The organism is Mesobacillus sp. AQ2, from assembly GCF_030122805.1.
GTDB lineage: Bacteria > Bacillota > Bacilli > Bacillales > Cytobacillaceae > Mesobacillus > Mesobacillus oceanisediminis_A.
In genome coordinates this window covers 1,464,582-1,579,924 of the sequence record NZ_CP126080.1, presented here as the reverse complement: position 1 = coordinate 1,579,924, position 115,343 = coordinate 1,464,582, and the positions used below count along the sequence as shown (strand labels likewise).

116 protein-coding genes, 1 tRNA gene, 1 pseudogene and 1 other annotated feature (2 of these 119 cut by a window edge) are annotated in these 115,343 nt (G+C 41.7%); of the genes and pseudogenes, 31 read left to right on the top strand and 87 right to left on the bottom strand.

Translation table 11 applies throughout. The features are described from left to right. From QNH36_RS07800 to treP, 4 genes are all read right to left on the bottom strand, one after another. A protein-coding gene (locus QNH36_RS07800) for an alanyl-tRNA editing protein (RefSeq protein ID WP_251544032.1) crosses the window boundary here: on the bottom strand, nucleotides 1-949 show its 5' portion. 233 nt of this gene lie to the left of the window's left edge; the window shows 949 of its 1,182 coding nt (coding positions 1-949); the start codon lies at nucleotides 947-949; the stop codon falls past the left edge of the window. 104 nt (nucleotides 950-1,053) lie between these two features. Continuing rightward, entirely contained in the window at nucleotides 1,054-1,464 is a 411-nt protein-coding gene (locus tag QNH36_RS07795; RefSeq protein WP_251544033.1) for a YugN family protein, read from the bottom strand. Between the two features lie 323 nt (nucleotides 1,465-1,787). Further along, nucleotides 1,788-3,473: an alpha,alpha-phosphotrehalase gene (gene treC / locus QNH36_RS07790; protein ID WP_251544036.1), complete on the bottom strand. Its 1,686-nt coding sequence runs from the start codon at nucleotides 3,471-3,473 to the stop codon at nucleotides 1,788-1,790. A gap of 38 nt (nucleotides 3,474-3,511) precedes the next feature. After that, nucleotides 3,512-4,918: a PTS system trehalose-specific EIIBC component gene (gene treP, locus QNH36_RS07785; RefSeq protein WP_251544037.1), complete on the bottom strand. Its 1,407-nt coding sequence runs from the start codon at nucleotides 4,916-4,918 to the stop codon at nucleotides 3,512-3,514. A gap of 284 nt (nucleotides 4,919-5,202) precedes the next feature. Here treP and QNH36_RS07780 point away from each other — a divergent pair, with 284 nt between their 5' ends. Then, nucleotides 5,203-5,655 (top strand): YkvA family protein, encoded by a 453-nt coding sequence (locus QNH36_RS07780; RefSeq protein WP_144474644.1) that lies wholly within the window; start codon nucleotides 5,203-5,205, stop codon nucleotides 5,653-5,655. 171 nt (nucleotides 5,656-5,826) lie between these two features. Next, nucleotides 5,827-6,063, top strand: a complete 237-nt coding sequence (locus tag QNH36_RS07775; protein ID WP_144474643.1) for a hypothetical protein — start codon at nucleotides 5,827-5,829, stop codon at nucleotides 6,061-6,063. Nucleotides 6,064-6,103: 40 nt separating this feature from the next. On the opposite strand, the gene QNH36_RS07770 is transcribed toward QNH36_RS07775, so the two are convergent. The 11 genes from QNH36_RS07770 to QNH36_RS07720 all read right to left on the bottom strand — a co-directional run bounded on the left by QNH36_RS07770 (nucleotide 6,104) and on the right by QNH36_RS07720 (nucleotide 14,736). Continuing rightward, a complete protein-coding gene (locus QNH36_RS07770) occupies nucleotides 6,104-6,973 on the bottom strand; it encodes a carbohydrate ABC transporter permease (RefSeq protein WP_144474642.1) in 870 nt (289 codons plus the stop codon). Then, entirely contained in the window at nucleotides 6,970-7,962 is a 993-nt protein-coding gene (locus QNH36_RS07765; RefSeq protein ID WP_144474641.1) for a carbohydrate ABC transporter permease, read from the bottom strand. Before QNH36_RS07765 ends, QNH36_RS07770 begins: the two co-directional genes overlap by 4 nt. A gap of 136 nt (nucleotides 7,963-8,098) precedes the next feature. Next, entirely contained in the window at nucleotides 8,099-9,391 is a 1,293-nt protein-coding gene (locus QNH36_RS07760; protein WP_144474640.1) for an ABC transporter substrate-binding protein, read from the bottom strand. A 135-nt stretch (nucleotides 9,392-9,526) separates the two neighbouring features. Further along, a complete protein-coding gene (locus tag QNH36_RS07755; RefSeq protein ID WP_144474639.1) occupies nucleotides 9,527-10,144 on the bottom strand; it encodes a YhfM domain-containing protein in 618 nt (205 codons plus the stop codon). Beyond that, nucleotides 10,128-10,655, bottom strand: a complete 528-nt coding sequence (locus QNH36_RS07750) for an RNA polymerase sigma factor (protein WP_144474638.1) — start codon at nucleotides 10,653-10,655, stop codon at nucleotides 10,128-10,130. Before QNH36_RS07750 ends, QNH36_RS07755 begins: the two co-directional genes overlap by 17 nt. 249 nt (nucleotides 10,656-10,904) lie before the next feature. Continuing rightward, entirely contained in the window at nucleotides 10,905-11,039 is a 135-nt protein-coding gene (locus tag QNH36_RS07745; protein ID WP_144474637.1) for a YjcZ family sporulation protein, read from the bottom strand. 26 nt (nucleotides 11,040-11,065) lie between these two features. Next, a complete protein-coding gene (locus QNH36_RS07740) occupies nucleotides 11,066-11,164 on the bottom strand; it encodes a YjcZ family sporulation protein (RefSeq protein WP_079508178.1) in 99 nt (32 codons plus the stop codon). 148 nt (nucleotides 11,165-11,312) lie between these two features. Further along, nucleotides 11,313-11,678, bottom strand: coding sequence for a hypothetical protein (locus QNH36_RS07735; protein ID WP_186326634.1), 366 nt, complete (start codon nucleotides 11,676-11,678; stop codon nucleotides 11,313-11,315). 154 nt (nucleotides 11,679-11,832) lie between these two features. Continuing rightward, nucleotides 11,833-12,132 carry a metal-sulfur cluster assembly factor gene (locus tag QNH36_RS07730; RefSeq protein ID WP_186326633.1) on the bottom strand — a complete coding sequence of 100 codons (300 nt, stop codon included), beginning with the start codon at nucleotides 12,130-12,132 and terminating at the stop codon, nucleotides 11,833-11,835. Nucleotides 12,133-12,332: 200 nt separating this feature from the next. Further along, on the bottom strand, nucleotides 12,333-13,805 hold the full coding sequence (locus QNH36_RS07725) for a UDP-N-acetylmuramoyl-L-alanyl-D-glutamate--2,6-diaminopimelate ligase (protein WP_144474635.1): 1,473 nt from the start codon (nucleotides 13,803-13,805) through the stop codon (nucleotides 12,333-12,335). Nucleotides 13,806-14,004: 199 nt separating this feature from the next. After that, a complete protein-coding gene (locus tag QNH36_RS07720; RefSeq protein WP_144474634.1) occupies nucleotides 14,005-14,736 on the bottom strand; it encodes a protein-glutamine gamma-glutamyltransferase in 732 nt (243 codons plus the stop codon). 456 nt (nucleotides 14,737-15,192) lie between these two features. Between QNH36_RS07720 and QNH36_RS07715 the strand changes: the two genes are divergently transcribed. From QNH36_RS07715 to QNH36_RS07705, 3 genes are all read left to right on the top strand, one after another. After that, entirely contained in the window at nucleotides 15,193-15,432 is a 240-nt protein-coding gene (locus tag QNH36_RS07715) for a hypothetical protein (RefSeq protein ID WP_144474632.1), read from the top strand. Between the two features lie 86 nt (nucleotides 15,433-15,518). Continuing rightward, entirely contained in the window at nucleotides 15,519-15,938 is a 420-nt protein-coding gene (locus QNH36_RS07710; RefSeq protein ID WP_144474631.1) for a pyridoxamine 5'-phosphate oxidase family protein, read from the top strand. 256 nt (nucleotides 15,939-16,194) lie between these two features. Continuing rightward, nucleotides 16,195-17,427, top strand: coding sequence for an NAD(P)/FAD-dependent oxidoreductase (locus QNH36_RS07705; RefSeq protein WP_144474630.1), 1,233 nt, complete (start codon nucleotides 16,195-16,197; stop codon nucleotides 17,425-17,427). A 50-nt stretch (nucleotides 17,428-17,477) separates the two neighbouring features. Here the strand turns inward: QNH36_RS07705 and QNH36_RS07700 are convergent, their stop codons facing one another. From QNH36_RS07700 to QNH36_RS07680, 5 genes are all read right to left on the bottom strand, one after another. Further along, nucleotides 17,478-18,044 (bottom strand): M15 family metallopeptidase, encoded by a 567-nt coding sequence (locus QNH36_RS07700; RefSeq protein ID WP_144474629.1) that lies wholly within the window; start codon nucleotides 18,042-18,044, stop codon nucleotides 17,478-17,480. Nucleotides 18,045-18,161: 117 nt separating this feature from the next. Continuing rightward, a complete protein-coding gene (locus QNH36_RS07695) occupies nucleotides 18,162-18,872 on the bottom strand; it encodes a GDSL-type esterase/lipase family protein (RefSeq protein ID WP_144474628.1) in 711 nt (236 codons plus the stop codon). A gap of 248 nt (nucleotides 18,873-19,120) precedes the next feature. Then, nucleotides 19,121-20,068 (bottom strand): YsnF/AvaK domain-containing protein, encoded by a 948-nt coding sequence (locus QNH36_RS07690; RefSeq protein ID WP_251544040.1) that lies wholly within the window; start codon nucleotides 20,066-20,068, stop codon nucleotides 19,121-19,123. A 247-nt stretch (nucleotides 20,069-20,315) separates the two neighbouring features. Beyond that, nucleotides 20,316-21,620: a hemolysin family protein gene (locus QNH36_RS07685; protein ID WP_283905018.1), complete on the bottom strand. Its 1,305-nt coding sequence runs from the start codon at nucleotides 21,618-21,620 to the stop codon at nucleotides 20,316-20,318. Nucleotides 21,621-21,845: 225 nt separating this feature from the next. Beyond that, nucleotides 21,846-22,628 carry a TerC family protein gene (locus QNH36_RS07680; protein WP_283905017.1) on the bottom strand — a complete coding sequence of 261 codons (783 nt, stop codon included), beginning with the start codon at nucleotides 22,626-22,628 and terminating at the stop codon, nucleotides 21,846-21,848. A 454-nt stretch (nucleotides 22,629-23,082) separates the two neighbouring features. On the opposite strand from QNH36_RS07680, the gene QNH36_RS07675 reads away from it, so the two are divergent. After that, nucleotides 23,083-24,876: a methyl-accepting chemotaxis protein gene (locus QNH36_RS07675; protein WP_283905016.1), complete on the top strand. Its 1,794-nt coding sequence runs from the start codon at nucleotides 23,083-23,085 to the stop codon at nucleotides 24,874-24,876. A gap of 60 nt (nucleotides 24,877-24,936) precedes the next feature. Here the strand turns inward: QNH36_RS07675 and QNH36_RS07670 are convergent, their stop codons facing one another. Further along, on the bottom strand, nucleotides 24,937-25,407 hold the full coding sequence (locus tag QNH36_RS07670) for a hypothetical protein (protein WP_144474623.1): 471 nt from the start codon (nucleotides 25,405-25,407) through the stop codon (nucleotides 24,937-24,939). A gap of 145 nt (nucleotides 25,408-25,552) precedes the next feature. Here QNH36_RS07670 and QNH36_RS07665 point away from each other — a divergent pair, with 145 nt between their 5' ends. Both QNH36_RS07665 and QNH36_RS07660 read left to right on the top strand, forming a co-directional pair. Continuing rightward, entirely contained in the window at nucleotides 25,553-26,107 is a 555-nt protein-coding gene (locus QNH36_RS07665) for a tyrosine-type recombinase/integrase (RefSeq protein ID WP_144474622.1), read from the top strand. A 12-nt stretch (nucleotides 26,108-26,119) separates the two neighbouring features. Next, nucleotides 26,120-27,610, top strand: a complete 1,491-nt coding sequence (locus QNH36_RS07660; RefSeq protein WP_144474621.1) for a potassium/proton antiporter — start codon at nucleotides 26,120-26,122, stop codon at nucleotides 27,608-27,610. Nucleotides 27,611-27,653: 43 nt separating this feature from the next. Here the strand turns inward: QNH36_RS07660 and QNH36_RS07655 are convergent, their stop codons facing one another. The 13 genes from QNH36_RS07655 to fdhD all read right to left on the bottom strand — a co-directional run bounded on the left by QNH36_RS07655 (nucleotide 27,654) and on the right by fdhD (nucleotide 42,163). After that, nucleotides 27,654-28,268 (bottom strand): TetR/AcrR family transcriptional regulator, encoded by a 615-nt coding sequence (locus QNH36_RS07655; protein WP_144474620.1) that lies wholly within the window; start codon nucleotides 28,266-28,268, stop codon nucleotides 27,654-27,656. Nucleotides 28,269-28,295: 27 nt separating this feature from the next. Next, on the bottom strand, nucleotides 28,296-29,828 hold the full coding sequence (locus QNH36_RS07650; protein ID WP_251544043.1) for a carboxypeptidase M32: 1,533 nt from the start codon (nucleotides 29,826-29,828) through the stop codon (nucleotides 28,296-28,298). 1,070 nt (nucleotides 29,829-30,898) lie between these two features. Further along, a complete protein-coding gene (locus QNH36_RS07645; protein ID WP_144474619.1) occupies nucleotides 30,899-31,807 on the bottom strand; it encodes a nuclease-related domain-containing protein in 909 nt (302 codons plus the stop codon). A gap of 194 nt (nucleotides 31,808-32,001) precedes the next feature. Continuing rightward, nucleotides 32,002-33,549: a flotillin lipid rafts scaffold protein FloT gene (locus tag QNH36_RS07640; protein ID WP_144474618.1), complete on the bottom strand. Its 1,548-nt coding sequence runs from the start codon at nucleotides 33,547-33,549 to the stop codon at nucleotides 32,002-32,004. Between the two features lie 11 nt (nucleotides 33,550-33,560). Further along, nucleotides 33,561-34,097, bottom strand: a complete 537-nt coding sequence (locus QNH36_RS07635; protein WP_144474617.1) for an NfeD family protein — start codon at nucleotides 34,095-34,097, stop codon at nucleotides 33,561-33,563. A 189-nt stretch (nucleotides 34,098-34,286) separates the two neighbouring features. Next, nucleotides 34,287-34,901 (bottom strand): sterol desaturase family protein, encoded by a 615-nt coding sequence (locus QNH36_RS07630; protein WP_144474616.1) that lies wholly within the window; start codon nucleotides 34,899-34,901, stop codon nucleotides 34,287-34,289. 95 nt (nucleotides 34,902-34,996) lie between these two features. Further along, nucleotides 34,997-35,527: a DinB family protein gene (locus QNH36_RS07625; protein ID WP_251544215.1), complete on the bottom strand. Its 531-nt coding sequence runs from the start codon at nucleotides 35,525-35,527 to the stop codon at nucleotides 34,997-34,999. A 287-nt stretch (nucleotides 35,528-35,814) separates the two neighbouring features. Beyond that, nucleotides 35,815-36,504 (bottom strand): DUF975 family protein, encoded by a 690-nt coding sequence (locus QNH36_RS07620; RefSeq protein WP_144474615.1) that lies wholly within the window; start codon nucleotides 36,502-36,504, stop codon nucleotides 35,815-35,817. 306 nt (nucleotides 36,505-36,810) lie between these two features. Further along, on the bottom strand, nucleotides 36,811-38,367 hold the full coding sequence (locus QNH36_RS07615) for a BCCT family transporter (RefSeq protein ID WP_144474614.1): 1,557 nt from the start codon (nucleotides 38,365-38,367) through the stop codon (nucleotides 36,811-36,813). 198 nt (nucleotides 38,368-38,565) lie between these two features. After that, nucleotides 38,566-39,288 (bottom strand): amino acid ABC transporter ATP-binding protein, encoded by a 723-nt coding sequence (locus QNH36_RS07610; protein ID WP_144474985.1) that lies wholly within the window; start codon nucleotides 39,286-39,288, stop codon nucleotides 38,566-38,568. 28 nt (nucleotides 39,289-39,316) lie between these two features. Then, on the bottom strand, nucleotides 39,317-39,976 hold the full coding sequence (locus tag QNH36_RS07605; RefSeq protein ID WP_144474613.1) for an amino acid ABC transporter permease: 660 nt from the start codon (nucleotides 39,974-39,976) through the stop codon (nucleotides 39,317-39,319). A 129-nt stretch (nucleotides 39,977-40,105) separates the two neighbouring features. After that, nucleotides 40,106-40,894, bottom strand: coding sequence for a transporter substrate-binding domain-containing protein (locus QNH36_RS07600; RefSeq protein ID WP_260983503.1), 789 nt, complete (start codon nucleotides 40,892-40,894; stop codon nucleotides 40,106-40,108). 480 nt (nucleotides 40,895-41,374) lie between these two features. Next, a complete protein-coding gene (gene fdhD, locus QNH36_RS07595; protein ID WP_144474612.1) occupies nucleotides 41,375-42,163 on the bottom strand; it encodes a formate dehydrogenase accessory sulfurtransferase FdhD in 789 nt (262 codons plus the stop codon). A gap of 477 nt (nucleotides 42,164-42,640) precedes the next feature. Between fdhD and QNH36_RS07590 the strand changes: the two genes are divergently transcribed. From QNH36_RS07590 to QNH36_RS07575, 4 genes are all read left to right on the top strand, one after another. Next, on the top strand, nucleotides 42,641-43,903 hold the full coding sequence (locus tag QNH36_RS07590) for an L-lactate MFS transporter (RefSeq protein ID WP_144474611.1): 1,263 nt from the start codon (nucleotides 42,641-42,643) through the stop codon (nucleotides 43,901-43,903). 30 nt (nucleotides 43,904-43,933) lie between these two features. After that, entirely contained in the window at nucleotides 43,934-44,110 is a 177-nt protein-coding gene (locus QNH36_RS07585; protein ID WP_186326632.1) for a hypothetical protein, read from the top strand. A gap of 12 nt (nucleotides 44,111-44,122) precedes the next feature. Beyond that, complete coding sequence (locus tag QNH36_RS07580; RefSeq protein WP_144474610.1) at nucleotides 44,123-44,482, top strand: Na-translocating system protein MpsC family protein; 360 nt, start codon at nucleotides 44,123-44,125, stop codon at nucleotides 44,480-44,482. 118 nt (nucleotides 44,483-44,600) lie between these two features. After that, the gene (locus QNH36_RS07575; RefSeq protein WP_144474609.1) at nucleotides 44,601-46,961 is read left to right on the top strand and encodes an FdhF/YdeP family oxidoreductase; all 2,361 of its coding nucleotides are present in this window, start codon (nucleotides 44,601-44,603) and stop codon (nucleotides 46,959-46,961) included. 146 nt (nucleotides 46,962-47,107) lie between these two features. Here the strand turns inward: QNH36_RS07575 and QNH36_RS07570 are convergent, their stop codons facing one another. Then, entirely contained in the window at nucleotides 47,108-47,347 is a 240-nt protein-coding gene (locus QNH36_RS07570; RefSeq protein WP_144474608.1) for a hypothetical protein, read from the bottom strand. A gap of 209 nt (nucleotides 47,348-47,556) precedes the next feature. Here QNH36_RS07570 and QNH36_RS07565 point away from each other — a divergent pair, with 209 nt between their 5' ends. Next, nucleotides 47,557-48,036, top strand: coding sequence for a hypothetical protein (locus tag QNH36_RS07565; RefSeq protein ID WP_144474607.1), 480 nt, complete (start codon nucleotides 47,557-47,559; stop codon nucleotides 48,034-48,036). A gap of 117 nt (nucleotides 48,037-48,153) precedes the next feature. On the opposite strand, the gene QNH36_RS07560 is transcribed toward QNH36_RS07565, so the two are convergent. Further along, on the bottom strand, nucleotides 48,154-48,312 hold the full coding sequence (locus QNH36_RS07560) for a YfhE family protein (protein WP_144474606.1): 159 nt from the start codon (nucleotides 48,310-48,312) through the stop codon (nucleotides 48,154-48,156). A gap of 183 nt (nucleotides 48,313-48,495) precedes the next feature. On the opposite strand from QNH36_RS07560, the gene QNH36_RS07555 reads away from it, so the two are divergent. Then, nucleotides 48,496-49,071, top strand: a complete 576-nt coding sequence (locus QNH36_RS07555) for a hypothetical protein (RefSeq protein ID WP_283905015.1) — start codon at nucleotides 48,496-48,498, stop codon at nucleotides 49,069-49,071. 4 nt (nucleotides 49,072-49,075) lie between these two features. Then, nucleotides 49,076-49,404: pseudogene (locus QNH36_RS07550) on the top strand (manganese catalase family protein); the annotation flags it as partial. Between the two features lie 309 nt (nucleotides 49,405-49,713). Here QNH36_RS07550 and QNH36_RS07545 read toward each other — a convergent pair. Then, complete coding sequence (locus QNH36_RS07545) at nucleotides 49,714-51,309, bottom strand: acetolactate synthase large subunit (protein ID WP_283905014.1); 1,596 nt, start codon at nucleotides 51,307-51,309, stop codon at nucleotides 49,714-49,716. Between the two features lie 396 nt (nucleotides 51,310-51,705). On the opposite strand from QNH36_RS07545, the gene QNH36_RS07540 reads away from it, so the two are divergent. Further along, nucleotides 51,706-53,109, top strand: a complete 1,404-nt coding sequence (locus tag QNH36_RS07540; RefSeq protein ID WP_144474603.1) for a PQQ-dependent sugar dehydrogenase — start codon at nucleotides 51,706-51,708, stop codon at nucleotides 53,107-53,109. Between the two features lie 66 nt (nucleotides 53,110-53,175). On the opposite strand, the gene QNH36_RS07535 is transcribed toward QNH36_RS07540, so the two are convergent. The 4 genes from QNH36_RS07535 to QNH36_RS07520 all read right to left on the bottom strand — a co-directional run bounded on the left by QNH36_RS07535 (nucleotide 53,176) and on the right by QNH36_RS07520 (nucleotide 55,368). Continuing rightward, complete coding sequence (locus tag QNH36_RS07535; protein ID WP_144474602.1) at nucleotides 53,176-53,736, bottom strand: YybS family protein; 561 nt, start codon at nucleotides 53,734-53,736, stop codon at nucleotides 53,176-53,178. 177 nt (nucleotides 53,737-53,913) lie between these two features. After that, nucleotides 53,914-54,303: a cupredoxin domain-containing protein gene (locus QNH36_RS07530; RefSeq protein ID WP_144474601.1), complete on the bottom strand. Its 390-nt coding sequence runs from the start codon at nucleotides 54,301-54,303 to the stop codon at nucleotides 53,914-53,916. Between the two features lie 282 nt (nucleotides 54,304-54,585). Beyond that, nucleotides 54,586-54,658 (bottom strand) — tRNA-Val (locus QNH36_RS07525). 92 nt (nucleotides 54,659-54,750) lie between these two features. Then, on the bottom strand, nucleotides 54,751-55,368 hold the full coding sequence (locus tag QNH36_RS07520; RefSeq protein WP_144474600.1) for an NUDIX hydrolase: 618 nt from the start codon (nucleotides 55,366-55,368) through the stop codon (nucleotides 54,751-54,753). Nucleotides 55,369-55,497: 129 nt separating this feature from the next. Here QNH36_RS07520 and QNH36_RS07515 point away from each other — a divergent pair, with 129 nt between their 5' ends. Continuing rightward, on the top strand, nucleotides 55,498-55,719 hold the full coding sequence (locus QNH36_RS07515) for a WYL domain-containing protein (RefSeq protein WP_144474599.1): 222 nt from the start codon (nucleotides 55,498-55,500) through the stop codon (nucleotides 55,717-55,719). A 33-nt stretch (nucleotides 55,720-55,752) separates the two neighbouring features. On the opposite strand, the gene QNH36_RS07510 is transcribed toward QNH36_RS07515, so the two are convergent. The 3 genes from QNH36_RS07510 to QNH36_RS07500 form a co-directional block, all read right to left on the bottom strand. Beyond that, entirely contained in the window at nucleotides 55,753-57,705 is a 1,953-nt protein-coding gene (locus tag QNH36_RS07510; protein ID WP_186326646.1) for a TRAP transporter permease, read from the bottom strand. Then, the gene (locus tag QNH36_RS07505) at nucleotides 57,695-58,231 is read right to left on the bottom strand and encodes a DUF1850 domain-containing protein (protein ID WP_144474597.1); all 537 of its coding nucleotides are present in this window, start codon (nucleotides 58,229-58,231) and stop codon (nucleotides 57,695-57,697) included. The genes QNH36_RS07510 and QNH36_RS07505 overlap by 11 nt, the downstream gene beginning before the upstream one ends. A gap of 180 nt (nucleotides 58,232-58,411) precedes the next feature. Beyond that, nucleotides 58,412-59,404, bottom strand: coding sequence for a TAXI family TRAP transporter solute-binding subunit (locus QNH36_RS07500; protein WP_144474596.1), 993 nt, complete (start codon nucleotides 59,402-59,404; stop codon nucleotides 58,412-58,414). Between the two features lie 200 nt (nucleotides 59,405-59,604). Here QNH36_RS07500 and QNH36_RS07495 point away from each other — a divergent pair, with 200 nt between their 5' ends. From QNH36_RS07495 to QNH36_RS07485, 3 genes are all read left to right on the top strand, one after another. Then, a complete protein-coding gene (locus QNH36_RS07495; protein WP_144474595.1) occupies nucleotides 59,605-60,330 on the top strand; it encodes an alpha/beta hydrolase in 726 nt (241 codons plus the stop codon). Between the two features lie 115 nt (nucleotides 60,331-60,445). Next, a complete protein-coding gene (locus QNH36_RS07490) occupies nucleotides 60,446-60,955 on the top strand; it encodes a YjcG family protein (protein ID WP_144474594.1) in 510 nt (169 codons plus the stop codon). Between the two features lie 6 nt (nucleotides 60,956-60,961). Further along, nucleotides 60,962-61,387, top strand: a complete 426-nt coding sequence (locus tag QNH36_RS07485) for a GNAT family N-acetyltransferase (RefSeq protein WP_144474593.1) — start codon at nucleotides 60,962-60,964, stop codon at nucleotides 61,385-61,387. Between the two features lie 181 nt (nucleotides 61,388-61,568). On the opposite strand, the gene QNH36_RS07480 is transcribed toward QNH36_RS07485, so the two are convergent. Continuing rightward, nucleotides 61,569-61,901 carry a hypothetical protein gene (locus tag QNH36_RS07480; RefSeq protein ID WP_144474592.1) on the bottom strand — a complete coding sequence of 111 codons (333 nt, stop codon included), beginning with the start codon at nucleotides 61,899-61,901 and terminating at the stop codon, nucleotides 61,569-61,571. Between the two features lie 231 nt (nucleotides 61,902-62,132). Between QNH36_RS07480 and QNH36_RS07475 the strand changes: the two genes are divergently transcribed. Further along, complete coding sequence (locus QNH36_RS07475) at nucleotides 62,133-64,418, top strand: ATP-dependent helicase (protein ID WP_144474591.1); 2,286 nt, start codon at nucleotides 62,133-62,135, stop codon at nucleotides 64,416-64,418. Nucleotides 64,419-64,543: 125 nt separating this feature from the next. Here QNH36_RS07475 and spoVIF read toward each other — a convergent pair whose 3' ends face one another. From spoVIF to QNH36_RS07430, 9 genes are all read right to left on the bottom strand, one after another. Beyond that, on the bottom strand, nucleotides 64,544-64,798 hold the full coding sequence (gene spoVIF / locus QNH36_RS07470; protein ID WP_144474590.1) for a sporulation-specific transcription regulator SpoVIF: 255 nt from the start codon (nucleotides 64,796-64,798) through the stop codon (nucleotides 64,544-64,546). 143 nt (nucleotides 64,799-64,941) lie between these two features. Beyond that, on the bottom strand, nucleotides 64,942-65,079 hold the full coding sequence (locus tag QNH36_RS07465) for a YjcZ family sporulation protein (protein ID WP_144474589.1): 138 nt from the start codon (nucleotides 65,077-65,079) through the stop codon (nucleotides 64,942-64,944). Nucleotides 65,080-65,174: 95 nt separating this feature from the next. After that, nucleotides 65,175-65,891 carry a DUF421 domain-containing protein gene (locus QNH36_RS07460; protein ID WP_144474588.1) on the bottom strand — a complete coding sequence of 239 codons (717 nt, stop codon included), beginning with the start codon at nucleotides 65,889-65,891 and terminating at the stop codon, nucleotides 65,175-65,177. Nucleotides 65,892-65,910: 19 nt separating this feature from the next. Further along, on the bottom strand, nucleotides 65,911-66,267 hold the full coding sequence (spoVAE, locus tag QNH36_RS07455) for a stage V sporulation protein AE (protein WP_144474587.1): 357 nt from the start codon (nucleotides 66,265-66,267) through the stop codon (nucleotides 65,911-65,913). A 16-nt stretch (nucleotides 66,268-66,283) separates the two neighbouring features. Next, a complete protein-coding gene (gene spoVAD, locus QNH36_RS07450) occupies nucleotides 66,284-67,297 on the bottom strand; it encodes a stage V sporulation protein AD (RefSeq protein WP_144474586.1) in 1,014 nt (337 codons plus the stop codon). Next, the gene (gene spoVAC / locus QNH36_RS07445) at nucleotides 67,298-67,777 is read right to left on the bottom strand and encodes a stage V sporulation protein AC (RefSeq protein ID WP_144474585.1); all 480 of its coding nucleotides are present in this window, start codon (nucleotides 67,775-67,777) and stop codon (nucleotides 67,298-67,300) included. A 15-nt stretch (nucleotides 67,778-67,792) separates the two neighbouring features. Beyond that, a complete protein-coding gene (locus QNH36_RS07440; RefSeq protein WP_186326630.1) occupies nucleotides 67,793-68,278 on the bottom strand; it encodes a YhcN/YlaJ family sporulation lipoprotein in 486 nt (161 codons plus the stop codon). A 182-nt stretch (nucleotides 68,279-68,460) separates the two neighbouring features. Then, entirely contained in the window at nucleotides 68,461-68,589 is a 129-nt protein-coding gene (locus tag QNH36_RS07435) for a hypothetical protein (protein WP_260983502.1), read from the bottom strand. An 88-nt stretch (nucleotides 68,590-68,677) separates the two neighbouring features. Then, nucleotides 68,678-69,022, bottom strand: a complete 345-nt coding sequence (locus QNH36_RS07430; RefSeq protein ID WP_144474584.1) for a DUF1360 domain-containing protein — start codon at nucleotides 69,020-69,022, stop codon at nucleotides 68,678-68,680. A gap of 204 nt (nucleotides 69,023-69,226) precedes the next feature. On the opposite strand from QNH36_RS07430, the gene QNH36_RS07425 reads away from it, so the two are divergent. Next, on the top strand, nucleotides 69,227-69,751 hold the full coding sequence (locus QNH36_RS07425; protein ID WP_144474583.1) for a CotY/CotZ family spore coat protein: 525 nt from the start codon (nucleotides 69,227-69,229) through the stop codon (nucleotides 69,749-69,751). 42 nt (nucleotides 69,752-69,793) lie between these two features. Here the strand turns inward: QNH36_RS07425 and QNH36_RS07420 are convergent, their stop codons facing one another. The 4 genes from QNH36_RS07420 to mgtE form a co-directional block, all read right to left on the bottom strand. Next, on the bottom strand, nucleotides 69,794-70,282 hold the full coding sequence (locus QNH36_RS07420) for a CotO family spore coat protein (RefSeq protein WP_144474582.1): 489 nt from the start codon (nucleotides 70,280-70,282) through the stop codon (nucleotides 69,794-69,796). Between the two features lie 142 nt (nucleotides 70,283-70,424). Beyond that, entirely contained in the window at nucleotides 70,425-71,192 is a 768-nt protein-coding gene (gene fabI / locus QNH36_RS07415) for an enoyl-ACP reductase FabI (protein WP_144474581.1), read from the bottom strand. A 111-nt stretch (nucleotides 71,193-71,303) separates the two neighbouring features. Beyond that, nucleotides 71,304-73,163, bottom strand: coding sequence for a monovalent cation:proton antiporter family protein (locus QNH36_RS07410; RefSeq protein ID WP_251544085.1), 1,860 nt, complete (start codon nucleotides 73,161-73,163; stop codon nucleotides 71,304-71,306). 65 nt (nucleotides 73,164-73,228) lie between these two features. Continuing rightward, nucleotides 73,229-74,608, bottom strand: coding sequence for a magnesium transporter (mgtE, locus tag QNH36_RS07405; RefSeq protein WP_144474579.1), 1,380 nt, complete (start codon nucleotides 74,606-74,608; stop codon nucleotides 73,229-73,231). A 220-nt stretch (nucleotides 74,609-74,828) separates the two neighbouring features. Between mgtE and prpE the strand changes: the two genes are divergently transcribed. Then, nucleotides 74,829-75,566 (top strand): bis(5'-nucleosyl)-tetraphosphatase PrpE, encoded by a 738-nt coding sequence (gene prpE, locus QNH36_RS07400; RefSeq protein WP_251544089.1) that lies wholly within the window; start codon nucleotides 74,829-74,831, stop codon nucleotides 75,564-75,566. A 57-nt stretch (nucleotides 75,567-75,623) separates the two neighbouring features. Here the strand turns inward: prpE and QNH36_RS07395 are convergent, their stop codons facing one another. From QNH36_RS07395 to QNH36_RS07375, 5 genes are all read right to left on the bottom strand, one after another. Further along, a complete protein-coding gene (locus QNH36_RS07395) occupies nucleotides 75,624-76,667 on the bottom strand; it encodes a CAP domain-containing protein (RefSeq protein ID WP_283905013.1) in 1,044 nt (347 codons plus the stop codon). A gap of 109 nt (nucleotides 76,668-76,776) precedes the next feature. Continuing rightward, entirely contained in the window at nucleotides 76,777-77,682 is a 906-nt protein-coding gene (locus QNH36_RS07390; RefSeq protein ID WP_283905012.1) for an RluA family pseudouridine synthase, read from the bottom strand. 556 nt (nucleotides 77,683-78,238) lie between these two features. Next, nucleotides 78,239-79,039, bottom strand: a complete 801-nt coding sequence (locus QNH36_RS07385) for an NAD kinase (protein ID WP_144474576.1) — start codon at nucleotides 79,037-79,039, stop codon at nucleotides 78,239-78,241. A 31-nt stretch (nucleotides 79,040-79,070) separates the two neighbouring features. Beyond that, nucleotides 79,071-79,709, bottom strand: a complete 639-nt coding sequence (yjbM, locus tag QNH36_RS07380; RefSeq protein WP_144474575.1) for a GTP diphosphokinase — start codon at nucleotides 79,707-79,709, stop codon at nucleotides 79,071-79,073. A 34-nt stretch (nucleotides 79,710-79,743) separates the two neighbouring features. Continuing rightward, complete coding sequence (locus QNH36_RS07375; protein ID WP_283905011.1) at nucleotides 79,744-80,124, bottom strand: UPF0738 family protein; 381 nt, start codon at nucleotides 80,122-80,124, stop codon at nucleotides 79,744-79,746. Between the two features lie 118 nt (nucleotides 80,125-80,242). Here QNH36_RS07375 and QNH36_RS07370 point away from each other — a divergent pair, with 118 nt between their 5' ends. The 4 genes from QNH36_RS07370 to QNH36_RS07355 all read left to right on the top strand — a co-directional run bounded on the left by QNH36_RS07370 (nucleotide 80,243) and on the right by QNH36_RS07355 (nucleotide 82,994). Next, a complete protein-coding gene (locus QNH36_RS07370; RefSeq protein ID WP_283905010.1) occupies nucleotides 80,243-80,830 on the top strand; it encodes a CYTH domain-containing protein in 588 nt (195 codons plus the stop codon). A gap of 19 nt (nucleotides 80,831-80,849) precedes the next feature. Then, nucleotides 80,850-81,494: a lytic transglycosylase domain-containing protein gene (locus QNH36_RS07365; RefSeq protein WP_283905384.1), complete on the top strand. Its 645-nt coding sequence runs from the start codon at nucleotides 80,850-80,852 to the stop codon at nucleotides 81,492-81,494. A 220-nt stretch (nucleotides 81,495-81,714) separates the two neighbouring features. Further along, the gene (locus tag QNH36_RS07360) at nucleotides 81,715-82,116 is read left to right on the top strand and encodes a globin domain-containing protein (protein WP_283905009.1); all 402 of its coding nucleotides are present in this window, start codon (nucleotides 81,715-81,717) and stop codon (nucleotides 82,114-82,116) included. Continuing rightward, the gene (locus QNH36_RS07355; protein WP_283905008.1) at nucleotides 82,113-82,994 is read left to right on the top strand and encodes a ClpXP adapter SpxH family protein; all 882 of its coding nucleotides are present in this window, start codon (nucleotides 82,113-82,115) and stop codon (nucleotides 82,992-82,994) included. Before QNH36_RS07360 ends, QNH36_RS07355 begins: the two co-directional genes overlap by 4 nt. Before the next feature lie 819 nt (nucleotides 82,995-83,813). Here the strand turns inward: QNH36_RS07355 and pepF are convergent. The 6 genes from pepF to QNH36_RS07325 form a co-directional block, all read right to left on the bottom strand. Then, entirely contained in the window at nucleotides 83,814-85,631 is a 1,818-nt protein-coding gene (pepF, locus tag QNH36_RS07350) for an oligoendopeptidase F (RefSeq protein ID WP_144474569.1), read from the bottom strand. 150 nt (nucleotides 85,632-85,781) lie between these two features. Next, nucleotides 85,782-86,984 carry a competence protein CoiA gene (locus QNH36_RS07345; protein WP_283905007.1) on the bottom strand — a complete coding sequence of 401 codons (1,203 nt, stop codon included), beginning with the start codon at nucleotides 86,982-86,984 and terminating at the stop codon, nucleotides 85,782-85,784. Between the two features lie 117 nt (nucleotides 86,985-87,101). After that, entirely contained in the window at nucleotides 87,102-88,613 is a 1,512-nt protein-coding gene (gene cls, locus QNH36_RS07340; RefSeq protein ID WP_144474567.1) for a cardiolipin synthase, read from the bottom strand. A gap of 245 nt (nucleotides 88,614-88,858) precedes the next feature. Next, a complete protein-coding gene (mecA, locus tag QNH36_RS07335; protein ID WP_144474566.1) occupies nucleotides 88,859-89,530 on the bottom strand; it encodes an adaptor protein MecA in 672 nt (223 codons plus the stop codon). Nucleotides 89,531-90,545: 1,015 nt separating this feature from the next. Further along, entirely contained in the window at nucleotides 90,546-90,941 is a 396-nt protein-coding gene (gene spxA / locus QNH36_RS07330; protein WP_079508109.1) for a transcriptional regulator SpxA, read from the bottom strand. A gap of 435 nt (nucleotides 90,942-91,376) precedes the next feature. Beyond that, on the bottom strand, nucleotides 91,377-91,946 hold the full coding sequence (locus QNH36_RS07325) for a GNAT family N-acetyltransferase (RefSeq protein WP_144474565.1): 570 nt from the start codon (nucleotides 91,944-91,946) through the stop codon (nucleotides 91,377-91,379). Between the two features lie 200 nt (nucleotides 91,947-92,146). On the opposite strand from QNH36_RS07325, the gene QNH36_RS07320 reads away from it, so the two are divergent. Beyond that, nucleotides 92,147-92,332 carry a hypothetical protein gene (locus QNH36_RS07320; RefSeq protein ID WP_144474564.1) on the top strand — a complete coding sequence of 62 codons (186 nt, stop codon included), beginning with the start codon at nucleotides 92,147-92,149 and terminating at the stop codon, nucleotides 92,330-92,332. 98 nt (nucleotides 92,333-92,430) lie between these two features. On the opposite strand, the gene QNH36_RS07315 is transcribed toward QNH36_RS07320, so the two are convergent. The 6 genes from QNH36_RS07315 to QNH36_RS07290 form a co-directional block, all read right to left on the bottom strand. Then, on the bottom strand, nucleotides 92,431-93,636 hold the full coding sequence (locus QNH36_RS07315; protein ID WP_395883491.1) for a putative glycoside hydrolase: 1,206 nt from the start codon (nucleotides 93,634-93,636) through the stop codon (nucleotides 92,431-92,433). 170 nt (nucleotides 93,637-93,806) lie between these two features. Next, nucleotides 93,807-94,748 (bottom strand): ABC transporter ATP-binding protein, encoded by a 942-nt coding sequence (locus QNH36_RS07310; RefSeq protein WP_144474562.1) that lies wholly within the window; start codon nucleotides 94,746-94,748, stop codon nucleotides 93,807-93,809. A gap of 22 nt (nucleotides 94,749-94,770) precedes the next feature. Continuing rightward, nucleotides 94,771-95,805, bottom strand: a complete 1,035-nt coding sequence (locus tag QNH36_RS07305) for an ABC transporter ATP-binding protein (RefSeq protein ID WP_144474561.1) — start codon at nucleotides 95,803-95,805, stop codon at nucleotides 94,771-94,773. A 17-nt stretch (nucleotides 95,806-95,822) separates the two neighbouring features. Beyond that, nucleotides 95,823-96,851 carry an oligopeptide ABC transporter permease gene (gene opp3C / locus QNH36_RS07300; RefSeq protein WP_144474560.1) on the bottom strand — a complete coding sequence of 343 codons (1,029 nt, stop codon included), beginning with the start codon at nucleotides 96,849-96,851 and terminating at the stop codon, nucleotides 95,823-95,825. Continuing rightward, nucleotides 96,851-97,780, bottom strand: a complete 930-nt coding sequence (opp3b, locus tag QNH36_RS07295) for an oligopeptide ABC transporter permease (RefSeq protein ID WP_144474559.1) — start codon at nucleotides 97,778-97,780, stop codon at nucleotides 96,851-96,853. The genes opp3C and opp3b overlap by 1 nt, the downstream gene beginning before the upstream one ends. A gap of 138 nt (nucleotides 97,781-97,918) precedes the next feature. Then, entirely contained in the window at nucleotides 97,919-99,622 is a 1,704-nt protein-coding gene (locus QNH36_RS07290; RefSeq protein ID WP_144474558.1) for a peptide ABC transporter substrate-binding protein, read from the bottom strand. Nucleotides 99,623-99,895: 273 nt separating this feature from the next. Here QNH36_RS07290 and QNH36_RS23955 point away from each other — a divergent pair, with 273 nt between their 5' ends. Together QNH36_RS23955 and trpS are read left to right on the top strand one after the other, a co-directional pair. Beyond that, on the top strand, nucleotides 99,896-100,261 hold the full coding sequence (locus QNH36_RS23955) for a DUF3899 domain-containing protein (protein ID WP_144474557.1): 366 nt from the start codon (nucleotides 99,896-99,898) through the stop codon (nucleotides 100,259-100,261). A gap of 61 nt (nucleotides 100,262-100,322) precedes the next feature. Beyond that, nucleotides 100,323-100,558: a binding site (T-box leader), on the top strand. 80 nt (nucleotides 100,559-100,638) lie between these two features. After that, nucleotides 100,639-101,628 carry a tryptophan--tRNA ligase gene (gene trpS, locus QNH36_RS07285; RefSeq protein ID WP_144474556.1) on the top strand — a complete coding sequence of 330 codons (990 nt, stop codon included), beginning with the start codon at nucleotides 100,639-100,641 and terminating at the stop codon, nucleotides 101,626-101,628. An 86-nt stretch (nucleotides 101,629-101,714) separates the two neighbouring features. On the opposite strand, the gene QNH36_RS07280 is transcribed toward trpS, so the two are convergent. After that, the gene (locus tag QNH36_RS07280; RefSeq protein ID WP_144474555.1) at nucleotides 101,715-102,461 is read right to left on the bottom strand and encodes a YjbA family protein; all 747 of its coding nucleotides are present in this window, start codon (nucleotides 102,459-102,461) and stop codon (nucleotides 101,715-101,717) included. A gap of 81 nt (nucleotides 102,462-102,542) precedes the next feature. Beyond that, on the bottom strand, nucleotides 102,543-102,785 hold the full coding sequence (locus tag QNH36_RS07275; RefSeq protein ID WP_260983500.1) for a YuzI family membrane protein: 243 nt from the start codon (nucleotides 102,783-102,785) through the stop codon (nucleotides 102,543-102,545). Between the two features lie 304 nt (nucleotides 102,786-103,089). On the opposite strand from QNH36_RS07275, the gene QNH36_RS07270 reads away from it, so the two are divergent. Further along, a complete protein-coding gene (locus tag QNH36_RS07270; RefSeq protein WP_283905006.1) occupies nucleotides 103,090-104,067 on the top strand; it encodes a nuclease-related domain-containing protein in 978 nt (325 codons plus the stop codon). Nucleotides 104,068-104,103: 36 nt separating this feature from the next. Here the strand turns inward: QNH36_RS07270 and opp4C (QNH36_RS07265) are convergent, their stop codons facing one another. The 10 genes from opp4C (QNH36_RS07265) to QNH36_RS07220 all read right to left on the bottom strand — a co-directional run. After that, nucleotides 104,104-105,012, bottom strand: a complete 909-nt coding sequence (opp4C, locus tag QNH36_RS07265; RefSeq protein ID WP_144474554.1) for an oligopeptide ABC transporter permease — start codon at nucleotides 105,010-105,012, stop codon at nucleotides 104,104-104,106. Between the two features lie 11 nt (nucleotides 105,013-105,023). Further along, on the bottom strand, nucleotides 105,024-105,989 hold the full coding sequence (opp4B, locus tag QNH36_RS07260) for an oligopeptide ABC transporter permease (protein WP_144474553.1): 966 nt from the start codon (nucleotides 105,987-105,989) through the stop codon (nucleotides 105,024-105,026). A 37-nt stretch (nucleotides 105,990-106,026) separates the two neighbouring features. After that, on the bottom strand, nucleotides 106,027-107,745 hold the full coding sequence (opp4A, locus tag QNH36_RS07255; protein ID WP_144474552.1) for an oligopeptide ABC transporter substrate-binding protein: 1,719 nt from the start codon (nucleotides 107,743-107,745) through the stop codon (nucleotides 106,027-106,029). A 44-nt stretch (nucleotides 107,746-107,789) separates the two neighbouring features. Beyond that, nucleotides 107,790-108,776 carry an ABC transporter ATP-binding protein gene (locus QNH36_RS07250; protein ID WP_251544114.1) on the bottom strand — a complete coding sequence of 329 codons (987 nt, stop codon included), beginning with the start codon at nucleotides 108,774-108,776 and terminating at the stop codon, nucleotides 107,790-107,792. After that, complete coding sequence (locus QNH36_RS07245) at nucleotides 108,776-109,798, bottom strand: ABC transporter ATP-binding protein (protein ID WP_251544115.1); 1,023 nt, start codon at nucleotides 109,796-109,798, stop codon at nucleotides 108,776-108,778. The genes QNH36_RS07250 and QNH36_RS07245 overlap by 1 nt, the downstream gene beginning before the upstream one ends. Before the next feature lie 178 nt (nucleotides 109,799-109,976). Beyond that, the gene (locus QNH36_RS07240) at nucleotides 109,977-110,735 is read right to left on the bottom strand and encodes a DUF2268 domain-containing putative Zn-dependent protease (RefSeq protein ID WP_251544117.1); all 759 of its coding nucleotides are present in this window, start codon (nucleotides 110,733-110,735) and stop codon (nucleotides 109,977-109,979) included. Nucleotides 110,736-110,928: 193 nt separating this feature from the next. Next, entirely contained in the window at nucleotides 110,929-111,798 is an 870-nt protein-coding gene (gene opp4C, locus QNH36_RS07235) for an oligopeptide ABC transporter permease (RefSeq protein WP_144474980.1), read from the bottom strand. Between the two features lie 57 nt (nucleotides 111,799-111,855). Continuing rightward, entirely contained in the window at nucleotides 111,856-112,806 is a 951-nt protein-coding gene (locus tag QNH36_RS07230) for an ABC transporter permease (protein ID WP_144474548.1), read from the bottom strand. A 545-nt stretch (nucleotides 112,807-113,351) separates the two neighbouring features. Further along, nucleotides 113,352-115,001: a peptide-binding protein gene (locus QNH36_RS07225; RefSeq protein ID WP_144474547.1), complete on the bottom strand. Its 1,650-nt coding sequence runs from the start codon at nucleotides 114,999-115,001 to the stop codon at nucleotides 113,352-113,354. 84 nt (nucleotides 115,002-115,085) lie between these two features. Beyond that, on the bottom strand, nucleotides 115,086-115,343 hold the end of the coding sequence (locus QNH36_RS07220; protein WP_283905005.1) for an ABC transporter ATP-binding protein. It continues 765 nt past the right edge of the window; only the last 258 of its 1,023 coding nucleotides appear in the window; the start codon falls outside the window, past its right edge; it ends in the stop codon at nucleotides 115,086-115,088.

The window sequence follows — 115,343 nt, the reverse complement described above, 5'->3', positions numbered from 1 at the left end:
GCAACCTGGAAAGCTTTTGAAGTTCCTGGATACCCCTGTTTTGATAAACACGGCTGATAATTTCTCCCGTATTGGCTTCTGCGAGATCAGCTGCTTCATATTTAAGTAATTGGTCTCTCATTTCCTCGATTGACTTTTCAGTTGTCTTTTTCTGGCCAAGCAGTCTATTAACTGCCGATACCATATCCTGTTCAGATGCATTCAGCAGGACCGACAGCTCTTTTAGGATTTCATGCTTTTGCCCGAGCTTCCTCAAAACTCTTTGCCCACATACAAACTCAACCCGGATGATTTTCTTTTGCCTTTCCCATCCAAGGATTTTCAAGTGGCCTACTTCCGCTGTACTGTTTGGATGTGTTCCTCCGCAGCCGTTATAATCAAATTCAGGTATGATGACGAGCCTGATGTTGTTCGATACTGACAGTGCTTTCCTGAGTTTGTATTGCTTTAATTCGTCAACATCGACCCATTTAGTAATGACTGGACGATTTTCAAGTATTACCTGGTTAGCCAGCTCCTCAACCATGTCAGCTTCCTCCGCTGACAGACTTTCTGTATCTAAATCAATTGTGAGCGTATCTTTCCCTAAATGGAAACTGACTGTTTTATAGCCAAACAGTTCCTCGAAAGCAGCCGAAAGAATATGCTGTCCTGCATGCTGCTGCATGTGGTCATGCCGGCGGCCCCAATCAATTTCCCCTTCTATCGGCATTCCTTCTTCCAGCAGCTCATTTATGTAATGGCGTATCTCTCCGTCAATTTCCTCGACATCCACAACTTCTACACCATTCAGAATGCCAGTATCGAATGGCTGTCCGCCGCCTGTCGGGTAAAAAGCTGTCTGAGTTAATACTGCATAATTCCTGCCTGACTCATCGGCTCCCTGCCTGATCAGTTCAGCTGTAAAGCTTTTTATGTAAGCATCTTGATAATATAACTTATTCTCCATGGTCAAACTCACGCTCCAGATTACAACTTATGCTTTCAAGTATATCATTTTTTCCTTATATCTATAGAAAAGACAGCTCCCTAATCGGAAGCTGTCTTCTTCGTTTATAAAGTCCCCAAAGCCTGTTCAGCTTTGTTGACCAATACTTTTCCACGTTCCACAAGTTCCTCCGGAAATGGAGCGTCCTTGTCAGCAGGTGATTTGAACTGGTCGAAAGAACCAGTCAGGGCACCAATATTCCCTTCATCATCGACATCTGTTTCAAATTGGTGATCCAGGAGGAACGGTGTCCCAATCTGGACGAATGTTCCTTCATTATCAAGCGGGCCGCCCGTAGACTTGAAAGGAATCCTGACATACTGCTGGTCACCATGATCATCATTCATTTTATAATCGATGAAGGCATGGTCATATTCCCAGTTGCCGTTCAGCGTGAAGCCAAGCGGCTCCAGGTTTTTCTTCAGATCACCCACTGTGATCTCTTTTCCATCTATATTTGATTGAATCGGTACCATTTTGCAAACCTCATTTCGTATTGGATTCGTATATTCACTTTTTCCACCGCGATTAGGTTATCAAACATGCAAGAGCACACTGGTAAAATATTTGGACGAGCCACTTTTGTTGATATCCATAAGCACCGTAAAAATGATCTTTTTTAAAACCAGTCCAATCTCTACGTTTTAGCCGCTAATCTCTACAGTTTTGCAGTTTATCTCTACGGTTACGTCCATATTCTCTACGAACTCCAGGATAATCTCTACGAAAATGACCTTATTCTCTACATTTTCCAATAAACAGAAAAAGTGGAGGCCCCATTCAGGCCTCCACAAATGATTTATTTCGTTAAATGATACACTACAGATTCGTACGGACGAAGCTTGACCCGTGACACATCTTTACTCGAATCGGCATAGTTAGAGAGCAGGATTTCTACCTTAAAGCCCTCAGCTTCCACTGTATCCGGCAATTCAAACACCGTATCTACACCATAAAAATTGTTCACAACAAGCAGCTTTTCATCCTGTCCGTTCCTGACATATGCAAAAAGTTCTGGATGTTCTTCAAGAATCAGCTGGTAATCACCATATGTGATGATGTCGTATTGCTTTCGTAGTTGAATCAGCTTTTTATAATGATAGAAAACTGAATTTTCATCTGCAAGCGCATTTTCAACATTTACACTCTGATAATTTTTCGCTGCATCAATCCATGGAATCCCTTTTGTGAAGCCGGCGTGCTCCTCGGCATTCCACTGAACTGGCGTCCGAGAATTATCACGTGACTTGCTCTGCAGGATTTTTAGGATTTTCTCTTCAGGCATGCCTTCTTCTTTTTTGATTTTATACATATTCAAGGATTCCACATCTCGATAATCCTCAATTTTTTCAAAATAAGGATTGGTCATGCCTATTTCTTCACCTTGATAAATATAAGGTGTACCTTGCATCATATGGATTGCAGTCCCAAGCATTTTAGCAGATTCCCGGTGGTATTCACCGTCATTTCCATAACGGGAAACAACACGCGGCTGGTCATGGTTGCACCAGAACAGAGCATTCCATCCCCCGCCCTTATGCATTTCTTCTTGCCATAATGATAATATCCGCTTAAGTGCGAGGAAGTCGAAATCAGCCAGTGTCCATTTATCGCCGTTTTCATAATCGACCTTTAAATGATGGAAATTGAATGTCATGCTCAATTCGTTCCGCTCTGGATTCGAGTATTTGATGCAGTTCTCAATCGTGGTCGAAGACATCTCGCCGACCGTCATGCTGTCATATTTAGAGAATACTTCTCGATTCATTTCCTGCAGATACTCATGGACTCGAGGGCCATCTGTGTAAAATTTACGGCCGTCTCCCGGAGGCACCGAGCCGTCATCGTCAGGGAAGTCCTGGTCCTTTGAGATCAGATTGATGACATCAAGCCTGAAGCCATCAACGCCTTTTTTGAACCAGAAATGCATCATTTCATAAACTTCATTACGAAGCTGTTCATTTTCCCAGTTCAAATCAGCCTGGGTCACATCGAATAAATGAAGATAGTATTGTCCTGTCGCCTCATCATACTCCCAGGCATTTCCTCCAAATTTGGACTCCCAATTGGTCGGGGCACTTCCATCCTCTTTTGGATCCTTCCAAATATAATAGTTACGGTATGGACTATCCTTGGATTTCCTTGCATCCTGGAACCACTCATGCTCAGTTGATGAGTGGTTCACAACGATATCCATGATCAGCTTGATGCCGCGTTTATGTGCTTCTTCAAGAAGACGATCGAACTCTTCCATCGTCCCGTATTCCTCATAGATCTTGAAGTAATCCTTAATATCGTAACCGTTATCCCGCTGAGGTGAATCATAGATTGGCGTAAGCCAGATGACATCCACACCCAGTTCTTTTAAATAATCAAGTTTGGCGATAATCCCCGGAAGGTCGCCTGTTCCATTGCCGGTCGTATCACAAAAACTCTTTGGATAGATTTGATAGACAACCGATTTTTTCCACCATGGTTCAGTCATGATAAAACTTCCACCTCCATCAGGATTAATCTAGCTGCTTATGCTTCTTTTTTCTTTCTCGTCTTTGCCATAATGAATGTCAGTACAAACGGTACAACGAGCGCAATGCCCATTCCGATAAAGAACACACCCCAGAATTCAGTGAAGATTGAAAGGAATGCCGGCAGGCCTCCCACACCGATTGATGGTGCCATAACACCACGAAGCGTGATGACGATTCCCGCGATTGCAGAACCGATGATTGCTGCAATGAATGGATATCTGTAGCGCAGATTCACACCGAACATGGCAGGCTCGGTAATTCCAAGCCATGCAGAAATGGCCGAAGTCATGGAAAGACCTTTTAATTTCTCATTATCTTTTTCAGCGAACATCATTGCAAAAGCAGCCGAGCCCTGAGCGATGTTTGAAAGTGCAACCATCGGCCAGAGGAATGTTCCGCCAATTGATCCGATCAGCTGCAAGTCAACCGCAAGGAAGGTATGGTGCATACCAGTGATAACGAGCGGTGCATAAAGTCCGCCGTAAATTAAACCGCCAAGTGCAGGTGCTGCATCAAAAATTCCGACAACACCGTCTGTAATCAGGTTCCCAATCGCAAAAGTAATCGGCCCTATCACGATGAATGACAGGAAACCAGTTACCAATAAAGCAATCGGAGCTACCGTCAACAACTGAAAAGCATCAGGGATACGCTTTCGTAAGAAAATTTCCATTTTCGCAAGTACATAAGAAGCTAACAATACTGGTAATACTTGTCCTTGATAGCCAACTTTCTCAACAGTCAGTCCAAATAAATTCCATGTAGGGATTTCTTTTGCTGCTCCGTATCCCCATGCATTCAGCAGGTCAGGGTGGACGAGCATAAGTCCCAATACAATACCAAGAAGCGGACTTCCGCCAAATTTATTTACCGCACTCCAGCCAATCAAACCAGGCAGGAACACGAACGCAGTATTGGCAATTAAATTGATGATGCTGGCAAAATCAGCCCAGCCAGTATACACATCAATTAACGCCTTACCTTCAAAGAAGATATCCTTTCCGGTCAGGATATTATTGATACCCATCAATAAACCAGCAGTCACGATCGCTGGCAGGATTGGAATGAAGATATCGGCAAGTGTCTTGATCGCCCTTTGCAGGGGATTCAAGTTTTGCGCTGCCGCATCTTTGATTTCTTGTTTTGAAGCTTCTCCTATTCCGGTAATCGCTACCATTTCAGCGTATACCTTATCGACAAGACCCTGGCCAATGACTACCTGGTATTGACCATTCGCAGAAAATGACCCTTTTACAAGGTCATTATTCTCTAGCTGATCCTTGTCTACTTTTCCTTCATCCTTTAAAGCAAAACGAAGCCTTGTCACACAATGAGTAGCCGCGGCGATATTCTCTTTGCCGCCCACAGCCTCAACAATTTGTTCAACTGCTTTGCGATCCATAGTTTCTCTCCTCCTGTTACCGTTTTCATTTAATATAAAAAAATTGCTTTGAACCAAAACACTTGTATATACATCATGTTTACGCTCTCATTGTACTTGTATATACAAGATAAGTCAATTATTTTAATCATCTTCTACATTCCCCAAAAACAGTAATAAAAACCGCCATCACAAGATGACAGCTGCTTGTGAAAAATATTACCAGATAACAGTTTTGTTTTGATTACCGTTATCTAAGGGTAAAAATATAAAATAATGAAACTGAGACGGAAGGGTGTTTTTTCATGTTAGGTACAAAAAAATTTGAAGAAGGCTATAAAAGATTTGAATCAAAAGCTAAAGAGTATATCAAGCGGCCAGAAAAAACGGATATTCTTTTAAAGGATGCAGGCAAAAAGGCTGATGAGAACAAAGGGGTCCTTGCTGAAAGTTGGGACAACCTCCAGCTTTTGTTCGAATTAGTCGGAGCCTGGCGGCGTGGAGAATACCGAAAAATACCGACTGGATCAATAGTGACCATCATTGCCGCAATCATTTACTTTGTATCTCCCATCGATTTTATACCAGACTTCCTGATTGGGCTTGGAATAGTCGATGATGCTGCCGTGATTGGATTTGTTCTGAAACAAATCACCAACGATTTGGAAAAATTCAGTCTCTGGAAGGAAAATCAGGGTACAAATCATCTCATCATAGAAGAGACCCCACATGAAAGCAACACGCCAACTCTGAACTAGCCCGAATTTTACGGGCTTTTTTTCTTGGGAAAATTCCTGGTACAAAAGATGGTTTTTGGCGAATAAACATTTTGTCCTATTCTAATCCAATCATCTATTCCGTACCTTAAAGTAATAGTAAATTTTTTACAAAGTTTACTATCTGCTATTGAAAAATAAGGGGGAAGAATCATGCAAAAGCTATTCATGTTGACCTTTGTTTTGTTGCTTGTTTTCTCTGGTTCTGTCATTGCCTCTTCTGCTCAAAATCCAAACAGGAATACCAGTCCAACAGAGGATTATAAAAGTAAGACCGATATAAATCCTGAGGGCTATACATGCTGGCAATGCACAAAATATGCCTACTATAATGGTTACAGAACCTGTGTCTCTGGCGTATGGCTAACCACCTGCCCGGTAACAAATTAACCTCAAAAAAGGATGCTGAATTTTTTCAGCATCCTTTTTTTCATCCCTTTGTTCCGGATGAGATATTCGAGCCTTCTATGAAGTACTTTTGGAAAAAGAAGAATAACAGAATAACTGGCAGCAATACCGTGACAGACATTGCCATCAAATAATGCCACTGCGTCTGGACAGTACCTTTGAAGGTTTGCAGACCAATCTGCAAGGTGTACATGCTTTCATCATTGATGTACAGCAGTGGTCCCAACAGGTCATTCCATGCACCATTGAAAGAGAAAATTGCTACAGTAATCAAAGCGGGCTTTGTCAGTGGCAGCATGATATGCCACCAGATCTGCAAATGGCCCGCTCCATCAAGTACGGCCGCCTCGATCAGTTCATTCGGAATCCCCATCATGAACTGGCGGAGCAGGAATATGAAAAAAGCACTGCCAAGAAATGCTGGAACGAGCAAAGGCAAGTATGTGTTCACCCAGCCAAGTTTTGAAAAAAGGATATATTGCGGCACCATCGTCACAAATCCGGGGATAAGCATGGTTGAGAGAACCAGTACAAATAAAGCATTCCTGCCCCTGAATTTAATTTTCGCAAAGCCATAAGCCACCAATGAGTTAACAACTACACTTCCGATGGTTCCGACGGTCGCAAGGAAAAGAGTATTCAAAGCCCAACGAGTGAAAGGCGCAGTCTGCCAGGCCTCGATATAATTGTTGAAATTGAACTCCTCAGGAAAAAACGTCGGGGGATATTGCGCAATCTCAGCAGGTGATTTCAATGATGTCGAGATCATCCACCATAATGGCAGTAAAATCAGCGTACTGCCGGCAATCAGCAACAGCGTCACAAATGTATGTCTTACCCTATCTTTGAACTTCTTAGTCTCATGAAATTTTGGGGCTGTCGTTGAACTCATTTGCCGTCACCCCCTTCATAATGCACCCATCTTTTCCCGAGCTTCATATTCACTGCCGTCAGGATCATTACAATGATGAACAACAGCCATGCCATTGCGGACGCATAACCCATGTTAAAAATCTCAAAGGCGTTGTTCCACATATGCAGATTATAGAATAATAGGGAATTTCCAGGGCCGCCACTTCCGTTTTCGGTCATTACATATGCTTCCTGGAAGATTTGGAAAGCACCAATGGTACTTGTGATGACATCAAAAAAGATGATCGGAGAAATCATTGGCAATGTGATATGATAAAACTTTTGCCATGGCGAAGCTCCCTCAATGTCTGCCGCCTCATACATTTGAGGCGATACCCCTTGCATGATGGCCAGGTATAATAGCATTCCTCCGCCAACACTCCACATTTTCATCAATAACAATGCAGGCTTGGTCCATTCAGGATCAAACAGCCAGGCCGGCCCATCAATGCCGAACCAGCCGAGCATTGTGTTCACAAGGCCAGTCGAAGGACTCAAAAGCTGCATCCAGAGAAAGTAGACTGCTACACCGGATAAGACCGCCGGAAGATAATAGATTGTCCGGAAAAACTTCATCCCCTTGATCTTCTGATTCAGCAGGACGGCCAGAATAATCGCTCCCGCAGTGGTCAATGGTACCGAGAAAACAACATAATAAATGGTATTAAAAAGAGAAGTGCGGAATAAATCGTCCATTGTAAACATGCGTTTATAGTTTTCCAAACCGATGAAATTCATTTTCGAGGTAATATTGTAATCTGTGAAACTTGCTGCCAGACTGAACAGCAATGGGCCCAGAGTCAGCCCGAGAAATCCTATGATCCATGGGGAAATGAATAAGTAACCAGCCAGATTATCTTTCGCTTTCTTGCTGAGGCCCTTACGTTGGGTTGCTGCGGCAGCTTTACGTTCACTTATTACTTTTGACCCAGCTTTTGTGTGCACTATTGTACTTTCCGATGACTTCATACTTTCCTAAACCCCCTTGTTGCATATAAATGAAAACGATAATTCAGAAAAAATAATTCAACCATCTTTTTAGTATTTTGACAAAAGAACCTTATCAAAAAGAGAAGGGCGGAATGCGCCTTCTCTTTTTCTTACATTACTTCTTCATTTTTTCAATATCTTCTTCCGCTTGCTTCAATGCTTTTTCAGGAGCTGTTTTTCCTAATAAGGCATTGTCGATGTGCGGGTTCAATCTGCTCTGATAATCTGGATACTCAACAGGTACCGGGAACATCTTTGTTTGTTCCAGATTTTTGACTGAAGCTTCATAAACCATTTTATCCGGCCCTTCGAGTTCTTCCAGAGCTGCTTCAGCTGCTTCAATATTCGCTACATTGTCATAGTTTTTGACAGCCCAATATTTCTGGGCCTCAACATCTGTCAAATATTTAATAAAGTCCATGGCTTCTTTTGGATGCTTGGAACCTTTTGGTACTTCAACGACGAAACCGCCGCCTTCTGCCCAATTCCCCGCTCCTGCTTCTTTGGCTGGAATTGGTGCAACGCCAAATTCAACATCCTGACCATAATCACGTAATTGTGTATAGAATGTGCCTACATCAACCCACATCGCAACTTTTCCTGCGATGAAAGGATTTGACTGTTCACTGCCGAATTCTGCCTGGAAAGCCTGTACTGTACTTTCACCAAGACGCTCTTTCCAATCAAGAATCCAATTTAGTGCTTCCACTTTTTTCGGAGTGTTGATTGCCAGCTCTCCATCCTCAATGAAGCCTTTGCCATCATCTGCGTTCGTCATCCAGCTGGAAGCGCCGACACTTCCCCACAGCGGATAGAATCCAACGCGATCATATTTATCGCCATTTTTCACATCTAATTTTTGAGCATATTCTTCAAGTTCAGCCCAGGTTGCTGGTGGCTTGTTTGGATCAAGTCCAGCTTCTTTGAAAGCTTTTTTGTTATAAAAAAGAAGACGCGTATCAGTATTGAATGGTACTGCGTATGTATTTCCTTCATGTTCGACTGTATCCCAAAGATGAGGATAAAACTGCTGCTTGAATGAATCATCAACATACTTGCTTAAATCCTCAACCTGCTTGTTTTCAGCACGCTGGGCAACAGTATTGATATCATTAACGATGACATCTGCTGGATTTCCTGCAGCAACGGATGCAAGGTTCTTTGTCCAAATATCACCCCATGGCAGGAATGTGTGCTTCACAAAAACTTTGTCCTGGGACTTGTTGTAATCATCAATGATTTTTTCGATGATCGGACGACGTGTTTCTGATCCCCAGAATGTCCAGAAATCAACAATGACTTTCCCGTCTTTCGTTTTTTCTGCTTCTCCGCTCTGCTCCCCTGAGCATCCAGCCAGCAAGCCGATAAGCATGGTTGCTGCAATAAGTAATGCTAGACCTCTCTTCATCTCTGATCCTCCTGTATATTCAAGTTGATTAATAAGTACAACCTCACTTTTACCACCTTTTTCGGGTCTCTAAACTTTTTTTCGATATTTTTTTAAATATAAGACAAAAGGATCATCAAAAAATAAAAAACAGGCTCAAAACTGAACCTGTTCTTCCATGTCTCTGATCATCGCAATGACTTTTTCCGACTTATCTTTTTCAATTTTGTATATACGTTGTTCTTTAATCTTTTTGATATAAACCTTATCACCGTCAATCCATAATTTGCATTTATCCGGCTTCCGGTTTTCATAAATCACCAATATATCATACGCTTGATCCAGGGATTTGACCTCCTTTACGCTGCTTTGCCCATTGAGAGTCCTATTCAGTGTCTCCATCCAGGAAGGATCATCAATAATGGTCACTCCTTTTCTAGTCAGGTTCGAGTGCAGATTAAAAAGGTCACCCGAATCCGATTTGGTGAGATACGTTATGACAGGAGCGCTTGTCGCCAAGACTTGTGCCGGATTAGAAGCAGTTTGGCCATCATATGCTGGAGTTTGGACTTCCGTAAAAAGGAATGCTGCACAGGCTAGGACCATCACAAATGTCAGGAAACTGCCTGTCCAGTGTTTTACTATGTAGTTCAGCTGTCTTCCTGGCTTTCCATTTTGGAGGATAGTATTATAGGTTTTCCTTTTTTGAATTTCCGACCTAGGTATCTGGTTTAGATTCCTGAAGCTATCTTCTAGTTCAAATGATTTCCTCAATTAGTTCCCCTCTTCTCTTCAACTCTTTTTTTAGGGCGGCCATTGCCCTGGAAGTGGTGATTTTCACTTTACTTTCGCTCCATCCAAGAATCAAGGCAGTTTCCCTAATTGAAAATTCCTTGATCTTCCTTAAAATCAACACTTCCTGGTAACTTAGCTTCAATGCTTTGATTGCTTTGTAAAGAAGCGATGTCTTTTCTCCTTTTACGATAATCTCTACCGGAGAAGGCTGACTTGATTGGATCGCATACTTGTCCAATGAAAAAAACCGCAGCCTTCTTCCCCTTCTTAAGTGGTCAATCGCCACATTCCGTGCTATTTTCACCAGCCATGTGAAAATTTGCGAGTCTCCATTAAATTGGTTAATGTTCTTGTACACTCTTAGAAAAGTTTCCTGGGTTAAATCTTCCGCGACTTCCTTCTTCCCTGTCAATAGCAACAGATAGCCGAATACCTTATCACTGTATTCCTCATATACCTTTTGGAAATGAATGTTGTAATAATCGCTCAAATTTCTCCCCCCTTTTACAAACAGTTAGACGAACAAGCACGAAAAAAGCAACACTATTTTCGGAATATTTTTAATTTATCTAAAAATAACAGGAATTTATATTTTTTTCATCGTGCTATATAACCAAAATTGTGTCCGATAATATGAAAAAGGTGCTTGAACCAATGGCTCAAACACCTTTTTATCACTAACATCGATCACTTATCGCTCAAGGCGCTTGTCGTAACTGACCAAGACGCTAGAGTATCATTAGTAGCGATAGCATGAGCAGCCGACGATAATCAAGAGGATAAACAGCACAACGATCAATACAAATCCGCTGCCGTATCCAACTCCTCCTACGCCATAGCCGCCATAACCACAGCATCCGCCATATCCGTACATTTTAAAACCTCCTATTGAAGTTCACTTTAGTAACCGAAACCCCAAGACGCTCCGATAATGATTAAAAGAATGAACAAAACAACAAGCAAAGCAAAACCTCCGCCGTAGCCGCATCCATCTGACATCGTAACAACCTCCTTTTTTTGTGTCCCTATATCCTATTCAACCCGGGACATTTGTGCAATTAAACACCAAAAAAAATACTAGCCCAATTCAATATTTAAAAAATGCCAATAAAAAAAAGAACCATGGAGGTTCTCTTTCTGCCTGTTGCTATCCAATTTTTTGCATTTGGACTTCCTCGTTCGCATACAAAAACTCATATGTAATCAACGGCTTCACCGGTATTTCCAGCCATCTTGATATTCCATTGTTCGTCAGTTTTTCCCTGTATACCGGCTTGCAGTCTTCAAGCAGGCAAATCCTCAATGTCTCAAACCCGCTTAATTCCAGCACTGCCCTTTCAATTTCCTGTCTCTCCTCCGGACTGGAAAGCACATTATCCTTTTTCGGCTCCAGCAGGACGACGATCAATTCTTTCCTCATCTGTTTCTCCAATTCCATCCTTGCAAACGCCAGTTTCTTTAATGTCCTGTTCAATTTCCACAAGTTGATTCCTGATATTTTTTTATAAATCATAATTAATGCCTCCATTTTTCCCCCAACTCACATTCTAAAAGACAATTCGTTTAAAAGTAAACTTATATTGGGGTATGGAAGAAATTCCAAGATAACTTTTGTAGAATGGAAACAAAAAAAGATCGCAATATAAGCTGCAATCTTCTCACTTATGTTAAAGATCCAGTAAAAATTTCGCATATCTCGTCATGCGATCCTTAGTCCATTTTGGGGCGGAAACCATTTTGATGTCGATATGCTCCAGGTTTTTTATCTGGTCTGTCAAATGTTCCCTAGCAGAGAGGGCGATATAGTCAGCAAGCATACAGTTCTCATTCCTGGTGGTCATCACGATTTCCACATCACGATCGTCCTTGACACTGACTTCATAGACAAGGCCAAGGTTCACAATATCGACTCCCAGCATTGGTTCTTTTACCTCTTCGAGCATTTTATAAATATCCACTTTATCCATATTGAGTACCTCCTCCCGCAAAGTCATGCCTTATAATACTTACTTATATGATAAAAGATGGTGGAAAAAATTTGGAGTTAATCACATCACATTTCATATTATTGTCATGATTAAAAGGCTAATTTGTGTCATTTCCTTACAAAAAGGTTTATTTTAAAAGAATAAATCCGCAGGCTGTAACTACTCAGCCTGCGGATTGTTCAACCGATTATTTTTTCTTTATCCTGCTGTTTTTGTAAGTATAACAGCGTCTCTTTATCGGAAGATGTGGGAAGTTCATATATGGTCTGATATTCCTCGGGTCCTTTGCCGGTGATGAGGACCCATTCACCCATCCCGGCACTTTCCCAAGCTTCCTGGATCGCAATCGTCCTGTCGGTGATTACCCTTCCCTTTTTCATCCCAAACCGTTCATTCAATTCCTTCAGCTCATTCTCCATTTCATCTTCTGAAACGCCGTTCAAGTCATCGAATGTCAAAATGAATTCATCACTCATGGCCGCAGACGTCTTTACCATATGCTCTCTCTTCGTCTTGTCCCGCTCTCCGCGAAACCCGAATATATGCTTTATCTTCACAGCATCATGTTCTTGTGCCGCATGCAGACAATATTCTATCGCGTCCTGCGTGTGGGCATAGTCAATAATGAATGTTGCACCTTCTGGATGTGAAATCATTTCGAACCTCCCCGGCACACCAGGGAACGTCTTTAATGCATCAGTGATCACATCAGGGTGAATGCCGATTTTTATTGCTGTCAAAAAGGCCATTGCAGCATTATAGACATTATGGAGACCAGGAGAAGGGAAACTTAAAGAATAGACAATCCCTCCCATCTTGACATCAAACCTTGTCGAACCATTCAGCCTGATATCCTCTATTTTCAAATCATCTGTTTCGTGATTCCCCATTGAATAGACAGGGATTTCCTTGGCACTTAATAGATCGGCCAGCTTTTCTCCCCACTCGGTCAACATGCTGACAACTGCTGAACCTTCTTGCTTCATGTAATTGTACATCAGTGTTTTTGCCTCGAAATAATCCTCAATCGTCGGATGATAATCCAGATGGTCATGGGAAAGGTTCGTGAACAATCCGTAATCCAGTTCCAATCCTTCAATACGATATTGCTTCAAGGCATGTGATGATATCTCAAGAACAACAAATTCATCATTGCTGGCTGCCATTAATTCCTGGATTTGCAAAGCATCCGGAGTAGTATTCGAAGGCTTGTACACTTCATTATTTATAATATAAGACACCGTTCCGAGCAAAGAACAGCTTTTGCCGGCATGCTCAAGAATATGCTTTAATATATAAGAAACCGTCGTTTTTCCATTTGTGCCTGTAATGCCAATCACTGTATGCTTCCTTGACGGATGTTGATAATAAGTACTTGCAGCTCTCCCTAGAGCCAGTCTGCTGTCAAATACCTGGATATACGGTACAGCAAGTTCAAGCTCATTTTCTCCAATAACGGCAGCAGCACCTTTTTCAATTGCTTCTTGAATAAACTGGTGACCATCAATTTGAAAACCAGAAATCGCAACAAACAAATCCCCAGGCTTCACCTTGCGTGAATCCATTTGTATACCTGTCAATTCAGGATCTGCATCGTTTATGTATTTTTTCAAACTGTTGCCGAGGGCTTCAAGTACTTTTGATAATCTCATTTCCAAAACTCCCTTTTTAACTGCCTATAAATTCCACATTCGGAACCTAGAAACGTATAGAATATGTCTCTTTTTATATTCCCCCAATTTCTAAAACTATGCCTCGTAAATTGTATAAGAAATCGCTTTAAAAAAAATGAGCAGAAAGGAGCAGCAAAAAAGACCGGCAATACAGCCAGCCTTTTACTGTTTTCTGGGATTATCTGTCGGAGAACTGGGACAAGTATTTCGAGTTCAGCCTGCTATGTTGCTGCAGCATAAAGGCAGATGTTGTCGAGCCTTCTTTCCGAAGGGTGTTAAGTGCCTCGATCATTTCCTTCGCCGTGCCAATTCCAATTCCATGCCCATAGTATAGCCCTTTTCCCAGAACAACCGCGTTTTCGCCTCGCCAGATGGGCATTTCGAAATCGGGATTCATGAAATAGACGACATCGCCGGGGATGAACTCACTCCCTTCCAAGGTGATGATGGCTAAATCAGGGTCATAATTCCAGTTCCATACAAGCAGCCCCCTGAATAAATAGTTAAAATCCGCCACTCTGATGGATTCAAGGACTGCTTTATAAAAAATGATCACCATTGCGGTAGAGCATTCAAACCCATACTCCTGCCCATTGTTAAAAATATCAGATATGGCATCAGACGGCCGTACATTTGGATTCAAAAGATAACCACTTGGTCCTTTTGTCCAATAAATCGGATTGAATTTAGAGTATTTGAATGAAGTGAAGGCCACCGAAGCATCTTTCAGTTTCAGTGCCGCTTCAATGATATTTTCCCTGAGCCTGATTTCAAATAGGAGCTGAAAGGTTGAATCAAACTCAAACAAAGTCAGGCTATGATCCAGATGGTCGTATATTTCCCTCTGTTTCCCAGACAGATTTTGCAGCTTTTGCTTGCCTGCAGCATCTGGAAACCGGATGATAATCATCACGCTCCCCCTCCATATCCAAATAATTAAACATACATTCTAACTATATGAAGTTTCCTGGCACAAAAGACATTGGACAGGGTGGTTAATTGGAATTCACGATTTAATTGTTTATGGTGAATACTGGTCAATTCCGTACCCCGCATTTATGAAAATCATTCGGTTGTACTTTGAGGTATTTAATGGGTGCTGCCTTTATCCATTTTGTATGAGGGCTTCCCTGCTCACAGTGGAGTTTGTTTTAAATTGGTATGAAAGGGTATTTTCAATTAAAAGGAGGTTTTATCATGCCAGAAAAAAACACAATGATGGTTCACCAGAACAGGAGAATAAGCAAGCGCACAAAAAGGATATCGAGCCTCAAAGGGATCCAGTAAAACCTCAGGAAGAGTCGAAAAATGATAAGTAGGCCTTAAGTGCGATACCCGTAAGAATTAATCAGTGAGGTGAGAAATTATGAAAAAAGATGATAAAAAGCCTATACCAGTAGATAATACTCAAAATATGGACAACCCGGAACAGTATGAAACCCGGACGAAAAGCCTCCATGATCGATACAAAAGTGAATTGACAGTAGACACGATTCCGATGGAAGACCTCAATCAGGAAAAGCAAGAAGAAAAGGACGGTCATCATACAAAGGATTCGTCCTCAAGTGAGAAGAAGTACAATGTTGATATTGATAATGAATTATAACAACAGCCCTGGGATTCCAGGGCTGTTTGGTTTATCCCTGCTAAAAAAGAGAATAGTAAGAAGGTGAACAAAAAGGAGGAAACTATATGAACCAACAACTTTTGAAGGAAAAAATCAAAGATGTTCTCGGTGAGTCAAAGGTAGGAACCCTTGCGACAGTAGTGGATAATAAGCCACACACACGCTATATGACTTTCTTCCATGAAGAATTGACAATTTACACCCCAACCAGCAAGGAAACATATAAAGCTGAAGAGATTGAAAAGAATGCCAATGTCCACATCCTGCTTGGCTACGAAGGCGAAGGAATGGGTGACGCCTATATCGAAGTGCAGGGCAAAGCTGCAATCCGGGAAGAACAAAGCTTAAAGGATAAATTTTGGAACGAAAGAATGAAGAAATGGATAGAAAGTCCAAATGATCCCGAGTTCATTATCTTAGAAATTAAGCCGGAAACAATCCGGCTGATGAATGACAATGGCGAGCCTGAAGTATTGAAATTATAAACTTCCGATGGAGAGTGGGAAAGTACCCTCTCTCTTTTTTATGTATATGTGCGGCAGAATCAAGAATTTTGTTCAAACTTTTGTTAAAAATAGCAGCATGAAAAGACTTGATATATAAATAGGATTATTGTATTCTATTGGTATAAACAATGTGAAATATTTCACAAAAGGGTATTAAAAACCAACTGCAAGTTTTATTTTTTTGCCCTTTCTTGTGAATTACTTCACAATAAACAGCCAGAAAGAAGGAAATACAGTGAAGACTCCCAAAATAGTCATATTAGGCGCTGGATATGGCGGACTGATTACAAGCCGCCAACTTGAGAAATCTCTAAGGAACGGCGAAGCTGAAGTAACATTGATCAATAAACATGATTACCATTATATTTCTACCCAACTTCATAAAACAGGTGCAGGTACTGCATCGGACGATAAAATTACATTGCATATCCCTGACCTCCTCAAGACAAATAAGGTCCAGTTCAAAAAAGGAACCGTACAAGATGTTGACTTTGATGAAAAGAAGGTCCGCCTGGATTCTGGAGATGAAATTGAATATGACTACTTGCTGATCTCCCTTGGTTTTGATGTTGCTACTTTTGGTATCCCTGGAGTAGAAGAAAATGCGTTTAAAATTAAAAGCTTCAGGAGCACTAAAGCCATCTACAACCATGTTCTCAGACAGATGGCTGCTTACAAAGAAGATTCTGATCCTTCAAGACTTACATTTGCGGTTGCCGGGGCAGGCTTTACCGGTATTGAAATGGTTGGCGAACTGATTGAAGCTTTGCCAAAGCTTTGTCGCACATATGATATTCCATTATCTGAAACAAGAATCATCAATATCGAAGCTTCTCCAACCGTTCTGCCAGGGTTTGATCAAGAAGCGATTGATTTTACAACGAATTATTTAAAGAAGAACAACGTTGAATTAATGACATCTACAAAAATACTAGAATGTTCTCCAACTTCCATTGAATTTGACAATGGAGAAGTACTTCCGTCCAGGACTTTGATCTGGTCTGGCGGTGTCCGTGGCAATACCCTCCTGGAAAAACTGGACCTGCCCATTTCAAGAGGACGCATTCCGGTCGATGAATATTTGCGGGTAAAAGGACTTGAAAATGTCTTTTGTATCGGGGATGCCGCCTTATTCATGAAGGATGAGAAAAACGCCCTGCCTCCGACTGCGCAGGTGGCCATACAGCAGGCAGAACTATGCGGCCCAAATATAATTGCCAGCCTGAGGGGTGAACCGCTCAAAACTTTCGTTTACCACCATAAAGGAACAGTAGCGTCCATTGGTAATAAGGCGGCCGTAGGAAAAGTCTTTGGTTTGAAAATCTCAGGTTCATTTGCTGCCTTAATGAAACAAGTCATCGAGGCGCGCTATCTCTTCGTGCTCGGTGGGCCTGGCCTCGTCATTAGGCAGTTCCTTAAGATTGGAAAGCCTTATTCAAAGGTTTCCACTGTCTCCAATCAAAAATAACAGACAAAAGCATCGGAGCAGTTCACTGTGAACGGTACCCGATGCTTTGTTTATTTTTGTGATGCTGTCAGTGATTTTTCCGGAGGGCGCTTTCCTCTTTTCAAATCATCAATCTTCAGTCCAAAGCGCATTTCCAAATGCGGATAATCTTTAAAATGTTTCCAATCTCCACCCCATTGAAATCCAAGGTCCTTGGCAATGGCAACTACCTCCATCCAATCAGATTTTCCGTTTCCATTCCCGTCGTAGGCAGTATCCCACAAGGCTTTACCTTGTTTATCCAATAAAGCAAAATCTATTGCGAGTCCAAAATTATGATAAGAATCCCCGCCTTTTGCATGGGTGACAATTTGGCCGTCTGCCGTCCTGCCCTTTTCATACAAAGAGTCCTGTTCCTGGAAACTCCTGAATCCATCTGTAACAATGACCCTGATTCCTAAATCAGACGCTCTTTGAATCAGAGCCTCCTTATTCTCCAAGATAACTGGATGGAGTTCCACTGGCAAGGGAACGTCTTCATTGATTTCCGGCCTGGTCAGGAACTGATAATATAGCAGGAGCACCACCAAAATCAGCAAGAAAGTAACGGATGCATTCCCAAACAGCTTTTTTTTCACGGCAAAAGTCCTTTCAGTAAGTCTTTCAGTCTATTATATTACGAATTCGAACGACATCAGGTTTCATTGATAGATAAATTGAAAAAACCTGGCAATTACTTTGCCAGGCAGCCAATTCTATTCGAACTGGTATTTCTCTAAAATACGATCAGAGACCAGCTTGTACCCTTTATCATTTAAATGGAGGGAATCACTGAAATATTGTTTTTTGTTTTTCCCTTTAAACAAATCATTGGTAGGAATGTAAACAATCCGTTTTTCGTCCTTTATCATTTTATTGATTCCATTATTCCAGTCATCAATCACAGTCTCTATTGCCTTGCTGTCAGGATATGGGTTATAAAGTCCAAGCAGCAGGATTGGCGCTTGCTCATTTTGTTCAGTCAGAATGCTGATGATGGCATTCAGGTTCTTCATATAGTCTTCCTTACCTATTGCAATTTCTTCGTGCTTAAGGTTTTTCAAGTTTCCGCCGTTGCTGTTGATCAAATCGTTCGTACCAATAAAAAGAATAAAATAGTCTGCTTCATCGAGTTCCCCTCTTATCCCGACATCAGACAGTTGGGTAAGGATCCCTGATGATTCCAGGCCATAAATTGCTTCGTTGTCAAAGTTGAATTCTTCTTTGTTCTGGTTATTTAATTTCACTTTTAATGTATCGATATAACCTGATCCTTTTTCATCTCCATACCCATACGTAAGTGAGTCGCCAAATGCAATTACCAGCTTTTCATCCTCGTCCTTTACTTGTGTGTTTCCATAAACGCTGACTGCTGCCAGCAGTGCAATTACAACAACTAGTGTTATTAGAATTCGATTGGTTTTCATGATGTTTCCCTTCTCTGTTTGTTTTCCCTTTTTCTTACCCCTTTGGTACTGTACCTGAAACCTAAAGTGTCTTCCCTGAAATTTCCTCTTGCTAACCTATGCTTTTAAATGATATATTAATCAAGCGATGAGCTGAATTGTGTAAGCCGACTGACACTCCATTATGGAAATGTACGATGTGGCGTACAGTCAGTCGCCTCAATACGCAGAAAAGACGCCCCTTGAGGCGTCTTTTCCTTTTTATCTTCTTATCGATTTTTGTAACCGTCACGATCCAAATCAGTATCATTTCTTAACTCATTGCGATTAAGATCAGTATCGTTTCTTAACTTATTGCGGTTCAGGTCAGCATCATCCACGATCCTGTCGTCATCAGCATCAAGATAAGCCTCCTCACGCTTGACACTTTCGACAACCTGTTCAGTATCAGTCACTTCCCGCTTGCCGATGACAAGTTCTTCAGAAACAACAGGTTTCTTCGTAACCTCTACTTTTTCTTCCATGATCGGTACACGGATTGTTTCATCATCTTCAATTGTAGCGTCAGTGCCAGAAGCGGCCTCATTCACATCCCGTCTTTCAATATATACTTCCTCACGGGAAACTGGAATGTTAACCTTTTGCTGGTCTTCAACTACTTCTTTGTGTACCTCTACTTCACCTGTCTGGACGCGATCCTTGGAAACATCCAGCTGTTCTTCCCTTAATTTCAATGTTTGTTCGTCCGCATCCTCATAATTTCCAGTGACTGATGTGCCCCTACCTTCATAATTTCCTGTTAATGATGTGTCCGTAGCATAGCCCTTGTCTTCAAGATCAAGGCCGGAAGCATTGGTTTCCGCTAATAGAATGATGCGGCCAGCTCGTACATCCGCTTCATATTCCCTTGCAGAGTCATCTGTCAATCCAAGCCCTACAAGACGGTCTGAAATAGATGGTTCATTGCCGCCGAGATTTCGGTCAGCATCGAATGCAGTCATCAGGCTCTGCCAGAATCCTCCTTCTTTATGATCATCATGATCTGTTCCGACAGTTTCTGCCGTTACACCTGTCCTGCTTTCTAGTGCAGTGGTAATGTCATTTGTGTCCCCAATGATGGAAAAATCCTGAACAGCATATCCATTGTTTTTATACTCTTCAATCGCTTCAATTAATTCTGTTTGATTATCGTAAACTCCAACTACTTTTTTAGCCATTTTAAATTCCTCCAATTCAATGTGAGTTACATCCGGCTGCACCGGTAGTGTATTCTTACCCTGCACGTCCAACCCCTCAAACAATTTAGAACATACCAAAATTAGCCACCACCGAAAAAGCAGGGGAAGAAGAATCTTCTAAGAGATGACTGTTTGCAGGAACAAAAAGTGTCAAGCTCATCATACAGACACGACAAGCGCTGAGCCACAACTAAATAAAAAGAAAAAAACCGGATTACACCGGTTTTCATTCCTCCTCTAACTTTGTCACCTCTAAATAGGCAATATGGTATTCATCAATTTCAATGATTTTGAAAAGATATCCCTCTTCCTCGATCTCATCTCCAATTATCGCGTCAATATTCTTGGTCATGAACCAGCCGCCAATGGTATCGACATCTTCCTCGGAAATATGGATGCCTAGTAGGTCATTCACCTCATCAATCAATACTCTTGAGCTGAAAAGATAATGGTCTTCTTTCACTTTTCTAATTTCCGCAATTTCGTCTACATCAAATTCGTCACGGATGTCACCAACGATTTCTTCCAGTATGTCTTCAACGGTCACGAGTCCTGATGTGCCGCCATATTCATCAATCAAGATAGCCATGTGGATGCGCTCTTTTTGCATCTTCACGAGCAAATCATGGATAGGTATTGTCTCGATCACTCTGATGACAGGTTTAATAAATGACGATAAAATCGATTCTTTTTGAAGCTCTTTTTGTGTCAGTTTGGCTGTGAGTATCTCCTTGATGTTGATCATACCTACTACATTATCCTTTTCACCATCGATTACGGGATAACGAGTATATTTTTCTTGCTGGATCACATTGATAATTTTTTCAATATCATCAGAAATGTCAAACGTAACAATCTCAGTTCTCGGAACCATGATTTCCTTGGCAATCCGTTCATCAAATTCAAATATATTGTTTACAAAGTTCAATTCATTCTGATTGATTTCTCCACTTTCATAGCTCTCAGATAAAAGAATCCGAAGCTCTTCCTCTGAAAGGGCTATTTCATGTTCTGAGGCTGACTTTAAACCAAATAATCCAACAAGAAGCCTGGCAGATCCATTCAGCGCCCAGATGAAGGGGTACATAATATTATAAAACAAGATGATCGGCTTTGAAAATGCCATGGTTATTGATTCTGCTTTTTGGATGGCAACCGTTTTTGGGGCAAGCTCCCCAACTACTACATGCAAAAAGGTAATCGAAGCAAAGGCGATTGCGAACGATAAAAGACCAGATAATGACGCATTTAGATGAAAGCTTTCAAAAACGGGATGGAGCAGCGCTTCAACTGTCGGTTCCCCTAACCATCCAAGCCCAAGGGCTGTAATCGTAATCCCCAGCTGGCAGGCGGACAGATATTCATCGAGATGCGTGATCACATGTTTGGCAGACTGTGCACCTTTCCTTCCTTCAGCAATCAGTTGATCAATCCTTGAACTCCTGACTTTTACAATCGCAAATTCTGTCGCAACGAAAAAGCCGGTTAATGCAATCAAAAGGATAACTAACAGCAAGTTCGTAATAATCAATGGGCAAGCCTTACATTTAGTAAGGCATTCACCTCCTAACCAACATTTCCTCCAAAATTTCATTACCCAAATGAAATCATTTTTTAAATTATACCCGTATGTTAAGCAACTAACGCATTATATAGAAAGAACATGAATCAATACAATCCTAGTATTCGATATTGCACCGCAATATATCAGCAAATCTTGAACAATTCCCTAATTGCCGATGGATGTTATATTTGATTATGATGCCTTTTTAAAGGTCTTTTCAACCCTTCTATTGGATAGGAACCATCCAGCAGCAGCTATCCCGCCTAGAACAGCATAGAAAATCACCTTCCATAATGTCGAGTGAGGGAAATCCTGATTGATTACTCCCAGTGCCGGATGAGATAAGGTCAATACTGCCAGTTTCACCCCAACCCAGCCGACGATTGCAAATGCAGCAATTTCAAGACCTGGCCTTTTTTCAAGCAGATTGACGAACATATTCGCAGCGAATCTCATGATGATCACTCCAATCATGCCGCCCGCAAATATGACAAGAAATTGACCACCGTCCATTCCGCCGATATCGGGGATTGGAGTTTCTGGCAACACCACTGCCAATGCAACTGCTGCGAGAATCGAATCGATGGCAAAGGCAATGTCGGCTACTTCCACTTTCAGTACGGTCATCCAAAAGCCGCTTTTGTTTTCCCTTTTTTGGGTCCTGACTTCCTTCTTAATTTTTTCATAAGGGAACAGTTTTTTAATAATTTGGCTTAATGACATGAACAAAAGATACAATGCCCCAATAGCCTGAACTTGCCATATATCAACCATGAAAGAAAGAACAAATAATGATGTAAATCGAAATACGAATGCTCCTGCGAGGCCATAAAACAGGGCTTTTTTACGTTTATCTTCAGGAAGGTGCTTCACCATGATCGCCAGCACCAATGCATTATCCGCCGCTAAAAGCCCCTCCATAAATATAAGCACAAGCAGTACCCAGCCATACTCAAGCAACAAAGTAAATTCCATTTTCTACTCCTCCATTCCGAATCATCCGCGGCAAACGATAAAAACCCTTGCCTCAAATGGCAAAGGGCTGAATCAAATAGAAAAAGACCTTTACCGTTTCCAGTAAAGGTCTTGCTAACAACGTCATGTTGCCAATAAAGCCGGAGATTTCCATCTCGGCATGACGACTTTATTGTGACAGCTACTCCCCTTAAAAAAGGATGATCCTCTTAACTTAAATATATTGGAGCATCTGTTATTAGTCAATTTACAAGGCTTATATTAACAAACATGAATTTTTCAGGTGGGTCGAATAGGGTCTCGGTCCCTGAGAACATTTCCATATTCAGCAATCAATAGAAAACATGTAATAAACATTTCACAGAATAGTACTTTTTGCTTAACAAATTTTGAAATTTGCCGAAAATAACAATAACGATATTTTCGTCTATGTAGAAAAGAGGGAGTGGACAAATTGCGTTTTAAGAAAAGACAGAACTCTGTCAAAAAGACAGCAGTACAGAAAAAGCCAGGCAAAAAACTGCTTAACAGAAATATGAGTTTAAAGCTGAAAATTGTATCTTTAAGTATCATTTCAATACTTGTCCTTGCAATGGCTACAACTTTCTATGCCCAGCATACGATAAAGTCCAGCAATTTCGACTCAATGGAAGCCGAACTCACTACGCTTTCAAGCTTGTTGTCGGATCAGGTTTCAGTCGGTAAAGCACAGACCATCATCAGCAATCCATCTAAAAACAATCCTGGTGTCACCTCAATGCAAAAACAAATGGATCAAATTTTGAAGGAGAATCCTTTAATACATAATCTTTATTTAATCACCATGGATGGTGACAAATTCATAATTCCGACTATGAGTTCTGCAATGATGACGGATGAGCTCACATATGGTTCACAATATTCAGGCGGAAAAGCATTTGACCGGGCCGCAGTAGAGGCTTTTAAGGAAAACAAAAGAACGACAACTGAAATATATAAGTCGGATACTGGGGAAAAAATGTCCGGATTTGCCCCAATCAATGACATGGGTGGAAAAACAATCGCATTATACGGGGTCGAGTTTGATGTTTCCCAAATAAATAAAAAGATCAATGGTGAAGTTGCAGGAATTTGGATCCTGTCCATCATAATCCTGCTTCTTTCAAGCGCAGCAATGTATTTCCTGGTTTCAAGACTGATTACGCCATTGGATAAAATAAAAAACCTGACATCAAATATTGCAAATGGCGATTTGTCACAGGATGACATAAAGGTCCGTTCAAAGGATGAAATCGGCGCACTGGCTGATAGCATCAATAAGATGACTGCTTCACTCCGTACTTTGGTTTCACAGGTTCAGGACAGTACAAAGGAAGTATCCACTGAAACTATGGGGTTATCCAAGGTAGCTTCAAGTTCTGTAGAAGCCATCAGGGAATTGACTGCAGCGAACCAACAGGCAGCTGCAAGCACACAGGAGCAGAATGCCAATATAGAGGAAATGCAGGCAACTTTGGAAGAAATCAATGCAGGAATCGAGGAAATCAACGCCTCGGCACAACAGGCAAGCTACATCGCCAAAAATTCAACTGCGACCTCCAGAGAAGGCACGAAGAGAATTGATGAAATGCTCGAGGGACTGGAAGCAGTTGATGAGAATACAAATCAGCTGGCTGATATCATAACAGAACTTGAAAAACAGTCCGACAAAATCACCCAGTTTGTTAAAATCATCAACACAATTTCTGACCAGACAAACCTGCTGGCTTTAAACGCAGCTATAGAAGCTGCAAGGGCCGGTGAACATGGAAAAGGCTTTGCAGTGGTCGCAAATGAAGTCAGGAAACTTGCTGAAGAGAGTGCGAAGTCAGCTTCAACAATTATTTCCATTGTTAATGAGAATGTTCAAAATACACGTAATGCAGTAGATTACATCATCAAGACGAAAGAAGCTGTTCAATTCAATAAAAACCTTTCGATTCACGCCAAAGATACACTGAAAGAAATATATGAAACAACATTGGAGATCGAAGATAACTCGAGCAATATTGCTTCCGCGATTGAACAGCAGGTCATTGCAATCGAACAAATCACAAACTCACTCGATACTGTCTCACAGGCATCCCAGCAAATTGCCGCAGGTACAAGCCAGACAGACCAATCAACACAGGACCAGTTGAGAATAGCTGAAAATGTGAATGAAACAACTAAAGTGCTCCAACAAACAGCATTAGAGTTAGAAAAGTTGACTGGCAGATTTAAATTATAAGCTTCTGTTAATTCTTATTGGAATGATAAAAAGTAAAAAGGATGCCTGCGGGCATCCTTTTTATCTTTTCCTGAATCCTTCTTCTTCTAAATATTGTTTCGCTTCATTGTAAGAAAGAAAGGTACCGTCCAGATTCAGTCCGGCATACACATTCCACATATCATCTTCATGGACAAGAATCAGTGTGTGGTTTTCTGTATTCACCCAGCGTTCTTCCTCATTGTCCTCTATGATGGCTGATTCAATGGTACTGTTAGGTGAAAGGGACTCAATTGAAAGTTCAATGATCGATTTAAGCTCCTCCGCAGTAAATTCGCGAATATTCACCATGCCCTTAGGATCAAGGTCATATCCCTCTAAAAATTCTCCATAGACAAACCCATTCCCATTTGGATGTAAGTGGTATACAACATTTTTCTTGTCATAGATGCTATCTTCATAATGGAAGTTAACACGGCCCAAAGATACATTTTTCCGTTCCAGTTCCGGAAAAGATTCAATAATTGAAAGTTTTTGTTCAAAAGTCAGCATAATTGCCTCCAGATTAAGGACAAATTTTTGATTCTGTTCATTATACCATTTAGGAAAAGCTAAATAAAAAAAACTCTTTTTAAGCATTTTATATGTTACACAACCTGAAATAGGGTATAATTAAGTTACATAAGGAGGTGGAACAATGCATGCAGTAAGCCCCATAAAATCAAAAAATCAGATTGAACAAATGAAGAGATATCTAGAAGCACATTCAACCAGGGATTACAGTCTTTTTTTGCTGGGGATAAATACCGGCATCAAGCTTCAGGAACTTTTGAGCCTTCGTGTTCATGATGTCTGCAACGAAGAAGGAAAAATAGCAGAATTTCTTTCAATTCCTCATTACACCAATCCTCCTATCTATTTAAATGCATTAATTAGGAAGGTTCTTAAAAGATACTTAAATGAAAATTCCCTAATTAGTACGGATTATCTTTTTAAATCAAGAAAAACTTCAGAACCTATAACAAGACAGCAAGCATATCGAATCATCAATGCAGCTGCAAAAGAGGCTGGGATCATGGAACCTGTTGGAATGACCACTCTCAGAAAGACCTTTGGTTACCATGCCTATTCCCAGGGTGTTGCCATTTCTCTTATCCAGAAAAGACTTCAGCATTCATCTTCATCTGAAACGATGCATTTCATCGGATTGGACCAGCAGCCAGTTACAGTCACAATAAATATTAATTTATAAGGGGGTCTTTCATTGAATGAAAGTGTTCTAAGTACCGATTCGTTTATTTTACTTTTGGCTTTCTTATTTATTGTCGGAGTATTAACGACCAGATTTTCAACCAGATTGGGTGTTCCCTCACTTATCTTCTTTATCATGGTAGGAATGATCATGGGCAGCGATGTCCTTGGCATTGTTTATTTTGATAATGCAGCAATGACTCAAATGATCGGTGTCATTGCTCTCGTCATCATTCTATTTGAAGGCGGACTGCAAACAAATTGGAAAGACGTCAGGCCGGTGATCGTACCTTCTTTATCACTTGCAACGCTTGGAGTGTTGATCACCTCGGGTATCGTAGCTATTGCTGCAAAATGGATTTTGGGACTTGATTGGCTAGAAGCGATATTATTTGGTGCGATCGTTGGATCCACTGATGCTGCAGCTGTTTTTGCTGTCCTGAAGGGTCACAATGTCTCTCCAAAACTAGGTTCAACACTCGAAGCCGAATCAGGTTCTAATGATCCGATGGCTGTGTTCTTAACAGTAGCAATGATTGAACTAATTACCTTACCTGATGCAAGTATCCTAAAATTGATTGGGGACTTTTTCTTGCAGATGGGACTGGGCCTGATTCTTGGAATAATCTTTGGAAGAATCGCTGTTAAAGCCCTGAACTCCATCAACCTTGATTCCAGCGGTCTGTATCCAGTTTTCGCAACAGCTTTTGCTCTGCTGACTTATGGACTAACAGCGTTTTTGAATGGAAGTGGTCTGCTTGCTGTCTACGTTGCCGCCATCATAATCGGAAATGCTGAGATTGCTTACCGCCATTCCATTTTCCGTTTTTCAGAAGGGTTCGCCTGGATGATGCAAATCCTTATGTTTGTCATCCTTGGACTCCTTGTATTTCCAACAGAACTATTCAGTCTGGATATTTTAATTCAGGGTCTTCTAATTTCTGTGATTCTAATGCTTGTGGCTAGACCTGTAGCCGTTTTTATCTCAACAATAAAAATGAATTACTCCCAAAAAGAACGGATTTTCCTTTCATGGGCAGGACTTAAAGGTGCAGTTCCGATCATTCTGGCCACCTTCCCGTTACTTGCCGGGATTGAAAACAGCCATAAGATGTTCAATGTTGTTTTCTTCGTCGTACTGACAAGCGCCTTGATTCAAGGTGCCACGATTCCAAAGTTAGCGGATAAACTTGGACTAAACGGACCCAAGAAAACGACACCAATGCAGTCACTTGAACTAGTTTCCCTTGGAAAAGCCGATGCTGAAATGATAGAATATGAGATGGAAAGTGATAGTGCGATCATAGGAAAAACTTTGATGGATATCCCCTTTCCGGAAGGGACACTGGTAAATGCCATTATCCGTGATGGTAAACTGACAGCTCCTACTGGAAATACAGCCATATTGGCAGGGGATTTTCTTTACATCTTGTCTGCCAGGAAAAATAAACCCCAGTTAAAAAAACTTTTAAAGGAAAAATCAATCAGTCCAGAAAACTCTTGAGTTAATTGAAAAACCAGTGGGATTTTGCCCCACTGGTTTTTCATTATGCCCTCAGTTTTTCGACGAACATCGCTTGCATTTCTTTTAACGTGTTTTTATATCTATACCCATCAAGAATTGTCGCCTGTAATGTGACTCCATTTACCATCGCCCAAAAAATATCCGCATAAGTGGCTGGATCAAGATGAATATCAAATTCTCCCGATCCCTGCCCTTCCTCAATAATGCCTGCTAACAAAGTAACAAAGAAATTTTTATATCTCTCCGTCAATGTTTTCTTTAATTCAGGATTTCGTGTTGAATAAAGCCTGAACTCGAAATGAACAAGTGCCTCGTCCTTGTTCTCAGCATCGTTCGGGTCATTACCCAGATAGGCATCAACCAGAAAATCAAGCTTCTCCAAAGCAGTCGATCGTTCTGCTATTGCCTTCGCGAATTTTGTGCCTGACTCTCTAGTCTGGCCATCCATCAGGGCAAGGTAGATTTCATCCTTACTTTTGAAATAATTGTAGATCGCCCCTTTGCTCAGGCCAGATTGTGCGACAATGTCATCCACAGTTGATGCTTCAAACCCTTTCTTGGCAAAACAGGCATGGGCACTCTGCAAAATCTCCTGCCGCTTCCTTTCCTTGTACTCCTCTGAAACAATTGGCGCCATTTCCGTTACCTCTATTTCCAGCTAATATTATAGTTTGTATACTTTGCGGTATTTGTCTTCCAGATATTGAACCAGATAATCCGCATTCAGTTCTTCACCGGTAGCTTTTACGATTAAATCGTTTGGTGTATAAAGCATACCATATTGATGAATGTTCTCCTTCAACCATTTTTGGATCACGGCAAAGTCACCTTTTTCAATGCTTCCGTAAAAATCAGGCACATCCGTTTTAATTTTGTTTAGTATCTGGGCTGCATACAAATTCCCCAAAGAATACGATGGGAAATATCCAAATCCGCCAAACGACCAGTGAATGTCCTGAAGTACTCCCTCGCTATCACTGGAAGGTGTTACTCCCAAATATTCATTCATCTTCGAGTTCCATATTGCAGGAAGATCCTTCGCTTCTACTTCCCCGGCAATCAATGCCTTTTCAATTTCGTAACGGACCATGATATGCAGATTATATGTCAGTTCATCGGCTTCGACCCTGATGAATGATGGCTGAACTGCATTGACTGCACGGTAGAAATCATCCAGCTCGACATCCCCAAGCTGTTCAGGGAAATGTTCTTGCAGCTTCGGATAAAAGTATTTCCAGAATTCTTCGCTTCGCCCCACCATATTTTCAAGGAAGCGTGACTGGGACTCATGGATTCCGAAAGAAGCCCCTTCCTGGAGGACAGTATCCTCGAACTGCTGATCAATGTTTTGCTCATAAATACCATGACCGGCCTCATGGATCGTACCGAAAATGGCCGAACGAACATTATTTTCTAAATATCTGGTGGTAATCCGCACATCTCCAGTATTAACCGTCTGCGCGAATGGATGAACTGTCTCATCCAATCTGCCGGCATTCATATCAAAGCCAATCAGCGGCAAAATATATCGGTTGAACTCTTTTTGTTTCGCCACCGAATAAGCCTGATCAAAAATTTCTGCTCGCGGCTTATAGGGCGCATGTTGAATCCTCTTTAGCAAATCAGTGCTTGATTTTCTTAATTTATCAAATAAAGGATCCAGCCTTTCAACAGTCAAGCCAGGTTCATACTCATCAAGCAGCGCATCGTATGGATGATTTTCATAGCCATAAATCTCAACGGCCTTTCTTTTAAAATCAACGATTTTTTCAAGGTATGGCAGATATTTCTCAAAGTCGTTATTCTCCCTTGCCTCTTCCCAGGCATCATTCGCCTGTGATGTCAGCACGGAAAAATCCTTGATCATTTCTGCCGGAATACTTTTTGAACGGTTATAGAAATTCAGCCTTTCACGAACCTTCGCTTTTGCTGCGTCATCAAGATAAGCATCTGCTTCTGGAGAAGAGAGTGCGCTTAAAAGTTCTCCCATTTCCTCTGAAACGGTCAGCTTGAACGCTTCTGTTCTTAAGGTACTGCTGGCTTTCGCGAAAATAGATCGGCCCTTCTTTGGAGCGATCACTTTCTGGTCCCAGCTAAGCAATCCTGAAATACTATTAAAATGTGATATTTTTTCATCCAGCTCCGTGAATTTTTCCAGTGCTGAGATGATTGGTTGATTCATCACCTTTTGTTCCATGATATCTCCCCCTAATTTTTTGAAATAAACTGTCCAGTCGGTTTATTATAATCTATATTACTTTGTTTTTTCAATTATCACAAAATTATCAATAACGGAATAACAATGAATGCTATGATTAGGAACGGACTGTATCATATGCATGGCGCTTTCCTGATTAACCAGTAGTTTTTGCTTGTTCGCCCCGAAAGCTGTCCGAACTCGGGATTACTTCGGACAGCTTTTGCTCGTTCAGTCTGAAAGCTGACCGAACTCGGGATTACTTCGGACAGCTTTTGCTCGTTCAGTCTGAAACCTGTCCGAACTCGGGACTACTTCGGACAGCTTTTGGCCGTTCACACCGAAACCTGTCCGAACTCAGGACTACTTTGGACAGCTTCTGCTTATTCTGCTTGAAACCTGTCCGAACTCGGGACTACTTCGGACAGCTTCTGCTTGTTCTGCCCGAAACCTGTCCAAACACAGAGCTACTTCGGACAGCTTTTGCTCGTTCAGTCTGAAACCTGTCTGAACTCGGCACTACTTCGGACAGCTTTTGCTCGTTCAGTCTGAAACCTGTCCAAACACAGGGCTACTTCGGACAGCTTTTCCTTGTTCTGCCTGAAACCTGTCCGAACACAGGGCTACTTCGGACAGCTTTTCCTTGTTCTGCCTGAAACCTGTCCGAACACAGGGCTACTTCGGACAGCTTTTGCTTATTCTGCCTGAAACCTGTCCGAACACAGAGCTACTTTGGACAGCTTTTGCTTGTTCTTCCTGAAACCTGTCCGAACTCAGGGCTACTTTGGACAGCTTCTGCTTGTTCTGCTTGAAACCTGTCCGAACACAGAGCTACTTCGGACAGCTTTTACTTGTTCTGCCTGAAACCTGTCCGAACCCGGGATTACTTGGGACAACTTTTCCTTGTTCACACTGAAACCTGTCCGAACTCATCACTACTTCGGACAACTTTTCCTTGTTCACCCTGAAACCTGTCCGAACACACAGCTACTTCGGAAAGCTTGAAACATTCCCCAACCCTTATACAACTCTTAATGTGTTAAAAAAGCATTGAAATGATTTTATTAGAATTATTCATAATAAGTACCACAGGTCCTGCCGGTTGATACATAGTTCTTCTTTAAAATTCTGGTTATTGTCTTCTTGCTAATTTTTTCTTGGCACCATTCATAGATAATCTGCGTTGTAATTTTAATTTCAGGAAAAAGCACTTTTAATTCCTGTATATATCGCAGAATGGCTTGATCAATCCTTTCCTGTTCACTACATTTACCGCAGACTAAGTCATAGTTTTTAATCACTGTATTGAATGAACCACAAGTCCTGCAGTGCATCCCCTTTTCCATCTGATCATAATCATATTCAGGCAGAGTGGTAAATGGATTTTTATCATGGTGCAAGGAGAGCAGTTTTTGGGCTAGTATTTTATGGTTCTCGTCTAACTTAGAAGGTGTATTGGTAAGTTCTTTTAAAAAGCGATTGATCTGGGTTGGTAAGATGATTGGTTGGTCCATTGGGGCTTGGTAAAGTGTGAATTCGGGGTTGTTGAACACGACAGAAGCCTGGACGAGGTAATTTAATTTGAGGTTCTGAAGGAGTTGGCGAAAGAGTGTCTCGCTTCGCTTTAATTGTATGACTGGATTTTTGTATTCTTTGCCACTTTTCAATGAGTAAAATTTATCTGATTCCAGGTAAAAATCACCTTCATGATATTTCACATCCAATAGATGGATCAATCCCCCAGAGATTATAACCTTATCAATTTGAAAATAAGAATTATTTACCTGGAGTAGAAGGTCATCCATGATATACCTTTCCTCAGGGAGGTTTTCAGTCATCCGGTCAAATTCAACCTCTCCTTTATACCCCTTTTCCAGATTCACAAGATGGAATTTTTCATTTGCGGCCAACTCCATCCTTGTGTTCAGATACCTCAATGCAACTAATTCATTCGATTCAGTTCTTTTTTTAAGTAACATATTCCACTTCCTTTCTTTAAGCTTATTTTAATCTAAACCGCCTTCCGTATTTGTGAATATTCCGTTAACTTTTCCCACCGTAGTTTCCCTGATTAAATGAGCCTGCATACAATTTTGTTCAAGCCCTCTGATTGATTGCTTTTAGTTTTAAATAAAAACCCGCCTGGAATCATCGCTCCAGGCGGGTTTTCAAATTAATCTTCCTGCTTAATCACTGCTTCAATTCTATTTTCGGGCTTGTTTTCACGGATTTCGCCTGCCAATGCATCGATACTGTGTCTGACATTGGCTTTTCCTGAGAAGTTCTCAATCAGTTCCTTTACATCAATACCTGATGATGCTTTTAGTGATTCCTGGAGTGTCGACATTAGATTCGTTGCATAGCCTGTTACCTTGTTTGCCCCGCCATTGGCGTCACTGCCGCCAGTATCGACAACGGTGATCTTGTCAATGTTTCCAAGTGGGGCTGCCACTTGCTTCGCGTATTCAGGAAGCATTTTCACGATCATATCGAGGATGGCTGCCTGGCCAAACTGTTCGAATGCTTCGGCAATCTTTTCTTTTGCCTCTGCTTCCGCAATCCCTTTCAGGCGGATGATTTCAGCTTCAGTTTCACCCTGTGCCCGCTCGGCTTCGGCTTTTGCAAGTCCATCCATGCGGATTCGCTCTGCTTCGGCACGTGCCATTGCTTCAATGCGGTATTTATTTGCATCAGCTTCCGCGATTTGTCTGGCTTTGTCAGCGGCTGCGGATTGCTCAACAGAGTAGCGGTCTGCGTCGGCTTTTTTCTTGACCTCGGAATCATATTGGCGTTCACGGCGCAGGATTTCTTTTTCCTCGAGCTCGATTTGCTTTTGGCGCTCGATGATCTTGACCTGCATTTCCTGCTCTGTTACCTCTTGCTGGGCACGGGCATTTTCGAGGTCATATGCCTGGTCGGCACGAGCCTTGGCAATGTCCTGCTCACGGCGGAATTCAGCCATTTTTAATCCATTGATTTTTTCGGCTTCGGCGATTTCTGTCGCACGTTCGAATTCGGCTTTCTTGGCCTCTTTATCGGCTTCCGCTTTCTTGATGCGTGTCTCTTTTTCCGCATCAGCAGTTGCGATATCTGCGTCACGTTTGACCTGGGCAATTCTAGGTTTACCAAGAGAATCAAGGTATCCATTTTTATCCCGGACATCTTTAATTGTAAACGAAACGATCACTAACCCCATTTTTGCAAGGTCCTGGGATGCCACACGCTGTACTTCCTGGGAGAATTTATCACGGTTCTTATAGATTTCTTCTACTGTCATCGACCCCAAAATCGACCGAAGATGCCCTTCTAAAACTTCCTTCGCTTCATTTTCCCTGTCTTCTTTTGTCTTGCCAAGGAACTGTTCAGCTGCTGTGGCGATTTCACTGATGGATCCGCCGATTTTGATAATCGCAGTACCATCTGCCATAACCGGTACACCCTGCTCTGTGTAAACTTCAGGAGTCGTCACTTCAAGCTTGCTGGACAACAGGCTAAGCGGACGTGATTGCTGGAATACCGGGAAAATGAATGTACCTCCGCCCCTGATGATCTTTATTTTGTTACTCGATTCATCTGTGTGGACATTTCGGCTTCCAAGAAAGCTACCAGTCACAATAAGAGCTTCATCAGGTCCGGCTGTTTTATACTTCGTAATGAAAACGGCGACCAATGCGATGATTAAAAAGACAACAAAACCAATAACAATTAACATTAGATCCATACCTTCTCCTCCTAAATATAAGTCTCTAATTCTTCATATAATTTCACTTGCAGAACCCCGTTTTCGATGTCGATCACGAGTACTTTTTTTCCATAAGGAATGTTAGTGTTTGTGAAGCTGACTGCCGGTTTGGAGATGCGGCCGCTAATATTCTCAATCAAGACTTCACCATATCCATCAGTCGGAATCCCGGTGATGACGGTTCCGATTCTTCCCCGCAAGTCACTATCCTTGTAGACAAGTGACTCCTCGGCATTCGATAAGGGAATCAATACAAACACATTCAATAAAGTGACAAGAATAAGAGCAATAATCGCTGAAACCCCAGCAATCAATAAGCTGGGCAGACGTGTGAAGATTTCTCCTAAATATCCTCCTGCAGAAAAAATCGTCACGAATGAAAAAATCAAGGTCGGATTCACAAAAGGAATCGCTTCTGCCAGTCCTTCAAGGGCGTCACCGAAAAATAGATAAAGAATCGTGACAACACCCGAAATCACCAATCCATATAAATAAATCGTTTCTAATGGCATGCCAAACATCTCCATAATTATCACCCCTTGCTAAAATCGAAATTCGCACCCTCCCTTCTTCCATTTATTTCTTGATATGTAATACGATTGTACTGGAAATAAGTTTCAAAACTTTTAAAAATTTGTAGAAAAATAGCTAAAGCCTTCCATGAAAACCAAAACTAATGAAAAGCCTGTTTCCTATTAGAGGAAACAGGCCTACTGTTATAAGACTCGTTTTTCCAAATCCTTCGCTGTTTTGCTTGTTTCAACTTCCTTTTCGTTCCCGAATGTCCCAAATAAGTAATCGGCAAACGGGGTGCTAACACCGTACCAAAAATTCTCATTCTTATAATGATGAAGAAGATGAACCTTTTTCACCCAACGTCCGAATTTGGTCTTTGGCTTAATTGGCCGGTGGGCAACATAATGCTTCCACTCATAGACAAGCAGCATTGTCATCAGCCCCGTACCAAATCCAATAGTCTGAGTCACATTCTGAGAAACTAGATAAAAAAGAAACGACAGGATCAAAAAGCCTGGTAAACTGTACCACAATGGCAGGAATAACAACTTCAGGTTATTCGGTTCAGTGTGATGGTCGTAGTGGATTCTTTTCATGAATCTTAGGAATAATGGGTTCTTCGGTGCTTTAATATGGAAGAAGAAGCGGTGGGTAAAATATTCACTGAAAGCGAATGTAATCATACCTGCAATGAAAAATAAAACCATGGACCATGTCATGCCTCTCAAGATGGACATCCCGATGCCAGCAAATATTAAAAATATCAAGATACTAATATCCGGAAAAAACAAAAAGTCCTTATATAGCTTTTTCACTTCTCAGCCCCCTTTTAATCCATTAATTTATTTCCTGACTGTTCACCCAATAGCAAATTAGAAACCTTCTAATCTCCCAACGGCCATCTGGTATATTATTTTACAAGTTCTTTACTGTACATTTTCTTGATCATCCTGATCTGGCCGCGGTGGTTGATTTCATCTTCGTACACGTGGAACCATTTAAAGTAATTGTTCCCAGGCTGGTTCCACCACCAATTGGTCTGTTCAAACAACCAATCATCTGAAAGAGTCTGGAATTTTTCATAGGTTTCATTTCGGACTGTCTGGAGTTCTTCAAGATAATGATCTAGCGGCAATCCTTTAAAAGCTGCCTTCCCCTTCTCGCCTAGTTCTAGTCCGGCAGCTAAAGTATGCTCTTCTTCTTCAGTAGGGTCACGCTTTTCAAAGGTAACAATTTGATAGATGCGTTCCACGGCAGCCATATGGCCAAGCAGCATGCCGATGGAATTTGCTTCATCATGAATAAGGTAATCCAACTCCTCGATCGATAGCCCCTCCACTGCCTCCAGAGTGGTTTTCCGCGTGTAGTTCATCATCGACACCAAATGGCCGAGTGTTGGAGTGAATCCTTCTTTTTGATCCACCAGAAAAATCGTAGACATATCAAACACAAGTTTTTCCTCCATTTCTGAAACGTACTGAGATTAATACTATTCGACTTTTTCCATGATTATCCTTTATTTTATGGAATCCAGATGAACAATCCCGAATGCGGGAGGAAAGCTTCCCAGAAACTGAAGAGTGATAATAAGTTTGAATAAAAAGGCACAAGCTGCTCGGTCAGCCCGGACAAGTGCTGGATGGGCTACCGATGAAGTCGTTCCTTTGACTTCGCTGAGCCGGCCGAACAAAACAAAAAGCCCAGCTAAAATATAGCCGGGCTGAAAAATTAGATAGCCAAGTCGGATGACTCTGCATCTTCATGACCTTTGGGAGCGATTAGTTCATTATAAAAAGTAGCATTCGCGGTACTAATGTACGGAGCCAGCCACAAGAAACCAATTCCGAAAGTAAAGATTGCAATGAATGCCCATCCAATAAAGCTAAGATTCAGCAGGAAATACTTCCATTTGTACCCCTTCATCCTGATTTTACTTTCTGTAATCGCTTCAAGAGCGGAAAGCTGCGGATTATCTCTAAGCAGGAAAAATACTTGAGAATAGGAAATTCCCTTGATAATTCCCGGGATAATTAATAATAAAGACCATAGAATCGTAAAGATTCCGACTAGGATAGATGTTCCGATGAGCTTCAGCGATAGCTCCCATTTTTTATAAACAGCAAAGATATCGGAGATTTTTGGATCATTCCACCTGGTAATGACAAGAAAGAACCAGTAGCTTGCAACTGTCAGCGGGATAAACAAAAACGAGATCAATAGATTCACCATATCTGCTATTAGTGGGGTTTCATCCTGATTAGCCCACTCTGAAAAACCGCCGCTCAATAAAACTTCAATAATTCCCGGCACAATCGTCGTAATCAAAAAGATAAGGAACGTCAGGGCGACTCCAATACCCCACTTTCCTTTCAATGATGCCAGTGCCTTCTTTTTAATTTGTGAAATCGATAAGTTCATTCTTTCTCCTCCTATAGTTGTTTGTACTGACAATACGAAGATACCCCAAGTATATTTTTAAAATCATTAACAAATACATCGAATATTTTATGAAACAGCCGTAGGAAGATGTTAGATTCCATAAAATCATCCCTGGTAAACATTCTTTGTTAGGTTTTCATATTGGTTACATGGTTATTATATCGGAAATTCTTCCTTTCTTTTAAATACCTTTTTAATGGGAATTTTCCAAAAAAAAAAGACTGCAGAGAGTCTCGAGAAAAAATCGAGTCTCTCTGCAATCTGAATCTGCTTTATGGGCATGGATCATTTTTTCTCCTGTTCCTTTCCTGCTGCTTTCTCAAGTCTTTTGAATCTCCTTAAATCTGCTGGCCTGATTGGCAAAGGTTCTTTTTTCAGGAGCTTAAGGATCGCGAACATCAACAGCAAGAGCAAGACGGTGAATGGAAGTGCAGCAATCAAGGAAGCAGTCTGTAATGCTTCAAGTCCCCCAGCATAAAGGAGGACTGCAGAAATAGCTGCCATTAGTGAACCCCAGACGATTTTTGCAAATATTGGCGGGTTCAGACTTCCCGAGGTCGTCATGCTTGCAAGTATATAGGTTGCAGAGTCCGCGGATGTTACCAGGAATGTGAAAATCAAGATAATCGATAGAACCGACAGAATCGTTGACATAGGCAAAACTTCGAATGTCTTGAATAAAGCAGAGGTTAAATCTGCATCTACTGCCGCAGCAATACCTGTGTTGTTATTGAGGTCATTCCATAAAGCCGTACCGCCGAATGCCGCAATCCAGAGGCAGGCAATCACAGGGGGAATCACCATTACACCAAAGATGTATTCACGTATTGTTCTCCCCTTTGAAACCCGGGCAACGAATGCCCCGACAAACGGCGACCAGGCAATGGCCCAAGCCCAGTAGAAGATTGTCCAATCTCTTGTCCAGGTTCCTTCCTGGTAAGGCTGAAGCCTGAGGCTGTACTGGATGAAGTTCGCAAAATAATCCCCAATCGCGAGCGTGAAGCTTTCCATAATGAATACAGTTGGCCCGGCAATCAGGACGAATAATAAGAGGACAAGAGCGATTCCAAGATTAAGGTTGCTCAACATCGCAATACCTTTATCAAGACCGGTGGAAGAAGAAATCATATAGGCAATGAAAATGATTAAAATAATGACCATTTGGATTCCGATAGAGTTCCCTGTATCAAATACAGCGTTCAATCCGCCATTCATTTGCAGAACACCAAGCCCTACAGAAGTGGCAATCCCCATGACAGTTGCGACAACTGCGAGTGTATCAATAGTGTTTTTCACTGCTGGCTTTGTGCCTGTAATTGGCTCAAGAGCCGTAGAAACTAAGCCGTCTTTTTGTTTCCTGAATTGCAAGAAACCAATCACCAGCCCAACAATCGCAAAGACGGACCACTGGCTGAGTCCCCAGTGGAAAAAGGAATAGCCCATCGCAATTCTTGCCGCACTGCGGGATTCCCCTTCTATGCTCGCAAACGGAGTATTAAAGAAATGGCTCATAGGTTCTGCGATTCCCCAGAACACTAGTCCTGCCCCGAATCCTGCTGAAAAAAGCATGCCAATCCAGGTAAAAAAGGAGAATTCAGGACGCTCTCCTTCACCGCCAAGCCGGATTGCTCCATACTTACTGACAGCCAGTCCGATCAAGAATAAAACAATTATGAACACGGCCAGTAAATAGAACCAGCCGAAATTAACGGTTGTAAAACTAAACAACTCACCAGCTACCGCACCAAATTTTTCTGGCATGGCGGCCCCAACTACGACGAACAATAAGATCACCGCAGCTGATATAGAAAAAACAAAGTTAGATAAAATATTTTTGAGCATGTCAGCCTCCAATAATATGAATTTTCCAGATATTTAGTAGATGGAAGAAACAAAGGATTATGTAAGCACGTAATTATTCTGCAAATTTCCGCCCTGAAATATCCATTATGAAACCAGAAAAATCCATGTCTAATCAGTTGCTTCAGCAGATATCTCAAAGAAAAATGGACGCTTAGATAGTGCTAAGCGTCCATTTTGTTAAAATGTCTTGCTTAAGAATTCACGTGTGCGTTCTTCTGTTGGATTATCAAAAATTTCATCAGGATGTCCAACCTCTACAATTCTTCCTCCATGCATGTAAACGACCCAATCTGCAACCTCACGAGCAAATCCCATTTCATGTGTGACGACTACCATGGTCATGCCCTCTTCTGCAAGCTCCTTCATGGTTGCCAATACTTCTCCCACCAGCTCCGGATCAAGTGCTGAAGTTGGCTCATCGAACAGCATGATATCAGGCTTCATGGCCAGCGCTCTCGCAATAGCCACCCTCTGCTTCTGTCCGCCGGATAGTTTGGATGGATACACTTTTTCTTTGTCTGCAAGCCCAACCTTGCCGAGGAGTTCCCTTGCCTCCTTGATCGCCTGTGCTTTGCTGACACCCTTAACATGGACTGGTGCTTCGATAATATTCTCAATTACGGTTTTGTGAGGAAACAAGTTGAAGTGCTGAAATACCATTCCGATCTTCTGGCGAACTTCGTTCAAGTCGTGGCTATCAGAATTTATTTCTTCACCTTCAATAATAATTTGGCCATTATCTTTTAGTTCCAGGAAATTCAGGCAGCGGAGCAGGGTGCTTTTGCCAGAGCCGCTGGCGCCAATCAAGCAGACAACGTCGCTTTCCTTAACGTTTATATCGACATCCTTCAATACATGAAGGTCGCCAAATGATTTATTCATTTTCTTAACATTGATCATGTCTCTTCCGTCCAAAATAGTCTCCCCCTTAATCACTTACGGATAGTTTTTTCTCAAGCAATCCAACTAGAGCAGATATCAAATAAACAAGGAATAGGTAGTATACGGCAACAATGAGCAGATACGTCATATTGTCAAAATCGTTTGCTCCTTTTGTCGTTGCCACATTGAATAATTCATACATCCCTATGAAGGCTGCTAATGATGAATCCTTGAGGCCAATGATGAATTGATTCCCAAGTGGGGGCAAGGCACGACGGAAAGCCTGTGGAAGGATAATTCGTCTCATAGTAAGGGATTTGCTCATCCCAAGTGAACGGCCTGCTTCCATCTGGCCTTTGTCTATGGACTGGATGGTTCCCCTGAAGATTTCGGCAATATAGGCACCGTTATGGAAAGCAAGTCCAAGCGCTACCGACCAAAACGCGGATATATTAAAGCTCGTCATTCCAAAATAGAAGATGAAAATCTGTACAATCAATGGAGTTCCTCTGACAAGGTAAATATAGACATCAGCAATCCATTCCAGTACTTTGATTCCTGAAATTTTTAAAAAGGCGAAAAACAATCCTATGAAAATAGCGATTAGAATCGAAATTGCTGTAACTTGCAATGTGAGCAGCATGCCTTTAAGGAAAATATCATACGTGTCAAAAAAGACTTCTATAACATGCGATAGACTTGGCAAAATTCATTCAACTCCCTGTGGGCTCATTTATCGGTGGTTCTTAATTATTGTTTGCTGATTGTGCTAAACATCATTTTTAAGCAGAAACGAATGTGCGGTTTTACCGCACATTCGCTCCTGATGGACAACTTATTCCTCCGGTTTAACTGTGATGTCTTCACCGAAATATTTTTCACTGATTTTCTTCAACGTTCCATTTTCTCTCAAAGTATCCAATGCTTCGTTGACTTTTTTCAGTAATTCGTCGTTGTCTTTGGCTACCGCAATTGCCTGCTCGCTTCGGCCAAGAAGCTCTCTGCCTTCGATTTTAAGACCGGCACCAATCGCTTCTTTTCCTGTAACAAAGTCCGTTATGACAGCGTCGTGCCTTTTATTGGCCAAAGCTTCCAAAGCTGTTACGTCACTATCATAAAGCACAATATTATCTGTTACCTCTTCTGCTGTTTTTGCATAGGTAGAACCTTTCGAAACTGCGATTTCCTTTCCTTTTAGATCTGAAAGTTTTTGAACATCGCTGTCAGGCCTGACAAAGATTTGCGGTCCAGAATAGTAGTACGGAGTGGAAAAATCAACATGCTTTAAGCGGTCTTCATTTATGGTATGGCTGGCAACAGCCGCATCGAACCGTCCTGACTTGACTCCTTCTACAATACTGGCAAACTTGAACTTCTTCTGGTTTGGCTCAAGGCCCAGTTCCTTTGCCACTGCTTCGGCTACATCAATGTCAAAGCCTGACATCTTACCGCCGCCACTTGTTACACTGAATGGCTTGAATTCACCAGAAGACGCAAAAGTGAATTTGCCCTCCTCAGCAAGATCCATCCCGCCATCGCCTGATGCCTTTTCATCACTGCCACATGCAGCGAGGAGACCTGTAAGGGTCACCATCAAAATGATTAATGATAAAAATTTCTTCACTGTTTAAAACTCCCCCTCATAATGATTAATTTCTGTACATATTTATTCTGTTAATCGGTCTTCAACAACTATGTATGAAAAACCGCAACATTCACCCTGAAAATCATTTACCCGCTTGCCCCATAAAGTAAACTATTATTTTAAAAAACAGTTCTTTCGTACTTTTGGCTGTGGAAAATCTTGAACTCCAAAAACATTTTTATGAATATAATTGTAACAATCGTGTAATATGCTTTCAAAATTCAAATTGTCTGATAATTCTTGAAATCACAGGAAAATACACCTTCTCACGCACTCAGCTTGGCGAGCCTCCCTTTTCCCTGCATATACTCTTTTATGCTCCCGATTCTTCCTTGTCCGACAAGGTGCGCGGAAATATTACATTATACTGGAAAAAGCCAGAACCCTTGAAATAGGGCCTGGCTTCATTCTAATTATTTAATAAAGTTATTAGCTGACACGACAAAAGAACTAAAGTTATTAATCTATAATTCTTTCTGGACAAGAATAGACATTGAATGATTTTCCTCTTATAAAACCAACTGCGGTGATGTTTAAATCCTTAGCCAGTTTGATTGCCAAATCAGTTGGTGCGGATTTTGATAGCACAATCCCCACGCCGATTTTCGCTGCCTTCAACAAAACTTCCGATGATATACGGCCGCTGAAAACAATGATTTTATTCCTTACTGGCACTCTATTCAAAATACTATATCCATATAACTTATCTAGCGCATTATGGCGCCCAATATCCGTCCTGACTGCAATCATTTCCTCAGGGGAACAGAGAGCTGCATTATGTACGCCGCCGGTTTCAAGGAAAACTTGTGAATTATTCTGCATCTGGTTCATAAGTTCAATGCTCTGGGCCGCAGTGATTGTCGTTTTGGACATGGAAGTCTTTGCTGTCCTAGCATCATTGTGAAAATAAAATTGCCTGCTTTTTCCGCAGCATGATCCAATAAAACGCTTTGAAAAATATTCCTGGTTTGTCGTCATATTTACTTTTAGCATGACGTAAGCATATCCCCTGCTCTCGTCAATACTGAGGGAATGGATGTCATTATAGGAGCGGATCACCCCTTCGGATGCCAGGAAGCCGACAACCATTTCTTCAAAATGAGTCGGAGTGCAGACCATTGTTGCGAACTCCATATCGTTCACATAAATCGTCAACGGGAATTCATTGACAACGACATCCTCTACGTCCTGGAATCGTCCATCATGATATTTTGTAATCGTATATTTATCGCTCATATTTTCCAACATAGGCTTCACCTGAATCTTGAGAATTTGAGAATACTTAAAATCTAAACACAGTATTTTCTTTTTCTCAAGAAAAATTTACAACACGAGTGTAGTGTAAAATTGATTTAGCAAGGCTAAAAGTTGTTGCATCTGCATTTGTAAAGTGATAAAATTTTTTCGAAGTTCACAAATCTGTAACATTTTGATTCGAGATAGCGATCCTGTCATCGGTTAAGGTGTCACAGAGATGTAAGCGATTAACTGTTGGCCATTGAGTAGCGATACCTGCTTGATTCTAACCGTCGATCTTTCTCACGACGTCCTGTGTATTTAGCATAGGGCTGGAAAGATTGGCGGTTTTCTGTTGGCAAAGAAATAAGCACACTTATGGACAACCCATGTACATAACGACCGGGAATCGTAGTTTGGAAGATTCCAAGACTTTCACTTTCAGCCATGGCGCAGAATGAAAAATTAACAAAGCAAAGGGGTAAAAACATGAAGAAAACAAAGAATCGGTGGCTGATTGCAGCATCTGCAGTAGGCATCCATATTTCCATTGGCTCAGTATATGCCTGGAGTAACTTTACTAACCCATTGATCGAGGAGTTCGGCTGGACTTCAAAGCAAGTGCAATTCACCTTCAGTCTGGCAATCCTGTTCTTAGGATTATCTGCCGCATTCCTGGGGCATTTCGTGGAGAAACATGGTCCAAGAAAAGCCGGACTGCTGGCTGCTGGATTTTTTGGAGCAGGAATTTTAGGTTCAGGATTTGCCGTTAATCTTGGATCATTGCCTTTATTGTATATTACATATGGGGTATTAGGCGGGATTGGACTTGGGGTTGGCTATATTGCTCCTGTCTCTACTTTAGTTAAATGGTTCCCGGACAGACGCGGGCTTGCTACCGGACTTGCGATCATGGGTTTTGGATTTGCGGCCGCCATCAGCAGCCCGATCATGGATTCATTGATTAAGTCTGTTGGAACTGCCAATACTTTTTACATTTTAGGTGCAGCCTATTTTATTATCATGACATTATCATCCTTGTATCTTGAAAAGCCTCCGGTTGATTGGCTTCCTGAAGGGTTCCAGGAAAAGGCTAAAGCAGGAAAAGTTAAGGTTAAAAAGGATCTTTCACAGCTGACAGCTAATGAAGCAATCAAGACTTCACGCTTTTATTATCTATGGATCATGCTATTCATCAATGTTACTTGCGGGATTGCCATCCTTTCTGCTGCAAAACCTCTGGCACAAGAAAGTATTGGCCTGACGACAGCTGAGGCTGCAGCACTCGTTGGCATAATGGGACTTTTCAATGGCTTCGGCCGTATTGCCTGGGCTTCGATTTCCGACTATATCGGACGGCCGAATACGTACACCATTTTCTTTGCGACTCAAATTGTATTGTTCATGCTGCTGCCGCATACTAAAGAAGCTTTTCTTTTCCAAGTTATGCTCGCAGTGGTCTATACGATGTACGGCGGAGGGTTTTCAGCAATCCCAGCCTTCATCGGCGACATCTTCGGAACCAAACAGCTCGGTGCGATTCATGGATATATCCTGACAGCATGGGCAGCGGCCGGCCTTGCAGGCCCAATGTTTGCAGCATGGATGAAGGACACTACTGGAAGCTATGCAACAAGCCTGACTTTCTTTAGCGGACTGTTTGTTGTTGCCCTTGCGGTATCCATCTTGATTCGCCGTGATATCCAAAAGCTTCGCAAGCAAAATGAAGCAAATGAAAGAATGGCTGGTTAATTCTTTTATTACAATCAGGAGCTTCGAGAAATGTCTGACTTGAGCCCCTGCCCTCTTCCAGTCGCTGCTGTCCGCCAAAAGAAGTCAAAGGAACGCCTTCTCTGGACGGACTTCCAGCCCCTGTCGAGACTGAGCAAGGCGCTTGCGCTTTTCCAATTGCCTCACAGTATGGTAAAATACCAATCATCTTATAACCTGTATGGATGACAGGAGGATAACATGAATAAATACGAGGCAGAGTTCAGCAATTTGGTCCGTTCCTTCCGTAAGAAGCATATGGGCAAAGGCCCCAGCAAAATAACCACTACCTTTTGCAAAAAGTGGGCGATATGCGAAATGGAAGGGAATCTATCGCCAGTTGAGAAGTTCATTGCTTCTGCCAATGAAGGCAAGCAGGCACTGCGGGCAGCCAGGACGGAAATGGTGAAGGAAATGTACCGGAAAAATCCTCCACTTGAAATGGAAGAATTCCTAGGCTGCAAGCTTGTCGAACTTTTTGTAGACATAGATATCGACCGTGATTTCGGAATGTCCATCTTTGTTTTTGACGAAGATATTCAAGCGAAATTCAATAACTGATCAGGTATGGCACTTGGCAGCGACCCTGCTAAAGACTAACCACCGTTTATATCCGAAGCATTGTTTTCGGGTAACGGTGGTTTTTTTTCGACTAGATTTAAAATGGGAGTGTTTCAAATTGGGAAAAACTAAACATCCAGGACCGCAGAAAAAAGCGGCTATGCCTGCACCAAAGCATTGGGTAAGCCCTATACCTTTTGGGCTTGGAAAGGTGAAGCCTAAACATATTAGAGATACGATGAAAACCCTTTGGGACAATAGGGATAACTTCGGATATGCCACCAACATCCTGACTAAAGGTGTATGTGATGGCTGTGCACTTGGTGTGTCCGGCCTTCATGACCAGACATTGACTGGTCCGCATATTTGTACGACAAGATTGAATGTCCTAAGGCTGAATACCTCTGGTGCCATCAAGCCAGAAATCCTCCACGCCGACATTGACGAACTCAGAAAATATGACAGCACTCAGCTGCGCAAACTGGGACGCATCCCATATCCAATGATCCGCAGAAATGGAGAGCGTAAGTTTTCACGCATCAGTTGGGATGATGCCATGGACATGATCGCAGAGAAAATGCAAAAACTTGACCCGAAACAGTATGCTTTTTACCTGACAAGCCGGGGAATCACAAATGAATCCTACTATGTTGCGGGAAAAGTTTCCCGTTTTCTTGGAACGAATAATATCGACAATGCCAGCAGGATTTGCCACTCCCCTTCAAAAACAGCATTGAAACGCTCAATAGGCGTGGGGGCTTCGACTTCAAATTACCAGGACTGGATTGGAACCGATGTTTTATTATTCTGGGGCAGTGTCGCATCGAACAGCTCCCCTGTTTCTTCGAAGTACATGCTCGAAGCAAAGAAAAAGGGAACGAAAATCATCGTCGTCAACCCATATAAAGAACCTGCCATGGACAAGTATTGGATTCCTTCTAATCCTGAATCTGCGCTATTTGGCACAAAAATTGCCGATGATTTCTACCAGGTAAATATCGGCGGAGACATCGCCTTCATGCATGGAATCATGAAGCACTGGTTTGAGATGGAATCAAATAAGTATGGCTCAGCGATCAATCATGAATTTGTGAATGCACATGTAAATGGCTATGAGGAATTAAAAGCAAAGGTTCAGAAACAAGAATGGGAAGATATTGTTGCTTCCTCCGGAATTACACAAAAACGCATTATCGAGTTGGCGGAACTGCTCGCAAGCAGCAAGAATGCCGTATATGCATGGGCACTTGGTTTGACTATGCATTCATTCGCAACCGATAATATCTCACAAGTGGCAAATCTGGCGCTGCTCCGCGGTCACCTTGGCCGTAAGCATGCAGGGCTGATGCCTTTCCGCGGACACTCCTCAGTCCAGGGAAGCGGTGAAATGGGTGCGGATCCTTTTGTACTGCCAGGCGGGGATTTCTACGGAAACAACATTAAGCGCATCGAAAAGCTATGGGGATTTGACCTTCCTGAATGGCAAGGTGACATCGTCGGTGTTACACTTGAAAACATCATGCTCCCTGAGGATCATGAACGAAAAATCAAGATGTACTACTTATCGGGCGGCAATTTCCTTGAAACGATGCCAGACCCGAATTTTGTGGAAAAAGCATTATCCGAATTGGACATCCGTGTCCACCAGGATATCATCTTAAATACTTCTACTCTTGTAGATGCTAAAGAAGCCGTCCTTATCCTCCCTGCCAAAACACGTTATGAGCAGGAAGGCGGAGGAACGTCCACTTCCACTGAAAGAATGGTTTACTTCAGTCCCGAAATTGAGGGCAACAAAAACCAGGTTGAAGAAGCTCGTGCAGAATGGAAAATCTATATTGATTTAGCGAAACGCGTTAAGCCTGAGACAGCCCACATGGTGGACTTCAAAGATGCTCAGGAGATCCGGAATGAAATAGCCGTGGCGAATCCCAATTATGACGGAATCCAACACCTGAAAAAAGCGGGAGACGTTTTCCAATGGGGCGGCGCCTGGTTATGTGAGGAGGGCATCTGCCCTACCCCGGATGGCAAAGGAAACCTGATCACAGTTGATATCCCAGAATTAGGCAAAAAGGAAGGCCAATTCATCGTTACCTCCCGCCGGGGAAAACAATTTAATTCGATGGTTTATAATGAAGTCGATCCACTTAACGGCGCAGGGCGTTATGATGTCCTGATGAATGCAGAAGATGCCCAGGATCTTAGCATCGCTGAAGGAGAAGGAATTGTTCTCTATAATGGCTTTGGTGTTTTCCAGGGAAGGGCTAAATTCGTAGACATTTCCCGTGGCAACGTCCAGGTTCACTTCCCGGAAGGAAACTTCCTGCTGCCAAGAGGACGCTATGAAAAGTATGCAGGCATACCAGATTACAATATCACGGTCACCCTTGAAAAAGCTGACCGCTTCAACGCCCGCAAAGATGTCGAACACTATGAAAAGCGGATTGAAGAAGATGAACTTGATGCACCAGCATAAAACAGCATAAAAAAGAAAACAGCCTGCAGCGATCAAAGCCTGCAGGCTGTTATATATAGAGGGGATATATTTTACATCTTTTTATCGGCTAACTCTTCGGACACACATGACAGGATTATGCTTAAAGAAAGACCAAATAAAACTTCTTAAAACCACCTAAAACCTCTGCGCCTTTCTTCATTTCCCTCATCAGAACTGCTTTCATCTTTCCGATGATGTTCTTCATCCATTTCCTGTTCTCGCCTTCTTCTAGGACCAAAAAAATCCAAGGGGTGTCTTCTTTCTTCATCGTGTTCTCTTGACCGTTCGCGGATGATCTTTACATCATTCGCATGGATAGTAAGATGATCAACGTGGATCTCCTTGCCTGCTTTTTTTCCGGACATAATTTTCGCCTCCTGTTTTTTTATTCAGTATTATCCTATTCTTTCTCGGGCGAAGGGGTATAGGCGGAATTGTTTTATATTTCCATTCACTGACAATAATAAGGTTGATATGCCATATTTTTCAGTTCCCAGGTTCGTTTATGATCATATCGCCCGGGTATAACTTGTACATTGGCGATTCAAAGCACTAAGAAGGAGGTTCTGACTTCATGTTCGGCTTTTCGGATTTTTTAGGTTTTCTACTTGCCCTTTTATTTATTTATCCTGTCGTTTCACTCGTCCATGAATTAGGCCATTCCTTCTTTGCATGGCTGTTTGGCGGCAAATTCAGTTTTTCACTTGGAAGAGGAAGACAAATTTTTAAAAAAGGCCCGTTCATCTTAAATAGCATGTATTTTTTAGATGCCTTTTGTGAATATGGACATTTGAAATGGAATAACCGGCTCACTCACTTTCTTGTTCATGCCGGAGGAGTCATTTTTAATCTCGGATCTGTCCTTGTGTTAAACCTGCTCATTTCACAAAACATAATTGAACCTCACACGATTTTTGTCCGTTATTCCTATTTCTCTGTCTGGCTTGCGACCTTTTCTTTGGTGCCAGTCGATTATGGAAACGAAAATTACAGTGATGGACTGTCCATTTATCAGGTCATTCGTCATAATAAATGGCCAAAATTAACCGGATAAACAAGAAAAAGCACCTGCTCGGGAAGCAGGTGCTTTTCAGAGGCTAATTCACTATATAATAAGAGGCATTCCAATAAAATGGAATGCCTCCTGCTCACAACCGGACTTAGTGACCGATTATTTATATTTTTCCTTATTTGTGTTTTCTTCTCTGTACTTATTTTCCGCTTTAACGGCTTTTGTAAAATCCTTTGCGTATAGGACTTCCTGAGTGTCAGATAACCCATTGTTCTGTTCAGTATTCAACCCTTTGTTAGGAGCTTTATTTTTATCCATGTACATTCCCTCCTGTAATCGAATTGTTTTTTGTCCCTATTTTGTTTCTACCCTTCATACAAGGGCATAAACTTGGGTCTCCCCCCTATTGACATTCGAAGATCATTATATCCATTCTTATCCCCCCACCAATAGATGCATGGGCTGTCCAGCCTTTTCATATGATGTTGAAGAGGAGGACTGATGATGATCATATTCACTGCTTATATATTTTTATCTCTTACTGTTCTTTTATTGGTTTCCATCCTATTGCTGCTTCACCACAGGGGCATTATGTCTGGAATGAATGGGATGATGTTTGCAATGTATTTTGGAATGAATACAGGGTTAACTTCCGGAATTCTGCTTGGTGCGATCTATCGCGGTGATCTTTTTAGTTCAACCCTCCTATCCATATTGATAGGAGGCGTCAGTAGCTGCATTTTGGGAGCGTCTTACAATACGGTCACATCAATTGAAGGGCTTATGTCCGGTATAATGGGGGGGATGATGGGGGCTATGCTTGGTGAAATGCTTCCGCCTGAAAAATCATTCGTCTTCATAAATATTTTTTTAGCGTTTTCACTATCATCGCTATTCCTTTTTAAGGTTCTCATGAACCATTCTTCAGTAATCAAATCATTAAAGGATCTTATTAAACCAGCAATCGTTTTTATTTTACTTACTCTTTACCTTTTATCTGGAAATCTCTTAGAAGAACAATGGATTCAAGATCTTCAGCATTCACCAGAGCAACAGCATGAGATGCATCTTCCTTGAGACAAATCTGAACGCTGAGTCACAATGGAGGCTGCATGCTGCCCGGTTATATAAAGTAACAACCGATCCTGTGGTCAGGGATATGCTTTCCTGCTGCTGGCAAGGGACACCATCCATCAAAATCAGAGGATTGCAGCCATTAAGGAACTGGATGGAAGCAAAGAAAACGTGGCAGTGCCGAGCACTTTCCCGAAACATCTTGAAAAATAGAAAGTATCTTATGTATTATTCAACCTTTCAGAAGGGGACGAAAGTGCTGCAGGAAGATGGGCAAGCGGACCAAGCATGGATGGATTTGGAACATTCCAATACTTCCAGAATCCGGCTCCATTCTGACTAAAGCCAAAGCTGAAACTTTCTCCTCCTTATACCCATGATCCCTCCCTGCGGTAATGAACGATTGGCACTTGCAGCCTAATATGCATATTAGGCAGAGTCAAAAGCCTGTAAAATACTACTGTTACAGGCTTTTTGATTATGGTTCCCCGTGGGTTCGAACCGGAGCCTCTATCCTTTCAAAAAGTTATTAAATCATTTTCAAAAAGTTAAACAAATTAAGTAAATGTGCTATTGTCTTCAATCAGGTATACTTAATAGCTTTTGGATTAAGCCCATACTGTATTCTTAAAAAGCCTGAATGCTTCACTCACTGATTGGGACATCGATCAATACAATTCCTTCCTGTGATGAGATTTCATGTGCAAGAAGGTTGTCAAGCTCAATAAGGTTATTCACCCTAACACCCTTGATCCCAAAGCTCCCTGCAAGTTGAACAAAATCCGGATTGCTGAAATTTACACCATAACTGTGGCCAAACTGCTTTTCCATCATCTGTTTTTCAATCTTAAGCATCGAATCATTCAGACAAATGATCACAAAAGCTAGCCCTAATCTTTTTGCTGTTTCGATTTCCGCAACGTTCATCAGGAGTCCTCCGTCTCCTGTTATACATATTACATTTTTATTTGGCGCAGCCAATTTTGCCCCTATAGATCCTGGCAACGCAATTCCCATGGATGCAAGTCCATTTGAAATGATTAATTGTCCTGGCTTATCAGGTTGGAAGTGACGTGCTATTTTCATTTTGTGTTCACCCACATCAGATAATACGATGGTGTTTTCGTCAGTGTGCTTTTCGATTATATGGAGAATATTCCTGGTCGTTAGTGGCTGTTTACTTATCGTTTCTTCATTCCAGGAGACTTGACTTTCTTGCAAAATCCTCTCTTTAAGACTGTTGGCGGGGACCCATTGTTTAGAAACTATTTCCCTATTTTTTAATAGCTTAAAAATTTGATTCAAATCACCGATTAATTGACTGCGAACTGGATAATATTCATCATACTCTGCTTCTTGAGAATGAATATGCACAACTGGAACTTTGTTTTTATTCCAGTTTTTCGGTAAGCTTTCAATCAGATCGAAACCAATCACAATCAGTAAGTCTGCCTCGGCTATTCCCTCTGGTACTAAATCATGGTCTTTGAATCCAAAGGTAAAGTAGTTAAGAGGATGATTTTTTGGTAAGACCCCTTTGGACATAAAACTGTTTGCCACTGGTACCCTAAGCAGTTCAGCAAAGGTTTGGAATGCTTCGCCAGCCCCTTGCCTAATTACGCCGTTCCCAATCAGGATAAAGGGTTTTTGACACTGTTTAAAAATTACTTCTGTTTCATCAATTTCCTCCATCGAAGGGACGACACTTGGCGCAGCTCTTTTAGGCATTGCTTTTCTGGAAATCGCCTCTGAAGCCAGGTTCTCTGGTAACTCTACCAGCACTGCTCCAGGCTTTTCACTTGCTGCTCTCCAAAAAGCGTTATGGATAATTTCTGGAACCGTTTCTGACTGTTTAATTTGAACGGACCATTTCGTTGCTGGTTCAAAGATTTTCACTACATCAATAAATTGATGAGACTGTTTATGCTGTCTTTCCATGCCGGCTTGTCCAGTTATCGCTACAACAGGTGAGCCATCCAATGTGGCACTTGCAACTCCTGTTAATAAATTTGTGGCACCAGGGCCCAGGGTAGCCAGGCAAACTCCAGGTTTCCCCGCTACCCTCCCATATACATCCGCCATAAATGCTGCCCCTTGCTCGTGGCGAACAGGAACATATTGGATCGAAGTTGATCTGGACAACGAGTCTGCTAGATCTAATACTTCCTTGCCGAATATCCCAAAAACGTACTTCACTCCTTCCGTTTCCAAACATTGAACAAGCAAATCAGAAGTTTTCATCGTTTCCCTCCAAAAAAATGTACTAATTTAATGGTTTCCTTTGATTACTGATTCATTCAGGGGAAATGATAAATTTTTAAAAACTAAAAAGCAGTATAAGTCATTCATCACAGCTTTGCGGAGAAAATCGAAAATGCTGATGAATTGTTTCTTATTTCTCGTTCATATTGTTTCACACTCAATTCACTCACAGGAAAGCTTATATAGGCCGCCTGCATTTATAAATAATGAAATGGAATGTGGAAAAGCTTTTCTCATATGTGCTAACTTACCTGGTTCTGCTGCTTTATAGCTGAGAAAAGGCTTCACCTGATCCATGACCCTAATCAGGTACTGTTAGAGGATTCCTGACCATATTCTTATAAAAGAAAACAATAAGCCGAGGTGAATATTTAATTGGAAAAAGTTAAGGTAAGTTTACGCCCTGTAGTAAGCAAGATCAATTTACCCACCATTATGAAAACAGCCATTTTACCGGGAGACTCAATTGAAAGATTATTTATTGCAACCCAAATAGGAGAAATTTTTTATATAGGTAACGGAGACATTAAAACTTTTTTAGATATTCGACCGCAAGTCCTTAAACTTGGTGATCAAGGTGGCGGATATGATGAGCGGGGATTATTAGGGCTTGCGTTTCACCCTCAGTTTTATTACAATGGTCTATTCTATCTTCATTATTCAGTAGCTGGAACACAAGGTCCAGGTGCACTTCCTGAAACTTCTATGCCTGACCCCTGTGACCCAAACACCCTAAATCGAAAATGGGATAATAGAGAAGTTCAATTTGATCATATTGATACAGTAGAAGAATGGATTCTCCAAATGAATGGACAGCCTCAAAAGAGACGAACATTGCTGAACTTAAGAAGGCCCTTTTTTAATCATAATGGTGTCAATAGCTTAAACTTTTCACCTGAAACAGGAAAACTGGTTTTAACAACAGGAGATGGCGGTTTAGGCTATGATCCATTTAATTTGAGTCAGGATGATATGGAAATCGCCGGTAAAGTAATTGAAATTGATGTAGTTAAAAATACATCTTTCAATAATCCACATGTTGCCAGTCGTTTTAATGAACTGCCTGCACAAGTTCAGCAAATACTTACGGTAATTGCCAAAGGAGTTCGCAATATACCAGGGATTTCATTTCAAAGGAATTATAATCATTATATTAAATATGTGGGGAATGTCGGACAGGATTTGACAGAATCGATTTATTCATTCATTCAGTATAGACCGATACCGGTCCCTGAACTTGTCATGAACTCCGGGACCACTCAGGAAATGTATATTAACTTTGGCTGGCGTGGCTGGGAAGGTGCTTTTCCTACTTCAATTATGAATGTCTGCTCTGCTAATTCGAATTCGGATAAGAAAACCATTGTTTATTACGATGAAGCAATTGAAACATCAGTCAGGCGGATTCAGCCATTAACTAGTTATTATCATAAAGATCCACGACCAGATAAGTTTGGCGGCACTTCCCTTACAGGAGTCCAACCATATATGGGGAAAGGGATACCGGCTTTAACGGGAAACATTTTGTTTACCGATTTAGCCCGCAAGGATGAATCGGCAACTTCAGTTAAAGGAGTATTAGCTTATTCTAAGGTAAGGCCAGACTGTAAACTAAATGATTATAGTATTATTGAAACTGACTATAATTTCGGATCTGAATCTGCTTATTATGTTAGTTTGGGAGCGAATCTGGACCAAACCAGATTATATTTGGGGGTTTATGGCTCGATGAAAGTGACTGACTTTAACAAGGGTACTATTTTTGAAATCATTCCTTGAATCTTGAGCCTATCTGATTTCTGAGGGCTTTATCTGCCAGGCAATAGTGAGTGGATTTAGGAGACACTAAATGATTAACCTTTTTAGTCTATTAAAAATGTTTAAAGCAATTTCAACCCATAACCAGCTATAAAGTAAAGCAAATAAAAGGATCCCCGCGGTTGTAAGAAATGAAAAGGAACCTGAAACGACTGGTCCTAAAACGGGAAAGTCGAAGATAAATAGCAAAATGATAATTCCCAGCATTAAAAAAATAGTCCCTGCCGCAATAATGCTTAATCTCTTCCTAAAAAACCAAAATGCTGCTCCTATGCCCAGTCCCAACAGTCCTGTTGTAAAGGCGAATACAATTAATTCACTTGGCTGCAGAATAAATAACAATATAATGGTCAGAAAGTAGGACATTACTCCAAGTGGAATGGAAAACATTGAACATAACAAAATAGGTGCAGTGGCGAGCGGACTAAAAAATAATCCTATACCTGGCAAAAAGCCTCCAGCTGCCTGTAGCATAACTGATATACAGGCAAAAAAAGACCCCAAAATGAGCTTCATCGTTTTATTGCGTTTTTTGAATATCAGTTTAGATAAACGCACTTCATTAGAAATAGGCTTAAAAAAATACAACTTTCCACCTCATCTTAAATGATATATGGCTCACCGTACCGTACATTATATTTATCATTATTAGAAGTGGAACTACTCTTATTGTTTCGAAAATAAAAAGGAGCATTGATGAGACACCCAAAAAGTTAGATTTCACTCTAACTTTTTGGGTACTCAATACATTATTTGCACTGCTTTTTAATTAACATTTACCTTCCCAACCATACCTTCCTGGAAGTGATACCGGCATATCAATTCATAAGTACCCTTCTGTTCTGGTTTCACGGAAATGTTTTTTTCTTTTCCTGGCTGGAGCTCGATGTCAATCCCAAGCTTTTCCACTGTAAATGTATGCTCTTTCTTCCCTTTGTTTCTCAATTTCAAGGTTGTAGTGATTCCGTTTGGAATGCTGATAACTTTTGGATTAAAGTAATTATCATTCAACTCTACCTCAATCATATTAACATTCTCCATTGGTTTAGTTGCAACACCAGTTTCGGCAAAACTACTATGTAAGCCTATTGTTGTCACAACCGTGAACAATGCTACAAACAAAATCAATCCTGTAACCAACTTTTTCACAGGCATTTGCTATCCCTCCTTTCCTAATCCTTATTTTTTTCTAAGTTAAATGAAATTATCACTCTAAATTAACGGGAAGCAGGAAGAAGGTATATTATCAGCAGCTAATAATAAAAAAGCTCAGTTAGGCATTGAGCTTAACTGAACATTTTGAAGGGAAAACGGCAATAAGTTTTGAAAAAGTAGTGGCTGATTGATTCCGCCTGCTTGTCTGGTAAAAGAAGTGTTGGCAAAACAAAAAAGCCTCCATCCCTTGTTATATAAGAGATGGGGGCTTTTTCAAAAGTATGATTCCTACTGGGTTCGAACCAGCGACCTCTACCCTGTCAAGGTAGCGCTCTCCCAGCTGAGCTAAGGAATCGTTCTAAGTTGTCCTATTTAATGAGGACATTAATTAATATATACTGGATTCAGTATAAAGTCAATAATTTTTCCCCATAAAAATTATCTGGATTATGAATTTCTTATACTTTGGATGACCCTTTTAATATACTCATCTTCATGAGGCACAAAATCCTTTTTGGAGGCCAGCATCTCTTTTGGTTTCTTTTCGCCTTCCTCACTTACCTTGAAACCTTTGAGCCTTATTTCACTGGATTTAGCAAACCATAGATCTTCAAAATCGGTCATGCTTGCCACCATGATCCCTGAGACCTCATCCTTTTGCAGCTGGAATTTTTCAAAAGGCTGATGTTCCTTGTACAAGAAAACATGGCATAGCTCTCGGTCAATGAATTCTGGACTGATCAGTGAATCTTTGATGGTACCTAAAGATTGTAAATCTTCAACAGTCACGTCGATTCCGAGTTCTTCCTTTACTTCCCTCAAGCCATCAAGAGGGCTTTCATTAGCCAGAATATGCCCCGCTGCAGTGATATCCAGCAAACCGGAATAATCTTTCTTAGCGGAACTGCGAACTTGAAAATAAAGAAAGTCATCTCCGTTTATCCGCTCTGCAAACCAGCAATGGAATGTCTCATGCCAGTGGCCAGCTTTATGTACACGGGACCTCGGTGCTGTTCCCAGGCAGGTCCCATGTTGATCAAAAATCCTAAGCATTTCGCTCTCCATCCATAACACCTCCATTCCAGATTATACCACTACCCATCCGCCAAAACAACGAACATTTGTTCTGAAATAATTGAATAAAGAACGAATGTTCGGGTATAATATAATTATAAAAGAAAAGGAGTGAATCACATGAATTTCCTTTTGGAAAAATCACTAAAAGAAAACCAGCCTGTTGAAATGATTTATTTTGCAGTCGATAACCAGATTACACAGCGTAGGATTATTGTAAAAGAGATCAGTGGGGATTACTTTAAAGCATTTTGTTTCCTTAGAAACGATGAACGTTTATTCAAGGTTGAAAACATCCTATCCATCATGCCAGAAAAACGGCACTTTCTTAAAACCAGTTAAAAAAGAAGCCCCCGGAATGAGGACTTCTAAAAATTAACTAACTGTATTTGGCTCAGGTGTATTGTGTCTCTTGATCAGAATTTGCAATGCAATGAGTAGAACAAAGGAACCAAGTCCGATTATATCAGTAATTTTTTCAGGATAAATCAGCATTAAGCCGCTTACAACTCCAATTATTCTCTCGTACCAGAACAATTTCCTCAGCCAGAAACCAATAATACCTGCACCAATCAGCATCATGCCGGCAAGTGCCGTAAACACCACCCAGATAAGGTAATACCATGTTGTATCAATCATTAACAATTCTGGAGACAATACGAACATATAAGGGATGATGAACGCTGCTATTGCCAGCTTTGCTGAGTTAACCCCTGTTTTTATTGGTTCACCGCCTGACACACCAGCTGCCGCAAATGCCGCCAGCGCTACTGGAGGTGTAATATCAGCGATGATCCCGAAATAGAATACAAATAAATGTGCAGATAAATCAGGTACTCCCAGCAAAATGATGGCCGGTGCTGCAATGGTTGACGTAATGACATAGTTTGCTGTTGTCGGTGACCCCATTCCTAATACCAGGGATGCAACCATTGTAAACGCCAGGGTGAGGAGTAAATGTCCTCCGGCAAGATCCAACAATCCATTGGCTAGCTTCAGGCCAAGGCCGGTTTTGGTTACAACCCCTACGATAATACCAGCAGCAGCAGTTGCAGCCGCAACACCTAACGCCGTGCGTGCCCCATCGACAAGCGCATCAATTACATCTCTGAAACCAATCCGGGTTTCTTTCTTTATCGCACTAACCACCACAGTAATAACAATACTCCATAGAGCGGCTCTCATAACACTCATTCCGCTTACCATCAGGACAATTACAGCCAATATTGGCAATAGCAAATAGATTTTAGCCAGAACTTCTTTGCGGTCAGGCATTTCTTCATCCTTCAATCCGCGCAGGCCGACCCGTTTTGCTTCAAAATGTGTCATGATCCAAATCCCGGTAAAATAAAGCAGCGCTGGAATGGCTGCAGCCTTAGCGATATCCCAGTATGTGATGCCGCCGCCAATGAATTCCACCATCAAGAAAGCAGCTGCACCCATGATAGGCGGCATAAGCTGGCCACCGGTAGAAGCAGCTGCTTCTACTGCTCCAGCAAATTCTTTACGATATCCGAGCTTTTTCATCATAGGAATCGTAAATGAGCCTGACGTGACTACGTTAGCCACGGAACTGCCGCTGATTGTTCCTTGCAATGCACTAGAAAAAATCGCTACCTTTGCCGGACCACCAACTCTTTTTCCAGCGATAGAAACAGCAAGATCGTTAAAATATTGGCCAACGCCTGTTTTCACTAGAAACGCGCCAAATAACAAGAATAAGAAGATAAACGTAGAAGAAACCCCTAATGGTGTTCCTAAGATACCTTCAGTTGTGAAGAACATTGTCTGGATCAAGCTGTCAAGTTCAAGTCCTCTGTGTGCGAGGAAACCCGGCATATATGGACCATACAATGCATAACCCAAAAACAGAACCGCAATAACCGTAATCGGCAGTCCTACCGTTCTCCTGGTCGCTTCGAGGACGAGTAAAACAGCAGCAAGACCAATGTAAAAATCAACCGGAGTAAGACGCCCAACCCTGTTTACCAGTTCATCAATCATTAATGGCCAATAGGCACCTACAGCTATTGCGATAATCGCCAGTAAAATATCGTACCATGCGACTTTATTATGTACACGGTCTTTTTTGCGTGCAGGAAATAAAATAAAAATCAGTGCAAGCGCAAACCCCAAATGGATGGACCTCTGCAACTGTGCCGTCAAAACCCCAAAGATGGATGTGTACAACTGGAATAGTGAGAATGACAGCAGCATAATGAATGCAATCATGCCCATAATTCCATTTAATTTCCTTGAGGCAGCTTCAGGATCGTATTTTTCCAGCAGCTCCTGCTGTTCCTGTTCAGATAAAGTTTCATTCTTCATGCTCAAGGATATTCACTCCTTTCATTTGCTGAATAACATTAATTTTCATTACTTGTATCCTTACTCTCGTTCCTGGTTCAATTGCCTTGGAAAGTGGAAAGGAGACTTTACCTTGCATAAACGTGTGATTAGCCCTCACCTTGCCGACTCGCAGGTCGAAGTGCTTAAACCTTCTTTCCATATTCTTTATACGGTACTTGCCATCCTGCATTTCAAAATGTTCCCCTTCTGCAATTTCTGATGGCATACCAATGGCAAAATCTTCATACTCCAATTCGTATTGCTGAATCTCATTTTGTTCGGTAATTTTATAGCTTTCAATTACATCGGACAAATGGATGGAATGTGTATACTTTATCTTAAACTTGTCCCCTTGTGCAATAGGTACATAGCATAGTATATCTTCTTCTTCAGGTTGAAGAAAAACAAGAGCTTGTTTATATGGAATATTGATTGAGATAATTAAAATTAACATAATGAGGAGCAACAGAACGAAGATCTTTTTATTGAATTTTATTGATTTCATTATCCATTCCTCGCCTGTCTGATATCGCTCAAAGAGGTTTGATAAATATTCAGTAAAAAAAGACCGGAATAGAGTTCGGTCTGTTCTTTAGTGGAACCTCCGGAGTACAAATGCAGTCCAGAAATATTTATTGACCGGGCAAAATCCACAAAAGGATTTTGTCCGGTCGGGTTTTGAATATTACTCAGCAGCTTTGATTCCTTTTTCATCAAAATACTTCTGTGCTCCTGGGTGTACGTCAATACCTACACCATTCAAAGCATTTTCAAGCTTAATTTGCTTAGCTTTTGCATGTTGTACCTGGTCAAGGTTTTCAAAAATTGATTTAGTGATATCGTAAACAACTTCATCTGAAAGATCAGACTTTACTACCAGCATTGCCAGAACAGCAACAGTTGGCACATCGGAACCCAACTTATAAGTTCCTGAAGGTACTACTTCTTTTGCGTAGTATGGATACTTTTCAATTAGTTTATCAGCCTTATCAGCCTCAATAGGAACGATTACAACTTTTTCTGTCGCAGAAAGCTCTTCAACAGCTGCAGTCGGATGTCCCGCCGTAACGAATGCAGCATCGATATTTCCGTCTTTAATGCCATTTACTGATTCATCAAAGCTTAAATCCTGCTTCTTGATATCATCAACTGACATTCCATAAGCCTCAAGGATTTGTTCTGCATTCGCTGCAGTTCCAGACCCTGGTGCACCTATCGATACCTTTTTACCTTTCAGGTCTCCAACGGATTTGATGCCTGATTTTTCAGTTGTAACGATTTGGATTGTTTCAGGATAAAGAGTACCGATCGCTTTAATATTATCGATTTTGTTTCCATCAAACATCAGCTTTCCTTCAGTTGCATAAGAAGCGATATCTGTTTGAGTGAAGGCGATTTCACCTTTTCCATCCTTAATGCTCTGCATGTTTTCAGCAGATGCTCCTGTTGTTTCCGCATTTGTATCGATACCCGTTGCATCAGACACAATCTTGGCGAAAGCTCCGCCAAGCGGGAAGTATGTACCACCCGTACCGCCAGTAAGGATGCTCATGAATTTAGGTTTTTCTTGTGATTTTCCTTCTCCACCCTTTTCGTCAGAGCCGCCGCCACAAGCTGATAGCACCATCGAAAGCACTAGCACAAGAGCAGTGAATAAAAGAAACTTTCTTTTTTTCATCAGATTTCCCCCTTTGATATATAAATGTTCACCATAATTCTACCATAAGACTTCACACAATTGTCAAACATCTTACTTGCTTACTAATTTCATGCCGGCTTATAATACATTACCTGAAAAGCTTTTTAAAAATACATATGCTAAAATCGTTTTGACGGTAAAAAGTAAAATAGCAAATCGAAGGATTTGGAGGTAAATATATGGATTATCCTATGGGCAAAATTGAAGAAATCACACTCCAAAGCAAGGAGCTGGGTGAAGATATCACAATGCTGGTCTACCTGCCTGCCAATTATTCCCCGCTGTATAAATACTCCTTGCTGATCGCACAGGATGGCCGCGATTATTTCCAATTAGGGAGGATAGGCAGGATTGCGGATGAATTCCTTGCCAAAAAAGAAATTGAAAACGTCATCATCGTTGGAATCCCATATGATTCCGTCGAAGACCGGCGCCGAAAATACCATCCAAAAGGAGAGCAGCACCAGGCCTATATCCGCTTTCTTGCTCATGAGCTTGTCCCTTACCTGGATGAACGTTATCCAACATACCAAATGGGCATGGGACGCGCTTTGGTCGGGGATTCGCTTGCAGCAACAGTTTCGTTGCTTGCCGCTATCCAGTATCCTCATACTTTTGGAAAAGTTCTGCTTCAATCACCATATGTGAATAAGGAAGTATTTTCCGCGGTTAAGAACTTCAGTCAGCCTGAATTGCTGAATATATACCACACGGTCGGCGAACAGGAGACAACCGTTAAGACGACCTCATCCAAAAACAAAGATTTCCTGACGCCAAACAGGGATCTTTCAAAGATTTTTAAAGAAAAAGGCTTTGGCTATTTTTACGAAGAATTCAGCGGAGACCATACATGGACCTATTGGCAGCCCGACCTTAAACGGGCAATGAATAGAATGTTTTCATGATTATGCTTCTTTATATTATATATATCAAAAATTTGTTATAATGAATGGTAAATCATAATTTTCAGTTTTTTAAACTGAACGAAATGCAACAATATTATGAAACGGGGGTATTCAGATGAAATTCGGTATTGTCATTTTTCCATCAAAGAAAATCCAGGATTATGCTAATTCGTTGAGAAGGCGTTATGACCCACATTATGCGTTAATCCCGCCACATATCACTTTAAAATCTCCATTTGAAGCAACAGAAGAAGAAATCAAGGAAATCGCCAATAAGATTGATTCAATTGCCAGGAATTTCAAACCAGTCAAACTGAACATCAAGAAGATTAGTTCATTTAAACCCGTAAATAACGTGATATACCTGAAAGTCGAATCACCTGAAGAGTTAGACTCACTTCATAATGAACTCAATTCAACATTCGAAGGCAATCAGGAATATAACTTTGTACCGCATATCACCATCGGTCAAAAAATGTCCGACGATGAGCACTCGGATGTCTATGGATCATTAGGGATGACAAAGGTCCAATTTGAAGATACAGCCGATCGGATTCATTTGCTGTACCAGCTGGACAACGGTTCATGGACTGTATATGAAACATTCAGGCTTGGAAAGGAATAAATAATCGTGGAAGTAAAAATCGTAAATAGCGATCAAGAATTAGCAGACGCATTCGATGTGCGCAAGACCGTTTTCATTCATGAACAAAACGTTCCGGAAGAAGAAGAAATTGATCAATACGAGTCCGACTCTGTTCACTTCGTATTATATGATGATCACAAAAAAGCAGCAGGGGCCGGCAGGTTCCGTGTCCTGGATGGAGTAGGCAAGGTTGAGCGGATTTGTGTACTAAAAGAAAACCGCAAAACCGGAGCTGGTGTCGCCGTCATGAATAAAATCGAGGAATATGCAAAGTCTCAGGGCATTTCAACCTTGAAATTAAATGCACAGACACACGCCATCCCCTTTTACAGCAGGCTTGGGTATGAAACGGTTTCAGAGGAGTTCATGGATGCCGGTATCCCACATAAGACAATGAAAAAATCCATATGAGTCAAAACCCCCATTCAAATTTGAATGGGGGTTTTGTATGTATGGCTATTTCGTACCTTGGTGGTTCCACACTCTATTGCCTTAAATTTTTCAGAAAGATATTTGAAGGAACTTTGAGACCAGTGTTTGAATAGCAAAATTCACCGCGAAAAACAGCAAAGAAAAAAGCACTGCAGCCAGTTCAAATCGACTCGCTGTAGTGCCTTCCTTTACCGGTAATTTCAGCATACGCCTGGTTGACAACCAATGGATTTACCTTTTTCTTATAAACACGGTCCATGCGAGGGAAACTTGAATCGGATGCTGCGAGCTGCATGCGTGACACAGGCTGCTGCTCCTTCTGCTTCTGCAGAGGCGCTGTTGCCTGCTCATATTGTTCCTGTCCCTTCAACACCGGGTCTTCTTTTCGAATCCTATTAACGCTATTAATCATAAACGGGTCATAATCCAATCCAATTTCCCGCTCAGCATATTGAATATATTGATAATTTGTCACTGGAAGAATGTATCCCATTTTTGTTATCCCCCAATTTTACGATTATTAAATTTCTTACTATAATCTTCTATTCCTTTTCCCTGTTTATGACCGTAGTAAACTGCTATTTTTTAATCTTTTTTCCGTTGCCTGAAACCATTAATAAACCTGGATTTGCTGCTTCTCCTCAGCGGATAACATCTTTTGTTAGAAATTCTATTCTGGTATGATAAAGATTGTGCTATTTTTTGGCCGGAGATGAGGGAAAACATGAAAACAGCTAAGTATAACCAGCAGATAATAAGCCTTAACCAATATGATCGCAGTGACTATCAAAAGCTTTATGACGACGGAAAGAAAGGAATGCTTGCCTGTACAGTATGCGGAGGTCCTGTCCGTCTTTACCTCGGCATTCAGGAACAGCCCCATTTCTATCATCATCTTTCCAGTAAAGATGATTGTCAGGAAGAGAGTTTGCCAACACCTTCGTCTCCGCCTTTTGAAAAAACGGAATATATAGAGCGAAATGGTTTCAAAATACCAAAATCGCGTTCGATCACAGCTGAGGCAGAGAAAGAAGATAAATTCATATTTCCACGGGAAGTGAAAGTAACCTCCCCCTTTACCTCGCATCCGCCGGTTAACCCAGGAATCAAGTTGGATTACATAAAACAGCTTAAAGAGGCCGGAATTCATTTTGACGGAAACCAGGAAAAAGCGGTTGTGTCCACAGACGGCCCATTATTGATTTTGGCAGGAGCTGGAAGCGGAAAGACGAGGGTTCTTACCGCCAGGACCGCCTTCATGCTTGAAGAACAGAAAATAGATCCAGGTTCCATCATGCTTGTTACATTTACGGCAAAGGCTGCCGCTGAGATGAAAAAACGGATTTCCCAATACCCGAATATGTCACCATCTAAAGTCAATAGGCTGATTTCCGGTACGTTCCACAGCATTTTCTACCGGATTCTTTGTTTTCATGAACGTGAGAAATGGTCATCAGACAAGCTAATGAAAAAAGAATGGCAACGGGAACAAATCCTGAAGGAAGCAGGGAGAAAGCTTCAGCTGGACGAAAAAGAGTTTGCCTATGACCTCGCTCTCCAGCAGATCGGTTTATGGAAAAACACCTTGATCATGCCCAATGAAGTGAAGCCGGAATCACCATGGGAAGAGAAGGTTGCATTGCTTTATAAAGACTATGAATCAACTAAGGACAGGCAGAGGTTATTTGATTTTGATGACATGCTCATTGGATGTTATAAGCTATTTTCAGATCAGCCTTCTATACTCGAAATCTATCAGAATCGTTTTCAATATCTATTGATCGATGAGTTCCAGGATATTAATAAAGTGCAGTATGAACTCGTGAAAATGCTCTCGAGTAAACACGGAAATGTTTGCGCGGTTGGCGATGATGACCAGTCAATCTACTCTTTTCGCGGAAGCGACCCTGCCTACCTGATCAACTTCAAGGCGGATTTTAATAATACAGAAGTGATCATCCTTAACCAAAATTATCGTTCGCCACACGAGATTGTTGAAACGGCTAACACACTGATTTCAGCAAATCTGATCCGACATGAAAAAGAAATGCGCGCCCAATATTCAGATGAGTGCCCGCCAGTCATCTTCCACCCTTATGACGAAGAAGAGGAAGCGACGATGATCCTGACAGACATTAAAGAGCGGATTGAACAAGGAGAACGTCCCGGTGATTTTGCGATTTTGTTCAGGACCAATGCTGCGAGCCGTGCGGTATTCGAGAGGCTGGCGAATTCAAGCCTTCCTTTCCGGCTTGACCAGGACATTGAATCCTTCTACGAGCGATTCATGGTAAAAGGAATGCTCTCTTTTTTGCGGCTTAGTTTGAATCCCGATGATTCGGATGCGATCAAGAATATCCTTCCATCGCTGTTTTTGAAACAGTCGACCTTTAGGGATTTACAAGCGAATAGCATCCTGAATGATTGTTCTATGCTTGAAGCCCTTACCTACGTAAAAACAGGCTTCACCTTCCAGGAACAAAAATTGAAGAGGCTGATCCCGGTAGTCAGTTCACTTTCATCCCTGTCCCCTGTTGCCGCCATTGATATTGTTGAAAAGGACCTGGGGTATCAGGATTTCATTAAAAAGCGCGGCAATGAAGGCAATCAGCTGGAAAAAGGCTCTGATGACGTACGTGACCTGAAAGTAGCAGCCCGAAACTTTAAATCTATTGCAGAGTTCATTGAGCATGCTGACCATATGATTGCTATGAATGCAGAAATCAAACGGACCAGCAAAACAATATCTGACGCCATAACACTGAGTACCATCCACCGATCCAAGGGTCTGGAATATGGGAATGTCTATATAATTGGTACAGTGGACGGAAGCATTCCGCATGACTATGCTTTGGATGCCTACCGGAATGGAGACCGCCACCCACTTGAAGAAGAACGGCGCCTGCTTTATGTAGCGGTAACAAGAGCAGAAAAAAGGCTTTTCATTTCAGTCCCGCATCGGAGACGTGGCCGGAAAGCTAACCCTTCCCGTTTCCTGGGAAGAATTTGAAGCAGGACTTTATGTAATCAGGCAAATGCGTAAGGTTAACTGCTTTGTGATCATGTTCAAATAAAAATGCCAAATCAGGACCCGGGTAACAAAACTCAGGTCCTGATTTGGCATTCAAGATGTGACTATTTCTTGTTGATCATTTTGGAAATCTGGCTGAAATCAAGCTGCTTTCCATCCTTTACGATCGATTCAACAATCTTGTCTTCCATTTCTTTGTTAACTGGCTTATTGGCCAATTGGGAAACACGGCGGATTACCCCTCTTACAGTTTTCTCATCTTTAAAGTTCGCATTTTGTAATGAATTAGCCAGCTCAAATACATCTTTCATATTGACGCCAGTCTTTTTTTCTATATTCTTGAAAAAATTATTATCCATATAAATCACGCCTCCTTCTTTAACTACTCTATAGTATGAAGCTAGGCGAAAATGGTGAAAGACAATGCCTGGATGATTTATTATTCCTTCATGATGCAGCAAAAGCTGCTCCGACGCGGAACAGCTTTCGCCAGTGTTTTCAATTAGTTGTAGAAACTTGCTCCTACAATAATCAACAAAATGAACAATACGACGATTAAAACGAATGTAGAACCATAGTATCCACCGCCATAGCCATAGCCGTAGCCACCGCCGCAAAAGCCGCCAAAACCGTAGCCCATTCTTCTTCACCTCACTTTTGATTACTCAATAACACTATATGAGAGGTGATTGGGATATGTATGGGCGAGCCCCTACCCAATTTTAAAGAACTGGATTAAATTTGGTCAAAGTCCGGAAAGTGGGATCTTAAATACTCATCATAAAGATCGATATTAATATCTCCGTTTGTGTCGATTTCTGCATAAAATACATTGTCTTGTTCATAGCCTTTATCTTTAATAAGTTTTACAGCCTGTTTTTTATCCAATTTTGCCTTTTCAAGATTTTCCTTAATTATTTCCCCATCCATGATCAAGGTGACCGGAACATTGTCATCCTCTGTCATGTGACTGATGTCCTCATACTTCAAAGGCTGTTTTTCCTTTTTCAAAAGAACACTCAGTTCTCCGTTTGAATCAAGCGATGCAAATTCAACATCCGCCACCTTGAAAACACTTTTTTTGCGGAGCTGCTCAAGGAGTTCATCAAGACTGTATTTTTCGTTACGCATATTTTTTTCAATGATGTTGCCATGTTCAATAAATGTTGTTGACTTTCCCTCGACGACTCTGCGAAACGCCCTGCTTCTTAAGGAAATCAATGAAATGGCGAACGGGACGAATGACCAGATAATCAGGCTGGCAATTCCGTCCCTAAGACTCAAATCTGGATCCATTGACAATGTTCCAGCAATATCACCAACAGTAATTCCAACGATATATTCAAAAAATGACAGGCTTGATAACTGCTTTTTGCCAAGAAGCTTTGTAATTACGAATAAACCAATGATCAACAATATGGAACGTATGATTGTACCAAAGATATCCGGCATTAGATCATCCCTTATAGAATCAGCCTTTAGGTTTAAAAATCAGTGCCCCGATGAAACCGAAAATGACAGCAGCTGATATACCAGAACTTGTAATTTCGAACATCCCGGTCAAAACACCTACCAGCCCATGCTGCTCGGCCTCCTGTAACGCACCGTGGACCAGCGAGTTTCCAAAGCTGGTGATTGGAATTGTTGCACCGGCGCCTGCAAAGTCGATTAGAGGCTCATAAAGACCAAAGCCATCAAGTATCGCTCCAATCACTACAAGCAAACTCATCGTATGGCCCGGTGTCAATTTTGCTATATCGAACAGCAGCTGGCCAAATACACAAATCAAACCTCCAACAACAAAAGCCCAGAAAAACATTGGCAGCATTTACGATTCCTCCTTTCTATTTCATTTCAATCGCAACAGCGTGTGCAATACAAGGTATGGTTTCCTTCTGTTGGAATGAAAGCGGCGAAAGCAATGCACCTGTCGCTACAACAAGTATCTTCCTATAGATGCCATTTTTCATCTGATTCAATAAGTGGCCATACAAGACCGAAGCCGAACAACCAGCACCGCTGCCGCCAGACTGAACTGGCTGATCCTCTTTATAGATCAACAGTCCGCAATCCTGAAACTGCTCTCTCGTAATTTCAAGGCCGGCCTGCTGCAATAGGTCATATGTAGTAGCCTGGCCAATCCTTCCGAGATCTCCTGTTACGATTAAATCATAATAGGACGGCTGACGATTCAAATCCTTGAAATGGGCGATGATCGTATCTGCAGCTGCTGGCGCCATCGCTCCCCCCATATTAAACGGATCGGATATCCCCATATCGACCACCTTCCCAATGGTGGCTGACGTTGTGACGATTTTCCCCCGCTTATCTGAGTTATCTGTCAGCACTGCCGCTCCTGCTCCTGTGACTGTCCACTGTGCGGTAGGAGGCTTTTGCCCGCCATATTCTGTTGGGTATCTGAATTGCTTTTCCGCCGCTGAGTTGTGGCTGGACGCGCCAGTTACCACCTTTTTTGCTCCCTGATAGTTGATGATAAAGGATGCAAGCGCTAGACCCTCCATTGAGGTAGAGCATGCGCCAAAAAGTCCGAAATATGGGATTGCCATCGTCCTTGCAGCAAAGCTGGTAGGCGTGATTTGGTTAATCAAATCACCAGCCAGCATGAATTGCATATCTTCTTTTTGGAATTCCCCTTTTTGCAATGCCGAATTGATGGCCTCTTCAAGCAAAACTCGATGAGCTTTCTCATAGGATTCTTCCCCCATCCATAGATCGTCATGAAGGACATCGAAATCCGCTGCAAGCTTCCCTTCCGACTCAAAGGGACCTCCAGATGACCCCCATGATTCAATGACCGGGCTATTGTTGAATTGCCATGACTGCGTTCCAATCAACATTTAAAGCACCCCCATCATTGTCAATAAAGTCTTGATCAGTGCAACGACAAATGCTGCAAATACGCCAAACAATATGACGCTTCCTGCCAGCTTGAACATATTTCCCCCAACACCAAGGACAAAGCCCTCTGTTCGGTGTTCAATCGCTGCCGATATCACCGAGTTCCCAAATCCAGTCACCGGAACAGCACTGCCTGCCCCGGCAAATTGGCCGATATGGTCATAAACCCCAAACCCGGTCAACAGCATCGAAAGGAATATCATCGTGGCTACCGTCGGGTTCCCGGCTGTCTGTTCGGTAAAATCAAAGAAATATATATAAAAATAAGTGATCGCTTGTCCAATAGTGCAGATCAGACCGCCAACCAAAAAAGCCTTTATGCAATTCTTCAATACTGGCCGCTTGAGCTCGTGCTTTTGTTCAAGCTGCTGATATTGCTGCTGTTCTGGAGTCATCTTTTGCTTCTTTTTGTCCCCCATCTCACCCATCCTTTCTTAAGTCATTTCTTTTTTCAATGAAATTATCCGCTGCAATTCTTTTTCTGCTTTCTTATCAGGATAGGCAGGATCTTTCATTCTTTCACGAAGCTCGACCGCCTCAATAAAGATCTTGAAATCACTTGAAACAATGAAATTTTCACCAGGATAATTTTTTTCCAGCTTCTTATTGATTTCTTTTTCAATCGCTTTCATGTTGAAACGCTTCATGTGCTTTACTTTGTAAGCAACCAGTGTATCTTTTTTCCCGGCAATCACAGCGACGTCAAAAATCGCATCAAGTCCAGCTATATCTTTTTTTACCTTCTCAGCAAGCTCGAGATCCTTTTCCTCAAGATCATTAGTCGCACCCGGATCAGGATTGACCGATTGGATCATGGAAGCCCTGCTCTCTGGGGATGTCTTCCCAAAAGAACATCCAGCAATACCGACTACAAGCATCGTCAGTACTGCGATTGTTTTTATTGTCTGTTTTATATTCATCCTTAATCCCCTTCTATGATTCATCTGATTGGTTAAAATTATTTTCCACGTCCAAAACCTAATTTATGAATTTTTTATTTCGGGTTTTATTTCCATATCATTGTAAGAACAACTTTAATATCCCCCAGCTTTCACTCCCTGAATACAAAAATCGCCTGCCAGTTGTTTGGCAGACGATGAATTTATGCTTTCTTTCTCTTTTTCCCGCAGCCACAGCCGCGTTTTCTGCGTACGCGTCTGGTTGAGGCTGTTTTACTATTTTGGCTTTCTTCGCTTGGATTGCTGCTATCCTTCTTTTGTTTTTCCTCCATGATGACAACCCCTTCATTTAGAGTCCATATGGTAGCTTATGAACAAGTCTACTTAGGGGTTCTGGACGATTTCATTAAATCCAGCTGGTTAATCCTTAATGAGGACATGCTGGATTAAGGAGGCAATACCCGCAATTGCCAGTATGGTGATGGCCGGAATCGCCAGCGGAGGATACAACACATATCCAAAATACAAAAATGCCGCTGACCAAATGCCAGTGCACCAATGGCAGCTTAACAACTCACCGATCCAATATTTCAAACCAGTACCTTTAATTTCTATATAGGTTTCCGTGCTCCCATCCTCAAGGGTCTCCACCACTGTCTCATGAAATGGCTGACGGAGAAATTCAGTAATCACATCATATACAATCAGTCTCGTCAAGCGGAAGCTCGCCATCCCCAGAAGAAATAAATCCAGCCAACTTACCATAATCTCACCCACTTTTGTTTTTGTTGGATTCAATACAGCTTATGCTGGGCAATTTCCTATGGATAGGCACGAGCCTGTCCACTTTTGTCATTAATTTTTGTTGAAACATATTGAAAATTAGACAAACACCCACACCATTAGGATGGCGATTCATATTCTATTAAGGACAATAGGTCATATCAACAAAAAGGAGATGAACTTATTATGGGTTGCAAAAATAAGAACCATGGTGAGGATAACTGTGTGTGCGAAGTCCTCAGAGCGATAGCAGATGCACAGGATGAAGTGGATGTAGACAACGATTGTGATGTCAGCTGCAATAAATCCATCCAGGAATTGCTTGCAGGTGCACAAACTCCTACTACTGAGTTGGATACAATCCCGGTAATTCTATATTGCGGTGACTGCCAGCCGTTCGAAGGGTTTGGAACTCGCATCCGCACAAATGGCGGCGGACCACAAATGCTTGACTGCTTCAACTCTTTCTTCTTCCGCGTAACTTCTGTGGATGATAACTGTTGCGCTAAACTCGAGCTTCTTGCTACTCGCGGTGACCAAGGAGAAAGCTTCGACACTCCTTGCGAGCAAATCACGACTGGCGGATCAAGAAATGAATTCTTCAGGACTGGTATCTGCTTAACTGTAGACCTGGATTGCTTCTGTGCAGTCACATGCCTTGACCCAGTTGCAGCTTCACCACTTTCAAGCCTTCCTGGCAATACAAGATAACCAAGGCTGGAAAATCAGGCTTACCTAAATGGTAAGCCTTTTTTATAATCCAACCCTCTTGATGTCGATTAAATCCTCCTTCGGAATACTTACGCTTTTCTTCCTGGGAGTTACAGATTGGATGAACAATACTTCTCCCTTCATTTCGATAAAAAATCCCTTATATGATCTTCCCACCGTAATGAATTCGTATTTCACCTTAGCTACAGATGCGGGAACAAACTTTAAGTGTTTGATTTTTTCCTCCAATGTATAATCATTGAAACTTCTCTTCCCTCGGACATCGGACTGGTCAGATTGAATGTTTTCTTTCTCTTCAACTTGGTGGTTTACTTTCACTTCAGATGACTCCTTATCCTCAAAAATCATTTCTTTAGTTACAAGGACATCACCCTGTTCTTGCAGAATCTCAGATGTATCGGGTTCACTTTTAATCGTATAATTTTTTTGCATATCAGCTTGGGGCAGATCAATAACAGGCTGATTGATGTAAAACAAAGGAGATTGCTTACGACTTCGCTTTCTTCCCATTTATGGCACCTCCAAAACTTCGCTCACCCTATATGTATGCGGCCGCCCAGGATAGGTGCCGGAATCATGAATGAATTTGCTTGAAAGGAGTCATAAATGCTGAAAATAAATAAGGCCCGCTCAGGCGGCGGGCCATGTGTTTCTATAAGATATGGAATCCTGAATCAACGTGGATGTTTTCGCCAGTGATCCCGCGTGACATGTCGCTGAAAAGGAATACTGCCGTATCGCCGACTTCTTCCGGAGTAGTATTTCGTTGAAGCGGAGCTTTCTCTTCAATCTCCTTCAAAATCGAGTTAAAATCACTTACCCCTTTAGCAGATAGTGTGCGGATTGGACCGGCTGAAATCGAGTTTACACGAATATTGTGCTTTCCTAAATCCGCAGCAAGATAGCGGACACTTGCATCAAGTGATGCTTTTGCCACTCCCATGACATTGTAATTCGGGATCGCACGCTCGCCGCCAAGATAAGTCAAAGTCACGATGCTCCCACCTTCCGCCATCAGTTCTTTTGCTTCCTTGGCAACAGCTGTCAGGGAGTAGGCGCTGATATTATGGGCCAGCAGGAAACCATCGCGTGTAACATTCATATAGTCTCCCTGCAGCTCTTCCTTGTTAGCGAATGCGATACAGTGGGCAACACCGGAAATCGAACCTGCTGCTTCCTTGATTTCTTTGAAGCATTTAGCGACATCTTCGTCACTTGTAACGTCGCAAGGTAAAACTAAATAATTTTGATCGAGTGATTCCGCAAGTTCCCTGACACTATTCTCCAGACGCTCACCGGCATAAGTGAAAATCAAATTCGCCCCGGAATTGTGGAGAGATTGAGCAATACCCCAGGCGATGCTCCTTTTATTGGCTACACCCATTACTACGTATGTTTTTCCGTTCAATGAAAGAGTCATTTTAAAATATCCCCCTGTTAATACAAGTTATTAGTACCTAGTGCTAATTCTACACCATATTTTTTCATTTGAAAAGAAAAACCCGTCGGGAAGACGGGTTTACGTTCCAAATCAGCACCAAAAACAGAATTCGAGTTCTCTTTTCAGCTCATCGACATATTCTTTTGATCCTGTGACAATCAAACGGTCATTCAGTCTCAGCTCGGTATCTCCATGAGGCACGATTGATTCATTTTCACGCAGGATCCTGACAAAGATGACATCTCCTGTGAATGGGAAACGTCTGAGAGTCATACCGTCAAAATGATCATTGAGCATTCTGATTTCATGCAGGGAATTTTCCTGATGTGTCAAGATGGTCATGACACCTGGTGATTCAATCATCGCACGCAGCAGCGACTCAGTTGAACGAAGAACAGAGAATACTTCAATTCCCTCTTCCTGGGCTTGCTCAGCAAGGTCTGGACTTTCAATCCTCGCGATGACCCTTTCAACTCCACGTTCCTTTGCGCTGACCGCGATGGTCGCATTTAGGTCGGGATCCCCTGTAGATATAACAATGATATTCGCATCATACACTTCAACCTTATCGAGTGTATCAATATCATAATTGTCAATTTCAATGATTTCAAAAACAGTGTCCGCCAGTTTTTCCGCCTTATCCTGTTTTGTATGAAAAATGACTGGTTCGTAAAGAGAAGATTGAAGCGCTCTTGATACCGGAAGTGTCATCTGGTTGGCGCCAATAAACGCCACCTTTACTTTAACTTCCTCTGCTTTTTCTTCAGGGAACAATTTTTTAAATAAAATTGGTGTCAAAACACTGGAGATGACTGCCACCAGAATCAGTGTTCCACTCATCTGCGGTGAAATCATTTCCATTCTTTCACCAATCGTTGCTGCAGCGATGACGAGTGACAATGTGGAGGTCAACAGGAAGCCAGCAGCGAGAACCGTCTTTGTGTCGTACCATTTTTTCAAAAGATATACCGGGACCATTTTTGACAAAAACAAAGCCAAAAGTAATAGCGGTATCAATAATAAGAGCTTTTTTTCACTGAACAGTGACCATAAATCGAGTTCGACCCCCACCATCACGAAAAAGATGGGAATCAGAAAGCCATAGCCAAATGAATCAAGTTTATGGACCATTTCCTGGTCAGGTGCCAGCAGGGAAACAAGGACACCTGCAAGGAATGCCCCCAGGATATTTTCCGCGCCGACTGTTTCTGAGATGGCAACCAATAAAATAATCAAGGCAAAAACCGCACGGGTGCCAATTTGTGTGGTACCAGTGGACAATGCATTAATGAACGTCCTATTTTTGAAGGATCTGCCGATGAAATAAAGTGCTACACCAGCAGCAAAAAGCACGAGCAGCAGCCATGTGTTGCCACCGCCAGTATCATAAAGGGATACAAAGACAGCAAGCAGGATCATGGTGGCAAGGTCTGCAATGACAGCTACCAATAAAATGATCTGCCCAATATTTGTTTTCATTAAATGTGCGTCCTTAAGAGTAGGAACTACCACTCCAAGAGAGATTGTCGAGATGATCAAGGTCATCAAAAATACATTCTCAATAAACCCTGCAAGCACGAATAAATACGACAATCCAAGAGAGGCAATGAATATCCCGACAAATATGACAGAAGCGACGACAAACGTATTTGGTTCTTTTTTGCTGTTGGGTTTTGCCCTGCCTTTATTTTTCCCGCCAGAGAATGCAGTGAAGTCAATCTCCAACCCACTCAAGAACATCAGGAATAAAAATCCCAAGGTGGACAATGTGCTGAGCCATGCATCCTCATGGACAATGTTGAAGCCACTTTTACCGATAATCAAACCCATGATGATTTCAGCAACAACTACAGGTATGAAACTCAATTTTAAGCGGTGTAATATAATAGGTGTTAAAAATGCAACAATAATGACGATCACAAGTGATGTAATCGAAGCATGCTGTTCCATCCGCTCCCTCCTTTTATATAAGAATTAACAGTAATTAATGCTGTTTTGCCTTGCAAAAGATATTATTAGATAAGATAACTCATAAAAGCAGTAGCAATCCCAAAATAAATCAAAATACTGATAATATCATTGATCGTTGTGATAAATGGACCTGATGCTACCGCAGGGTCAATTTTCAATCTGTGCATAAGCAGCGGAACAAGCGACCCGGCCAGTGTGGCGATGATTAATGTTATAAAGATCGATATACCGACTAAAATCCCAAGAAAAAATTCACCTTTCCAAAAGTAAACAACAAATGCAACCAGGATCCCGCATACCGCTCCGGTAATCAATCCTGTACCAGCTTCCCTCAGAATAATGCTCCATTTACTTTCTTTTTCAAGATCTCCAGTGGCAATTCCCCTGACAGCCACAGCAAGGGCCTGGGTACCAGTGTTGCCAGCCATTCCGGCAATCAAAGGAATGAATACAGCCAAAATTGCAACCTTATCCAATGTAGCCTCAAATCTTCCAATCAGGCTTGCTGTGAACATCCCTAAAAAGAGTAAAATGATCAGCCATGGCAGGCGTTTCTTGGCGGCTGTAAATGGATTTCGGTCGACTGTGTCGAGGTCTGCAATACCTGCCAGCTTGGAGTAGTCATCCGATGCCTCTTCTTCCATTACATCAATGATGTCATCGACCGTTATGATTCCAAGGAGATGGTTTTGGAAATCCACGACAGGAAGAGCGAGGAAGTTATAATCCCGCATCATCCGCGCTACTTCTTCCTGGTCCTCTCCTACCGAAACCGAGACCACCCGTTCATTCATCACTTCACCGATCATCGTCTCGTCATCCGCCACGATCAAGTCTCTCAAGGAAATGACTCCAGCAAGTCTCTTCTCCTCATCGACAACAAAAATATAGTAAATCGTTTCAGCCCTGGGTGCTTCTTTTTTCAGGATATACATGGCCGACCTGACCGTCTGGTTGGCAGAAATCGCAATGAATTCTGTCGTCATGATACTTCCTGCTGTGTATTCTTCGTAATGCAGCAAATCCTTGATTTCCTGCGCAGCTTCCTCATCCATGATTGTCAAATAACTGGCAACCTGATCTTTGTCAAGCTCATTCAGGACATCCACCGCGTCATCGGCATACATATTTGACAGCATGTCGGCCGCGTAGTTAGGATTCATCTGCGCCAAGACATCCTTGAAATCCTCTTCATCCGCTTCCAGGTTCTCGAACAGATCAGCCATCTCTTCAGGTGAGAGGAAATTATAAACTTTAGCTCGATCTTCGTCATCTAGTTCACTGAAAAATTCAGCCTGGTCGTACGGATGCAAATCTAAAAATTCCGCACGGAAATCATCAATTTTCTCAGAGTAAAGTGCTTCCAACAGCAGTTCAGAATTGATTTGCTGCCTGGATGCTGATTCTTGACGTTCTTCAGACATACACCTTACCCCCTTTCCTTTATGTACATTTCATTATACTAGCATTTAATGAAATCTTTGTCTTTTATCTTCTCTTTTTCCCATGAAATTAGATGGTAATATAAGTTTTGTAACCGTAAGTTTTCAAGGCTCGCCTTTTCAATAATATTCCCTTTTTTAATTTAAACTTTTCTTTTTTTCACGAGCGGGAATGATAATCGATAAAAAGGAGGATGGCTCCATGAAACTAGATATTATTGGCGATATCCACGGCTGTTTTGCCGAATTTGAAGAGATCACCAAAATTCTTGGATATGACTGGGATTCTGGCATTCCGATCCACCCGGAGCACCGGAAGCTTGCTTTTGTCGGAGATCTGACAGACCGGGGACCAGAGTCACTGAAAACTGCAGAGCTAGTTTGGGAACTTGCCGTGAAAAAAAAGGCTGCTTATTATGTTCCTGGAAACCACTGCAATAAGCTGTATCGATATCTATTGGGCAATAAAGTACAGACAGCCCATGGGCTTGAGACAACTGTTGCAGAATTTCTGTCACTGGATGCGAAACAGAAAAATTCTTTCCGTGAGAAATTCCTTAAATTATATGATTCAGCGCCTTTGTACCATGTACTCGATGAGGGGCGTCTTGTCATAGCCCATGCAGGAATCCGTGAAGAGTACATAGGAAAAAGCAATTCAAAAGTTAAAACCTTTGTTCTTTATGGTGATATCACCGGCAAAAACAATCCAGACGGGACTCCCGTGCGCCGTGATTGGGCGAAGAATTATCAAGGAAGTGCGGTCATCGTTTATGGCCATACACCGGTGAAGGAACCAAGAATCCTGAATAATACCTATAATATAGATACGGGAGCTGTTTTTGGCGGTAAACTGTCAGCTCTTCGTTATCCTGAAATGGAATTAATATCTGTTCCCTCAACCATGCCTTTTGTTCCCGAAAAGTTCAGGGAGATATAATAAATACCCATACAATGAACAAGCTAACCACTTGAATTAGTGGTTAGCTTTGTCCGTTTATTTGCCAATAAACATTTGTGTCCAATAGTTTCCTTGTGATGTATGGCCAACACCAATATGTGTGAAATTCGGACTTAAAATATTTTTTCGATGGCCTTCGCTGTTCATCCATGCATTGACGACTTCTTCAGGACTCGGCTGTCCCATCGCAATGTTCTCCCCAGCTGAATTATATGAAACCCCGAAGTCCCTCATCATATCGAAAGGTGAACCATAAGTAGGGCTTGTATGCGAAAAATAATTCTTCGCCTGCATATCATTTGATTTTTCCTGTGCAACATTACTTAAGGCTGTATCAGGCTGCAGGTTTGACAGGCCATTTTTACGGCGCTGTTCATTTGTCAGGTCAATGACTTTTGATTCAAAATCACTGATCTCCGTTCCACTTGGCGCTGCTTTTTGCTCTGGAGCTGGTGCAGCTTCCTGTTCCGGTGCCTGTCTTTCTTGTGGAGCTGGAGCTGGCGCTGCTCCTTGCTCAGGAACAGGTGCTTGTCTTTCTTGTGGAGCTGGAGCTACCTGATCAGGTGCGGGTGCTTCTTGCTGTGGAGCAGGAGCAGCCCCCTCTGTTGGTGCAGGAATCCCTCCCCTTTGGAAATCAGGAAGTTCAACGTCAATGCCTCGCTGCAAATCTTCACGCATATTATTAAGATCTGCTTGTTGGCCTTCTGTTAATGTCAATCCGCCTTCCGTCATTTCGGTATGAGGATATTTTGAACTTGGAATCTCAGTACTGTAAGAGTTAGGGTCAACTGTAATATACCCATCAGGCATTTGCATGATTTCACTTGTTGCATTCATGCCATTCTGATTAATCTTAGGACCAGTCTTATTTCCTTTAGCAGCATTTATTTCAGCTCTTCGTCTTTGCTGCTTTATTCTGTTGGCATCATTATCCCAATAACCAGCCTGGTCTTTCCCCAGGGTGGTCACCCTGTTATCACGCAAATCCATCGCTTCATCATTGTTGGTATTGCATGCTGCAAGACCTAATAACATGACAGCAGAAACTGCTATTACTTTTCCGTTTTTATAGATGTTCAAGTGCTGCTTCCTCCTTCATATTTCATTTATTACTTCTTTATCGTTTGATTTTTCGAGTGGATTTATCTGATGAAATATTTGAGAGAAATGTAAAAAAGGCAAATCGCTTTTATAACGATCTGCCTTCTTTCAGCACTTCCTGCATATCCTTTGGGAGACTTGCGGTAAAATGCATTTCCTTATGTAAAAAAGGGTGGGTGAAAAGAAGTTCCCGGCAATGCAATGCCTGTCTTGCTATTTTATTTTTATTGCCCCCATATAAAGTATCACCAAGCAGCGGATGGCCAATAAAGCTCATGTGTACCCGGATTTGATGGGTCCTGCCGGTCTTCAGCCTGAGGTGTATATGAGTGAAGACACCATACCGTTGAGCAACCTTAAACAGAGTACATGCGTATTGTCCATTTGAATGGACTTCCCGCTCGATGATGCTGTCAGGTTTCCTCGCAATCGGAGCTTCAATGGTTCCCTCATCCTGCTCGATGATTCCTTCAGCTAATGCCTCATAGCTCCGGCTTACACCGCCAGAACGCTGCTGCTTACTGAGCAAATGATGAACATGACTATGTTTCGCAATCAGCACCAGCCCTGACGTATCCCTGTCAAGCCTGGTAACGATATGGGTAGTAGCAGATATTCCGTTTTCTTCATAATATCCGATCAGCCCGCTGGCAAGACTGCCATACGGATGCTCCCTGGAAGGTATCGTGTTCATGCCTGAAGGCTTATTCACCACCAGTAAGTAATCATCCTCATAAATAATGGAAAGAGGGAACTTTTCTCCCTTCATTCCCTCAGAAGGAATTTCAGGAGGGAATTCAATTCTGACTCGATCATCAGGCTTTAAGATGTACCTGACATTCACTTCCTGACCATTCACGGAAATAAATCCGCCCTTGAACTTAATATCAGTAAGAGCCGATTTAGAGATTTCCATCTGTTTGAGAAATTCCCTCAGCATCTTTCCCTCGTCAGAAATCCCGGCAGTAAATTCCATTGTGAAGTTTTTCGCCATATCAGCGGCTCCTGTCTTCGTTGTTTCGATTATTACGTGTCCATTGTCCATTAATTCGGTTTCTTAGACATTTGGGACTTCCATATGCATTGAAATGTCCATTAAAACCAGTTTCTTAGACATTTTGGACTTCCACGTGCTCTGAAATGTCCATAAAAGCCGGTTTCTTAGACATTTTGGACTTCCACGTGCATGGAAATGTCCATTAAAACCAGTTTCTTAGACATTTTGGACTTATACAGACATTGAAATGTCCATTAAAGCTGGTTTCTTAGACATTTTGAACTTCTATATGCATGGAAATGTCCATTAAAACCGATTTATTAGACATTTTGGACTTTCACGTGCTCTGAAATGTCCAATAAAACCGATTTATTAGACATTTTGGACTTTTACGTGCTCTGAAATGTCCAATAAAACCAGTTTCTTAGACATATTGGACTTTCACGTGCTCTGAAATGTCCATTAAAGCCGGTTTCCTAGATATTCTGGACTTCCATGATCGTTGAAGTGCCCCATTAAAAGGCTCTTCCTTTTCGGGAAGCCGAAATCACCCTTAATCACTATCAGAGATAAAGGAATCATGCACCCTTTTCCAGAATGGGAAGGGACGGAATCGCGCGAAACGGATTTTTTCATCCGCAACCCGGAATTGGATCGATTTCACATCTTTATGCAATAAGGTCAAATGGTCCACTGTCACCTGGAAATCAGGCCTGTTGACAGGTTTCAAAGTACAAGTATGGTGGTCAGGCAGGATCAGCGGGGATCCCACTGTCCTGAACACCCGGTTATTGATGGATGCCATTTCTGCTACCTGGATCGCTCTCAGGGATGGATGAAGGATTGCCCCGCCCAGTGCTTTGTTATAAGCTGTGCTTCCGGATGGCGTGGATACGCATAAACCATCTCCGCGGAAACGTTCAAAATGCTGGCCCCTGATTTCAACATCCATGACCAGTGTACCTTCAACTGATTTTACGGTGGATTCATTCAGGGCAAGATACCTGGTTTCCCTGCCGCCGTGCTGGTACCTGATAATAACTTCAAGCAGCGGATATTCAATCACCTGGTACGGTGTTTTTGCCACGGCAATGACAAGTTTTTCGATTTCTTCAGGAACCCAGTCTGCATAAAAGCCTAGGTGTCCTGTATGTACTCCAATGAATGCTGTTTTATCCAGCCTGCTGCTGTAACGATGGAAAGCATACAAAAGCGTGCCATCCCCTCCGACAGAGATACAGATGTCCGGCTGGTCTTCATCATATTCTAGATCAAAGTCCAAAAGATACGTCCTCATTTTATGCATCAATGTATTAGACCGGGAGTCTCCCTTTGAAGTAATCGCGAATTTCATGTATCAAACACCCCTGCATATCGGATTTATACTATTTCTTCCCATCCTGCTGCATTTCTTTTTTCCGTGTAAAAAATGCCTGTGCATCCTGGATTTCTCCCCTGATTGTCGACATCTCTTCATCCAAGCGGAACGCAGCCTCTGCAGCCCGCTTCAGCCTGATTTTAATATCTTCAGGGAAAAGCCCCTTGTACTTATAGTTCAATGAATGCTCCACCGTTGCCCAGAAATTCATTGCCAGCGTCCTGATTTGGATTTCAGCAAGAATTTTTCTTTCTCCCCTGATCGTCTGGACGGGATAACGGATGACCACATGGTAAGAGCGGTAACCGCTTGCTTTTTTATGCGAGATATAATCCCTTTCCTCGATAATTTCAAAATCATTCCGGCACCTTAACAGTTCAACGACTGTCTTGATGTCATCCACGAACTGGCACATGATTCTCAAGCCTGCGATATCCTGCATTTCGGAATCGAGTTTATCCAGTGAAATCCCTTTTTGATGGGCTTTGTCCAGTATGCTTGCAATTGGCTTTACCCTTCCCGTGACAAATTCAATCGGGGAATGGTCGGAATGAAGCTCATATTGGCTCCTGATTCCTTTAAGCTTTACCTTCAATTCTTCCACAGCGTGTTTATAAGGTTCTAAAAATTGATCCCAGTGTTTCACATCAGTCACCTCATCCGGTTCTTTTCACGAAAGCTTAAGCGGAGGGTGCGGCAAAAACCTGTTCCACTTTCGTGACCATTTCCTCTCCATAATTGCTGTTCCCTGTTATATTTTCAATCAAATATTCCATTTCACCACGGAAGCTTTCCAATTTAAGCTTGCCGCCGGCATTTGCAAGAAACACTTCCAGCCCGCCCTGGAGACCTTGCTGTATGGCATTCCAGGCAGCTTCAGGAATGGTGACATATTGATATCCATCTTCATTATCAACAATATAAATAAAGGATAATTGATCAGAATCCACAAGCATTTGCCCAGTTGCTGCAAGGCTTATTATTTTTGTCTCCCTGTCTGTCAAGAGCAGGAGCTCATCATTTTCTACTTTTGCATTTGTAACGATAATCTTTTTGCTCATTTTTTCAACCTCCATAATCTTTTTTATTTTATCATATCGAACCATTTTCTACTAAAGATTGAAGCAAACAGGATTTCGCGAGATAATAAGGACAGCTTATTGGAAAGGACGGACGGACTTGAGCCAAAATATCGAGATCGAATTCAAGAACATGCTGACAGAGAAAGAATTCCACTACCTGTCAAGTTACTTCAAACTGGAGCCGGAACAATTCAAAAAACAAATCAATCATTATTTCGATACACCTTCTTTTACCTTGAAGGATAAAGGATCAGCACTACGGATCAGGGAAAAAGGCAATGAGTTTGAACTGACTTTAAAACAGCCTGCAAAACAGGGATTGCTCGAAACGAATCAGATTCTGACTGAAGGACAGGCAAATGAAGCCTTAAAAACAGACAAATTGCCTGATGGTGAAGTGAAGGACGCTGTATCCGATTTAATTTCCAATATGAATGAACTGCAATACTTCGGGTCGCTGACAACGGTGCGCGCTGAGGTTGAGTATAAAGAGGGAATACTAGTCCTAGACCATAGTTACTATTTAAATACAGAGGATTTTGAGCTAGAATATGAAGTGACAGATGAGTCGGAAGGATTTCTAAATTTTTCCAATTTACTCACTGAACTAAAAATACCTGTTCGACAAACCGATAATAAGATCAAACGCTTTTACGCTAAAAAGTATAATCTTTTAAGAGAATAGACCAGGCAGGAGAATCATGATGAATGTTGATCAGTTAAAAGCCATGCTTGAATTGCAGGCGCTTCAAAATTTCAATCGAACCCCGGGCCAATCGGGAAACGGCCTTTTTCAGGACATGCTTTCCGGCATTTTGAATGACCAGAGCAATGCCCTTGGCGCCACGGCAACAAAGCTGGAAGAGCTGTTCGAAAATGCTCAAGCTGCTGTGGGCTCATATGATATATCCAAGCAAAACATTGCCCAAATGCTCCCTCCCATTCAACTGACAAAGGTAGCGGCCAAAAATAATACAGATTTTGATGGTATGATCGATCAGGCCGCTGCTATGTTCAATATACCAGCCAAGCTGATCAAATCAGTCATTCAAAAGGAATCCAATTTCAATCCTAACGCCGTAAGCCATGCCGGTGCCTCCGGATTGATGCAACTGATGCCTTCAACAGCAAGGGGCCTAGGGGTTAAAAATGTTTTTGATCCCGCAGATAATATTCTTGGAGGCGCTAAATACCTCCGGCAAATGCTCGATAGATATGACAATGATATTGAACTTGCACTTGCAGCATATAATGCAGGACCTGGGAATGTTGATAAATATGGCGGGATTCCCCCATTCAAGGAAACACAGAACTATGTACGGAAAGTGACCGATGTTTATTATAGTTAAAAGGATAATACTTCCATTATTTTCACCCGCCTGTCAGTGGTAACAGGCGGCTTTTTTGTGTAAATTAGTAAAGCAAACCGAAATTAATGAAATCAAAAGACAGTTTTCGCAGAACACAAGCCGATTTGTTTGAGATATAAATTTAGCATTGCTACAATAAATAGCATAACTATCAAAGCAGAATGAAATTTCTAAAATCTATTTTAAAGGAGTTATCAATATGGTTGAGAATAAGACCTTACCATTCGAAGCCATTGGCGAAGGGACACTTCACCGGCTGGTCGATGCTTTTTACCACCGCGTTGGAATGCATCCTGATCTTGCTCCTATATTCCCGGACGACTTAACGGAAACTGCCCGTAAACAAAAGCAGTTCCTGACTCAATATTTAGGCGGGCCGCCTTTATATACCAACGAACATGGCCATCCAATGCTTCGTGCCAGACATCTGCCTTTCGAAATTACGCCAGTCAGGGCGAAAGCCTGGCTCGCATGCATGGCAGAGGCCATGGATAAAGTGGGTCTCGATGGTTCTGTCAGGGAGGATTTTTACGCAAGGCTCTACCTTACCGCCCAGCATATGATCAATACACCAGATGATGAAACCGGTGAGAACTCATGAGACTCAGCCGCGAAAATCTTTTAAGCTATGACCCGTCAGAATACTGCCAGAGTTTGGACAAGAAGCCTATAGAAATTTATATGTTCGTTGATCCGCTTTGTCCTGAATGCTGGGCACTAGAGCCAATCATAAAAAAGCTGCAGATCGAATATGGCAAGTATTTTTCAATCAAACATGTATTGAGCGGCCGTCTTGCCACCCTGAACATGAACAGAAAGAAACGCTACGAAACGATTGCTGAGCTATGGGAAAAGACAGCAAGCAGAACAGGTATGTCCTGTGACGGCTCGCTTTGGTTCGAAAACCCTGTTTCGTCTCCTTATTTAGCTTCGATTGCTATTAAATCGGCAGAACTTCAGGGAAAAAAGAAAGGCATCCGCTTTCTGCGAAGACTTCAGGAAGTATTGTTTCTTGAAAAACAGAATGTCTCGAATTTTGAGGTGCTAAAAAATTGCGCCAGAAGTGTGGGGCTGGACGTTGAAGAATTCGTGACAGATATTCATTCAGAAACAGCTGCAAAGGCGTTCCAGTGTGATTTGAAAATCACCAATGAAATGGACGTCCAGGAAATTCCGACACTTGTCTTTTTCAATGCCAATGTCGAAGAAGAAGGCATCAAGATTACCGGACTTTATCCATATGAGGTATACGTCCAGATTCTTGAAGAAATGCTACAGCAAAAACCAGATGCAGCCCAGCCGCCAAGCCTGGAACAATTTTTGATGCAGTACAAAATGGTTGCTTCCAAGGAAGTGGCTGTAGTTTACGACATCACAGTGCCTCAGGCTGAGAAGGAATTAAAAAAACTGATGTTAAAGCAAATGGTTGAACAAATCCCTGCAAAATACGGGATGTTCTGGCGATATCTAGAAGGATGACCGTGCAGATGCCCGGTCATTTTTTTTGCAGTTCGGTGCATGTTTTTTGGCATTGTTGTTGAAGTGGTCGAATTAATTCAAAATGTGGTCGAATAATTTTAAAATGTGGTCGAATAATTTCAAAATGTGGTCGAATTAGTTCAAAATGTGGTCGAATTAATTCAAAATGTTGGTGATTTAATTCAAAATGTTGGTGAGTTAATTCAAAATGAACAGAAATCAGATCAAAGTGGAGTCGCACCATTATAATAAACGCCAATACTACTTCACGCATTACTGAAATTGAAAGGATCTCGCCGGATTTAGCCTTCAATCAGCGTGAAACTGGCTATTTATATCATTGCATGCAGAAAAAGGCCTTGCAGCTCTCCAACTGCAAGGCCTTTTTTCTATTTTATACGAACAAAGGGGATGGGAGAAATTTTTCACGGTCAAACAAAGGGGTAAATGTTTGTTTGTGATCAACTTCACGTCATAAATATACCATAGGCTTTAGCAGTATAACAATACACTTGTGTGTTATTTCACAATATTGTCAAATACCAATCATTAATATATGGACAGAAGCATATATATCATGTATAAAGCGATCCGGAGTGATGTACGTGGACAAAATAGGTCTCTTTCTTATAGCACTATTCATCCTTTTTTCATTTGTTCTCCATATCGGAGGGTTGATGCATCTTCTACCTTTATACCTGACCTCCCCCATTCTGTTCTTCTCCCTTTTTATTTTACTGATATATTTAAATAACCGAAAAAAGTTCAAAGGATTCTAATTGAAAAAACCGGCTGCAATGATGCAGCCGGTTTTTTGTACTAAGAAAGCAATGCTTCCATTTCGTTCAGCTTTTCTTCGAATACCTTCAAAGCTTCCTCAATTGGCTTCGAGCTTGTCATATCCACTCCTGCCTTTTTCAGGACTTCGATTGGATAGTCAGAGCTTCCTGATTTCAGGAATTCAATATATCGTTCGACAGCAGGCTGTCCTTCCTCAAGGATCTGTTTGCTCAGTGCTGTCGCTGCACTGAAGCCTGTCGCATACTGGTATACATAGTAATTGTAATAGAAATGCGGAATCCTAGACCACTCCAGTCCGATTTCCTCATCAATAATGATGTCTTCTTCACCGAAGTATTTTTTATTGAGCTCATAATAATCCTTTGTGAGAGAATCAGCTGTCAAAGCTTCGTTATTCTGTGCTTTCTGGTGAATCATATGTTCAAATTCAGCGAACATGGTCTGTCTGAACACAGTTCCCCTGAAGCCCTCGAGATAGTGATTCAGTAAATACAAGCGCTTCTGCTCATCATCAATCGTTTTCAGCATATAGTCATTCAAAAGCGCTTCATTGCATGTGGAAGCTACCTCTGCAACAAAAATTGAGTAGTTTCCATATGGATATGGCTGAGTTTTCCTAGTGTAGTAGCTGTGGACCGAATGTCCGAACTCATGTGCAAGCGTAAATAAATTATTCACATTATCCTGCCAGTTCATCAGGATGTATGGATTTGTGCCATATGCACCCGAAGAATAGGCACCGCTGCGCTTCCCTTTGTTCTCATACACATCTACCCAGCGATTTTCAAAACCCTCCTGAAGGACCTGATTATATTCCTGTCCAAGTGGCTCTAGGCCTTTTAGGACATAATCTTTAGCCTCTCCATATGGGATTTCCATTTTCACGTTCTTCACCAATGGTGTGTAAAGGTCATACATATGAAGCTTATCGAGGCCCAGTACCTTCCTTCGAAGCTTTACGTATCTATGAAGCAGGTGCAGGTTATCATTCACTGTATTCACAAGGTTTTCATAAACACTTTCAGGGATATTATTCGCAGCAAGTGCAGCATGCCTCGCAGAATCATATTTACGGATTCTTGCATTGAAGTTATCCTTCTTGATATTGCCGCTCAATGTGCTTGAAAATGTATTTTTGAAGCTGCCATATGTTTTGTAAACCGCTTTGAAGGCATCCTCGCGTACCCTGCGATCTTCACTTTCAAGGAAACGGATGTAACGGCCATGGGTGATTTCCACATCTTCACCGTTCTCGTCCTTAATCGAAGGGAATTCCAAATCCGCATTGTTCAGCATGCCAAAAGTATTTGACGGTGAACTCATTACCTCCCCTGCCTGTGCAAGCAGCGCTTCCTCTTCGGCTGAAAGGACATGCGGTCTCTGAAGATTGATTTCCTCCAAAGCATGCTCATAAAGCTTCAGCTCTTTCTTCTCCTGCAAAAAGCCTTTAATCTTTTCTTCGTCGACAGCCAGGATTTCCGGCACAATATAAGCCAGTGCACTTCCCGCCTGGGAATACAGATTCTTGATGCGGTCATCCAGTCCTTGATAAAAAGAATTTGTTGTATCCTGGTCATAGCGCATATGTGCATATGTATATAATCTGCCAAGGCGCTCTAATAGCTTATCCTGCAATTGCAGTGCATCGTAAAGCTGATCCGCACTATCCCCAAGTTTTCCCTGATATTCCTGGACAGAAGGAACTAAGCTCTTCACTTCATTGAATTCTTTTTCCCAGGCATCATCACTCGCGAAAATATCTTCAAGTCTCCACGTATTCTCGGTGGCAGCCTCATCTCTTGATGGCAATTTTTTTACTGCAGTTTCATCAGACATATGGATCCTCCTAACAAAATTTCGGAATTCGAAAAACTTTTCTACTATCATATTATTCGATAATCGGTTCTTATTTCCTTCAAAAAAAAGAAAGAGATGAAAAGTTTTTCGTTAACTTCCTTATTTTACTCTTTAATTTCTTTTTTCATGTTATTGGAAGACCGATTGCACTATTTTATTTTCAAACTCAGCATAAAATTTGGTTTCCGCCTTCAATTGACAGTCGACTGAAGATGGAAACTCAATCTCTTTTTGTACCTTAACTGTCCCCGAATCAATCTTTTCCAGGTACCCGATCTTTGTTAAAAGGAAAACATATTCTGCTAAAGCATACCAGGCATCTCTATGCCCGGCAGCCGGCAGGGTCCTGAGTTTGATATCCCCTTTTTTGACTCTTTTAGCAAATGCAGCCCTTATTCGTGCATATCGAATGTATTCCCCTGATTTATGATGCCGAAAGATATCAAGATAGATGTATGTTTGCCACATCAATGACGGTGTTTCAATATAGGGGCTCGAGTGGACAGGCAGTCCGAGGATAGCGGGAAGAGTTAGAAGGCTGAGGCGATTATGGTATAATTCTTTTAGGAAACGACTTTGCCACGCTCCATGATTCATCAGATAACGGGATTTCAGCTTTTGATTTTCTGTTTGCCAAATTTTTAAAAAAGGATACTGTCTTGCTTTAGGACTGAGGAGATCCTCGATTGAAGATTGACTCAGACTCTTTACTTCTAGTATCGTGATTGCCTTTCTTGAGGAAATAGGAATAACACCATGAAGGTTGATGAGCTGGCCTGAGACTGGGCAAAAAGCAGGCAAATTCCAGGCATGTTTGGTTCTTCGCAGAAAGAGATAGAGGAAATGATTCATGGATACAACCATATGGGAAATGCGTTTGATCAGGTTCTCGGCTGCAATCCATAGAGGGATCACATCATGCTCCAGGTAGGTTCTTGTCCTTTTTTCGAAAATATCAGCATGAATGACTGAACATTGAAACTCAATTGCATATTTCTGACCTTTCCAATCAAATGCGATATCCGGTTTTTGTCTCATCTGCTGATCGAACTTTTCCAGCTCAGCATGAATTCCCTGTTTCTTCAGCCAATTATATAGTTTAAGCTTGCCAGAAAGGTGATACTCAGATTCTCGATCATACTCATATTGGCAGCTTCCGCTTGCAGTATGGGAGAAATGCCAGATTTTCTTATTGCCGAGCTTCATGATTACCTCTTCGCCACAATCAGGACAGTAAAACTTTTCCCGGGACCTGACCTTCTCCAATTCTTTCTTGGTATCACCGTTTGCGAGTGAAAATACTTCCCCATTAAACTTATTTGCCACTAGCATTATTGAACCTCCTTTCTCCTAGTTCTATTCGGGAGTATAGGAGTGATCACCTCTTATAATTGAAACAATTAACAAAATGTTCACAGAAAAAAAACAGCCCGTAACAAATACGGACTGCTAAAGCATGGGCGACAGAAGTCTTGATGTTGACTCGAGAAGCCTGTAACCGATATTGCGTTTATTGAAATCATTCATATCAATTTCCTTTGATTGCTGGATATCACTTTGGAACTCCTCCACCAGTTTCAATGTGCTGCTTGTTTTATAGAGGAAAGCATTGACCTCGAAGTTCAGGTGGAAGCTTCTCATGTCCATATTGGACGTGCCAATTGAAGCAAGCTGGCCATCAACAATGACTATTTTGCTGTGCATGAACCCTTTTTCGTATTCATAAATTTTTACCCCTGCTTCAAGAAGCTCTGGAAAATACGATCTTGAAGCGAAGAAGACGATTCTTTTATCTGGCCTTTTTGGGACAAGCAGCCTGACATCAAGGCCGCTTAGGGCAGCCACTTTGATCGCACTGAAAATATCTTCGTCCGGAATAAAATATGGAGACGCAATCCAGACTGACTTATCCGCTGACGAAATCATCGAGAAAAAGATGTTCTTGATCACACTCCACTCATTGTCTGGGCCTCCTGCAATCATTTGAACCCCACCGTGAGTGTTAACCTCCAGTGCAGGCGATAAGTACTCTGCCGTCAAAAAGCTATTATTCGTCATATAATACCAATCCTGCAGGAAGATCAGCTGCAGGCTCCTTACTGCTTCTCCTTTTGCCATTAAGTGAGTGTCACGCCAAAATCCAAAATCCTTATTCCTTCCGAGGTACTCATCACCGATATTCAATCCTCCGACAAAGCCAACTGTACCATCAATCACAATGATTTTCCGGTGATTACGGAAATTGAATTTGCTGTTCAGGAACGGAAGGCGGACAGGACCAAATTCAACCACTTCGACACCTGCTTCAGTCAAATCGCCGATAAATTTTTTTGAAAGCTTCCAAGATCCAACCGAATCATACAGGAACCGGACCTTTACTCCTTTTTTGGCTTTTTCAATCAGAACATCCTTGATTTCATGGCCGATTGCATCATCGCGCACAATATAATATTCCATGTGGATATGGTGGGTTGCCTTTTTCAATTCTTCGAGAATATGGCTAAAAGTTTCATCACCATTTGTCAGCACTTTTGTTGATGTTGCAAAGGAAATGGGGCTATTCCCGAGCTTCTGGGCAAGATTGAACAAGCGCCGGTGATCTTCTTCCATTTCAAGCATCCGTGCTCTGTTCGCCCTTTCGCTGTCCCCTTCAATTCGTGTAAAAGTTTGCTTATCAAGAAAGTATTTACGGCGGAACATTTTTTCCTTCCGATGGTTCCGGCCGAATAATAAATAAAATATGAAACCCACAACCGGGAAACCACCGAGAACGATAATCCAGGTTAAAGTCTGGGCTGGATGACGATTCTCAAGGAAGATTACAAAGCTGATAAAGATCACGGTTAATGTCATGAAAATACTTATGTATCCTAAATAAACAGCATCAAGTTTTTCATAAAAGAAATAATAAATGCCTGCCAAAATGAATATAAACGTTAAAATTCGAACTGTATTTTTCATGGTAACCACCTGTTTTCCCGCTTCTGATTTCCAAACCACTGTATATATACGTTTCTATTTAGTAATGGGATTCATACAAATTATATCAAAAAAACTACAAACTCTCAGTTTTGAACCAGACAAGCGCTGCAGAACCGGTTGGGGATGCCGATATTTTACTTCATTGTTAAAATCGAAGCGACGCCAAGGGGAAAGAAGGGAGCTCGATTAAAAAAGCCGATTTCATTTCTGAAATCGGCCCTGTATCAGGAAAAATGCTTCCTTATGACATTGAATACATCATTGTCGATAATCTTGTTGCCATATTCATCAAGACGATGAATCGTCATGCTTGATTCCTGCCCATATTCGAGAAGGACACTTAGAATATTATCAATTTCCTCTTCATCCTCGAAATCTTGCTCAGGAAATTCAATGTATAAATAATACTTGTCAGAATAACTATACAAGCTTGTTTTGATATTATCGATTCCCGGCCGTTTTGATAGCGAGATGACATCCTCGAAATCCTTAAAAAGTAATAAGAATTCAAGATCATCCTCGAACGAACTCTCTTCATCATCAAATCCTTTTGGATTAAATTGATGGTCAAGCAGCTCTTCGATTCGCTCATCAACTGGCATATCTTTCATTTTATCATTTGGAAGCGGCAGTTCAAATTTCGGCCCATCCTTTGACAATTGAGCCTTTGTAACCAATACCTCCAGACCTTTTTCCAGGGCCTGGACCTGGATCCATAATGGACCTTCAACAGTAAACTCTTCTTCTGCATGGACTTCATCCATCATCTCCCAGAACAGTTCCTCACTGCGATCACGGTTATACCAGATTTCTTCCCGGTCAAACCCGCGTTCCTCTATGTCCATATATGAAATGTAGAACTTTACCGTATTCTCATTAATGCGCTCGATTTCCATTCGCTTTCTCTCCCTTCCAGGCAAAGATTTGAAGGGACTAAATACCCCCAAAAAGCAGTTGGTCCATATCTTTTACCCTTAATAAATGAGTCTGAATCACCAAGTTTTTATTAAAGGAAGGTAAATAGAATAATCTTGTACTTTCATTTTATGTTATCATCAGCCATTTTGGAAATAAAATATGCACCCATTTTTATAAAAGGCTTTTTTCTTATTGTTTCAAGTTTTGTGCGCAATTCACTGGTTTAATACCATTGAAATTTCACAAAACAAAGGCAACTATAAAATTAAAGTATTCTTTACATTTTAGCAGAAACTTGGCTTGATTTCAATTTGTCTGACTGTCTTTGATGAAGGAGTCGAGGTTCGATCTTCAATTGGCGTTCTTTGTTGGGTTATCGACCGTTTACTACTGTCCTGCTGTCTGAAGTGAGCCTGGGTTCGGACAGCTTTGGTGGAAAACCAAGAAAAGCTGTCTGAAGTGAGCCAGAGTTCGGGACGGCTTTCGTGGCAAACCCAAAAAAGCTGTCCGAAGGGAGTCCAAGTTCCGACAGCTTTCGTGACAATCGAAGAAAAGCTGTCCGAAGTAAATCCAAGTTCGGACAGCTTTACTGGCAAACGTTGAAAAGCTGTCCGAAGTAAGTCCAAGTTCGGACAGCTTTGGTGGAAAACCAAGAAAAGCTGTCCCAAGTAAGTCTCGGTTCAGACAACTTTACTGGCAAACAATGAAAAGCTGTCCGAAGTAAGCCAGAGTACGGACAGCTTTAGTGAACAACGAAGAAAAGTTGTCCGAAGTAGGTCCAAGTTCGGACAGCTTTAGTAGCAATCCAAGAAGAGCTGTCCGAAGTAAGCCAAAGTTCGGACAGCTTTCGTGGCAAACCAAGAAAAGCTGTCCGAAGTAAGCCAGAGTTCAGACAGCTTTAGTGGAATACAAAGAAAAGCTGTCTAAAGTAAGAGTAGAAATAGACAAAATCCCAAAACAAAAAAAGCTCCCAAAATTGGGAGCTTAATAAATTTAATTGACTAAGCGCTGTGCTTCGCGCAATTGGAAAGTGCGGACTTTCCGCGGAAGGAAGCGTCTGATTTCATCTTCATTATAACCAACCTGCAGGCGCTTTTCGTCGATTATGATCGGGCGGCGAAGTAAGCCTGGGTTTTCTTTGATTACTTCGAACAATTCCTGTAAAGGCATTGTCTCCAGGTTAACATCTAACTTTTGGAATGTCTTCGAACGAGTTGAAATGATTTCATCCGTTCCATCCTCGGTCATTCGAAGTATTTCCTTTATTTCATCAATCGATAAAGGCTCAGAAAATATGTTTCTTTCAGTGTATGGAATTTCATGTTCTTCAAGCCATGATTTTGCTTTTCTGCATGAAGTACAACTTGGTGAAGTGTATAAAGTGACCATTGGTAATTCACACTCCTTAAGATTTACTTATATATTATTTGCTTCAAATGAGCTGTCATTTATTAAATAATAATAAGTTTAATTTTATAATTCATATTGTTTATTATACACCATGAAGAGGATAAAAGGTATCCTTTTCAAAAAAATTCACGCGGGTGACTATGTAAGAATTTTTGTCCTTCTTTATATATAACGAATGAAATAGAAAAAAGTTTCATTAAAAATGAATAATTTTCATCTCCCTCTGATTTCAATCTATATAAATATTCGTAAAATTCCAGGCGGTTCTGTCCGTCAGCGCACAAATTCATAATTTAATTATATTTACCCGCTTTTGATATGCTTAAACATTTTATTATTTATTTTTTTGATTCTCAATTATGGTCTTCAAAATGAAAACGCAACCAGGGCGATTGCACCTGATTGCGTTTATGGTCAAAGGTCTTCAAGTAAGTCATCCCGTTTATCTTCAACCGTCAATACTTCCTCTACTGGCTGGTAGGACTCCCCGTAGAACGTCTTATCTTTATAAGTATGGATCATATTATAGGTTTTTTTCATTGCTTCATACACTATATCTTCTGATGATTCATTTGGCGACCAGTATAGAATTTCCATTTCATTGATTTCTTTTGTTGCCAGCGACCTGCGTCTGTATCCAACCGTTCGTGCATGTTCAAATCCTTCCCTTTTGTAAAACCGAAGTCTTTTTTCGGTATCTGTATCTTCATAATTAACCGGCTCTACTTCGAGGATGATAGGCTTCCCTTTTTCCTTGAGCTTTTCTATCAGCTTATGTCCAAGCCCCTGGCCTCGAGTATCTTTTGAGACAAAGAGATAATCGATGAATACGAAATCATCGGTTTCAACATACATAAGTACGTGACCTGGCCCTTCATCCTTATGATAAATTTCAGGCCTTTCCTTTAATAATGTTTCCATGTGTTCCTTTGATTTCATTTCCTCAATCGGGAAATACTGATTTAATTTTTCATACCAATGCATTGCTTATCTCCTTTTCAATTTTATTCCATCCCGATAAGCACCCAGCTTTTCTTATATACTCATGATCAAAATGCTCGTATTATTTTTTCTAAATAAAGTCCTTTTAATACGCTTACAATTCTTTTAAAATAAAGATGTAGGGATCATGCATTTATATTTACCACAATCATGAAATTGTGAAAAAAAGGTGGAGGTTTATCATGGGCGGTTACATAATGGATTTAACTATCGTTGCTTTGCTGATCGTGGGTATTACCGCAACAATTGGTGTCATCACTAATGGAGTTGGTACCAGATTCTTTAGTGGGAACAAAAGAAATGAATTCGTCAACCAATCAACCAGAGTGCAAGACGGCTGGAAAAATGTTGGCGGCAGCAAGAAGTAATTCACATTACATCTAATATTATAACTTTTATAATGGCGATTATCTAACAATATGAAAAGCCTGAAAGGATGAATTATCCCTTCAGGCTTTTTGTTTGTTTATGGTGTGTAATCAACATTAGGGGAATACCTGTTGCTGGCATTCCATAATAAGTATTCATTGATGCCCTGATCCTTGAGTGCCCTGATTTGGTCCTCGACTTCCTTTTTACCATACACGATGTAATTCCCGCTGCCAAGCCACGATGCTGTGAAATCCTGGAGCCATGGTCGTGATATGGGCGGAGTCTTTAATTCAGCCAGCTTCTTTTTTTCCAGCTTGGCATATTCCTCGACAAGCCTATATGGCTGGGTATCAGGCTTTGTAATACCGAAATATGAAGTCCAATGGCTAGGATAGATCATCGAAGAGATGACATCGACATTTTCAGAGATTTTCGAGAAATTCTGTCCTATACCTGGAGCTTCTGGAAGTGTTGCTGTATAACCGAATATATCAACAGATACTTTTACATCATAAGGCTTCAATTCTTCGCGTGCATATGCGACGAAATCAGTCACAGCTTTTACTCTTTTTTGGATATTATCCATCTCGATATTCTGATAATCTCCCATTGAGTATTTAAGGGTGCTGTCTCTCCGTTCAAATCCTTCAGGGAAACGGACATAGTCAAACTGGATTTCCTTGAAACCCATTTTGGCGGCTTCTTTCGCAATTTGGACATTGTATTCCCAAACATCTTTGACAAAAGGATTGACGAATGATTCTCCCCTTCCGTTCTTCCAAACTTCATTCCCATCCTTATATGACCATTCAGGCTTCTTATTTGCCAGTGCAGTATCTTTAAAAACAACTACCCTCGCTATAGGATAAATTTGCTTTTCTTCCATAGTCTTAAGCATTTTTTTGGGGTCCTTGATATATGGCTTTCCAATCTCTTTAAATGGAGAGTCATCACTGGGCTTGTATGTAAGAAATCCATGATCGTCTTTTATATCGATCACCATCGCATTTAAATCCGTTTTATCGACTAGATTCACCAGACTGGAAAACTTCTCCCCTCCTGCTGAATTTCCGGTAACATAGATTCCCCTGACTGCATCGGGGTACTCAAATTGATAGCCAGAGTCAAATTTGAACCTGGGCAGCTGTTTTGGAATTTCCCTCACCAATGACTGGTGTTCCCTGACTGGAAGTTTCTCCGTTTCATATGGTTTCGATTCAGCAAAAACTGTTCCGCTTGCTTGCGAAATAGAGGCAGCCAATAGTGCTGCTGCTGCGATTTTTTTAAATTGCACAAACACCTCTCCTTTCAAACCGTACATCAATTATTCATTATATATCTATTGTTAATTCTATTTTACCCACTTTCGACAGGTTTAGATATTATAGATTAATATTTTCATATGGAATTTATTCCCTCCGCCAAAGTCATGCAAAAAAAAGGCGATCTCAAATTAAGAGATCGCTTTGATTATTTTACATATTGTTGCTGATACTGTTTAAGTTCTTTCTCAGAGCAATAAACAAAATGCCCTGGTACTACTTCACGCATTTTCACTTCTTCTCCATCCGCATACTGATGTACATTCGGATCATATGTTTTGCGGCGGCGTGTACGCTCAGATTCAGGATCTGGAAGCGGAATCGCCGATAGCAATGATTGAGTATAAGGATGCAGTGGATTTTTGTACAATTCTTCAGCAGTCGTTAACTCAACCAGCTTACCGAAGTACATTACACCAATTCTATCACTGATATATTTTACCATTGAAAGGTCGTGTGCGATAAACAAGTATGTCAACCCTTTTTCACGCTGCAGTTTCTTCATCAGGTTAACAACCTGTGCCTGAATGGAAACGTCTAGAGCGGAAATTGGTTCGTCTGCAATAATAAATTCCGGCTGCACGGCAAGTGCACGGGCAATCCCGATACGCTGCCTTTGACCGCCTGAAAATTCATGTGGGTATCGATTGGCGTGTTCTCTGTTTAAGCCAACAGTTTCAAGTAGTTCATATACCCTTTCCATTCTTTCCTTATTGCTCTTGGCCAGGCCGTGAATATCGATGCCTTCAGCAATAACATCGGATACTTTCATCCTTGGATTCAGGGATGCATAAGGATCCTGGAAAATCATTTGCATACTTCTATTGAATTTCTTCAAATCTTTTTTACTTTTCTTGCCGTGTACATTTTCACCTTTATAAAGGACCTCTCCATCTGTTGCATCGTAAAGCCTGATGATTGTGCGCCCGGTTGTGGACTTACCACAGCCTGATTCTCCAACCAGTCCAAGAGTCTCTCCTTTAAAGATATCAAAAGTAATTCCGTCAATCGCTTTTACTTCATTTGGTTGTCCAATATTGAAGTATTGCTTCAGATTCTTTATTTCAAGAAGTTTTTCTCTATTTTCCATCAGCCAGTCCTCCTCCTACAGTTTATTTCATGTCCATGAATTTGCGCATTCTGCTCTTCACAGCTTCCGGCGGTTCTACCTTTGGAGCGTCCGGATGCAACAGCCATGTAGCAGCATAATGTGTATCGGACACTTTAAACATTGGAGGCTGTTCTTCAAGATCAATTTGCATTGCATATTCATTTCGTGGCGCAAAGGCATCTCCCTTTGGCGGATGCAATAAGTTTGGCGGTGTACCAGGAATTGCATATAGCTCTTCTTCCTTAGCATCAAGACTTGGCATCGAACTAATCAATCCCCATGTATAAGGATGCTGCGGATTGTAAAACACTTCATCAACTGTTCCAATTTCAACAATCTTACCACCGTACATTACGGCAACCCTGTCTGCTACGTTCGCAACAACACCGAGGTCATGGGTAATGAAGATAATAGATGTATCAATCTTTTTCTGCAGATCCTTCATCAATTCCAGAATCTGTGCCTGGATGGTTACATCCAAAGCCGTTGTTGGCTCATCAGCAATCAGGACCTTTGGGTTACATGCTAATGCAATCGCAATAACAACCCTTTGTCTCATACCACCGGAAAATTGGTGCGGATATTGCTTGACCCTTAATTCCGGCTTAGGAATACCTACTAGTTTCAACAGCTGGACAGCCCGTTCCATTGCCGTAGATTTACTCATATTTTGATGCTTGATCAGCGGTTCCATGATTTGCTTGCCAACAGTCATTGTTGGGTTTAAGGATGTCATCGGATCCTGGAAAATCATCGAAATGTCTTTTCCACGAATTTTTTGCATTTGTCTGTCAGTCAGCTTTGTTAAATCCTTGCCGTCAAATAGAATCTGTCCATTTTTAATTTCCGAGTTTCCAGGAGGCAATAATCTCATGATTGCTTTAGTTGTTACTGATTTTCCAGAACCCGACTCGCCTACGATCGCCAGGGTCTCTCCTTTTTTCAGATCGAAATTAACACCGCGGATTGCCTGAACCTCTCCCGCAAATGTATGGAAGGAGATATTTAAATCTTTAACCTCTAAAATATTTTCCATTATATTCACCTGCCCTTTTAATCGCGCATTTTCGGATCAAGCGCATCACGCAATCCGTCTGCCAGCATATTGAATGTAATCATGATAAGACTGATGATGATAGCTGGGATGATCATCTCATGTGGATGCAATCTTAATACTTTAAATCCTTCATCGATTAAAGTACCCAATGAAGCTAATGGGTCCTGCAGACCAAGTCCAATAAAGCTTAGGAATGCTTCAAAGAAAATCGCATTTGGAATAGTAAACATTGTGTTAATAATAATGACACCAGCAAGGTTAGGGAGTAAATGTTTGGAAATAATCTTCCCGTCAGAATTCCCTAATGTCTTAGATGCAAGAACAAACTCTTGTTCCTTAAGCTTTAAAACCTGTGCACGGACGACACGCGCCATTCCAACCCAACCCGTTATTGTCAGAGCAACAGTAATTGAGATGATACCTGGCTGAAGCACAAGAATCATTAATATTACAACAATCATTGTAGGAATACCAACAAGGACTTCTGTGATCCTTTGCATAACATTGTCCAGTCTGCCGCCATAATACCCTGATACCGCCCCATAGGCAACACCAATAATCATATCAATCAGCGCTGCAAGCAAAGCAATATACAAAGAGATTTGGGTTCCCTTCCAAGTACGTGTGAAAAGGTCACGTCCTAACGCGTCAGTACCAAACCAATAATACTCGTCTACTTTTTTAACTTCATACATATTAATTTCTTTGCCGGCTTTATTTACCTTAACTCCATCAAAAGGGAGCCAACTGATATTTTCAAGCCCCTGAATTCTTGGCGGCAAATTATTATGGCTGACTTTTTGTGTGTCAAAATCTTTTCCACTAATTAAAGGACCAATGAAGGCCATTAAAACAAGCAGAACCATAACAATTAAACTTGCCAGGGCACCTTTGTTCTTACGCACACGCATCCAAGCATCCTGCCAAAAGGTTAAGCTCGGCTTGTTAATTTCTTCGCTTTTAGCTGAATCAATGATTGCAGGCTGAAAGCGATCTTTTGAAATTTTCGTTTCAAGATTAGCCATTACTTTTTACCTCCTGACAGTCTGATTCGTGGATCAATGATTCCATATAAAATATCCACTACAAGGATGATAAACACAAATAAAGCAGCAAATAAAATAGTTGTTCCCATGATAACAGGGTAATCATTAACAGTAATAGATTTTACAAACTGCTCTCCTAATCCAGGAATAGCAAATATCTTTTCTACTACTAGTGAACCTGTCATCAAAGAGATCGCCAAAGGCCCTAGTACAGTTACCAAAGGAATAAGTGCATTCCTCAAAGCATGTTTTACTGCGATTTCATAGTAACTTGCACCTTTTGCTTTAGCTAGAAGGATGTAATCCGACCCTAAAACTTCAATCATTTCTGTTCTCATGAATCGGGCTGAAATTGCTATTGGGAAAATAGATAATGCAATGGTTGGCAGGATTGTATATTCAAATCCTTTCCAGAATAGCACTGGGAACCAGCCTAATTTTACAGCTACAAAATATTGAAGAAGACCAGCAAAAACAAAGTTTGGCACAGCCTTACCCAAAACTGCAATAAATGTTGCACTATAATCCACCCATGTATTTTGTCTAAGAGCGGCAAATATACCGAGCATGATGCCTAATATGGTTCCAACAATCATAGCCTGGGCTCCTAATTGCATAGATGGACCAAGACGCTTGATCATCAGGTCGGTTACCGGTGTGTTATTAAATTGAAATGAGATACCCAGATCTCCTTGCAGCAGGTTGCCAATATATTTAGCATATTGTACAGGCACAGGCTGGTCCAATCCATACTTAGCTTTCATTATTTGCAATTGCGCAGGCGGCAATTTAGCTGCACTCGCAAATGGCGTACCAGGTATGATTTTCATTAAGAAAAACGTTATGGACGCAATAATGAAAAGAGTCAAAATCATAAAGAGAATCCTTTTAGCCAGGTATTTTCCCATAGTGTGCACCTCCTATATTATTTTAATTTTCCCTATTATTCGACAAATGCCTCACAGGGAAAAAGAGAGTATATCTAGATATACTCTCTTTCTATCATCAGAATTATTACCTTCTGAAATAAGAAACTGCTTTAGTTATTATTCTGCTTCAGTAATCTTAACCCATTGGAAGTTATAGTCAGGACCATAGTTGTAGATCGCAAGACCTTTAACTCCAGGGTTCAATAGGATGTTAGCTGCACGCTGGTAAACCGGCGCTAGACCAAAATCTTCTCCAAGCATGATCTTTTCAGCTTCCTGCTGAGCTTCCCATTGTGCTTTTTCATCAGTTGCAAGCTTGCCTTGAGCGTCCTTGATCAACTGATCGTATTTAGGATTAGTGTATCCCATTCTGTTGCTTCCGCCATCAGTGATCCAAAGGTCAGTGAACGACAATGCGTTACCGTAGTCAGGGCCCCATCCTGCGAATTGAAGATCATAATCCATAGCGTTGTCACGCTCTAGACGTACTGCGAAAGGAACACTTTCAAGTTTGACAGTCAAACCTGGAAGGTTAGTTTCCAATTGGTTCTTGATGTAAGCGTCAGTCTTCTTAGCTGCTTCAGTGTCTCCACCAAGGTAGCGAATCTCAAGCTTATCTACGCCAAGTTCCTTAAGTCCAGTTTCCCAAGCCTTTTTAGCTTCTTCAGCATTGAAAGTAACAATGTCGCCGTACTTTTCACGGAAATCTTCACCGTCAAGAGTTACGAAATCTTTTGGTACGAAATAGTTAGCAGCTACTGAACCATTGTTCAGGATGCTTGCAGCAAGGTCTTCTTTGTTGAAGCCCATTGCGATTGCTTTACGGATGTTTACGTTTTTAAGAGCTTCGTTCTTCTGGTTCATCTTGATCCAGAATACAGTTGGCTCCATCCAGCTAAGCATACGCTCATCGCCTTCGTATGATGGAACGATATCAGAAGAAAGCAATCCAGTCATGTCTGTTTCGCCAGCTTCAAATGCGTTTACAGCAGAGTTTGAATCTTTTACTACGTTTACAGTGATTTTCTCCAGAGTTACATCTTTAGCATTCCAGTAATCTTCGTTCTTTTCAAGTACCCACTCAGTGGCGTCAGTACCTTCCCACTTAGTCATCTTGAAAGGTCCGTTGTAAAGTAAGTTTTCAGCATTGCTTGCGAAAGCTTCGCCTTTCTCTTCAACAAACTTCTGGTTTTGAGGATAGAATGTTGGGAAAGCGAAAAGGTCAGCCCAGTATACTACTGGCTTTTCAAGAGTTACTTCCAAAGTTTTTTCGTCAATTGCCTTTACACCAAGAGTGTTAAGGTCGTAGTCTTTCTTATTTGCTCCAGCTTCAGTGATTTCTGCAGCACCCTTGATTTTGCCGCCCATCATGTAAGGACCATATGGAGAAGCAGTTGCAGGGTCGATTGCGCGCTGCCAAGCAAATACGAAGTCTTGTGCAGTTACAGGCTCGCCGTTAGACCATTTAGAATCGCGAAGTTTGAAAGTGTAAACAGTCTTATCTTCGCTGATTTCTGGTTCGCCATCAGCAAGTGCAGGAACCGGCTTGTGGTCCTGGTCAAGGCGGTAAAGACCTTCACCTACGTTGTTTATGTAAGTGAAACTTGTAGAACCTTCAGCTAGGACAGTGTCCATAGTTGGGATCTCGGAAGAATCCAACATTCTTAATTCCTGTGGTACGTTAGCAGTTTCTTCGCCTTTTGTGCCTTCATCAGCAGGCTTGTCTTTTCCAGTATCCTTATCTCCGCTGCTGCAAGCAGTCAGAAATAGAGAGAATACTAGAGTCAAAACTAATAGCAATGAAAATTTAGACTTTTTCAAAAGTTTTGCCCCCTCTTTTTTGTTGTTTTCTGAAAACTTTTTACATTCCCTATTATACATAGATTAAATTAAATGTTCAATATTTTTGCGAGAAAAATTTACAACTTTGAAACAATAGTAATAAATTTCCTAGTTGATTTATGTTATAATGGTGACTTATAAGCCTTTGTTCAATGAAATCAATGTGTTACCTATTGTAATATTTAAGTTTTTTACAGAGTTTTTTTAAAATATTACTTTAATGAAATAGCAATTTAAGGGAGAATCCGTAAAATGCGCAATAAAGTTGGGAAAATTTTTTTCGGTTTTTTTTCATCGCAGTTGATAGTTCTCTTCCTCTCTTTCCTCGTTCGTAGAGGTTTTACCTTACTGAGTTATATCAATATTTCTTTTTATATTGCTAGTGCACTATTATTCATCTCCTTACTTGTCTATACTGTCAATTCAGGTTTCTTTGACACAATGTCCTATTCTTTCCGTACTGTTTTTACCAAGAAGGAAGAAGGAGAGAAGAAGAAGTCGTTTGAGGAAATGACTCCTCTGTCCGAGTTGGTCACCTTCAATGCGAACCCCCTTCTTATTATTAGTCTCCTGGATTTAGCTTTCATGCTGGCAGCCCTTTACGTTTATTATTTGTAAAAGAATCCTGTTCCACTTGCTTATGATGGTAAATTTGATTATAATCATTTTTAATAAATCTTTAAAAGCAATGAAGAAGAATAGTACATTTGTTTAAGGCTTCTCAGAGAGTTTGTGGTCGGTGGAAACAAACAGCCTGGCATTTGGAATGGACTTCCGAGCTTCTGGTTCGAAACTAAGCAGTAAGTAGATCCAGGCGTAAATCCTGCGTTAAAGGAAGCCATGCAGCATAAAGCATGGGCAGAGTGACTCATTCGTGAGTAATTAGGGTGGCAACACGGACCATTCGTCCCTACAAGTAGGGTACGAATGGTCCTTTTTTGCGTTCTTCTTCTTGTTCTCAGGAAGAAGAACCATAATAGAAGGAGGAATTTTTTATGCAAACCATTTTTTCCGGCATCCAGCCGAGCGGAACGATCACACTTGGCAATTATATCGGGGCAATGAAGCAATTCACGGAATTGCAGGATGAGTATAATTGCTATTTCTGCATCGTTGACCAGCATGCGATAACTGTACCCCAGGAACGGATGCAGCTCCGTAAAAATATCAAAAGCCTGGCAGCCTTGTACATCGCATCCGGAATTGATCCTGAAAAGGTTACACTTTTCATTCAATCAGAGGTTCCGGCACATGCTCAGGCTGGATGGATGATGCAATGTGTTGCTTATATCGGAGAACTTGAAAGAATGACCCAGTTCAAGGATAAGTCTTCTGGTAAAGAAGCAGTTTCAGCCGGCCTATTGACATACCCGCCCCTAATGGCAGCAGACATCCTTCTATATGGAACAGACCTGGTTCCTGTCGGAGAAGACCAAAAACAGCATCTTGAACTGACAAGAGACCTGGCTGAACGATTCAATAAAAAATATAATGACATCTTCACCATCCCTGAAGTCCGGATAGCAAAAGTTGGTGCAAGGGTAATGTCGCTCCAGGATCCATTGAAAAAAATGAGTAAGTCTGATCCGAACAATAAAGCTTTTATTTCAATGCTGGATGATCCAAAACAAATTGAAAAGAAAATCAAAAGTGCTGTTACTGATTCAGAAGGAATCGTGAAAAACGACAAAGAAAACAAACCCGGCATTTCCAATCTTCTTTCTATTTACTCCATTCTGACCGGCAAATCTGTTGCTGATCTTGAGAAGGAATATGAAGGAAAAGGTTACGGAGATTTCAAAGCAGACCTGGCAAAGGTTGTCGTGGATGTAATCGAACCCATTCAGAAAAAGTACTATGAATTGATCGATTCTCCTGAACTGGATGAAATTCTTGATAATGGCGCTGATAAAGCTAACCGGGTCGCAAACAAGATGGTCAAAAAAATGGAGAACGCAATGGGGCTTGGCCGCAAGAGAAAATAATCAGAAAAGGAGCTGGCATTTACCAGCTCCTTTTCAATTCAACCGTCTTATATGTAAAAAACAAAAAGAGCTGAGTACATCAGCTCCTAATTCACTTTCGGACCGTGCTCCATCTCCCATAATTTTTCGAAGAATGCCTGGCCTTTTATGATATTTTCACAGAACTTCTCATGCTTTCCTGACCAGCCGAATTTTGTCTCATCATATAGTCTTTCCCAAACATCTTCAAAGGAAAGCTGTTGAATCACTTCATATTGTTCAGGTTTCCATTCAGTGAACCAGTAGCGCACTTCAGCTACATTTTTTGAAGAGTTCAACTGGTCCATCGCCATGAACAACAACTGCTTCAATTGTCTTTCCTTCCGGGTCAATCCCCTCATTAAATCTGGTGATGGCGATAAGATATGGAAATCCTTCAGAGCAGTTTGGTCATTGAACCCATACTGAATCGTATCCTGATTTTCAATCATTTCATAAACTAGCTGTTCCTGTCTCGGAATCAGGCGGCTTTTGCGAATCGGGATATTGTAACCGATGGTGTCCACAGCAAGAATTCCTGTTCCATCAGAAACAACGAAACAATAATCAAGCTGCGTACGTTCATGGTTCTTCCTCAAGTATGCCTTGCGGTAAATGTCATCCAGAAGCTGTTGAGGCAACTCTGATAAATCGTTCTCAATGTAATTAAATAACAGATGGTCAATTTTCAGCAGCGGCACCTGGTCAAGGAGCTCTACTCCATCGTCCTTGCGCCACTCATGAAAGTGGCAGACATTATAGCCGTTCTCTTCCCCTTCGAACCAGTTTACCCAGACATCATGAAGATACAACATGATTTATAACCCCTCACTTCAAGAAACTGTTTGTCCATCAGTATGGGCAGCACTAAGTAAAATTATTCCTTAAAAGGAAGATCAATTTTCCTCATGATTATGCGGCCAGTATATACTTAACCAAATGATGCTAATTCCTGCAGGAAGAAGGTAACACTCCACCCTCCGCGATATAAACGCTAAATATTCATCTACTCCGTGACCAGCAGTAATCATATTCAAATATGCGATTGTGCTGATCCCCCCCGAAACAGCCAAACCAAAACCAATCGTCAAAACAAACAACCTAAAAATCATCAAATTGGCTCTTTTCACAATTGACATTCAGATCATGCAACCTACTCACCCCTGCCTGTCCATTTTTATCATATATATGAAGGAAGTTGGTTACGAAGTACTTTATGTTACTTCATATTTGGGATTTAGGAATATATTAAGGTTTTAAGGAATATCTGACTAATTCTAAGGAATAAAATCAGATTCTAAGGAATATCCGGGTCAAACTCAGGAATATATCAAGATTTTCAGGATTATCCCTTCTTTGTCAAAAAATCATCACAATAAACAATAGGAGTTAACAGCATTTTGGAGAATTATCTCCTATAAAATAAGAAAAGGAGTGATGAATTTGTTTTATAAAGACAGAGACATACCTTATAAATTGAAAGCTGAGGAGGCTTTAATGCGCCGGCTCAATGTAAATCACTCTAAGCTGCCCGTAATTGAAGAGGAATACAGAAAGAAACTGGCGGGAATAAGAGGTGAAAAAGAACTTGATTACCATTTATCGTGTCTTGCTAATAACTACCTAATCATCAATGACCTCAGGTTACAGCAAGGAGCCCACTTCTTTCAAATCGACTCCCTCCTGATTTCCCCCAAAGTCTCCTTTATAATTGATTCCAAGAATATTGCCGGAACAATTATTTTTGACCATGAATTCAATCAGTGCATACGGATCTTTAACGAAAAAGAAGAAGGAATCCGTGATCCCTTCACCCAGGTACAAAGACATATCAGATTATTATCACAGTGGCTTGATGAACATAAACTGCCAGCATTAAACCTCGAATATCTTGTTGCCATTTCAAGGCCTTCAACCATTATAAAATCCAAAGGAACTAACTCCTACAGTAACTTTCGAGTTGTGCATGCTGCCCACCTAATATCGAGGATTAGCGATTTAGAAAAAAGTTACCCAAAGGATCTTACCTCTATAAAAGAGATCAAAAAAATAGCAAAACAACTGGTGAAAAATCATGTTCCCCATAAACCAAATATATTAGATACATATTCAATCCACCCCAATGATGTGAAAAATGGGGTCCAATGCCCCCAATGCCATGCCATTCCTATGGATAAAGTCTATGGCAGCTGGTATTGCCCTCTTTGCCAAACTTCTTCTAAAACAGCCCACATTCCTGCATTAAGTGATTATTACTTCCTCTATGGCAGCACCATTACACTCAGCCAATTTTCTGATTTTTTATTGTTGCCAAAATCAAAAAGTAAATCCGCCTCGTCTTTTTTGATTTCACTCAACCTGCCCTGCTCAGGCTCTAAAAAGGGGAGGGTCTATGACCTCACCTCTCTGATCGAAAAATAGCCAAAATAAAAAATCTACCTGTGTATGGTAGATTTTTTAACGGCGTGATCTTGGATTCAATGCGTCCTTCAGGCCTTCACCTACGAAGTTGATGGACAAAATCGTCAGTGTGATGGCAAGGGCTGGCGGGATCCAAATCCACGGCTTTCCTTGTAATACGTCTGGTTCATTTGCGAATGCAAGCATGTTGCCCCAGCTTGGGATTTCAGATGGAACACCAAATCCGAGGAAGCTTAGTCCTGTTTCTGCGACAATCATGGAAGCAAACAAGATTGTTGCTTGCACGATGATAGTAGAAAGGACGTTTGGAAGCAGATGCTTTGTTATGACTTTAAATGGTGAACATCCGATGGAAATCGCAGCAAGAATGTATTCATTCTCTTTTTCAGCCAAAATCTTGCTTCGGACAATACGTGCTACCCCGCCCCAGCTCAGCAAGCTGATAACCATGATCAGGATAACAAGACCATTGATTTTACCATAGAAAATTGTAGCCAATACGATAACGAATACCAGGAACGGGAAGTTCAGGACAAAGTCTGTAAAACGCATCAGCATGCTGTCCACGATTCCGCCGAAATATCCAGCGATCGAACCTACAATTGTTCCAAAGATGATAACGAATAATGTACAGCTTATTCCGACTAGAAGGGATACCCTTCCGCCATACAATAATCTCGTGAAAACGTCCCGGCCATTTTTATCCGTTCCCAGCCAGTGCTCTGCGGATGGCTTAAGCGACATTTGACTGATATTGATTTTAGTGATATCGATCGTAGTGATGTATGGAGCCAGGAAAGAGACAACGGTAACGATGATCAAAAAGATCAGACTTGTCATCGCAAGCTTGTTCTTAATGAACTTCTTGCGAGCAATGGCCCAAGGAGACAAGCCTTTTTCCGGCTTCAGGTTTATCTGTGTATTTTTTGCTGTAGAAACTTCCATAGCCATCCTCCTTAATCCAGCCTGATCCTTGGATCAACAATTCCATATAGTATGTCTGCAACCAGGTTTCCAAACAAAGTCAAGAATGAGAACATCATAGTCAATGTCATGAGGACTGGATAGTCTCTTTGACTGACAGAGTTCAAGAATAATTGACCTATTCCAGGATAAGTGAAGATCGTCTCGGTGATGATTGCACCGCCAACGAGTGCTACGATATCAAATCCAAGGAAGGTAATCAGCGGGATGATTGAGTTACGTAAGATGTGCTGATTGTAGATTTTCTTTTCAGGTGTTCCTTTGGCTCTTGCCGTTCTTACAAAGTCCTTACGGCTGTTTTCTATAATGTCATTACGCAGGAATTGCGTATAGCTTGCAGTACTCAATAGACCTAAAACTAGTGCTGGTAAAAATACATGGTGTAGTCTGCTTAACCAATATGCAGCTGTTCCTTCTGTCGTGGATATATCAACCGATCCATTCGAAGGGAACCAGCCTAAGTTGAATGAAAAGAAATAGATTGCGAACACACCCGCAACGAATGAAGGCAGTGCCAACCCTATATAGTTTGCGGTGCCTATGACGTTGTCGCCGATTGTATACGGCTTTCTGCCGGCATAAATACCCATGATAAACGCTAGAATATAAGTGATTAGAATACTGGAGAAACCTAGAAAAATAGTGTTAGGCAAACGTTCACCAATGATTTCACTCGCCGGGATTTTATAGCGGGTCGATTTCCCGAAATCACCCTGCATGAAGTTTGAAATCCATGTGAAATACTGAATGTGGATTGGGTCATTGTAACCCAGCTTCTCGCGCATCTCTTCTATGTATGCCGGATCCGTGTTGTTCGGATCGATCTCCCCACTGAGTGAGTCCCCTGGCATAAGTTTCGCCAGGGAAAACACTACGATGGAGATAAGGAAAAGCATAGGAATCATTCCGAGTATGCGTCGTAAACTGTACTTAAGCATATGCATTCTCCTTAACTGAATAGGTGGTGCTCAATATTTATTGCTTGATCCACCATTCATGAGGTGAGTTAGAACCAGAAACGTCGAACTTAACGCCTTGAACACGCTTAGAAACAGCCATAACTTCTTCTAGTTCAAGGATTGGAAGTGCTGGTACTTCTTCGTTGAAAATCTTCTGCCAGTCAGCATATAGCTGCTTACGCTTTTCAGTGTCAGTTCCTACAACTTCTAGGTCAACAGCATCTTCAAGAAGCTTTTGAGCGTCGTCATTTACCCAGCGAGGATAGTTCCATACAGATTCAATGCCCCAAAGTGGCAGTGGATCCGGATCAGCGCCAGTTCCCCATCCGCCGTAGAATACTTCTAGAGCTGGGTCATCTTTTTCAAGTTGATCGTAGTAAAGGTTAACATCTGTCATTTGAAGCTCAGATTTCAAGCCAACTTCTTCCCAGTACTGAGTCATAGCTTTAGCACGTGCTTCGAAAGTTGGGTTGCCAGTTGCGTAGTGAGAGAACTTAACAGTGAACTTCTCGCCCTTTGGATCTTCACGGAAGCCGTCTCCGTCCTTATCAACATAACCAGCTTTATCAAGGATTTCTTTCGCTTTTTCTGGATCATATTCGTATTGGATCGGCATATCTTCGTTAGGTGCTGCAATCCAGTGAGAAGATGGGATTGGACGGTTAAGCGGCTTGCCTAATCCGCTGAAGAATGCATCTGTCCACGCTTGGCGGTCAATTGCAAACAGCATAGCCTGACGCAATTCTTTGCTTGCGTACTTATCCTTGTCCATTACGTTTTTCTTGCCATCGTATTTACCAAGTTTGAAACCAATATAGTAGTAAGATAAGCCAGGATATTTTACTACTTCAACATTGTCAAGTGCTTCAATTTCTGGAAGAACGGTTGGGTGGAATGGAGTCATGTCAAGTGTTCCATTCTTAAGTTCACCAGTTGTAAGTGAAGTATCGATAACTTTAACAATGATTTTTTCGATATGCGGCTTGCCTTTCCAGTAGTCTTCATTACGAGTAAGCTCTACTGATTCACCAGGGATAACCTTTGTCACTTTGTAAGCACCTGTTCCGACAGGCTTAGTGCGGACCTGCTCAGAAGCAGCCATATCCTTAGGATCGATTCCTTCGAATTCCTTGCGAGAAAGCGGGTAAGCCCAAACATTTTCAAGGTTGTTTACACGAGCTTTGTCAAACGTGATTTTCAAAGTATAGTCATCAACTACTTCAAGACCTGAGATTTTGTCAGCCTTGCCTTCGTTGTATTCCTTAGCACCTTCGATTGTGTTAACGTTAGACCAGCGCTGGTGTTCTCCACCAAGTTTAGCGATCGTTTCAAGAGCGAATACCCAGTCATTAACTGTTAGTTCTTCGCCATTATGCCATTTTACGCCTTTTTCAAATGTGAATGTGAAAACTTTATTGTCATCAGTTTTCCAGCTGGCAATGTTTGGCTCAGCCTTAAGGTTTTCATCATAGTCGATCAATGGATCATCGAAGAATGCGATGATGTCATCGTCTCCGTCAGCATCATAGAAGTTCCAGTTCAAAAGGCCTTTGAACTCAGAGCTTAGAGCGTAAGTCAATGTACCGCCATCCTGTGGCTTTCCTTCTTCAGCAGTGCCTTTTTCTCCGTCTTTCGGATCAGCAGTTGTCTTTTCTTTTTCTCCTCCGCTGCACGCAGCAAGGAATGTTGATAAAACCAGTACTAGCATAGCTAGCCAAAGCAATGGTTTCTTCATGGTTTTCCCCCCGTTTTTCTTTTATTTTTTGTAAAAATTATGCCCTAGTAAAGGTGGCAAGCAACTCGGTGTCCTGGCTTCACCTCCTTTAAAGCTGGCTTCACTTGGGAACACTCTGCCATCGCAGCCGGGCAGCGCGGATGGAATGGACATCCTGTGGGCGGGTTCAGTGGACTTGGCACATCCCCCTCAAGGACGATCCTTTCTTTTTTCCTACGCGGGTCTGGCATTGGAATGGCTGAGATCAAAGCCTGTGTATATGGGTGGAGCGGCTCAGCATACATGCTGTTGCGGTCAGCAATTTCAACCATATTGCCGAGATACATTACGCCGATCCGGTCACTCATATGTTTAACGACACTAAGGTCATGAGCGATAAATAAGAAAGTAAGATCAAATTCCTTCTGAAGTTCTTTCAAAAGATTGAGAACCTGGGATTGTACAGAAACGTCCAGGGCTGATACCGGCTCATCCGCAATGATGAGTTTCGGTCTTAACGCAAGCGCTCTGGCAATGCCGATCCTTTGTCTTTGTCCGCCGGAAAATTCGTGGGCGTATTTATAATAAGCATCTTCAGGAAGACCTACTTTGTTCAATAAATCCATTACCTCATCCTTCAAGTCCTTCATGCTGACATTCTTGAAGTTCCTGATTGGTTCGGAAACGATGTCGCCCACCATTTGCATCGGATTCAGCGAAGCATATGGATCTTGGAAAACCATTTGGATGTCCTGGCGGATTGCCTGGAGAGTTTTGCCTCTCAGTTTGGTGATATCCTTTCCTTCAAAAAGGATTTCTCCTTCTGTAGCATTCAACAGGCGGATGATTGTCCTTCCTGTTGTTGATTTGCCGCAGCCTGATTCTCCAACGAGTCCAAGTGTTTCACCCTTCTTGATTTCGAATGATACATTATCGACTGCCTTGACGTTGCCGATTGTACGTCTGAAGAAACCGCCTTTTACAGGATAGTAGGTTTTAAGATTCTTAATTTCCAGCAAATTCTCTTTTTCTACTATAGTTGTATTGCTCATTATGCCTTGACTCCTTCTTTTGGCATACTTGCTTCATATAGAATGCACGCCACTTCATGACCTTGTTCAACCTCTCCAAGCTGTGGAGTGATGCTTGTACACTCTGGCATTGCTTTTGGACAGCGGTTTGCAAAACGGCAACCGGTTGCAGGCATATTCTTAAGTGATGGGACAATTCCCTTGATTGAGCTTAATTCTTCTTTATCCTCATCCATTTTTGGAATAGCGCCCATCATCAGTTCAGTGTATGGATGCTTAGGGTTATAGAACAGTGTGTCAACATCTGCACGTTCAACGATCCTGCCCGCATACATAACGATAACCTCATCACACATTTCTGCGACGACGCCAAGATCGTGTGTGATCATAATAACGGACATATCATTTACTTCCTGGATGCTTTTGAGCAAGTCAAGAATCTGCGCCTGGACAGTTACATCCAATGCCGTAGTAGGCTCGTCCGCAATCAAAAGCTTAGGCTGGTTGGCAATCGCCATGGCGATCATGACCCTTTGTCTCATACCGCCGGACAATTGATGCGGATACTCATCAACAATCTTTTCCGGGCGTGAAATGCCGACGCTCTTCAATAATGCTACACTCTTCTGCCTTGCTTCTGCTTTCGAAATTTTTGTATGGTTGAACAGGACTTCCTGCAGCTGGAATCCTATCGTGAAAACTGGATTCATCGAAGTCATTGGTTCCTGGAAGATCATCGAAATATCACGGCCGCGGATTTTATTCATTTCTTTTTCTGACATCTTTTCAAGATGAACGCCTTCAAACACAATTTCGCCGCCGCGGATTTTGCCAACTCCTTTTGGAAGAAGCTGCATGACCGAAAGACTCATTACCGATTTCCCGCACCCTGATTCGCCAACAACCCCGACAATCTGTCTTGGTTTGACAGCAAAACTTACCTTATCTACAGCGTTATAATACTCACCATCAATATTAAATGCTGTTTCAAGGTTCTTGACCTCTAGCAAAGGTGCTTCGTTATGTATTGAATAGTTGCTCATTAGGACACCTTCTCACATTTAAATAATAAAATATTCTGCATATTCGATATATTTTAATAAAATGTTATTACAGTTTTATTACATTTGCAATACTTATTTTTCAATTGGGAAATTTATTACTTTTCAAAATTAATAAAAAACCCTAAAGTAATAGGGTTTTTTATAGTTAAATTAAATGTTAAAATTTTAGCAACTTTGTAAATTCATTTGCAGGAGAATAGAAGGATGCTTTTTCAGTAAAATTTCCGAGTTGCTTATATTGTTTTACAATTTCATAGCCCATGGCATAACCGAGGAGCCTTGGTTTGCTCCCCAACCCGAATAAAATTTGATCATGTTCACGGTCATTTCGGGTAAGTGACAGCTTTTTTTTAATCTCTTCGTCCCAAAATCCCGCTAATGTTTTTGTCGAATATCGCCTGCTCCAATCGCCTGTATATTCCTCACCGCAATAAGTGGCGACCGCATGCTCTGCCAGCCCTTCCAAAATGATTGAATCAAGCAGGGTATAATCAGCAGGACTTTTCTTTTGTGCCCGCATCCTGCATACGTGATGATATTCATGAACAAATAATGCTTCAAGTTCTTTTTCGTCTTCCAACGGAGTCAGGAAAATAAACATTTTATCAATAAAAGACAAGCCAGACTTCCCTTTGCCTTCTTTCATCAGCCTTGAATTGGAGACATCCATGGGAAAAATGAAAATCGGAATATCTGGACCTTTCCATTTCCGTTGGTATTTACGAAAAATCTTTTCAGTTGCTGACCAGAATTTTTCTGATTTTAGTTCCTCAAAAATCTTTTTGCTCCTTCGCTCCGGCTTGTACATGCCAAAGTTCTTTAAATAACTGTATACTTTTTTCGCATCAGCATCACCTTCAAAAAAAGCAAGCAGTTGTTCACATATAACCTGAGGCCTGTTGAAATCTGTTTCCAACCATTCATCCGTCCTGACTACCCCATCTTACTCCCTCCGAAGAAATCAACTTTACAGCTATACTATGAAGACCACAGCCAGCTGTTCTAGAATTCGTCTATTTCGGTGTGAAAATTTTCCCAACAAAAAAACCAGGGTAATCCTGGCTCTGCTAACACTTGCAAATAATTGTAGTTGTACTTATTTTCTTAAACTATTCATTAATCTTCGGATCTAACGCATCCCTCAGTCCATCCCCGACAAAGTTGAAGCAAATGACAGTGAGAAGAATCATTAATCCCGGTGCAAGCGGGTACCACCATGATTTTAAGAGGATTGTGAAGTTCTGTGCGTCCTGGAGCATATTCCCCCAGCTTGCATGCGGCGGCTGAATGCCCAGGCCCAAATAGCTCAATCCCGATTCGGCCAGGATAACATAACCTACTGACAATGTGGCCGAGACGATGATTGGTCCCATGGCATTCGGCAGGATATGGGAGAAAATGATTGAAGGCGTTTTTGTTCCAATTGTTTTGGATGCAAGTACAAACTCTCTCGACCTTAACGAAAGGAATTCACCTCTTACCAATCGAGCGGTAGTTGTCCACCCTAATAGCGCGAAGATCAGAATCAGCTTATCTACTCCCGGCTTGAAGATCGTGACCAATGTAATCAATAAGAATATGGATGGAATCGAAAGGATGATATCGACGAATCTCATGATCATCGCATCAACAATCCCGCCTACATAGCCTGCTACTGCTCCAAGGAAGGTTCCGATTGTAATCGATCCAAGCACTGAGGCGAAACCGACCAATAAAGAGATCCTGGCTCCAAATAATAGTCTTGAAAAAACATCCCTGCCAAACCTGTCTGTCCCAAGCCAGTGCTCACTGTTCGGCGCCTGCAGTTTTAGCAGCAGGTTTTGTTTGGAAGGTGAAAACGGGGCGATCACTGGCGCTAACAGTGCAGCAGTTATGATGGCGATCAGGAAAATGCCGCCGAAAATGGCTAGCTTGTTTTTCATGAACTTCCTGACAATGATCCCAAGCATTGTATCATGCGAGGTGTTGACACCGTGCATTTCCAGACTGCCAGATTTATTTCCAGCTAGATTTGTATTTGCCATGTTTACCTCCCCTTAATACTCGATCCTTGGATCAAAAATTGCGTACAGGATATCGGCGATCAAATTCCCAATGACGACAAACACTGCCGAGATGACGGTGAGCCCCATAATCACCGGGTAATCCCGCTGGAATGCAGAATCCACGAATAACAAGCCAATCCCTGGCCAGGTAAAGATTTTTTCAACAATGACAGCTCCCCCAATGAAGGAAGGAATCATCAGCCCAAAAATGGTGATGACTGGGATCAGGCCATTTCGAAGCCCGTGTTTGTAGATGACTTTGTTTTCCTTGAAGCCCTTTGCTCTCGCAGTCCTCATATAATCCTGCTTGATCACTTCCATCATGCTAGACCTGGTATAACGTGTCAGCCCTGCCATATCGGCAGCGGCTAAAACAAATGCTGGCATGATTAAGTGGTGGATCCTGTCCCATAGACTGAAAGGAGCATTCAGGGTTGCGACCCCTCCTGTCGGGAACCAATTATTCTGGACGGCAAAAACCATGATCAGGATCAAGCCGAGGAAAAAGTTTGGTGTTGCGACGCCGAGGAATGATGTAATGGTCACTGAATAGTCGAGCTTTGAATACGGTCTGGTTGCCGATATGACTCCAAATGGAATTGAAATCAACAATGCCAGCAATGTCGAAACGACCATTAATAAAATGGTATTCGGCATCCTGTTCATGATCATTTCTATGACAGGAACACCTTTGCGGATCAGTGAAGTACCAAAGTCACCTTGAAGCATGGCTCCCAGCCATTTCAAATACTGGATATGAATAGGGTCATTAAGACCGTATCTTTCCATGAACCTGGCCTTGTCCTCAGGGCTGATGGTCGGATCCATCATCAAGCTGGCAGGATCCCCGGGGGCCAGCTTCATGATGGCAAAAGAGACAATCGTAATGCCCAGCAGCAAAGGAATGGCCATCAGTATTCGGCGAATGATATAAGATAGCATGGCAATTCTCCTTTAAAAATTAAGAGATTATAAGAAAAGTGCAAGCGCCTTGATCTGCCCCGACAAGCGCTGGAGGGCCTGGCAGTGAAGTCGCTCTTTGACTTCATTGCCAGGACCGAAGCGTCTCGAGGGGCAAGGCGCTGGAGCTGGACAATGAAAAGCGCAAGCGCCTTGGTCTGCCCCGACAAGCGCTGCCCGCCTAAAAACGCCACGTCCTGTGGCTGGCGGGTCTAGCACCTCGTGTGCCACGGAGGGCCGACCACTGAAGTCGTTCTTTGACTTCATTGGGCGGACCGAAGCGACTCGAGGGGCAAGGCGCTGGAGCTGGACAATGAAAAGCGCAAGCACCTTGGTCTGCCCCGACAAGCGCTGCCCGCCTAAAAACGCCACGTCCTGTGACTGGCGGTTCTAGCACATCGTGTGCCACGGAAGGCTGACCACTGAAGTCGTTCTTTGACTTCATTGGGCGGAAGAAAACGCCTCGGTAACTGGCGGCACTTAAAATCTGAAAGGGAAGGGACACTCCCTTCCCCCCCATCCTGATCCTATTTTTTCAGCCACCACTTGGAGATTTCATAAAAATCATCCTTCGCGTGGAATACATAGCCTTCCAGATTCGCAGGCATGACCCTGTGTACATTTGGATAGTACAGGAATGTGTATGGCTGGTCTTCTGCCAGCATCTTATAAATTTCGGCATACGCTGCTTTGTACTCATCCTGGTCAAGGATTTGCTTCGCTTCTTCCATCAGCTTATCTGCCTCAGGGTTTGAGTACCAGACGAAGTTCAAGCCTTCTTTCATCTGGCTAGAGTGGAAAATATCATACTGATCCGGGAATGTTGACAGACTCCATCCAAGTACAAGTGCGTCGTAATTCCAGTTTGGCGCAGAAATTTGCTCGATGAATGCGCTCCATTCAACAATTTCCGGCTTGGCTTCGATTCCGACTTCCTTCAGCTGCTCTTGTAGAACCACGACAATATCTTCCCTTACTTTGTTACCCTGGTTTGTTTTTACCGTGAAAGAGAATTTCTTGCCGTCCTTATCGAGGATTCCATCACCATCTGTGTCCTTCCAGCCAGCTTCGGCTAGTAATGATTTTGCTTTCTCGACGTCATATCCAAATTTCGGAACATCGTCATTGTATGCAAATGAAAGTGGGCTCTCTGGAACATCAGCGACTTTACCGTCACCGTTCATGACAGAATTTACGATTGCTTCCCTGTCGATTGCGTGTGTAATTGCCTGTCGGACTTTTTTATCTTTGAACAGATCATTCTTCTGGTTGTATCCCAGATATGTGTAGGAAAGAGCAAGGCCTGACTCAACCTTCACACCAGGGAATGACTTGACTGTTTCAATATCAGTTCCAGGAACACCAGCTGCAAAATGAATATCTCCAGCCTGGATTTGCGCGATCATGGCATCCATATCAGGAACGATTTTATAGGTGAGCGTATCAAGGTATGGACGGCCTTTGAAGTAGTCATCGAAGGCTTCAACCTTTACATACTCTCCGTCTTTCCATTCAACGAATTTGAATGGACCAGTACCAATTGGACTTTTCGTATTGAATTCATGCTCACCAAGTTCGGCAACCGGTACATCTTTCAGGATGTGTTCTGGCAGGATATAGTAGCTCAGTGAAACCGGATAGAAAGAAGCATCTTTCTTGCTCAGTTTGAACTCGACCGTATAATCATCAATTTTTTTGACAGATTCCATTGATTCGAAAGCTGATCCGCGCTCGCCGTTATAATCCGGGTTTTTCGGGATGCTGAACGTGAACACTACATCATCAGCAGTGAACTCTTCTCCGTCGTGCCATTTGATGCCCTTTTTCAATTTCGCTGTAAAGGTCAGGCCATCGTCAGAGATATCGATCGACTCTGCCATGCTCATAGTCGGATTGAATTCAGTATCCGATGACACCAGGCTGTCATAAATGAAACCTTCAATGTCCGAACTGGATGTATCAGTTGAATAAAGTGGGTTGAAAACGGTAGGCGCACCAGTGGAACCAATGATCAAATCCCCGCCCTGCTGCGGTCCTGAAGCTTCCTCTTCTTTCTTGCCATCATCTCCAGGAGTTTCTTTAGGATCCTCAGCTGAATTTCCTGTACATGCAGTCAGGAAAATCGACAGGATCAGGGTAAGACTGATTAATAACCATGAAGCTTTTCTTAATTTCACATCATTTCCCCCTTAAATTTTTACTGATTTTCTAGATAAGCAGAAAGGTATACCTATCTCCCCCCTTCAGTTTCTGCAGCTGCCCTATGTATATAGATGGCAGGCAACAAAATGGTTGTTCCTGACTTCTTTGAATTCAGGATCCACTTGTCTGCAAAGGTCAAATGCAGCTGGACACCTTGTATGGAATACACACCCTTTGGGCGGATTCGATGGACTCGGAAGCTCGCCTTTCAAGATGATGCGCTCTCGCTTCATGACACCTTTCTTTCTAGGAACCGGAACAGCTGACAAGAGTGCCTGTGTATATGGATGCAGCGGTTCTGAATACAGGTCTTTTTT

Bases quoted from the DNA above. Each gene is read 5' to 3' on its own strand.
- treC (WP_251544036.1), bottom strand. From the start codon at position 3,473: ATGACTGAACCATGGTGGAAAAAATCGGTTGTCTATCAAATCTATCCA.
- trpS (WP_144474556.1), top strand. From the start codon at position 100,639: ATGCAAACCATTTTTTCCGGCATCCAGCCGAGCGGAACGATCACACTT.
- QNH36_RS07710 (WP_144474631.1), top strand. From the start codon at position 15,519: ATGAACCAACAACTTTTGAAGGAAAAAATCAAAGATGTTCTCGGTGAG.
- QNH36_RS07765 (WP_144474641.1), bottom strand. From the start codon at position 7,962: ATGAAGTCATCGGAAAGTACAATAGTGCACACAAAAGCTGGGTCAAAA.
- QNH36_RS07670 (WP_144474623.1), bottom strand. From the start codon at position 25,407: ATGCTGACTTTTGAACAAAAACTTTCAATTATTGAATCTTTTCCGGAA.
- QNH36_RS07715 (WP_144474632.1), top strand. From the start codon at position 15,193: ATGAAAAAAGATGATAAAAAGCCTATACCAGTAGATAATACTCAAAAT.
- spoVIF (WP_144474590.1), bottom strand. From the start codon at position 64,798: ATGGATAATAATTTTTTCAAGAATATAGAAAAAAAGACTGGCGTCAAT.
- QNH36_RS07730 (WP_186326633.1), bottom strand. From the start codon at position 12,132: ATGGATAAAGTGGATATTTATAAAATGCTCGAAGAGGTAAAAGAACCA.
- spxA (WP_079508109.1), bottom strand. From the start codon at position 90,941: ATGGTCACTTTATACACTTCACCAAGTTGTACTTCATGCAGAAAAGCA.
- QNH36_RS07440 (WP_186326630.1), bottom strand. From the start codon at position 68,278: ATGAATATAAAACAGACAATAAAAACAATCGCAGTACTGACGATGCTT.
- QNH36_RS07505 (WP_144474597.1), bottom strand. From the start codon at position 58,231: ATGAAATCAATAAAATTCAATAAAAAGATCTTCGTTCTGTTGCTCCTC.
- QNH36_RS07530 (WP_144474601.1), bottom strand. From the start codon at position 54,303: ATGCCTGTGAAAAAGTTGGTTACAGGATTGATTTTGTTTGTAGCATTG.
- opp3C (WP_144474560.1), bottom strand. From the start codon at position 96,851: ATGGCTAATCTTGAAACGAAAATTTCAAAAGATCGCTTTCAGCCTGCA.
- QNH36_RS07425 (WP_144474583.1), top strand. From the start codon at position 69,227: ATGGGTTGCAAAAATAAGAACCATGGTGAGGATAACTGTGTGTGCGAA.
- QNH36_RS07760 (WP_144474640.1), bottom strand. From the start codon at position 9,391: ATGAAGAGAGGTCTAGCATTACTTATTGCAGCAACCATGCTTATCGGC.
- QNH36_RS07410 (WP_251544085.1), bottom strand. From the start codon at position 73,163: ATGGAACAGCATGCTTCGATTACATCACTTGTGATCGTCATTATTGTT.
- QNH36_RS07780 (WP_144474644.1), top strand. From the start codon at position 5,203: ATGTTAGGTACAAAAAAATTTGAAGAAGGCTATAAAAGATTTGAATCA.
- QNH36_RS07775 (WP_144474643.1), top strand. From the start codon at position 5,827: ATGCAAAAGCTATTCATGTTGACCTTTGTTTTGTTGCTTGTTTTCTCT.
- QNH36_RS07635 (WP_144474617.1), bottom strand. From the start codon at position 34,097: ATGGAGATGTTTGGCATGCCATTAGAAACGATTTATTTATATGGATTG.
- QNH36_RS07740 (WP_079508178.1), bottom strand. From the start codon at position 11,164: ATGTCAGATGGATGCGGCTACGGCGGAGGTTTTGCTTTGCTTGTTGTT.
- spoVAE (WP_144474587.1), bottom strand. From the start codon at position 66,267: ATGCTGCCAATGTTTTTCTGGGCTTTTGTTGTTGGAGGTTTGATTTGT.
- QNH36_RS07305 (WP_144474561.1), bottom strand. From the start codon at position 95,805: ATGGAAAATATTTTAGAGGTTAAAGATTTAAATATCTCCTTCCATACA.
- mecA (WP_144474566.1), bottom strand. From the start codon at position 89,530: ATGGAAATCGAGCGCATTAATGAGAATACGGTAAAGTTCTACATTTCA.
- QNH36_RS07475 (WP_144474591.1), top strand. From the start codon at position 62,133: ATGAAAACAGCTAAGTATAACCAGCAGATAATAAGCCTTAACCAATAT.
- QNH36_RS07615 (WP_144474614.1), bottom strand. From the start codon at position 38,367: ATGCTCAAAAATATTTTATCTAACTTTGTTTTTTCTATATCAGCTGCG.
- QNH36_RS07435 (WP_260983502.1), bottom strand. From the start codon at position 68,589: ATGGAGGAAAAACAAAAGAAGGATAGCAGCAATCCAAGCGAAGAAAGC.
- QNH36_RS07625 (WP_251544215.1), bottom strand. From the start codon at position 35,527: ATGTCTACGATTTTTCTGGTGGATCAAAAAGAAGGATTCACTCCAACA.
- QNH36_RS07620 (WP_144474615.1), bottom strand. From the start codon at position 36,504: ATGAACTTATCGATTTCACAAATTAAAAAGAAGGCACTGGCATCATTG.
- QNH36_RS07250 (WP_251544114.1), bottom strand. From the start codon at position 108,776: ATGAGCAATACAACTATAGTAGAAAAAGAGAATTTGCTGGAAATTAAG.
- QNH36_RS07650 (WP_251544043.1), bottom strand. From the start codon at position 29,828: ATGGAACAAAAGGTGATGAATCAACCAATCATCTCAGCACTGGAAAAA.
- QNH36_RS07645 (WP_144474619.1), bottom strand. From the start codon at position 31,807: ATGTTACTTAAAAAAAGAACTGAATCGAATGAATTAGTTGCATTGAGG.
- treP (WP_251544037.1), bottom strand. From the start codon at position 4,918: ATGGATCGCAAAGCAGTTGAACAAATTGTTGAGGCTGTGGGCGGCAAA.
- QNH36_RS07490 (WP_144474594.1), top strand. From the start codon at position 60,446: ATGAAATTCGGTATTGTCATTTTTCCATCAAAGAAAATCCAGGATTAT.
- QNH36_RS07310 (WP_144474562.1), bottom strand. From the start codon at position 94,748: ATGGAAAATAGAGAAAAACTTCTTGAAATAAAGAATCTGAAGCAATAC.
- QNH36_RS07365 (WP_283905384.1), top strand. From the start codon at position 80,850: ATGAATGTTGATCAGTTAAAAGCCATGCTTGAATTGCAGGCGCTTCAA.
- spoVAD (WP_144474586.1), bottom strand. From the start codon at position 67,297: ATGTTGATTGGAACGCAGTCATGGCAATTCAACAATAGCCCGGTCATT.
- QNH36_RS07355 (WP_283905008.1), top strand. From the start codon at position 82,113: ATGAGACTCAGCCGCGAAAATCTTTTAAGCTATGACCCGTCAGAATAC.
- QNH36_RS07555 (WP_283905015.1), top strand. From the start codon at position 48,496: ATGATGATCATATTCACTGCTTATATATTTTTATCTCTTACTGTTCTT.
- QNH36_RS07520 (WP_144474600.1), bottom strand. From the start codon at position 55,368: ATGGAGAGCGAAATGCTTAGGATTTTTGATCAACATGGGACCTGCCTG.
- prpE (WP_251544089.1), top strand. From the start codon at position 74,829: ATGAAACTAGATATTATTGGCGATATCCACGGCTGTTTTGCCGAATTT.
- QNH36_RS07655 (WP_144474620.1), bottom strand. From the start codon at position 28,268: ATGGCGCCAATTGTTTCAGAGGAGTACAAGGAAAGGAAGCGGCAGGAG.
- opp3b (WP_144474559.1), bottom strand. From the start codon at position 97,780: ATGGGAAAATACCTGGCTAAAAGGATTCTCTTTATGATTTTGACTCTT.
- spoVAC (WP_144474585.1), bottom strand. From the start codon at position 67,777: ATGGGGGACAAAAAGAAGCAAAAGATGACTCCAGAACAGCAGCAATAT.
- pepF (WP_144474569.1), bottom strand. From the start codon at position 85,631: ATGTCTGATGAAACTGCAGTAAAAAAATTGCCATCAAGAGATGAGGCT.
- QNH36_RS07665 (WP_144474622.1), top strand. From the start codon at position 25,553: ATGCATGCAGTAAGCCCCATAAAATCAAAAAATCAGATTGAACAAATG.
- QNH36_RS07585 (WP_186326632.1), top strand. From the start codon at position 43,934: ATGTCTGACTTGAGCCCCTGCCCTCTTCCAGTCGCTGCTGTCCGCCAA.
- QNH36_RS07480 (WP_144474592.1), bottom strand. From the start codon at position 61,901: ATGGGATACATTCTTCCAGTGACAAATTATCAATATATTCAATATGCT.
- opp4B (WP_144474553.1), bottom strand. From the start codon at position 105,989: ATGCTTAAGTACAGTTTACGACGCATACTCGGAATGATTCCTATGCTT.
- QNH36_RS07385 (WP_144474576.1), bottom strand. From the start codon at position 79,039: ATGAAATTCGCGATTACTTCAAAGGGAGACTCCCGGTCTAATACATTG.
- QNH36_RS07360 (WP_283905009.1), top strand. From the start codon at position 81,715: ATGGTTGAGAATAAGACCTTACCATTCGAAGCCATTGGCGAAGGGACA.
- QNH36_RS07495 (WP_144474595.1), top strand. From the start codon at position 59,605: ATGGATTATCCTATGGGCAAAATTGAAGAAATCACACTCCAAAGCAAG.
- QNH36_RS23955 (WP_144474557.1), top strand. From the start codon at position 99,896: ATGCGCAATAAAGTTGGGAAAATTTTTTTCGGTTTTTTTTCATCGCAG.
- QNH36_RS07695 (WP_144474628.1), bottom strand. From the start codon at position 18,872: ATGAAAACCAATCGAATTCTAATAACACTAGTTGTTGTAATTGCACTG.
- QNH36_RS07230 (WP_144474548.1), bottom strand. From the start codon at position 112,806: ATGCTATCTTATATCATTCGCCGAATACTGATGGCCATTCCTTTGCTG.
- QNH36_RS07320 (WP_144474564.1), top strand. From the start codon at position 92,147: ATGGGCGGTTACATAATGGATTTAACTATCGTTGCTTTGCTGATCGTG.
- QNH36_RS07725 (WP_144474635.1), bottom strand. From the start codon at position 13,805: ATGAGATTATCAAAAGTACTTGAAGCCCTCGGCAACAGTTTGAAAAAA.
- QNH36_RS07690 (WP_251544040.1), bottom strand. From the start codon at position 20,068: ATGGCTAAAAAAGTAGTTGGAGTTTACGATAATCAAACAGAATTAATT.
- opp4A (WP_144474552.1), bottom strand. From the start codon at position 107,745: ATGAAGAAACCATTGCTTTGGCTAGCTATGCTAGTACTGGTTTTATCA.
- QNH36_RS07580 (WP_144474610.1), top strand. From the start codon at position 44,123: ATGAATAAATACGAGGCAGAGTTCAGCAATTTGGTCCGTTCCTTCCGT.
- fdhD (WP_144474612.1), bottom strand. From the start codon at position 42,163: ATGTTGGAAAATATGAGCGATAAATATACGATTACAAAATATCATGAT.
- QNH36_RS07375 (WP_283905011.1), bottom strand. From the start codon at position 80,124: ATGAGCAAAAAGATTATCGTTACAAATGCAAAAGTAGAAAATGATGAG.
- QNH36_RS07720 (WP_144474634.1), bottom strand. From the start codon at position 14,736: ATGATTATCATCCGGTTTCCAGATGCTGCAGGCAAGCAAAAGCTGCAA.
- opp4C (WP_144474554.1), bottom strand. From the start codon at position 105,012: ATGGAAGTTTCTACAGCAAAAAATACACAGATAAACCTGAAGCCGGAA.
- QNH36_RS07565 (WP_144474607.1), top strand. From the start codon at position 47,557: ATGTTCGGCTTTTCGGATTTTTTAGGTTTTCTACTTGCCCTTTTATTT.
- QNH36_RS07515 (WP_144474599.1), top strand. From the start codon at position 55,498: ATGAATTTCCTTTTGGAAAAATCACTAAAAGAAAACCAGCCTGTTGAA.
- QNH36_RS07465 (WP_144474589.1), bottom strand. From the start codon at position 65,079: ATGGGCTACGGTTTTGGCGGCTTTTGCGGCGGTGGCTACGGCTATGGC.
- opp4C (WP_144474980.1), bottom strand. From the start codon at position 111,798: ATGCACGGTGTCAACACCTCGCATGATACAATGCTTGGGATCATTGTC.
- QNH36_RS07570 (WP_144474608.1), bottom strand. From the start codon at position 47,347: ATGTCCGGAAAAAAAGCAGGCAAGGAGATCCACGTTGATCATCTTACT.
- QNH36_RS07795 (WP_251544033.1), bottom strand. From the start codon at position 1,464: ATGGTACCGATTCAATCAAATATAGATGGAAAAGAGATCACAGTGGGT.
- QNH36_RS07610 (WP_144474985.1), bottom strand. From the start codon at position 39,288: ATGATCAATGTTAAGAAAATGAATAAATCATTTGGCGACCTTCATGTA.
- QNH36_RS07275 (WP_260983500.1), bottom strand. From the start codon at position 102,785: ATGTCAATTGTGAAAAGAGCCAATTTGATGATTTTTAGGTTGTTTGTT.
- QNH36_RS07500 (WP_144474596.1), bottom strand. From the start codon at position 59,404: ATGAAAAAAAGAAAGTTTCTTTTATTCACTGCTCTTGTGCTAGTGCTT.
- QNH36_RS07420 (WP_144474582.1), bottom strand. From the start codon at position 70,282: ATGGGAAGAAAGCGAAGTCGTAAGCAATCTCCTTTGTTTTACATCAAT.
- cls (WP_144474567.1), bottom strand. From the start codon at position 88,613: ATGAAAAATACAGTTCGAATTTTAACGTTTATATTCATTTTGGCAGGC.
- QNH36_RS07680 (WP_283905017.1), bottom strand. From the start codon at position 22,628: ATGGAATTTACTTTGTTGCTTGAGTATGGCTGGGTACTGCTTGTGCTT.
- QNH36_RS07460 (WP_144474588.1), bottom strand. From the start codon at position 65,891: ATGCCGGATATCTTTGGTACAATCATACGTTCCATATTGTTGATCATT.
- QNH36_RS07280 (WP_144474555.1), bottom strand. From the start codon at position 102,461: ATGTTGTATCTTCATGATGTCTGGGTAAACTGGTTCGAAGGGGAAGAG.
- QNH36_RS07590 (WP_144474611.1), top strand. From the start codon at position 42,641: ATGAAGAAAACAAAGAATCGGTGGCTGATTGCAGCATCTGCAGTAGGC.
- QNH36_RS07510 (WP_186326646.1), bottom strand. From the start codon at position 57,705: ATGAAGAATGAAACTTTATCTGAACAGGAACAGCAGGAGCTGCTGGAA.
- QNH36_RS07735 (WP_186326634.1), bottom strand. From the start codon at position 11,678: ATGATTTATAAAAAAATATCAGGAATCAACTTGTGGAAATTGAACAGG.
- QNH36_RS07245 (WP_251544115.1), bottom strand. From the start codon at position 109,798: ATGAGCAACTATTCAATACATAACGAAGCACCTTTGCTAGAGGTCAAG.
- mgtE (WP_144474579.1), bottom strand. From the start codon at position 74,608: ATGTCTGAAGAACGTCAAGAATCAGCATCCAGGCAGCAAATCAATTCT.
- QNH36_RS07325 (WP_144474565.1), bottom strand. From the start codon at position 91,946: ATGCATTGGTATGAAAAATTAAATCAGTATTTCCCGATTGAGGAAATG.
- QNH36_RS07390 (WP_283905012.1), bottom strand. From the start codon at position 77,682: ATGGCGAAAAACTTCACAATGGAATTTACTGCCGGGATTTCTGACGAG.
- QNH36_RS07640 (WP_144474618.1), bottom strand. From the start codon at position 33,549: ATGGATCTAATGTTAATTGTTATTGGTTTTGTTGTCTTTTTAATCATC.
- QNH36_RS07770 (WP_144474642.1), bottom strand. From the start codon at position 6,973: ATGAGTTCAACGACAGCCCCAAAATTTCATGAGACTAAGAAGTTCAAA.
- QNH36_RS07430 (WP_144474584.1), bottom strand. From the start codon at position 69,022: ATGGTAAGTTGGCTGGATTTATTTCTTCTGGGGATGGCGAGCTTCCGC.
- QNH36_RS07745 (WP_144474637.1), bottom strand. From the start codon at position 11,039: ATGTACGGATATGGCGGATGCTGTGGTTATGGCGGCTATGGCGTAGGA.
- QNH36_RS07545 (WP_283905014.1), bottom strand. From the start codon at position 51,309: ATGAAAACTTCTGATTTGCTTGTTCAATGTTTGGAAACGGAAGGAGTG.
- fabI (WP_144474581.1), bottom strand. From the start codon at position 71,192: ATGACTCTTTCATTGAACGGAAAAACATACGTAGTAATGGGTGTAGCC.
- QNH36_RS07345 (WP_283905007.1), bottom strand. From the start codon at position 86,984: ATGCTAGTGGCAAATAAGTTTAATGGGGAAGTATTTTCACTCGCAAAC.
- QNH36_RS07560 (WP_144474606.1), bottom strand. From the start codon at position 48,312: ATGGATAAAAATAAAGCTCCTAACAAAGGGTTGAATACTGAACAGAAC.